General features: G+C 64.6%; 81 protein-coding genes, 1 pseudogene and 1 riboswitch (1 of these 83 running past the window's edge). Of the genes and pseudogenes, 35 read left to right on the forward strand and 47 right to left on the reverse strand.

Annotated features, from left to right (window positions below):
- The 6 genes from U4Y88_RS13240 to U4Y88_RS13260 all read right to left on the reverse strand — a co-directional run.
- Positions 1-110, reverse strand: the beginning of a protein-coding gene (locus U4Y88_RS13240; RefSeq protein ID WP_321784414.1) for a suppressor of fused domain protein. It extends 445 nt beyond the left edge of the window; only the first 110 of its 555 coding nucleotides appear in the window; the start codon lies at positions 108-110; its stop codon lies off the left edge, out of view.
- Positions 111-305: a GH-E family nuclease gene (locus U4Y88_RS37750; RefSeq protein WP_415774431.1), complete on the reverse strand. Its 195-nt coding sequence runs from the start codon at positions 303-305 to the stop codon at positions 111-113.
- Entirely contained in the window at positions 218-1,378 is a 1,161-nt protein-coding gene (locus tag U4Y88_RS13245) for a hypothetical protein (protein WP_321784416.1), read from the reverse strand. Before U4Y88_RS13245 ends, U4Y88_RS37750 begins: the two co-directional genes overlap by 88 nt.
- Before the next feature lie 350 nt (positions 1,379-1,728).
- Positions 1,729-1,956 carry a hypothetical protein gene (locus U4Y88_RS13250; protein WP_321784418.1) on the reverse strand — a complete coding sequence of 76 codons (228 nt, stop codon included), beginning with the start codon at positions 1,954-1,956 and terminating at the stop codon, positions 1,729-1,731.
- Positions 1,953-11,279, reverse strand: a complete 9,327-nt coding sequence (locus U4Y88_RS13255) for a hemagglutinin repeat-containing protein (RefSeq protein ID WP_321784419.1) — start codon at positions 11,277-11,279, stop codon at positions 1,953-1,955. Before U4Y88_RS13255 ends, U4Y88_RS13250 begins: the two co-directional genes overlap by 4 nt.
- A 620-nt stretch (positions 11,280-11,899) precedes the next feature.
- Positions 11,900-12,811, reverse strand: coding sequence for an AraC family transcriptional regulator N-terminal domain-containing protein (locus tag U4Y88_RS13260; RefSeq protein WP_415774439.1), 912 nt, complete (start codon positions 12,809-12,811; stop codon positions 11,900-11,902).
- A gap of 151 nt (positions 12,812-12,962) precedes the next feature.
- Between U4Y88_RS13260 and U4Y88_RS13265 the strand changes: the two genes are divergently transcribed.
- On the forward strand, positions 12,963-13,793 hold the full coding sequence (locus U4Y88_RS13265) for an oxidoreductase (protein WP_321784423.1): 831 nt from the start codon (positions 12,963-12,965) through the stop codon (positions 13,791-13,793).
- Between the two features lie 35 nt (positions 13,794-13,828).
- On the opposite strand, the gene zigA is transcribed toward U4Y88_RS13265, so the two are convergent.
- Entirely contained in the window at positions 13,829-15,064 is a 1,236-nt protein-coding gene (gene zigA, locus U4Y88_RS13270) for a zinc metallochaperone GTPase ZigA (protein ID WP_321784425.1), read from the reverse strand.
- 116 nt (positions 15,065-15,180) lie between these two features.
- Positions 15,181-15,329, forward strand: a riboswitch (adenosylcobalamin (AdoCbl) riboswitch).
- Positions 15,330-15,608: 279 nt separating this feature from the next.
- On the opposite strand from zigA, the gene U4Y88_RS13275 reads away from it, so the two are divergent.
- The 4 genes from U4Y88_RS13275 to U4Y88_RS13290 are packed head-to-tail and all read left to right on the forward strand — an operon-like array spanning position 15,609 to position 20,688.
- Positions 15,609-17,810, forward strand: a complete 2,202-nt coding sequence (locus tag U4Y88_RS13275; RefSeq protein WP_321784427.1) for a TonB-dependent receptor — start codon at positions 15,609-15,611, stop codon at positions 17,808-17,810.
- A 24-nt stretch (positions 17,811-17,834) separates the two neighbouring features.
- Positions 17,835-18,641, forward strand: coding sequence for an ABC transporter ATP-binding protein (locus U4Y88_RS13280; RefSeq protein WP_321784429.1), 807 nt, complete (start codon positions 17,835-17,837; stop codon positions 18,639-18,641).
- Positions 18,638-19,642: an ABC transporter substrate-binding protein gene (locus U4Y88_RS13285; protein WP_321784431.1), complete on the forward strand. Its 1,005-nt coding sequence runs from the start codon at positions 18,638-18,640 to the stop codon at positions 19,640-19,642. Before U4Y88_RS13280 ends, U4Y88_RS13285 begins: the two co-directional genes overlap by 4 nt.
- A 17-nt stretch (positions 19,643-19,659) precedes the next feature.
- A complete protein-coding gene (locus U4Y88_RS13290; protein ID WP_321784536.1) occupies positions 19,660-20,688 on the forward strand; it encodes an iron ABC transporter permease in 1,029 nt (342 codons plus the stop codon).
- Between the two features lie 45 nt (positions 20,689-20,733).
- Here U4Y88_RS13290 and U4Y88_RS13295 read toward each other — a convergent pair whose 3' ends face one another.
- Positions 20,734-22,272 carry an amino acid permease gene (locus U4Y88_RS13295; protein ID WP_224012601.1) on the reverse strand — a complete coding sequence of 513 codons (1,539 nt, stop codon included), beginning with the start codon at positions 22,270-22,272 and terminating at the stop codon, positions 20,734-20,736.
- Between the two features lie 78 nt (positions 22,273-22,350).
- The gene (locus U4Y88_RS13300; RefSeq protein ID WP_321784433.1) at positions 22,351-23,127 is read right to left on the reverse strand and encodes an SDR family oxidoreductase; all 777 of its coding nucleotides are present in this window, start codon (positions 23,125-23,127) and stop codon (positions 22,351-22,353) included.
- A gap of 200 nt (positions 23,128-23,327) precedes the next feature.
- On the opposite strand from U4Y88_RS13300, the gene U4Y88_RS13305 reads away from it, so the two are divergent.
- From U4Y88_RS13305 to U4Y88_RS13315, 3 genes are all read left to right on the forward strand, one after another.
- The gene (locus U4Y88_RS13305; RefSeq protein ID WP_321784435.1) at positions 23,328-24,302 is read left to right on the forward strand and encodes a helix-turn-helix domain-containing protein; all 975 of its coding nucleotides are present in this window, start codon (positions 23,328-23,330) and stop codon (positions 24,300-24,302) included.
- A 238-nt stretch (positions 24,303-24,540) separates the two neighbouring features.
- Positions 24,541-25,431: an intradiol ring-cleavage dioxygenase gene (locus U4Y88_RS13310; RefSeq protein ID WP_321784437.1), complete on the forward strand. Its 891-nt coding sequence runs from the start codon at positions 24,541-24,543 to the stop codon at positions 25,429-25,431.
- Between the two features lie 142 nt (positions 25,432-25,573).
- Positions 25,574-26,380 carry a phosphodiesterase gene (locus tag U4Y88_RS13315; RefSeq protein ID WP_321784439.1) on the forward strand — a complete coding sequence of 269 codons (807 nt, stop codon included), beginning with the start codon at positions 25,574-25,576 and terminating at the stop codon, positions 26,378-26,380.
- A 16-nt stretch (positions 26,381-26,396) separates the two neighbouring features.
- Here the strand turns inward: U4Y88_RS13315 and U4Y88_RS13320 are convergent, their stop codons facing one another.
- Positions 26,397-28,187 (reverse strand): methyl-accepting chemotaxis protein, encoded by a 1,791-nt coding sequence (locus U4Y88_RS13320; protein WP_321784441.1) that lies wholly within the window; start codon positions 28,185-28,187, stop codon positions 26,397-26,399.
- Between the two features lie 744 nt (positions 28,188-28,931).
- Between U4Y88_RS13320 and U4Y88_RS13325 the strand changes: the two genes are divergently transcribed.
- Both U4Y88_RS13325 and U4Y88_RS13330 read left to right on the forward strand, forming a co-directional pair.
- Positions 28,932-29,450, forward strand: coding sequence for an ATP phosphoribosyltransferase regulatory subunit (locus tag U4Y88_RS13325; protein ID WP_321784443.1), 519 nt, complete (start codon positions 28,932-28,934; stop codon positions 29,448-29,450).
- Positions 29,451-29,729: 279 nt separating this feature from the next.
- On the forward strand, positions 29,730-30,062 hold the full coding sequence (locus U4Y88_RS13330; RefSeq protein WP_074981922.1) for an H-NS family nucleoid-associated regulatory protein: 333 nt from the start codon (positions 29,730-29,732) through the stop codon (positions 30,060-30,062).
- 149 nt (positions 30,063-30,211) lie between these two features.
- Here the strand turns inward: U4Y88_RS13330 and U4Y88_RS13335 are convergent, their stop codons facing one another.
- The gene (locus tag U4Y88_RS13335; RefSeq protein ID WP_321784445.1) at positions 30,212-31,393 is read right to left on the reverse strand and encodes a GGDEF domain-containing protein; all 1,182 of its coding nucleotides are present in this window, start codon (positions 31,391-31,393) and stop codon (positions 30,212-30,214) included.
- A 424-nt stretch (positions 31,394-31,817) separates the two neighbouring features.
- Here U4Y88_RS13335 and U4Y88_RS13340 point away from each other — a divergent pair, with 424 nt between their 5' ends.
- The 11 genes from U4Y88_RS13340 to U4Y88_RS13390 all read left to right on the forward strand — a co-directional run bounded on the left by U4Y88_RS13340 (position 31,818) and on the right by U4Y88_RS13390 (position 41,544).
- Entirely contained in the window at positions 31,818-32,429 is a 612-nt protein-coding gene (locus U4Y88_RS13340) for a sigma-70 family RNA polymerase sigma factor (RefSeq protein ID WP_321784447.1), read from the forward strand.
- Positions 32,426-33,178: an anti-sigma factor domain-containing protein gene (locus tag U4Y88_RS13345; protein ID WP_321784449.1), complete on the forward strand. Its 753-nt coding sequence runs from the start codon at positions 32,426-32,428 to the stop codon at positions 33,176-33,178. Before U4Y88_RS13340 ends, U4Y88_RS13345 begins: the two co-directional genes overlap by 4 nt.
- Before the next feature lie 112 nt (positions 33,179-33,290).
- Positions 33,291-34,127, forward strand: a complete 837-nt coding sequence (locus U4Y88_RS13350) for a DUF1295 domain-containing protein (protein WP_321784451.1) — start codon at positions 33,291-33,293, stop codon at positions 34,125-34,127.
- The gene (locus tag U4Y88_RS13355) at positions 34,124-35,239 is read left to right on the forward strand and encodes a cyclopropane-fatty-acyl-phospholipid synthase family protein (RefSeq protein ID WP_321784453.1); all 1,116 of its coding nucleotides are present in this window, start codon (positions 34,124-34,126) and stop codon (positions 35,237-35,239) included. The genes U4Y88_RS13350 and U4Y88_RS13355 overlap by 4 nt, the downstream gene beginning before the upstream one ends.
- Before the next feature lie 18 nt (positions 35,240-35,257).
- On the forward strand, positions 35,258-35,875 hold the full coding sequence (locus tag U4Y88_RS13360; protein WP_321784456.1) for a lipocalin family protein: 618 nt from the start codon (positions 35,258-35,260) through the stop codon (positions 35,873-35,875).
- Positions 35,876-35,995: 120 nt separating this feature from the next.
- A complete protein-coding gene (locus U4Y88_RS13365) occupies positions 35,996-37,327 on the forward strand; it encodes an NAD(P)/FAD-dependent oxidoreductase (RefSeq protein ID WP_321784458.1) in 1,332 nt (443 codons plus the stop codon).
- On the forward strand, positions 37,324-38,181 hold the full coding sequence (locus U4Y88_RS13370; protein WP_321784460.1) for a DUF1365 domain-containing protein: 858 nt from the start codon (positions 37,324-37,326) through the stop codon (positions 38,179-38,181). Before U4Y88_RS13365 ends, U4Y88_RS13370 begins: the two co-directional genes overlap by 4 nt.
- Positions 38,178-39,449, forward strand: a complete 1,272-nt coding sequence (locus tag U4Y88_RS13375; protein ID WP_321784462.1) for a cyclopropane-fatty-acyl-phospholipid synthase family protein — start codon at positions 38,178-38,180, stop codon at positions 39,447-39,449. Before U4Y88_RS13370 ends, U4Y88_RS13375 begins: the two co-directional genes overlap by 4 nt.
- A 145-nt stretch (positions 39,450-39,594) precedes the next feature.
- Positions 39,595-39,822: a hypothetical protein gene (locus U4Y88_RS13380; protein ID WP_224012617.1), complete on the forward strand. Its 228-nt coding sequence runs from the start codon at positions 39,595-39,597 to the stop codon at positions 39,820-39,822.
- A gap of 194 nt (positions 39,823-40,016) precedes the next feature.
- A complete protein-coding gene (locus U4Y88_RS13385; protein WP_415774432.1) occupies positions 40,017-41,123 on the forward strand; it encodes a polyamine ABC transporter substrate-binding protein in 1,107 nt (368 codons plus the stop codon).
- 58 nt (positions 41,124-41,181) lie between these two features.
- Positions 41,182-41,544 (forward strand): cupin domain-containing protein, encoded by a 363-nt coding sequence (locus U4Y88_RS13390; protein ID WP_321784464.1) that lies wholly within the window; start codon positions 41,182-41,184, stop codon positions 41,542-41,544.
- A gap of 1 nt (position 41,545) precedes the next feature.
- On the opposite strand, the gene U4Y88_RS13395 is transcribed toward U4Y88_RS13390, so the two are convergent.
- The 6 genes from U4Y88_RS13395 to U4Y88_RS13420 all read right to left on the reverse strand — a co-directional run bounded on the left by U4Y88_RS13395 (position 41,546) and on the right by U4Y88_RS13420 (position 47,805).
- Complete coding sequence (locus U4Y88_RS13395) at positions 41,546-43,048, reverse strand: amidase (protein WP_321784466.1); 1,503 nt, start codon at positions 43,046-43,048, stop codon at positions 41,546-41,548.
- A 13-nt stretch (positions 43,049-43,061) separates the two neighbouring features.
- The gene (locus U4Y88_RS13400; protein ID WP_321784468.1) at positions 43,062-43,727 is read right to left on the reverse strand and encodes a GntR family transcriptional regulator; all 666 of its coding nucleotides are present in this window, start codon (positions 43,725-43,727) and stop codon (positions 43,062-43,064) included.
- A 65-nt stretch (positions 43,728-43,792) separates the two neighbouring features.
- On the reverse strand, positions 43,793-45,118 hold the full coding sequence (locus U4Y88_RS13405; protein WP_321784469.1) for an amidase: 1,326 nt from the start codon (positions 45,116-45,118) through the stop codon (positions 43,793-43,795).
- Positions 45,119-45,179: 61 nt separating this feature from the next.
- Entirely contained in the window at positions 45,180-46,148 is a 969-nt protein-coding gene (locus U4Y88_RS13410) for an ABC transporter substrate-binding protein (RefSeq protein ID WP_321784471.1), read from the reverse strand.
- Positions 46,145-46,963, reverse strand: coding sequence for an ABC transporter permease (locus U4Y88_RS13415; protein ID WP_224012624.1), 819 nt, complete (start codon positions 46,961-46,963; stop codon positions 46,145-46,147). Before U4Y88_RS13415 ends, U4Y88_RS13410 begins: the two co-directional genes overlap by 4 nt.
- Positions 46,960-47,805, reverse strand: coding sequence for an ABC transporter ATP-binding protein (locus U4Y88_RS13420; RefSeq protein ID WP_321784473.1), 846 nt, complete (start codon positions 47,803-47,805; stop codon positions 46,960-46,962). Before U4Y88_RS13420 ends, U4Y88_RS13415 begins: the two co-directional genes overlap by 4 nt.
- Between U4Y88_RS13420 and U4Y88_RS13425 the strand changes: the two genes are divergently transcribed.
- Positions 47,804-48,067: a hypothetical protein gene (locus U4Y88_RS13425; protein ID WP_321784475.1), complete on the forward strand. Its 264-nt coding sequence runs from the start codon at positions 47,804-47,806 to the stop codon at positions 48,065-48,067. The genes U4Y88_RS13420 and U4Y88_RS13425 overlap by 2 nt on opposite strands.
- A gap of 89 nt (positions 48,068-48,156) precedes the next feature.
- Here U4Y88_RS13425 and U4Y88_RS13430 read toward each other — a convergent pair whose 3' ends face one another.
- From U4Y88_RS13430 to urtA, 9 genes are all read right to left on the reverse strand, one after another.
- A complete protein-coding gene (locus tag U4Y88_RS13430; RefSeq protein ID WP_224012627.1) occupies positions 48,157-48,903 on the reverse strand; it encodes an SDR family NAD(P)-dependent oxidoreductase in 747 nt (248 codons plus the stop codon).
- 177 nt (positions 48,904-49,080) lie between these two features.
- Positions 49,081-50,106: an aliphatic amidase gene (locus tag U4Y88_RS13435; protein WP_310632657.1), complete on the reverse strand. Its 1,026-nt coding sequence runs from the start codon at positions 50,104-50,106 to the stop codon at positions 49,081-49,083.
- Positions 50,107-50,182: 76 nt separating this feature from the next.
- Complete coding sequence (locus tag U4Y88_RS13440) at positions 50,183-50,518, reverse strand: FmdB family zinc ribbon protein (RefSeq protein WP_224012629.1); 336 nt, start codon at positions 50,516-50,518, stop codon at positions 50,183-50,185.
- A gap of 38 nt (positions 50,519-50,556) precedes the next feature.
- A complete protein-coding gene (gene fmdA, locus U4Y88_RS13445) occupies positions 50,557-51,795 on the reverse strand; it encodes a formamidase (protein ID WP_224012630.1) in 1,239 nt (412 codons plus the stop codon).
- Between the two features lie 61 nt (positions 51,796-51,856).
- On the reverse strand, positions 51,857-52,546 hold the full coding sequence (gene urtE / locus U4Y88_RS13450) for an urea ABC transporter ATP-binding subunit UrtE (protein WP_224012631.1): 690 nt from the start codon (positions 52,544-52,546) through the stop codon (positions 51,857-51,859).
- A gap of 34 nt (positions 52,547-52,580) precedes the next feature.
- On the reverse strand, positions 52,581-53,324 hold the full coding sequence (gene urtD, locus U4Y88_RS13455) for an urea ABC transporter ATP-binding protein UrtD (protein WP_310632658.1): 744 nt from the start codon (positions 53,322-53,324) through the stop codon (positions 52,581-52,583).
- 3 nt (positions 53,325-53,327) lie between these two features.
- The gene (gene urtC, locus U4Y88_RS13460; protein ID WP_224012633.1) at positions 53,328-54,497 is read right to left on the reverse strand and encodes an urea ABC transporter permease subunit UrtC; all 1,170 of its coding nucleotides are present in this window, start codon (positions 54,495-54,497) and stop codon (positions 53,328-53,330) included.
- A 55-nt stretch (positions 54,498-54,552) separates the two neighbouring features.
- Positions 54,553-55,470: an urea ABC transporter permease subunit UrtB gene (urtB, locus tag U4Y88_RS13465; protein WP_224012634.1), complete on the reverse strand. Its 918-nt coding sequence runs from the start codon at positions 55,468-55,470 to the stop codon at positions 54,553-54,555.
- A gap of 55 nt (positions 55,471-55,525) precedes the next feature.
- On the reverse strand, positions 55,526-56,800 hold the full coding sequence (urtA, locus tag U4Y88_RS13470) for an urea ABC transporter substrate-binding protein (RefSeq protein WP_224012635.1): 1,275 nt from the start codon (positions 56,798-56,800) through the stop codon (positions 55,526-55,528).
- Positions 56,801-57,027: 227 nt separating this feature from the next.
- On the opposite strand from urtA, the gene U4Y88_RS13475 reads away from it, so the two are divergent.
- Complete coding sequence (locus tag U4Y88_RS13475; RefSeq protein WP_321784476.1) at positions 57,028-60,462, forward strand: ATP-binding protein; 3,435 nt, start codon at positions 57,028-57,030, stop codon at positions 60,460-60,462.
- A gap of 82 nt (positions 60,463-60,544) precedes the next feature.
- Positions 60,545-61,492: a response regulator transcription factor gene (locus tag U4Y88_RS13480; RefSeq protein WP_321784540.1), complete on the forward strand. Its 948-nt coding sequence runs from the start codon at positions 60,545-60,547 to the stop codon at positions 61,490-61,492.
- A gap of 199 nt (positions 61,493-61,691) precedes the next feature.
- On the opposite strand, the gene U4Y88_RS13485 is transcribed toward U4Y88_RS13480, so the two are convergent.
- Positions 61,692-62,006 (reverse strand): hypothetical protein, encoded by a 315-nt coding sequence (locus tag U4Y88_RS13485; protein ID WP_321784478.1) that lies wholly within the window; start codon positions 62,004-62,006, stop codon positions 61,692-61,694.
- On the opposite strand from U4Y88_RS13485, the gene U4Y88_RS13490 reads away from it, so the two are divergent.
- Complete coding sequence (locus tag U4Y88_RS13490) at positions 61,966-63,882, forward strand: TonB-dependent siderophore receptor (RefSeq protein WP_321784480.1); 1,917 nt, start codon at positions 61,966-61,968, stop codon at positions 63,880-63,882. The two genes, U4Y88_RS13485 and U4Y88_RS13490, sit on opposite strands and share 41 nt — an antisense overlap.
- Before the next feature lie 80 nt (positions 63,883-63,962).
- On the opposite strand, the gene U4Y88_RS13495 is transcribed toward U4Y88_RS13490, so the two are convergent.
- From U4Y88_RS13495 to U4Y88_RS13540, 10 genes and pseudogenes are all read right to left on the reverse strand, one after another.
- Complete coding sequence (locus U4Y88_RS13495) at positions 63,963-64,178, reverse strand: DUF3820 family protein (RefSeq protein WP_065060963.1); 216 nt, start codon at positions 64,176-64,178, stop codon at positions 63,963-63,965.
- A 97-nt stretch (positions 64,179-64,275) separates the two neighbouring features.
- Entirely contained in the window at positions 64,276-66,069 is a 1,794-nt protein-coding gene (locus U4Y88_RS13500) for a methyl-accepting chemotaxis protein (protein ID WP_321784482.1), read from the reverse strand.
- A gap of 229 nt (positions 66,070-66,298) precedes the next feature.
- Positions 66,299-67,252, reverse strand: a pseudogene (locus tag U4Y88_RS13505) (alpha/beta hydrolase); the annotation flags it as partial.
- Between the two features lie 50 nt (positions 67,253-67,302).
- Complete coding sequence (locus U4Y88_RS13510) at positions 67,303-68,145, reverse strand: helix-turn-helix transcriptional regulator (protein ID WP_321784484.1); 843 nt, start codon at positions 68,143-68,145, stop codon at positions 67,303-67,305.
- 101 nt (positions 68,146-68,246) lie between these two features.
- The gene (locus tag U4Y88_RS13515; RefSeq protein WP_224012641.1) at positions 68,247-69,674 is read right to left on the reverse strand and encodes a gamma-aminobutyraldehyde dehydrogenase; all 1,428 of its coding nucleotides are present in this window, start codon (positions 69,672-69,674) and stop codon (positions 68,247-68,249) included.
- A 78-nt stretch (positions 69,675-69,752) separates the two neighbouring features.
- Positions 69,753-70,562, reverse strand: coding sequence for an ABC transporter permease (locus U4Y88_RS13520; protein WP_224012642.1), 810 nt, complete (start codon positions 70,560-70,562; stop codon positions 69,753-69,755).
- The gene (locus U4Y88_RS13525) at positions 70,552-71,514 is read right to left on the reverse strand and encodes an ABC transporter permease (protein ID WP_224012643.1); all 963 of its coding nucleotides are present in this window, start codon (positions 71,512-71,514) and stop codon (positions 70,552-70,554) included. The genes U4Y88_RS13520 and U4Y88_RS13525 overlap by 11 nt, the downstream gene beginning before the upstream one ends.
- Before the next feature lie 2 nt (positions 71,515-71,516).
- On the reverse strand, positions 71,517-72,542 hold the full coding sequence (locus tag U4Y88_RS13530; RefSeq protein WP_310632669.1) for an ABC transporter ATP-binding protein: 1,026 nt from the start codon (positions 72,540-72,542) through the stop codon (positions 71,517-71,519).
- Between the two features lie 97 nt (positions 72,543-72,639).
- Complete coding sequence (locus tag U4Y88_RS13535; protein WP_224012645.1) at positions 72,640-73,797, reverse strand: ABC transporter substrate-binding protein; 1,158 nt, start codon at positions 73,795-73,797, stop codon at positions 72,640-72,642.
- A gap of 399 nt (positions 73,798-74,196) precedes the next feature.
- Positions 74,197-75,114, reverse strand: coding sequence for a LysR family transcriptional regulator (locus U4Y88_RS13540; RefSeq protein ID WP_224012646.1), 918 nt, complete (start codon positions 75,112-75,114; stop codon positions 74,197-74,199).
- Positions 75,115-75,294: 180 nt separating this feature from the next.
- On the opposite strand from U4Y88_RS13540, the gene U4Y88_RS13545 reads away from it, so the two are divergent.
- Positions 75,295-75,891: an EF-hand domain-containing protein gene (locus tag U4Y88_RS13545; protein WP_321784486.1), complete on the forward strand. Its 597-nt coding sequence runs from the start codon at positions 75,295-75,297 to the stop codon at positions 75,889-75,891.
- A gap of 143 nt (positions 75,892-76,034) precedes the next feature.
- Here the strand turns inward: U4Y88_RS13545 and U4Y88_RS13550 are convergent, their stop codons facing one another.
- The 3 genes from U4Y88_RS13550 to U4Y88_RS13560 form a co-directional block, all read right to left on the reverse strand.
- Positions 76,035-77,573, reverse strand: a complete 1,539-nt coding sequence (locus U4Y88_RS13550; RefSeq protein ID WP_321784487.1) for a methyl-accepting chemotaxis protein — start codon at positions 77,571-77,573, stop codon at positions 76,035-76,037.
- 256 nt (positions 77,574-77,829) lie between these two features.
- Positions 77,830-78,180, reverse strand: coding sequence for a hypothetical protein (locus U4Y88_RS13555; RefSeq protein WP_321784489.1), 351 nt, complete (start codon positions 78,178-78,180; stop codon positions 77,830-77,832).
- Between the two features lie 75 nt (positions 78,181-78,255).
- On the reverse strand, positions 78,256-78,552 hold the full coding sequence (locus tag U4Y88_RS13560) for a 4Fe-4S dicluster domain-containing protein (protein WP_321784491.1): 297 nt from the start codon (positions 78,550-78,552) through the stop codon (positions 78,256-78,258).
- Positions 78,553-78,983: 431 nt separating this feature from the next.
- On the opposite strand from U4Y88_RS13560, the gene U4Y88_RS13565 reads away from it, so the two are divergent.
- From U4Y88_RS13565 to U4Y88_RS13575, 3 genes are all read left to right on the forward strand, one after another.
- Complete coding sequence (locus tag U4Y88_RS13565) at positions 78,984-79,961, forward strand: dienelactone hydrolase family protein (RefSeq protein ID WP_321784493.1); 978 nt, start codon at positions 78,984-78,986, stop codon at positions 79,959-79,961.
- 239 nt (positions 79,962-80,200) lie between these two features.
- On the forward strand, positions 80,201-80,806 hold the full coding sequence (locus tag U4Y88_RS13570; protein ID WP_310632676.1) for a hypothetical protein: 606 nt from the start codon (positions 80,201-80,203) through the stop codon (positions 80,804-80,806).
- Between the two features lie 119 nt (positions 80,807-80,925).
- Positions 80,926-81,372 (forward strand): hypothetical protein, encoded by a 447-nt coding sequence (locus tag U4Y88_RS13575; protein WP_321784495.1) that lies wholly within the window; start codon positions 80,926-80,928, stop codon positions 81,370-81,372.
- Between the two features lie 62 nt (positions 81,373-81,434).
- Here U4Y88_RS13575 and U4Y88_RS13580 read toward each other — a convergent pair whose 3' ends face one another.
- A complete protein-coding gene (locus U4Y88_RS13580) occupies positions 81,435-82,541 on the reverse strand; it encodes a leucine-rich repeat-containing protein kinase family protein (RefSeq protein ID WP_321784497.1) in 1,107 nt (368 codons plus the stop codon).
- 39 nt (positions 82,542-82,580) lie between these two features.
- On the opposite strand from U4Y88_RS13580, the gene U4Y88_RS13585 reads away from it, so the two are divergent.
- Positions 82,581-82,937, forward strand: coding sequence for a hypothetical protein (locus U4Y88_RS13585; protein WP_321784499.1), 357 nt, complete (start codon positions 82,581-82,583; stop codon positions 82,935-82,937).
- A gap of 36 nt (positions 82,938-82,973) precedes the next feature.
- Here the strand turns inward: U4Y88_RS13585 and U4Y88_RS13590 are convergent, their stop codons facing one another.
- From U4Y88_RS13590 to U4Y88_RS13610, 5 genes are all read right to left on the reverse strand, one after another.
- Entirely contained in the window at positions 82,974-84,305 is a 1,332-nt protein-coding gene (locus U4Y88_RS13590; RefSeq protein WP_224012652.1) for an MFS transporter, read from the reverse strand.
- A 134-nt stretch (positions 84,306-84,439) separates the two neighbouring features.
- Positions 84,440-85,123 carry a 4-carboxy-4-hydroxy-2-oxoadipate aldolase/oxaloacetate decarboxylase gene (gene ligK / locus U4Y88_RS13595; protein ID WP_310632680.1) on the reverse strand — a complete coding sequence of 228 codons (684 nt, stop codon included), beginning with the start codon at positions 85,121-85,123 and terminating at the stop codon, positions 84,440-84,442.
- A 2-nt stretch (positions 85,124-85,125) separates the two neighbouring features.
- Positions 85,126-86,151 carry an amidohydrolase family protein gene (locus tag U4Y88_RS13600; RefSeq protein ID WP_224012654.1) on the reverse strand — a complete coding sequence of 342 codons (1,026 nt, stop codon included), beginning with the start codon at positions 86,149-86,151 and terminating at the stop codon, positions 85,126-85,128.
- 37 nt (positions 86,152-86,188) lie between these two features.
- Positions 86,189-87,538 carry an MFS transporter gene (locus tag U4Y88_RS13605; RefSeq protein ID WP_224012655.1) on the reverse strand — a complete coding sequence of 450 codons (1,350 nt, stop codon included), beginning with the start codon at positions 87,536-87,538 and terminating at the stop codon, positions 86,189-86,191.
- 958 nt (positions 87,539-88,496) lie between these two features.
- Positions 88,497-89,054, reverse strand: coding sequence for an H-NS histone family protein (locus U4Y88_RS13610; RefSeq protein WP_290371121.1), 558 nt, complete (start codon positions 89,052-89,054; stop codon positions 88,497-88,499).
- A gap of 289 nt (positions 89,055-89,343) precedes the next feature.
- Here U4Y88_RS13610 and U4Y88_RS13615 point away from each other — a divergent pair, with 289 nt between their 5' ends.
- From U4Y88_RS13615 to U4Y88_RS13635, 5 genes are all read left to right on the forward strand, one after another.
- A complete protein-coding gene (locus U4Y88_RS13615; protein ID WP_321784501.1) occupies positions 89,344-89,523 on the forward strand; it encodes a hypothetical protein in 180 nt (59 codons plus the stop codon).
- A gap of 400 nt (positions 89,524-89,923) precedes the next feature.
- Positions 89,924-90,199 (forward strand): helix-turn-helix transcriptional regulator, encoded by a 276-nt coding sequence (locus U4Y88_RS13620; RefSeq protein ID WP_321784503.1) that lies wholly within the window; start codon positions 89,924-89,926, stop codon positions 90,197-90,199.
- On the forward strand, positions 90,196-91,434 hold the full coding sequence (locus U4Y88_RS13625; RefSeq protein WP_321784505.1) for a type II toxin-antitoxin system HipA family toxin: 1,239 nt from the start codon (positions 90,196-90,198) through the stop codon (positions 91,432-91,434). The genes U4Y88_RS13620 and U4Y88_RS13625 overlap by 4 nt, the downstream gene beginning before the upstream one ends.
- A gap of 341 nt (positions 91,435-91,775) precedes the next feature.
- Positions 91,776-92,996: an MFS transporter gene (locus U4Y88_RS13630; protein ID WP_310632686.1), complete on the forward strand. Its 1,221-nt coding sequence runs from the start codon at positions 91,776-91,778 to the stop codon at positions 92,994-92,996.
- A 72-nt stretch (positions 92,997-93,068) separates the two neighbouring features.
- On the forward strand, positions 93,069-93,449 hold the full coding sequence (locus U4Y88_RS13635; RefSeq protein WP_321784507.1) for a hypothetical protein: 381 nt from the start codon (positions 93,069-93,071) through the stop codon (positions 93,447-93,449).
- 49 nt (positions 93,450-93,498) lie between these two features.
- Here the strand turns inward: U4Y88_RS13635 and phbB are convergent, their stop codons facing one another.
- Complete coding sequence (gene phbB / locus U4Y88_RS13640; RefSeq protein ID WP_224012662.1) at positions 93,499-94,242, reverse strand: acetoacetyl-CoA reductase; 744 nt, start codon at positions 94,240-94,242, stop codon at positions 93,499-93,501.
- Between the last annotated feature and the right edge of the window lie 236 nt (positions 94,243-94,478).

Genomic DNA, 94,478 nt, shown 5'->3' on the forward strand with positions numbered 1-94,478 from the left:
TAGGGAGTGTCCGCAAAGCGAGCGATAGTAATTCCGTGGTGGGAGTTCTGATCCTTCCAGCCATCCCGGATCGGCCCAAGATGCCTCTCCAAATGATCTATAAGTTCCATTTACTCTCCTACCGATTTGGCTCCGCGAGAACGGTTACAACTTGGACATTCTAAACGTGCCCCCGTGTTGTACTCGTCCAGTACTTCTTTGCGGGTGGTCCCGTCAGTCAGATCTCGCTTACTCCACGCTGGCTGATGGTCGATATCCCAATCTCGGGGGCGTGGCCCGGCGCGACAGTTACGTCTTTCCCGCACCTAGGGCAGACTTTCGTTCCCTCCATTGAGCCATCTGCGGCGCTGTTCCACGCGTCTTGCACGGTCTTTTTGCGGAACCCCGAAGGGCGCGCATTAGGATCTGTGGCGAACGTAGCATTGTCTGGTTGGTACCCGCCCGAACTCGCCCCACCCGCGAGCGCACTATCCACCGCGCCATTGACAAGCACGCCGCCCGTCCCGGGCGTCGGCGGCTTGGCGCCACCCGTACCCACCACCGCAGCGGCACCGTTCGCGGCACCTTGCGCGGCGAGCGCGACATTACCTTCGCCCATCTTCTGCTTGGCGGTGTTCTGCATCATGCCGACAAACTGGCCAGCCAGATCGTCGACCCTGCTCGCGAGCTGGCCCAGGGAGAGCGAGTCGAAGTTCGGAACGCTCCCGAGCGCGTCCCCCAACGCCTTTTTCACCCGCGCGTCTCTGGCCGCCGAGTCCGTGTCGTTACCCTGGTTGTAGAGATTCACGCCCGAGGCCATCGACGCGCCCGCGAGGCCCGAGAGAATATTCCCGCTGATATTGCCGATCAGCGACGAGCCGCTCGCGTCGCCGACCGCCTGCGCGAGCGCGCTCGACTGGTCCGCCATCTTCGAGGACTGCCCCGCGCCCGCCGCGCCACCGACCGCACCGAATGCGCCACCAGCCAGTCCGCCAATCAGCGCGCCGCCCGCCGCCTGGAGTTCGGCGCGCGAGTCGCCGCCCTCGCGCCACTTTATATAATCGGCAACCGCAGCCGCCAGCGCCTGGGGGTCGCCGCTTTTGGCGGCAGCGTCGACGGCGTTCGCGGCGTCCTGACTCTTCATGTCCGCATACGCGCCGATCCCCTGCGAAACCGCCTGACCCGCCGCCTGCGCGGCCTGCATCATGTCGGCCTGTTTGTTGAGGATCTGGTTCACGTCCGGCGCAGCCGACACCTTGCCGTTCGTGTTCGCCGTATCGCGGCTTAGGCCCGCGACGTCCTGCGTCTGCGCTGCGCCGTTCGTGATGTTGATCGTCCCGGCGCTGACCGCGCTGCGCGTCGTCGCGCTTTCGTCGCCGTTCTCGTGCTGCGCGATCATCGGTGCGAGCCCACCCGAGCCCGGCACCGACGCCGGTCCAACCGCCTTCTCCTGCGAGCCGCCCGGCGACAAACCGAACGAACCGCCGAAACTGTTCGCTGAGTAGTGCGAGTGGTTGTCGATCCCACTCATCCCGCGCGGCGCGGCGATACCGGCGCATCAACGCGCGACCCCACACGGCCCCACCGCTTTGTCCGTAGATCAAGCTTTCGGTACGATATCTTGAGCTTGCGGACTTTGAAGCAGGACAGCGCGTGAGGATCAAGGTGCACGACGGCAGGCTCGTCATCACTCTAGACTGAACAGCACTGCAAGCAACAAACCGGCCGCAGCCGGGTTTGTTGCTTCAATTACTGAGGATTGCTCTCCAACTCCTTGACCCCGTATTCAAGCATCGCCTTGAACTCGCTTAAATCGAAGTGCCAAGCGCCATTTTCAGCAGCCGGGTAGATCTCAATCTCGTAACCACGACCGGGCTCTTTCGATATTTCAGCAACCTGCTGGTTCTCATGCCAGATTTCGTAAATGAGGTTCTCCCTGTCAGTTACACTGGCAATCTGCGCTCTTAGCGATTTCATTTGTTCGGCTCCAAGAAACCAATAAACCTTCCATCTGCTCCGTACCGAATTCCTCGCCCATCAGAGGCTCGGATTTCGATGACATTGCCATAGCGCCCACGATTCAATTGCTCAACTGTGCGACCGGGATCATTGAGGATTTCATCCACAACCTTTTGGCCTTGCTCATTGATGGCTGCCGGATTTCCCTTGGCGGCCGGGAAGGCACTATCGTCGCGACTACCGTGTTTCTGCAACCCTCGCCCTGCGGCACTCAACTCACCAGATTTATCGGATGCATCTGGCGCCTTCGCGGCATCCGACAGGTCGTTGACACTCTTTCCTCCCAACGGCTGATCGCCGTTTCCGCTATTCAGCGTCGCGTTGCCCGGAGCGTACCCTGGCGTTCCCGGCGTTACTGCCGGCACCACCGTGCATACCGGCGGCACACATACCGCAACTGGCACCACTGAACCACCCGCCGCCGGCGGCTTCGAGTTCCCACCGGGCCCGTTCAGGTCATCCGGGCTTACATACGAACCCTGCGACCCGTTCGCATTCACCAGCGCCGCAAACTGGTTCGCCAGATTTTCCGCGCCACGTCCTGCACTGGCAATCTGATCGCCGATCCAGCCAAGCGCAGAGTTGGCCGTGCTGCCCTGGCCGTTGCCGTTACCCGTACTCCGATTGTAGAGGTCCGCATTGCTCGCCGCGAACGCACCAGCGCCGCCGCCAACCAGCGCGCCCATGCCGCCTGCAAGGATGTTGGCCGAAACGTTGCCTGCCAACTGCGCTGCATCGCCGCCGCCCAGCGCATCGCGCGTGCCGTTCGCAAGACGGTTCAGATCACCCGCAGCCCAGGCCGCAACTCCCGCGCCCGCTGCACCGGTTGCCGCACTTCCGATGCCGCCGCCGCCCAAGCCGCCTATGAGTCCGCCGCCCGCGATGTGAAGGGCGATCCGGTTCGCCCCGCCTTCAGCCCACGACTTCACGTCGGCCATCGCGGCATTGTAGGCGTCCATGTCGCCCGCTGCCTTCGCCGCGTCAGCAACCTTCTGCGCATCGGCCTTCTTTCCATCCGCATACGCGCCAATCCCCTGAGAAACCGCCTGCCCCGCCGCCTGCGCGGCCTGCATCATGTCGGCCTGCTTGTTGAGGATCTGGTTCACGTCCGGCGCAGCCGACACGTTGCCGTTCGTGTTCGCCGTATCGCGGCTCAGGCCCGCGACGTCCTGCGTCTGCGCCGCGCCGTTCGTGATGTTGATCGTCCCGGTGCTGACCGCGCTGCGCGTCGTCGCGCTTTCGTCGCCGTTCTCGTGCTGCGCGATCATCGGCGCGAGCCCACCCGAGCCCGGCACCGACGCCGGGCCGACCGCCTTCTCCTGCGAGCCGCCCGGCGACAAACCGAACGAGCCGCCGAAACTGTTCGCCGAGTAGTGCGAGTGGTTGTCGATATCGGCGTAGGTGAGCGAGCCGGTCGTCAGGCTGTTCTTCGACGCGTCGGCGGTGCTGGAAATCACCGCGCCTGTCAGCGCGGTATTGCCCTTGACGTTGACGTCATAGCCGCCGTCGCCCGCATACAGTCCTGCCTGCTCGTTTACGCCCGCATAGTTGCTGTCGGCCTGGCCGTTCTGTGCCGAGATACTCGCGCTGCCGCCGCCCTGGCTGATCGAGAAGCCCCCGCCGACGCTGCTCTGATGCGCCGCGCTGCTGGTCTTGTCCTGCACGCTCTCGATGTTCAGATTGCCGCCCACGTCCGCGCTAATCTGTTTGCCCGCGACCTGCGAGCCGAGCACGTTCGTATCGCCGCCCGAGCTGATATTGACGCTGTTCGCGCCCGTCACATGCGAGGCGTTCTGGATCGAGGCGTCCGAGTTCGCGTCGCCGTGCGCGTTCGACATGGCCGCCGAGACGCCGAAGCCCTGCGTGCCGTACGACACGCCGACGCTCGCACTGCTCGACGAGTTCGACGAGCGCGTCGAATCGGTGTCCGTCGTGTTGATGACGTTCACCTGATTGTTTGCCGCGAGCAGGACGTCGTTCGCGTTGACGTCCGAGCCCGCGATCGTCACGTTGCCCGAGCCCGGCGTGCCGTCTCCGGTCGCGACGAACGCCGCCGTCCCGCCTGCGCGAACGCTCGATCCGCTGTGCGTTGTCTGATCCTCGCTCGCGTCGCTGCGGCTCTGGCTCGTCCCGAATGAGAGCTGTACGCCGATGCTCGGCGCGCCCTGGCCGGTCGCGCCGCCCGCGAGCGCCTTCGCGCCCATGCCCGCCATCGCGACATCACCCGCCGCCGCGATGCCGTGCAGCGCCGCCGCGCGGCTGTTGCCGTCCTTGCCCGTATCGCGGCTGAGGTTCTCCGTCTCCGAGATCGCATTGTTAATCGCGTCACCCACGCTGCCCGAGAGGCCGAGCGTGAATCCGCTCTGTTTCATCTCATGCTGCTCGTCGTGATGCGTCGTTCCCTGCGCGGCCTCGATGCTGACGTTCGCGCCGGTCCCGGTCACGTTCTGCGCGGCGATCACGTCGCTACCCCTGACCGTGAGATTGCTTCCCGCGATCATGCTCACGCTGCCGTCCGTGCTGCCGACGAGGCTCGAATTGTTCGAGACATACGAATCGTGCGTCGTGTCCTTCTGGTCGCGCGTGCCGTAACTCAGACTCGCGCCGCCGCCGCTGAGCGCGCCGAAGCCCGAACGCTTTTCCTCATGGAAAGTGCTCGACTCGCCCTTGTCCTGCGAGGTCGTGACCGTCAGGTTGTTCCCCGCCGCGAGCCCGAGATCATGGGTCGCCGCGACGGTCGAGCCCGTGATCGTCATGTCGTGGCCCGCCGCGCCCGTGACCGTATCGCCCGAGACGGTCGAGCCGGTCGCGTAGGTGTCGTGCGAGTTCGACGTATCGGTCGTTTTCGTGCTGGAAAGGAAGCCCGAGTGCTTCGAGTCCTCCCAGTGCGACGCCGTGTGCGTCTCGTCGACCGAGCCGATATTGACGTCGCCTGTCGCCGAGAGCGTCGTCGCGCCCTTGTCCGACGAGACCGTCGAGCCCGCGATGTTCAGGTTCCCGGTACCGCCCTGGCCTGCGACGAGCGTCGTACTGCCGCCCGCCTGAACGGTGCTGCCCTTGACCGTCTCGTCGTACGTCGAGTTCTTGCTGCGGGCAAGGCTGCCGCCCATCGACTGCCCGTTATACGAGGCGGCATCGGTCGCCACGCCGACGCTCAGGTTGCCGACCGCGCCCATCGCGACGTCGCCGCCTGCCTTGACTGTCGTGTTGACGAGCGTCGTATCGCCGCCCGAGACGGTCGTGACGTTGCCCGCCGCTGCAATCGCGCTGCCGACGTTGACCGTCGCCGTCTTGTGACCGCCGTTCAGGCCATCGCGCGTGCCGACATCCTGCGTCGCGTCGAGCTGGACGGTTCCCGCGTGGATATTGTTCGCTGCCGCGAGCGTCGCGTCGCCGCCCGACTTGATGACCGAGCCGCTCAGGTTGACGTCATGCCCGGCGATTGCCGTCACGCTGTTCGCGCCCGAGATCGTCGCGACCGCCGTGACCGCCATGCCGCTGGCACTCGCCTCGAAATCCGCCGTCGTGCCTGCGGTCGTGCTCGCCTTCTGCGTGACCGAGACGTTGTTGATATCGTGTCCGGCGCTCACGACGGTGGCGACGCCGCCGATCTGCCCGCCGATATTGTTCACGTCCTCGACCGCCGCGACCGTGGTCGTGCCGCCGCTGCCGATCACGCCACGATTGACGATGTTGTTGCCGATCACCGTCGTCGCGACGTCGCCGACGACCACGCCGCTGATGTTGGCGTTGCCGCTCGCGTTCTGGACAACCTTGTTACCCGTGACGATTGCGCCGCTCGCCGTCAGATCGACGGTGTTCGACTGCGCGAGGTAGAGCTTCGGCACGAGGACGGTCTGCGTCGAGCCGTTGGCGAGCGTCACGCTCTGGCTGACGAGCCAGACCATGTCGGTGGTCAGTTGCGCCATCTGCGCGTCGCTCAGCCCCACGCCAACCGTGAGGTTAAACGCCTTCGAATACGCGACGCCGTTGTTCATGAGCGCCGTGTACTCGTCGAGGTTGTCCGAGTAGCCGCTCAGAAATACGCGGCCCGTCAGTTGCGTGACCTGGTTACGGATCAGTTGCGTCTCGTAGTACGCATCGCCGAGGCGCTTCTCGACATTCGCCGGATTTATCCCCAACTGGCCGAGCATGTAGTCCGACGAGATGAATTTCGTGTAGCTCGTAAATCGCGGATTCGTCTCGATCAGGAAGCTGGTCCCCGGCGCCGTATCGTAGGTATAGAGCGCGCTGACGGGGAGCTTGAGGTCGGGGATGCCGCCGCTCGCAGTACCGAGCGTCTGCGGCTTCTTCGTGCTGTCGCCCGTGGCCGCAACCGACGCCGCCTCGCCGCCGCCCGTCGCCGCACTGCCGACCTGCGTGCCGGTTGCGTTGCCGCCCGAGACGCCGGAACCGGTAACGGTCTGCCCCTTGCGGTCGACCGACGTCACGTTGATATCCTGCGCCTGCGTATCGACCGTCTGGTTCGACGACGCAATCGCGGGCAGCGCGGCGACGGTCGTCGATGCAATGGGTATGTCCGTCTGCGTAAAAGTCTTGAGATCGGCATTGCGGCCCGACTTCTGGTGCCAGTAGAACGTCGACTCCGTCGTCTCGGTGCCGGTCTGCTGGAGGACGATCCCGTCGTCGTTGACGCTGCCGCCGTCGGCGCGGCGAATGAGATCGCCGCCCGCCGCCATCGTCGACGACTCGTTATTGATCGCACCGCCATCGCTGTTGATGCGCATGGTCCCCTGCGAGACCATGTTCGCCGCCGTCCCGGCGTTCAGCAGGCGGTCGGTCTGCATCGTGGTCGTCGTCGTTCGGGCGATCTCGATGTAGTCGTGATTGTCCGTACCGAGGTCTGTACGCACCTGTACCTGATCGGGGCGGATCTGCGTATTCGGGTCGAAGTCCGGCCAGAACGTGATCGTGACCGTCCCGTCCGCGTTCTGGGTCAGGCTGTTGTAATACTGCGTCGCGTTGTTCGTGACCGTGCGCGTGGCGAAGCCGGTTGTCAGCACCTCATAGCGGTCGGTAAGCGGTGTCGTCAGCGAGAAGGTTTGTGCGCCCGTGTCCAGGTTCGTGACCTGCGAGGCGGGCAGCGTGACCGTCAGCGGAGTCGCGAGCGCATTGCGCGTTTCCGTCCCGAAGCCACCGGCCCACCAGCGCCACGGATACCTGTAACTCTGGAAATAGGCAAATTCCGGCCCGGCATAGTCGTTCCCCATGTCGGCGGTCCACAACGTCAGCGCCGGACTCGTGGTCGAGACGGGCGTACCGGCCTCGGTCACGACGCCCGTACGCAGGTTGTTCAGCGTGTGCGCGGCGACGTCGATATCGCCCTCGGCCTGGATGCTCGACGCGCTGTTCGTCAGCACGTTCATCGGGTTCGCGAGCAGGCCCGACGCGTCGCGCGTGCCGTCGCGCGCCATTTCCAGATTGCCGCCGCTGTAGATGAACGCGCCGTCGAGGTTCTGTACCGAGTTCTGCGCGTAAATCCCCGTCCAGCTCGCGCCCGCGATGATCGCCGCCGCCCCCGAATTGATGACGTCGTACGCGTTGACCGTGACGGTATTGCCGAACACCGCGCCCGTATTGTTGAGCGTCGTGCTGTTCGTCGTGACCTTGTCGCCTTCGATCACGCCCGCGTTGTCGATGCTCCCGCTCGCGCTGACCGTAGTGTTCGACGAGTTCATGTCCGCGCCCGCCTCGTTGACGACGTTCGCGCCGACCGCGTCGAGGCTGCCGCCCGCCGCCATCTGCCCGGCGTTCCTGAGCGTGCCGCTCGCGCGGATCGACATGTCGCCGTCGGCGTTCAGGCTGTTGGCCGCGCCATTGGCATAGTCGCCCGCGATATCGAGCGCGAGATTGCGGCCTGCGGTCATTTCGCCGTCGCCGCTCACTGCGCCGCTCACGTCGATATCGCGGTTCGCGCGGACCTTGCCGCCCGCGTTCGAGAACGAGGCGACGTTCGCCTTGACGTCCGTGCCGCCGAGAAGGGTGCCGTCGTCGTTGACGACTGTCGTCGTCGACTGGCCGACGTTCAGGGCTGTGCCGCCGTAGGCCGTGCCGCCCTGGTTGTCGATCCGCTCGCTGATGCCGAGATTCGCCGCGCCGCCCGCGACGACCTGGCCGCCTTTCGTGTTGTCGAGCGTCTGGCCCGAGAGGTCGACGTCGCCGTTACCGCCGAGCACGCCGCCCGCATTCGCGATAGCCGAGCCCGAAGCGATGTTCGTCGCGCCGTCGCCCGCGTTCGTGATCGCGCCGTTCGTGTTGTCGATGCGCTGCCCGGCGATATGCGCCGTGCCGTGCGCGCCATTGGCCGTGATTGCGCCGCTCGCGTTCGCGACCGCGCCGCCCGCGCTGACGTCGAGATTGCCGCCCGTCTGCGCATTGCCGCCTGCGTTGTTGAAATCGCCGCCGGTTGTCGCGCTGAGTCCCTCTGCGCCGTAGAGCAGGCCACTCGCGTTGTCGATGCCGTTCGTCGCGTTCACGCTCGCGGCGCGCTGCGCCGTGGCGCTGCCGTTCCGGTTGTCGATGTTCGCGGCGTCGAGCGTGATCGCGCCGTTCGAGGCGATCTTGCCGCTGACGTTCGAGATTGCGCCCGTCGCACCCGCCGCGCCCGTTGCGCTCACGTCGAGCTTGCCCGCTCCCGCGTGCTGGATCGCGCCGCTGTCGTTATCGACCGTTGCGCCCTTGATCGAGAGGTCCGTCGCGTTCGACGCAATCGTGCCGCCCGCGCTGTTGTCGAGCTTGCCGCCCGCCGAGAGCGCCTGCGCACCCGTCCCCGACTGGATGACTTTGCCGCTGACGTTGACGAGGTCGCCTGGGGTCGTGACGTCAACCGAGACGCCTTCGATATCGCCCTGCGTGTTGTCGATCGAGCCGCCCGCGACCTTCGTCGTCGTCGCCGAGACCGTTCCGCCCCGGTTGTCGAGCGCGCCGCTCGCGCTCGCGTTCAGCGCCTGACCGGCGAGCAGCTTGCCGTCCTCGTTGACGATCCGCTGCGCCGTAATGGCGAGGTTCTGCCTTGCCGTCGCGCTACCCCGCGACGTGTCGACCGTCTGCCCGGCGATGGCAACCGAACCGTTGCTCGCGATCTTGCCGCTGACGCTGGAGACTGCGCCCGTCGCCCCCGTAGCGCTCACGTCGAACTTGCCCGCGCCTGCATGCTGGATCGCGCCGCTGTCGTTATCGACCGACGCGCCCTTGATCGAGAGATCCGTCGCATTCGAGGCGATCTTGCCGCCCGCGCTGTTATCGAGCTTGCCGCCCGCCGAGAGCGTCTGCGCGCCGCTGCCCGACTGCGCAATCGTTCCGCTACGGTTGACGAGGTCGCCCGTCGTCGCGACGCTGACGCCCGTTCCGTCGATATCGCCCTTCGTGTTGTCGATGGACGCGCCCGAAACGTTGACGGTCCCGCCCGAAAGCGTCCCGAGGACGTTGCTCAGCGCGCCGGTCGCGCTCGCGCTCAGTAAGCCGCCCGCCGTCACGCTGCCGCTATTGCCGAAGCCCCAAGCGCGAATGACAGCGTCGTGCAGCGCCGAGAACTGCCCGACATTGGTGAAGGTATTCGCGCTCGCCGAGACGTTCCCGTTGCCGCCGATCACGCCACCCGCGCCATTGACGAGCGCGCTGCCGATGACGAGGTTCAGGCCGTCCGCATTCAGCGAGAGGATATGCCCGCCGGTATTGTCGAGCGAGCCCGCGTTGATCGACTGTGCGCCCGCCGCCTGCGCGACGCCGCCCGTATTATCCGCCGCGCCCGCGACGTTCGTGCTGAGTGCGCCGCCCGAGATAATCTGTCCGGCCCGGTTCGAGAGCGCCGCTGCGTCGAGGGTCTGAGAGCCGCCCGAGGAGAGCGTCGCGTGATCCGTCGTCACGGCGCCTCTCGCGCGCGTGGCGAGCGCCTGACCCGCCTTGACGTTCGCGCCCGCGAGGTTCGCGTCGCCCGCGTTCGCCGCGAGCGTCATGTTCCCCGTCGCCGACGTCTCGCTGCCCGCGAGGTTCAAGCTCGCGCCCGCGAGCACCGCGTCGCCGCCCGCGAGGTTCGTCCCGGTCGCGCTGAGCGCGCCCGTCGTGGTCAGATTCAGCGCGCCCGGTTCCGTGACGACGCCATCGCCATTCACGCCCGCGCCGAGCGTGCCGCTCGAAGCGATCGAGCCCGCGTTCGCCGCGAGCCCGCCTTGCGCGGCCATCGTGCCGCTGTTCGCGAGCGCGCCGCCGGTACTTGCGACAAGCGACTGCTGCGCGTAGGTCGTCCCGCTGTTGTTGATCCCCTGACTCGCGTTGAGGATCACGTTCCCGCTTGCCGTCGTCCTGCCCGTGAGCGTTACCACGCCGCCCGCCGAGAGCGTAAAGTCGCCCGCCTGTGCGGCGATCACGCCCGCATTCGAAACCCCCACCCCAAACTCGTTTGACGAAAGCAGGATTTTCCCTGCGTACATACCACCCAACTGACTCACGTCGATCGAGACCGGCGACGGCGCACCATTGCCCGTAATCGGCGTGGCCGCGAGCGTGTCGTGATTGATGCTGTTCGCGCCCGCGATGACGTTCAGATTCTTCGCGTGGATCGCCGCGTTCGCCTGCACGGCGCGCGCGAGCAAATCGACCTGATCGACGTTCGACGCATTGAAGCCCGCGCCGCTGACCGTGATGCTGCCGCCCGTGACCGTATAGCCCGCGAGCGCGCCGTTCGCATCGAGATTCGGCACGCCGGTCGTGAGGACGACCCGGGGCGCGTTGATGAAGCCGCCGCCGTTAATCGAAATCCCCTGCGGGTTCGCCAGCACGAACGTCGCGGCTTTGCCCGCAATCTCGGTCGGGCCGTTGAGTTGCGACGGATTCGCGCTGTTGACCTGATTGACGATGATCCGCGCCGACCGGCCCGCTGCGTAGTTGGGATTCCCGTTGACGTAGCCAGCGATCTGCGTGTTCACGACCGTCGGCGAGTTGTTGATCACCGCGCCGTTCTTCTGCACATCGAACTGACTGTACGAGTTCATCGAGACGCCCGCCGCGCTCGGCCTGTTCACGTTCACCTGCGGCAAACCGTTCGCCGTCTGCTGAACCTTCGGCGCGTTCGCCCCGCCCGGGACAATCTGCGCATACGCGCTACCCGAGCCAACCGGAATGCCGATCAGCAGAACGGCAGCGACGGTCGCGACGACTGTGCGCTCGCCCGCACCGCATTTGCGGCTCGCGCTCGCGGTTTCTTCAACGGGGATTAACATGCCGCGCGCGCGGCTAAAGACCAGCCTGTAGCTTCTATTCACGGTGCAGGACTCGCTAACGATTCATTACGCGATCCTGACAGTCAGGTTTTCTCAAAACACGTCAAGAATCATTAAACAGAGCGTGCGCGCAGCTTTTTAGGATTTCGCTTAAAGAATTAACTTGAATGTGATGCGCGAGGCATCGCGCGCGTGGCGCATGGACAACACGCAAGACGGGGACAGTCACCAGCCACACCCATCCCCCGACTAGAGTCGAACGACCCCTCTCATGGCGATATGCGCATCGGGATGCCGGCCTCGGAGGACTGGCCATGCGTCCTGCTGTGCGGCATGCGGCGACACCGAGACCATCCGTATCGTCGAAAGGACCGGGCGTCGAACGCCCGCGTACTGATAGGTGTACTGCACGACATATTTGTTCATCGAGTCTCCCACATCCATCGGGTCGCGCCACAAGGCGGGCGCGTCCGTAACGATGACTCGCGAACTATCTCAAAACAAGTCAACCAATGTTCAACACCACACAGGCGCTCACCATGCCGACGCCGAAAATCCCGTGATCCACGCGCGCTTTTCCTTCGCATCCGTCGAGAAAGCGTGGAAAGAATCCGCGTTCTCGACAATCGCGCGCCGATGCCGCCCAGCGAGAAACACGCGTTTCAATGCGACGAAACAAACACCGCATCATCAAATGCTTCAGGAATCGCAAAACTCTCACGCATGCGCCTCGTTTCCGCCGCTGGCGTCAAACCAAAAAGACGCTTGAATTCGCGGCTAAACTGCGACGCGCTCGTATACCCCACCGCGTGACACGCGGCCTCCGCAGTCAGATCCTGGCGCACCATCAGCAGACGCGCCTGATGCAGTCGCGTCGACTTCACGTACTGCATCGGCGAGACCTGCGTGATGGTCTTGAAGTGACTGTGAAAGCTCGGCACGCTCATGCCCGCCGCCTCAGCCAGTTGCGTGACGTCGAGCGCCTGCGCATAACCGGCGTGAATCAGCCGCAGCGATTTGCCGATGCGCCCGAACTGCCCTCGCATCGCCAGCGCCTCGCGCATCGAACTGCCTTGCGCGCCCGTGAGCACGCGGAAATACAGTTCGCGCAGCAGACTCGGCCCGAGCACGGCGGCTTCTAGCGGCCGATGCATCGCTTCGAGAAAACGCAACACGGATGCCTGCATCGCGTCGTCCATCGGCGTCGACATCATGCTTTGCGGCGCCTGCGCCGGTTCCGCCGGCCCTTCGCGGTCGATCTGCATCGCCAGCTCGGCGGCCAGCGTGAAATCGAGGTGCAGATAGAGCGCGAGCAGCGGGCGCGCCTCGCTCGCGTCGGTTTCCATATTGAACGGCACCGGCACGGAAACGGCCAGGTAATGACGCTCATCGTAGAGATAGAGCTGATCGCCGAAATAGCCGCGCTTGCGGCCCTGGCAGACGATCACGATGCCCGGATCGTAGAGCACCGGCGTGCGCGCGAGCGGCCGGTTCGAGCGCAGCACGCGCACGCTCGGCAGCGCGGTGAGGTTGTAGCCTTCGTCGGGCGCGAGCGCGTGCAGCAACGCGATCATGCGGTCCTGGCTGTTCGCGGCGGCCTGACGGGAAGAAGAAGCACGTTTCGCATTCATAGTTTCAGGCAAGAAAATTACCGGATTCTGGCTTAATCAGTCCGATTCATAAGACTAGTATGCACGTTCCAGTCACGAATCGGGAGAACCGGAAATGGCAAGCAGCAAAACTCTGCTCATCACGGGCGTCAGCAGCGGATTTGGGCGCGCGCTCGCGCAGGAGGCGCTCGCGGCGGGCCATCGCGTCGTCGGCACGGTGCGCAGCGAGCAGGCTCAGCGCGATTTCGAGGCGCTGCACGCGCAGGCCGTGGCGCGCGTGCTCGACGTCACCGACTTCGACGCGATCGACGCTGTAATCGCCGACATCGAAGCGAGCGTCGGCCCCGTCGACGTGCTCGTGAACAACGCGGGATACGGCCACGAGGGCGTGATGGAAGAATCGCCGCTCGCGGAATTGCGCAAGCAGTTCGACGTGAACGTATTCGGCGCAGTCGCGATGATGAAGGCCGTGCTGCCGTTCATGCGCGCGCAGCGGCGCGGCCACATCCTGAACATCACCTCGATGGGCGGGTACATCACCATGCCGGGCATCAGCTATTACTGCGGCAGCAAATTCGCTTTAGAAGGCATTTCCGAAGCGCTCGGCAAGGAGGTCGCGCCGCTCGGCATCGCGGTCACGGCCGTTGCGCCGGGTTCGTTCCGCACCGACTGGGCGGGCCGCTCGATGATGCGCACGCCGCGTTCGATCGCCGACTACGACGCGATTTTCGATCCGATCCGCCAGGCGCGCGAGGAAAAGAGCGGCAAGCAACTCGGCGATCCGCACAAGGCCGCGCGCGCGATGCTCGCCGCGATCGAAGCCGAAACGCCGCCCGCGCATCTGTTGCTCGGCAGCGATGCGCTCGGCCTCGTGCGCGGCAAACTCGCGGCGCTGGAGCAGGAGATCGGCGCGTGGGAAAGCGTGACGATCTCGACGGACGGTTGAGCGGACGATCAATCCAACGATCAAGCGCGCGCGGTTTATCCCTGCACTTCGTGGGCGTCGCGCGCTTCGTCCTCCGCGCCGTCGTCCCACGCGGGAAACGGATCGCTATACGCGATCCACGCCTGCGGCCCCTCGGCCATTTCGGCGTCGCTGAGCAAACAGGCGTCGAGCCGCGCGCGCAAGCCTGCTTCGTCCATCTCCATGCCGATCAGCACGAGTTCCTGGCGCGCGTCGCCGACATGCGCGTCCCAGTTTCCTTCGATGAATTCGAGCGATTCCGCGTCGGTCGGCCAGCGATGCTTCGGCACCGCGGCCCACCACAAACCGGCCATGCCGTGACGGCACACCGCGCCCGCCTGCGACCACGACGCCGCGTGCGTCGGCCGGCTCGCGAGCCAGAAGAAGCCCTTCGAGCGCACCACGCCCGGCCACTCGGAATTGATCAGCGCCCAGAAACGCTGCGGATGCAGCGGCCGTCGCGCGCGCCACACGAAGCTCGCGATGCCGTATGCCTCGGTCTCCGGCGTGTGCTCGCCGCGCAATTCCGCGAGCCAGCCCGGCGCTTTCGACGCTTCCTCGAAATCGAACAGGCGCGTATCGAGCACGCGGTCAAGCGGCACGCGGCCGAACTCCGCGACCTCGATGCGCGCGCGCGCATTGAGCCGCTGCAGGATCGCCATGAGCCGTTCGAGCGCCGCGTCGTCGATCAGATCGACCTTGTTGAGCACGATCGCATCGCAGAACTCGATCTGTTCGATCAGCAGATCGACGACCGTGCGCGTGTCCTCGTCGCCGAGCGATTCGCCGCGCGCCTGCAGGCTGTCCTGCGAGCCGTAATCGCGCAGGAAATTGAACGCATCGACCACCGTGACCATCGTGTCCAGACGCGCGACGTCCGAAAGACTCTGGCCGCTTTCGTCCGCGAACGTGAAGGTTTCGGCCACCGGCAGCGGCTCCGAAATCCCCGTCGATTCGATCACGAGCTGATCGAAACGCCCTTCGCGCGCGAGCCGGTTCACTTCGAGCAGCAGGTCCTCGCGCAGCGTGCAGCAGATGCAGCCATTGCTCATCTCGACGAGCTTTTCGTCGGTGCGCGAGAGTTCCGCGCCGCCGTTGCGCACGAGCGCCGCGTCGATGTTCACCTCGCTCATGTCGTTGACGATGACCGCGACGCGCCGCCCTTCGCGGTTGTTCAGGATGTGGTTGAGCAGCGTGGTCTTGCCCGCGCCCAGAAAGCCGGACAGCACGGTAACCGGCAAGCGTGAATCCATCGGATGACTCCTTCGACGAGTGTGGGGAAACGGGGTGTCCGTCTTATTGAGTGTTATGTTATAACATCGCAGACAAAACGGGCAACGAAGGAAACAGGTCAACGGGCGGGCCGCGTGGCTTACAATTCCGTTTCGTCATGCCCGGAAGCTGGTGCAAATCCAGCACGGTCGCGCCACTGTGATCGGCCTTCGCGCCGAAAGTCAGACCTGGGCATCGGCACTCATCAACCGTACTTTCGGGGCGCGAAACCCCTGGAGAAATCAGCATGACTGCACCGGCCGTCTCGCGGCGCGCGCTCGCTCGCCGCTCGTCCCTCGTCTCAAGCGTCCATTCGCTCGCGTGTTGCACGTGTTGCACGTGTTGCACGTGTTGCACGTGTCGCGCGGTATCGCGCGTCGGCATCGGCATCGCCTAGATCCGCCAGGCTCAGCGCCTCCGCTTTCTGTTTTTTGTTTTTCGCTTTCGCGTCGATCGCTTCGACGCGGGCCTGTGTGCGCGCTCGCGCCTCGCACGCCTCGCATAACAACACCGCACCGAACAAGAATGGACGTATCCACACCGCTTTCCAGCGCGCGGCGCTTCGCCGTGCGCGGCGCCTTCGCCTGCTCGTGCCTCGCCCACGCGGCTCACGCTTTCGCGGACGGCGAGACCGCTTCGTCCCCCGACGCCAGCACACCATCGTCAAACGCCACGCTGCCCGCCGTGCGCGTGAACGCCGCGTCCGCCACGAAGGCCGCATCCGGCAAACCCGATCTCGCGACGCCGCTCACCACCGGCAGCCGCCTCGGCCTCTCCAGCCTCGACACGCCCGCGAGCGTCGAAGCCATCGGCAGCGCGCAACTCACCGAGCGCGGCGACAACAACGTGACCCAGGCCGTCACGCGCGCCGCCGGTTTCGCCACCGACGCCGCGCCCGGCAACGGCGGCACCTCGCTCTCCGTGCGCGGCTTCAGCGGCCCCGAATCGGTCACCACACTTTACGACGGCCTGCGCATGTACGCGGGCGCGGGCACCGTGTCGTTCCCGTTCGACACGTGGTCGGCGGAACGCATCGAAGTGCTGCGCGGCCCGGCCTCAGTGCTCTACGGCGAAGGCGGCATCGGCGGCGTCATCAACGTCGTGCCGAAAGCGCCGCAACGCGACTACGCCACGACGATCCAGCTCGGCGCGGGCAGCTACGGAGAAAAGCGCGTGGCGCTCGACACGACCGGCGCGCTCGGCCCGATGCTGTCCTACCGCTTCTATCTCGCCGACGACCGCAACAACGGCTGGCTGCCGCGCGGCGAATCGCACACGACCGCGCTCGGCGGCGCGCTGCGTCTGGACGTGAATCCGCGTCTCTCGTTCACGCTCGATTACGACTACGGGCGTCAACTGCCCGCGCGCTATTTCGGCGTGCCGGTGACGGACGGGCAACTCGATCCCGCGCTCGAACGCCAGAACTACAACGTCGGCAATGCGTCGATCGCGTATTACGACCAGTGGACGCGCCTGAACACGCAATGGCGCGCGGCGCGCGGCATCATCGTGCGCAACCAGCTTTACTATCTGCTCACGAACCGCCACTGGCGCGACAGCGAAAGCTACACGCTGATGGGCGACGGCAACGTGCTGCGCAGCGACTACCTCGAAATCCTGCATCACGAACGGCAGATCGGCGATACGCTCGACGCGACCTTCGACGGCCGCGTGCTCGGTCGTCAGGACCGACTCGTCGTGGGCGCGGATTTCAACGCGATTTCGTTTCTCGACACCAGTAATTCTCCCTATGACGGTTCGTCGATCGTGCCCCAATCCGGCTTCGATCCGGGCGTGTTTTCGAGCCCCGATCCGACCGTGCCGCAATTTCGCACCAGCACGCGCCAGGCGTCCGTATACGCGGAAAACCGCCTCGAATTGACCGATCGCCTCGCCTGGGTCGCGGGCCTGCGCTACGACCACATCGACTATCACCGCGATACTTTTGCCACGGTCAGCGGTCCCGCGTCGTCGTTCGATCGCACCTTCGCGCACACGGGCTGGCGCACCGGCCTCGTGTTCTCGCTCACGCCGGACCTCTCGTTCTACGCGCAATACACCACGGGCGCCGAGGGCGTGGGCTCGCTCGTCACGCTCTCGCAGTCGAGCAGTAACTTCACGCTCGCGAACGGCGAGCAGTGGGAAGCGGGCGTCAAGCAGCAATTGTGGGGCGGCCGCGCGTCGTGGACGCTCGCGTTCTATCAGATCGTCAAGCGCGATCTGCTGACCACCGATCCGTCGAATCCCGATCTCACGCAGCAGGTCGGCAAGCAGTCGTCGCGCGGCGTGGAATGGACGGGCGCGCTGCAACTGGGCGGCGGCTGGTCGATCGACGCGAACGCCTCGTTCCTGCGCGCGCGTTACGACGACTTCAACGAAAGCGTGAACGGCCAGAGCGTGTCGCGCGCGGGCAATGTGCCGTACAACATTCCCGAGCAGACCGCGAACGTGTGGCTCGACTGGGCGTTCGTGCCGGGTTGGCGCGCGGGCGCGGGCGTGCATTACGTGGGCCGCCGTTACGGCGATACGGCGAACACCGTGTCGATTCCGAGCTACACGCTGATCGACGCATCGGCTTCGTGGCGCGCCACGCGCAATCTCACGCTCGCGCTCTATCTGCGCAATCTCACGAGCCGCACCTACGCCGTGACGACGCAGAACGACGGCGGCGAATGGCTGCTCGGCGCGCCGCGCTCGGGCTGGGTCACGGCCACGATGCGTTTCTGATTCATTTCATCAGGATGCCGAATCATGACGCTATTGCAGATCGACGGCCTCGACTGGTCGCCGCACGATGAACGTGGCGAACGCAGCGCGCGTGCGCTGCTGCACGCCATCGACATCGACGTGAAGCCGGGCGAATTCGTCGGGCTGATCGGGCCGAACGGCAGCGGCAAGACGAGCCTGCTGCGCTGCGCGTTCCGTTACGCGAAGCCGCAACGCGGCGCGATCACGCTCGACGGCGACGACGTCTGGGCACACAACGCGCGCTGGAGCGCTCAGCGCATTGCAGTGCTTTTGCAGGATGCGCCCGACGATTTCGGCCTGAGCGTCGCGGAAGTGGTGGCGATGGGACGCACGCCGCATCAACGCGCGCTCGCGGGCGAAACCGCGGACGACCGCGCACGCGTCGAACGCGCCCTGCTCGACGTGGGCCTCCCCGACGCGCGCGAACGCCCCTTCGCGACGCTCTCGGGCGGCGAGCGCCAACGCGCGCTGCTCGCGCGCGCGCTCGTGCAGGCGCCGCGCGTGCTGATGCTCGACGAACCGACCAATCATCTCGATCCGCGCCATCAGATCGACCTGCTCGCACTCGTGAAGCGCCAGCGCATCACGACGCTCGCGACGATCCACGACCTCAATCTCGCCGCCGCGTTCTGCGACCGCCTGTTCGTGATCGACGCGGGCGAGATCGTCGCGCGCGGCACGCCGGAACACGTGCTGACCGAAGCGCTGCTCAAGCGCGTGTACGGCGTCGATGCGATCGTCGATCGTCATCCGGTCACGGGCGGTCCGCGCGTGACGCTCATTACCCCTCATTCGGAGTCGAACGCATGAAGATGAATCGATGGCGCGGCGCCTGCTTGGCGCTGCTGCTCGCGTGCGCGAGCGCCGCCGCGCACGCGGACCATTATCCCGTCACGGTGCGCAGCTGCAATCGCGATGTCACGTTCACGCACGCGCCCGCGCGCGCCGTGAGCAACGACGTCAACCTCACGGAGATGATGCTCGCGCTCGGCCTGCGCACGCGCATGGCGGGCTATACGGGCATCAGCGGCTGGAAGACGGCGGACCCCGCGTTGCAGGCCGCGCTGCTCGGCCTGCCCGAACTCGCGCGGCGCTATCCGTCGCTCGAAACGCTCGCCGCCGCGCACGCCGATCTTTACGTCGCGGGCTGGAATTACGGCATGCGCGTGGGCGGTCCGATCACGCCGCAGACACTCGCTCGCTTCAATATCGCCACGTATGAACTCACCGAATCGTGCTCGCACGTGATGCCGCGCCCGGCCGCATCGCTCGACGATGTGTATAACGACTTGCGCAATCTCGGCGCGATTTTCGATGTCGATGCACGCGCGCAGACGCTGATCGCGTCGATGCAATCGAGTGTCGCCGAGGTGAGCCGCGTGCTGAACGCCAGGCCGCACACGCCGCCGCGCGTCTTCGTCTACGACAGCGGCGAGGACAAGCCTTTCACGGCGGGCGCGCTCGCGATGCCCACGGCGCTGATCCGCGCTGCCGGAGGCCGCAACGTGATGGACGACGTCGCGCAAAGCTGGACCCAGGTGAGCTGGGAAAGCGTGGTCGCGCGCGATCCGCAGGTGATCGTCATCGTCGATTACGGTGCGGTGACGGCCGCGCAGAAGGAGGCGTTTCTGCTCGGGCTGCCCGCGCTCGCAAACGTCGCGGCGATTCGCGAAAAGCGCTTTATCGTGGTGCCCTACGATGCGGCGACGCCGGGCGTGCGCAACGCGAAGGCCGTCGAGACGCTTGCACATAGTTTGCATCCCGAATCATTTTTCTCGCATGCCGACGCGGCACAACGAGGCGTGCCATGAGCACGCGTCGCTCGCGCATGGGCGCGCCGCCCTTCACGTTGTCGCGCGCGCTGCCGTTCACGTCGATCGTGTTGCTCGCGTGCGCGCTCGCGGTGTCGGTCGTGCTGGCCGTGGGCTTCGGACCCGCGCGCATCGCGCCCGGCGACGTCATGCGCGCGATCGCGGCGCACCTCGCGGGCGGCGCGCATATCAACACGATGATCGACGACATCGCCTGGCAAATCCGCTTGCCGCGCGTGCTGCTGGGCGCGCTGGTCGGGGCCGCGCTCGCGCTGGCCGGCGCGGTCCTGCAAGCCGCCACGTCGAACCGTCTCGCCGATCCGCATCTGCTCGGCGTGAGCGCGGGCGCGAGCGTCGGCGCGGTCGCGGCAACGCTCTGGCTCGGCGCGGCATGGGGCGCGCTGACCTTGCCCGCGTGCGCGTTCGTCGGCGCGCTCGCGGCCACGGCGCTCGTGATCGGCTGCGGCACACGCGGCGCGCGGCTCGATGCGCAGCGTCTCCTGCTCGCAGGCGTCGCGATTTCCTTCGTGCTGATGGCGCTCGCGAATCTGCTGCTCTATGTGGGCGATCAGCGCGCGGCGGCCTCGGTGCTGTTCTGGACGCTCGGCGGACTCGGCCTCGCACGATGGAATCTGCTCGCGCTGCCCGCCGCGTTTGTCGCCTGCGGACTGCTGCTGTTGATCGCGCGCCGCCGCGAACTCAATGCGCTGATGAGCGGCGACGTAGTGGCCGCCACGCTCGGCCTGAACGTCGCGCGCGTGCGCCGCGAACTGTTCGTCGTCTGTTCGCTGCTGACGGCGGGCATGGTGGCCGTGAGCGGCGCGATTGGCTTCGTCGGGCTGGTGGCACCGCATATCGCGCGACGGCTCGTCGGCGCCGATCATGCGCGCGTGCTGCCCGCCTCGGCGCTCGTGGGCGCGTTGCTGCTGGTGTGGGCCGACGTGGCCGCGCGCACGTTGATCGCGCCCGACGATCTACCGATCGGCGTGGTGACGGGTTTGTTCGGCGGGGCGTTTTTTGTGCTGCTGATTGGGCGCGGAAAGTGAAACGCATCGCCAAATCGACTTGGCGATGCGTCTTGAACTCACACTTTATTTAGCGCCGATCTCGCGTTCCGCGAGATTCAATTCCCGCTCGCGCTCGCTCGAATTTTTCGCAATCGGCGGACCCGAGAAGCGATTGCGCACGCCGCCCACATACCAGATCGCGAGCAGCACGAGCAGCAGGGAAACAATCAGATAGAGCACTTTCTCGTTCGGCGGCTGAATGCCGACATACGCGAGAATCAGCGCGCCGCCCACCGCTGCAATCGCAAACGGCTTCGACAATTTGCCCAGTTGAAACGGCCCTTTCTCGGTCCACGTGCGGCCTTCGGCAAAAATACCGGCGGCAATCGGCATCGCATACGAGACGAACAGAAACACCGCGCTGCCCGCGCTGAGCACCGTGAAGGCGTCGCCATACAGCGTCGCGGCAATCGCGAGCACGGCCGAGGTCCAGATCGCCGCGCCCGGCGTACGATGCGCGGGATTCACCTTGCGCAGCCACTTCGATCCCGGCAATCCGCCGTCACGTGCGAACGCGAACATCATGCGCGAGGTCGACGTTACCGCAGCGAGCCCGCACGCGTAATTGATGAAGAACATCAGCAGTTCGATGGTGATGCGCAACGGCGTCGGAATCGGCGCGAGGATCGCCTGGAAAAAGCCGGTGCCCTGTTTGACCGCCGCGCCGAGACTCGGCATGACGAGCACGAACGCGCAGACCATCACGTAGCCAAACGTCGTCGACCAGAACACCGAACCGACGATCCCGCGCGGCACGTTACGCGCCGCCTGGTGCGTTTCCTCCGACGTATGCGCGGACGCATCGAAACCCGTGATCGTATAAGCGGTCAGCAGCAGGCCGGAGAGGAACGCCATCGCGATCGTCTGCTTCGGCCACGCGCTGCCGTCGGTGCCCGTGAAATTCGTGAACGTGTAGAGGCGCGAGAGGTCCACTTTCACCGGCGAATACGCGAGCAGCGACACCACGAGCACGACTGTCACGACGAAAATCAGGTAGCCGGACAGATCGGTGATCTTGCTCGTGATACGAATGCCGCGATGATTCAGAAACGCCTGCGAGGCCGTAATCAGCGTGAGGAAAATCGTCTGATCCCACCAGCCGAGCGAGTCGGGATTCACGCCGAACATCGGCGCAATCAGCGTGCGGAAGAACGGATCGTACGTGCCGTAATTGATCGCGGCGACCACGAACACCAGGCCCAGCAAATTCAGCCACGCGGTGAGCCAGCCCCAGGTCTTGCCGCCGAGTATCGAGCCCCAGTGATAAAGCCCGCCCGCCGTCGGGTACGACGAGGCGATCTGCGCCATCGCCGCCGCCACGACGAGTGCGAACAGCGAGCCGAGCGGCCAGCCGAGTCCGATCGACGCGCCGCCCGCTGCCGAGAATCCCATCTGGAACGACGTAATGCCGCCAGACAGAATGCAGATCAGCGAAAACGACACCGCGAAGTTGGAGAACGCGCCCATGCGGCGCGAGAGTTCCTGCGCGTAGCCCATCTTGTGCAACAGCGAGACATCATGATCGGCGGATTCGGCCGCCGGTTCGATTGCATTCGCGTCCATATGACGATCCTTCGAGCGAGGTGGTGGAAACGTCGAACTTGTGATGCTTTAATCAGGATTCCGTATCAGCAATCCGTATCAAGCAGCTGTAAAACAGTTATCGACAAACAGATGCGCGCCGTTGATGAAACTCGCGTCGTCGCTGGCGAGGAACAGCGCGGCCTGCGCCACTTCTTCGGGTTTGCACAGCCGGCCCTGCTGAAGCGACAGCGCCGCTTCGCTGGCGTCGAAACCATATTGCGCGAGCGCGCTGATTTCGCGCTGGCCGTGCGGCGTGTTGATGAAGCCCGGACACACCGCGTTGCAGCGGATGCCGCGATCGCGATACTCCACGGCAATCGCGCGCGCGAACATCGCGCACGCCCCCTTGGTCGTGCAATACAGCACTTCGAGCGGCGTGGCGGCGACCGACGAGATCGAGGCCGTGCAGACGATCGAGCCCTTGCCCGCTTCGAGCATATGGGGCAGCACCGCGCGCGTCATCATGAACATGCTTTTCACGTTCACGTTCATGAGCCAGTCGTAGTCGTCGTCGCTGGTGTCGAGAAACGGCTTCACGACGATGCTGCCCGCGTGATTGAACAGCGTGTCGATGCGGCCGAAGCGCTCGACCACGCCCGCCACGGCGGCATCCACCGCGGCGCGCTGCGAGACGTCGGCCACGAACAGTTCGGCCACGCCGCCTTCGGCGCGGATGCGCGCGACGATTTCCTCGCCCGCGCCGCGATTGACGTCCACCACGGCCACGCGCGCGCCTTCGCGATGGAACAGCAGCGACGCCGCGCCGCCCGCGCCCGTCGCCCCGCCCGACACGATCGCCACCTTGCCCGCCAGCTTTCCTGCCCTTTCAGTCATTCCCGGCTCCTATGCGTATTCACGGTACGCACAAGTTAGGTGCACCGAAAATCGGCCACTATCCAAATTTGGCAAAAAAATAAAATTGCCGTAAAAATCAGGAATCGCGAAGATCGGCAGCGCCCTTGCTGCGACGCACAGGCGCCGTCCGGTCGATCGCCACTTTGCGGCGGCCGGCCGAGGCCGTCCCGGGAGACTTCATGGAAGCGGGCTACTCGCCGAACGAGGCCATCCAGTTTCGGAACTGTCACAGCGTCGACGAACAGGCGGCGCTGCTCGACGCATGGAACCAGAGCTATTGCCAGCTTTCGCGCGGCACGTTCAACGGTTCGGTCACCTCGTTCATGGCGGGCGGCGTGAAAGTGCTGGTCGAGCGGCTGAACCGGACGGTCTATCAGCGCGGCGACGTGGTCGGTCATAAATTCGCGCTGGGCATTCCGTTTCAGCTCGAAGGGCACGCGCTGCTGTCGGGGCAAACGAGCCATCTCGACGCGCTGCACGTGTTTTCCGGCCGGGACGGCTTCGAGTTTCTCTCGCCCGACCGCCACGTGTTCGTCAACCTCGAAATGGAACCGGCCGCCGTGACGGATCTCGCCACGCGCGCGCAACTGGAATCGATCATCGCGCGCATCGGCGCGAAAGCGGGCGTGGTGAATATCGCGCCGGCGCGGCTACAGCGATTCCGCGACGTGCTGAGCGTGCTGCTCGACGACGTGGTCCGCGCGCCGCGTTTGCTTAAAGACCGCGTAAGCGTCATGGCGCTGGAAAAGGCCATTATTTTCGGCCTGAGTGAAACGCTCAACGATTTCCCGGATCTCGCCCAGCACGAACGCGGCGAAGCCCGCATCGCGCGAAGCTGGCAACTGGTGCGCAGCGTGCGCGAGATTGTCGAAGGATCGCCCGATTGTCCGCTCTCCGTCGCCGAGCTTTGCGCGCGCATGCACGCGAGCCGACGCACGCTGCAATATGCGTTCGAAGAAACCACGGGCATCAGTCCGCTCGCGTATATGCGCGCGGTGCGGCTCGCCCGCGTGCGCAAGGAACTCGTGCACGCCGCCACGGTGACCGAGGTCGCCACCCGCTGGGGATTCTGGCATTTCGGCAATTTCGCCAGCGAATATCGCGAGCAGTTCGGCGAGTTGCCGAGTGAGACGTGGCGCAGGCATCGGGTATAAAAGCGGGTTTAGCAGTGCGAGGGTCGGAGTGTTTTTCATGTCGCGCCGATTCGATGCGTTCGCAACGAACTCACGCTCAGGCAGAAACTTTCGGCCAGCAAGAATCAGCAACAAAACGTAATAGCCGATGTAATCGCGATGCTGCGTCGCTCCGATAGAGTGCGGAGATTCCGCACCTTGCAGCACGCCAATGACATCACGCCTGTCACGACGAGAATTCATCAAACTGAGCATCGCCGTGGGCACCACCGTTTCGGTCCTCGACACGCGTTCCCTCGCCCTCGCCAACCCCGCGCCCTGCCAACTGACGCCCGAACAGGAAGTCGGTCCTTACTGGATCGACGGCGCGCTGATGCGCAGCGACATCCGCGAAGGCAAGCCCGGTGTGCCGCTGACGCTCGATATCGTGCTCACCGACAAGCGAAGCTGCGCGCCGCTCGTGGGCGCGGCCGTCGACGTCTGGCAATGCGACGCGATGGGCATCTATTCCGGCTACACGAAAATGGCGGCCATGCCGCCGCCGCCCGATTTCGCGTCGGGCGCGCACGGCCGTCCGCCTGCGGGAATGCCGTTCGGCATGCCGCCGGACGGCGCGCTTGCCGGTCAGCCGCCGGGTCAGCCGGGTCATCCACCCGCTCTGCCGCCGGGACAGTTTCCCGGTGCGCCGGGCCATCCGCCCGGCCCGCCGCCAGCGCCGCGTCCCACCGATCACCTGACCTTCCTGCGCGGCATGCAGCACACCGATCGCACCGGCGTGGTGAGGTTCGAGACCATCGTGCCGGGCGTGTATCCGGGGCGCACGAATCACATTCACTTCAAGGTCCGTACGCCCGACGCGCAGCACGCGCAAGGCACGCACGTCTCGCATGTCGGCCAGTTGTTTCTGCCCGAAGCGTTGATGGTGCAGTTGATGCAACTCGATCCGTATCGCGCGCACGACATCCGCCGCACGACGCAGCGCGAGGACGCGGTGTTCACCGATCAACACGGCTCGACCATGCTCGCCAGCGTGGATCCGTTCACCGCCGATGGCCGCCTCAAGCATTTGCACGCGCGCGTGGAAGCGGTCGTCGATCCCGATGCCACGCCGCAACCGGTCGAGCCGAGCTTCGGTCCGCCGCCGCGCTGACGCGTCGTTTACGTTTAGCTCTCCTCGCATGATGAAAAACGGCCAATAGCGGCCAATAAGCGCAAGGATTTTTTTGGTCGCTTAATCTCGTTTCGTTGCCGGTGTTTTAAACACGTACTGGCTAATCATGCGGGAGGAATCCGTGAGCGTCATTGCGCAGATTTCGGATATTCATGTGCGGCCGCGCGGCGAGCGCTATCAGGATCTAGTCGATTCGAACGCGATGTTCGCCGATGCAGTCGGCGCGCTCAATCGTCTCGATCCCGCGCCCGATTTCGTGCTGATCACCGGCGATCTGACCGACGAAGGCAGGCCCGCCGAATACGCGATGCTGCGCGATCTGCTCGCGCCGCTGCGGTTGTCGTATGCGGTCATGCCGGGCAATCACGATCATCGCGAGAATCTGCGCGCGGCTTTTACCGATCAAACGTGGCTGCCGCGCGAAGGCGAATTGCATTTCGGCATCGACGTGGGTTCGATTCGTCTGCTCGCGCTGGATTCGACGGTGCCCGGTTTGCACCATGGCGAATTGAGTCCGGCGTCGCTCGACTGGCTCGAACGCGAACTCATCGCGAACGCGCACCGGCGCGTCATGATCGCGATGCATCATCCGCCGTTCGCGACCGGCATTCCCTATCTCGACCTCTACGGCATGGCCGACGTGCGGCCCTTGCGCGATCTCGTCGCGCGCCATGCGAATGTCGATCGCATCGTCGCGGGGCACGTGCATCGCTCGATGCACACGCGTCTTGGCAGCGTGCCGGTTCTGACCTGCCCGAGCACGACCACGCAAATCGCACTGCGACTCAAAGCCGACGCGGACCCCGCTTCCTTTCTCGAACCGCCCGCGTTCATGCTGCATCGTTGGAGCGATGACGATGGCGAAGGCAGCGCGGTTTCGCATCTGTGCTACATCGGGCGATTCGAGGGGCCGATGCCGTTCGCCTGATTTTCACGCGACGCGCTTAGAACGTGTCCCAGCCGTCGTCGTCGATGAGGGCGGGAGCAGGAGCAGGTTTCGCGCTTGCAGCGCTTTTGCGAATCGCAGGCCGCGCGGCGGGCGCACGCAGCGGCGCACTCGCGGACACATTCACAGGCACGCGCGCGGATACATTCGCCGACACATTCGCCGACACAGTTGGCGCAACAGCCACAGCCCGCTCAGCGTCCGCATGAAACGCCGCCCCGGAATCGAGGTGGAAAAACGCAATCGCCTGATTCAACTGGCGGCCCTGATCCTCAAGCGATTTCGACGCGGCCGCCGCTTCCTCCACCAGCGCCGCGTTCTGCTGCGTGACTTCGTCCATCTGCGTGATCGCCTGATTGACCTGCTCGATGCCGCGGCTCTGCTCGCTCGACGCCGCCGCGATTTCGCCCATGATGTCGGTCACATGCGCGACGGCCTGCGTGACCTCCGCCATCGTCTTGCCCGCCTCGTCGGCCAGCGTGGAGCCGTCCTGAATCTTCTGCACCGACGCGTTGATGAGCTCCTTGATCTCCTTCGCCGCGCTCGACGAGCGCTGCGCGAGGCTGCGCACTTCGCTTGCGACCACCGCGAAACCGCGCCCCTGCTCGCCCGCGCGGGCCGCTTCCACCGCCGCGTTCAGCGCGAGAATATTGGTCTGAAACGCGATGCCTTCGATGATGCCGGTGATATCGGCGATCCGCGCGGAGCTTGTGCTGATCTCGCCCATCGTCTCGACCACCTGACCGACCACCTGATTGCCGCGCCCCGCCACCTCCGACGCATTGGCCGACAGCGCACTCGCCTGCTGGGCGTTATCGGCGTTCTGCTTCACCGTCGAAGTCAGTTCCTCCATGCTCGCGGCGGTTTCCTCCAGCGACGCCGCCTGCTGTTCCGTGCGCGACGACAGCTCGACGTTGCCCGAGGCGATCTGCGTCGCGCCCGTGCCGATGCTGTTCGCGGACGTGCGGACCTGCCCGATCAGGCGCACGAGGCTCGCCTGCATCTCGCCCATCGACGCGAGCACGCTGCCCGCGGGCGCGCGCTGCGCCCCCGGCACCGGACGCAGATCGCCACCCGCCACCCGCTGCGTGATGTCGCCGAGTTCGCCCGGTTCGGCGCCGAGCGCGCGCAACAGCCCACGCGTGATGAGCACGCCCGCCAGCACCGCCATCGCCACGGCCGCGACGCAGATCGCGATCAGCAGCGCGCGTTGCCGCGCGAATTGCCGCGCCGATTCCTCGACCTGTTGCGCCGCGTGTTGCTGCGTGAAGTCGGCGAAATCGTTCGACGCCTTGATCAGCGCGGAGAGCAAGGGGCGGCATTTCGTGTCGATTTCCGCAATCGCGGCGTCGCGCTGATTGTCGAGCGCCAGCCGGTCGATATCCAGCGCGACGGGTCGATACAGCGCTTCGATGCGCGGCAGTTCGGCGGCGAGACTGCGGCCTTGCTCGCTCATGTCGGTCGCGCTCGCGACCAGCGCGTTGAATTTGTCGAGATTGGCCTCGACGCGGCGTTCGGCATCGTCGACGGCAGCCTTTTCGATCGCGATGTCGGCGGGCGTGGTGACCAGCACCAGGTTGCGCACGGCCATCGCGCGATCGTCGACCGCCGTGCGGACCGCGACCGCCGCCGTGGCGCGCGCGTCGATCCCGCTGACGTAGCCCGCGAAGCGGTTATTCGCGGCATTCAACTCGCTCAGCGACAACGCGGAAACGATCAAAACGGTGAAGGTCAAAATACCGAAGGCGCCCGTGAGCTTTGCCTTCACCGACAATCGATTCACATTCATATTTTCTGGTTTCCATTTCAATGAAGGGGCAAATAATGCGGACGGTCGCTTTTTACGATGCCCAATTCACGCAACGGATCGGTATGCGTCTGCGCCCCCGGCAGACCTATGCGCCGAGCATAGGATTCTACTGAGTGACAGCGAATAAACAGAAGCGAAAAACCACGTGAAATCAACGCGCAAACGTTAGCGGAATATTGAATTTTTCTATGAGGTCTATTTAGCGCATGGAATGCTGACTCTAAATAAAAATGCCGCCCGCAGGCATCTTTTAATTTCTATCGCGCGAATCGGGAAATATTGCCGGATTATTGCGGATTGGCGCAGGAATAAATCTGGAAGTAATCGCTGGTAACAGAAAGTGGGCGCGCGTCGCGTACGATATCCGCCGATACGTTTCACCCATGCGCTTTCACCGATCTGATTCACAGACGCAATCCGCTGTGTCATTATCGAGAACATGGAATTCCGTATCGAACCCGTCGAGCTTCATCACCATCACGGTCGCCATCCATTGCGCCGGGGTTCGTTACGTCCATCGCACTGAAGCCGCCGTCGGCTTCGGGCAACAGGAACCAGGGCGCCAAACGGCGCCTTTTTTATTGTCTACGGAGAGAAACATGACTATGCTTCGCGGAACCCGTTTCGTCACCGGCCAGCAGGCCGCCGCCTTGCGCTCGCTCGAGAACCGCTTTCGGAGCTACCTTCATTGATCGTGGCGCGGAAGAGGCCATCGTCCCGGCGTTGTGGTCGCAAGACACCTTTGTCGAGAAAGCCGGCGGCAGTGAAATTCTTCAGCAAATGTGGACGTTCGCCGATAAATCAGGACGAGCGTGCTGCCTGATCCCGGAGGCCACCGCGCTGTTCCAGGAGCAGGCGGACACGCTGCTCGGCGGCGCGAGCGAGCGCATGCTGTTTTACGTCGCGCGCTGTTACCGGTACGAGCGGCCACAAGCCGGGCGATACCGCGAATTCACGCAACTCGGCTTCGAATATCTGTGCGCGGAACCCGAACGCGCGGCGGCATGCAGCGTCGAAATCGCGACGGGGTTTCTCGATTCATTGGGTGTCCGATATGATCTCGATTGCGCCGCTCGACGGGGATTGAGCTATTACCTCGGCGGTCAGGGTTTTGAAATGCGCTGCGCGGCGCTCGGCGCCCAGCAGCAGATCGCGGGCGGCGGTGCGTATCGTGAAGGCGCGGGCTTCGGCATCGGTCTCGAACGGCTGTGGCTTGCGATGTCGGCACGGCCGGAAGTGTAAAATCGAGTCGGTAAGTCGGATGCGCGAATCAGTACGGGATTCCGTGCACGAATAAAACGCATCCGGCTGGCAATCGTCTTAAAGTAATGTGTGCGCGCGCAAACCGGCAAATCGACAAGTTGGCGAGTCGATTTTCTCCTTCGCGCGCGCCGGATCCCGCTTTTTGAAAAATGCTGCGTGCATCCCCCACCCGGGGCGCGCAGCCGTGCTATCGTTGCGGCATGCGATTTGCGACCTGTAAAGTGCAGCACAGCCCCTCGCATGAAGGAGTTTTTAAACGTGGATGAACGTAAACGGGAAAGCATCGTTGCTTACCTTCGCCGCAGAATGGAAGAGTTCGGCATCGAGCCGGACGACATCGCGGCCTCGATTGCTGCCGATCAGCTTCGAATTCGCGCCGCGCGTTATCAAAACGCAGCGGGCGACACCTGGGACGGTCAGGGTGAAATGCCGCAATGGCTCGTACAAGTGACTAGTGCCGGACAGGCGCTGGAGCATTTCGCCATTCGCAAACCCGAAGAACGCGCTGAAGCGCCGCGCCCTCGCGTCGACTGGGCCAACGACCCCTTCGCCGGCAGCCGCCTGGCGACGGTCAGCGCCGAACGCCTGTAAATAACCGTAATTCGAGCAATCCGCGCAACGAGAGGCACCCCGTGCGAGCCAGCGCTCCGCACGCGCCGAGTCACGTCTTGCCAATCTGAAACCGATCGCCATTGCGCCGGGCGCCGATTAATCCGCCATTCAGCGTGAATCAAAACAATTCAATGCGATTCGGCCAGATAATCGTTTTCCCGGATTAGCGCCGACTCCGATGCCGCCATCACGCGATTACGACCCGCCGCCTTCGCGGCGTAAAGCGCGGCGTCCACGCGCGCCATGGCGCTGCCCAGACTTTCGTCCGCGCGGATATCGCCCACGCCCGCGCTAAGCGTGCAGCAGACGCCATCCGCGGACGGACGTTCGACGGCCACTCTCAACGCATGAGTCGACGCCTCCGCCTCGCGTCTCGTGACATTGACGAACGCGACCGCGAATTCCTCGCCGCCCAAGCGCCCGAACAGATCGCACGGGCGTATCTGCGCCGCGACGATCGACGCAATATGCGCAAGCAGCCGGTCGCCCACCGCGTGGCCGAAGCTGTCGTTGACCGTCTTGAACTTGTCGATGTCGAGAATGGCGATCGCCATCGTGCCGCCGCTCGCGCGTCGGTGCGCGAGCAACGCCTGCGCCCTTTCCATGAATGCGCGGCGCGTGAGCGCGCCCGTCAATTCGTCGATGGTGGCCAGCTTTTCCATTCTGCGCAAAATGCGTTCGTGCGCGAGCATCACCATGCCCGTCGACATGCAAGGCAACGAGACAATTGCGAGTCCGAGCAGCGCGACATTCCAGGGCGACGGTTGCAGAAACGTCAGCGTCGGCGCAAGCCCCAGCACGATCGCGAAGATACGCGCGAGATAAACCAGCGCGCCGAGCCACGCCGCCGCCGCGATCAGACGGCAAGCGTAGATCGCACCGTCACGCGAGGCATGGCGCAGCGCGATGACGCCCACCACGATGCGCCCATAAACGAAGCCGAGCGAGACAATCACGCCGCGCGCGGTCGCGCTGGGCGAGACGCACGTGAAGTACAGCAGCGCGGCCACAGCCACGATGAGCGCCACACATTCGTCGCGGCGCACAGGCGGCACATCGAAGAACTGCCGCGTGCCCTGCAAGAGCACGAGCACCGCGCCCAGCGTCAGCGAACTCACGCCCACGATCGTGATCGCGCCGGCCTTTGCGCCGACGATCAGAATCCACGTCGCCGCTGCGCCGAGCAGCGCATAACCCACGCACCAGCGGCCCACGCCCGGCACCGCCGTGCGCACGAGCGAGCCCAGCACGGCCACGCTCATCAGGCACGAAACGATCAGGATCGCCAATAGAGCGAAAGCGCTGGGCATGGGAACGGATTCTGGCGGCGATAATAATCAGAGGAAAAAAGCGATCAGGGAAAACGACGTGTTACGCCGGATCGCGAAAGGCAATCGAAAACTGTTTAAAAGCTATTTAAAACCCGCGCGGCAACGCATGGCGCCCCGATTCGCGATGCCTATCGTATCGCACGTCTCGCCTGAAAACGCGCCGATCGAAGCCATGCGGATCCATTCGCGCCACCGCCTGCGCGAACGCGGGGAAATCCGCGCGCCGATACGCGTCCGCCGCGCGAGCGCATCCGTATATCGTGAAACGCTTCGCTTCACGCCCATGACGCCAGCCGCCTTCCGCATCGCATGTTATCCGCGCCGCCCGCCGCCGCGCCTCGGGCCGTCGATGCTATATTCGGGCCCATGTCCTCCAGCGGGTGCGCCAACGCGCCCTCCTCGCATGAGTGATCCGTCCGGCGGCATCGACGACAACGCAGCCTCGCCATCCGCACACGCCGAGGCGTCCGACGCGGCGCGGCGCGCGCGTCTGAACCAGTTGCTCGACGCCACGGCGCGAGGCGAGCAGGGCGCCTTCGCCGAGCTTTACCGGCTCGCCTCCGGCCATGTCTTCGCCGTGCTCGTGCGCATGGTCCACGACCGCGCCGAAGCCGAGGATCTGCTCCAGGATGTCTTCACGACCGCATGGCGGCGCGCCGATACGTTCGACGCCGCACGCGGCGGCGCGATGACCTGGCTCGTGACGCTCGCGCGCAACCGCGCGATCGACCGCCTGCGCCAGCATCGCGAAAGTCCGCTCGACGACGCCGTCGCGCACGCCATCGCCGACGACGATCCCACGCCCGCCGCCCACGCCGAAGCCAGCGAACAACGCCAGCGGCTCGAACGCTGCATGGGGCAACTGGAGCCCACGCAGCGCGGCGCGGTCCGCGAGGCGTTTTTCAGCGGCGCGACGTATAGCGAACTGGCGGAGCGTCTGAGCGTGCCGCTCGGCACGCTGAAAAGCTGGATCCGGCGCAGCCTCATGCAACTCAAATCGTGTCTTGAAGCATGAGCACGCCCGCCGATCCCGATCCCGACCTGCGCGGCGCCGAATACGCGCTCGGCGTGCTCGACGCGAACGAGCGGCGCGCGCTCGAACTCGCCGCCGAAACCGATCCCGTCCTGCTCGCCGCCATCGAGCGCTGGCAGCGCCGACTCGCGCCGCTCGCGGAGGAGCTGCGTCCGCTCGCCGTGCCCGCGCGTGTGTGGACCCGCATCGAGCGCGATCTCGGCTTCCTGCCGCCGCGGATCACGCCGCCGCAAAGCGCGGGCCCGTGGTGGAACAGCTTGCGCGTCTGGCGCTTCGTGGGCATCGGTGCGAGCGTCGCGACGCTCGCGCTCGCACTGGTCAACGTGATCGTGCTGCGCGAGATACGCGAGGCGGCAGGCCCGGCGCCGGTGGCCGTCGCGCCCGGCGGCGCCTATATGGTCGCGACGATCGCGCGCCCCGACGGCATCGCCCACTGGACCGCCACCGTCGATCTGCGCCGCAGCGAAATGGTCGTCGTGCCCGCCGTGAAGCCGACCGTGCCCGCCGGCCGCGCCACCGAACTCTGGCTGATCCCGCCCGGCGAAAAGCCGGTCGCGCTCGGCGTGTTCCCGCCCGATGCGCCCGCGCATATGAACCTGCCCGCCAGCGTGATCGCGAAGCTCAGCGCGCGCGCCGTGCTGGCCGTCTCGATCGAGCCGCCCGGCGGCTCGCCGACGGGCCAGCCGACCGGCCCGGTCGTCGCCACCGGCGCGATGCACAGCACGGCCTGAAGCCTGCTTCGCGCGAATCGGCGCGGCGATATCGTCGGTCGAGACGATTTCGCTGCATCCGAACGCCGCGCCCGCCCGTATCTCCCGGCATCTGCCTCCTCACGGAGTCGCCATGCCGATCACCATCGCCGTTCTTGCCGCGTTTGGCGCGCTCGTCGTCGCGTTCGGCATCGTCTGGCTCGTGCAATTGCGCACCGGCAACGCGGGCATGATCGACCCGGTCTGGGCGCTGACGCTCGGCGCCGTTGCCGTCTTCGCCGCGCTCGCCGGACCCGGCGCGCCGCTGAACCGCGTGGCCGTCGCGTTCGGCGGCGGCGTGTGGGGCTTGCGTCTCGGCGCGCATCTCTGGCGGCGCAATCATCACGGCCCGGAAGACCCGCGCTATGCCGCGCTGCGCGCGCGCTGGGGCCGGCACGCGCCGCGCCGCATGCTCGGCTTCTTCATGCTACAGGCGGTGATCTCGCTGCTGCTGTCGATCGCCTTCTTCGTGCCCGCCTGGCAGACGCACACACCCTCGATTCCAGCCATCGTCATCGCCTTGTGCATCGGCTTTGCGGCGCTCGCGGGCGAAGCCGCCGCCGATCGTCAGTTGCACAGCCATCTCGCCGATCCCGCCCAGCGCGGCCAGGTTTGCAGGCGCGGCTGGTGGCGTTACTCGCGCCATCCGAATTACTTCTTCGAGTCGCTGCACTGGTGCGCCTACACGGTCTGGTCGATCGGCCAGCCCTGGGGTTGGGCGACGCTCGTGCCGCCGTTCGCGATGGCGTGGCTGCTGCTCAAACTCTCCGGCGTGCCGCTGCTCGAAGCGCGGCTTGTAGAGACGCGCGCCGGGTATCGCGAGTACATGGCGACCACGCACGCGTTCATCCCGTGGCCGCCGCGGCACGCTCACGCCGACACCGATGCCGACGCCGACCCCCATCGCCCTTCGAGGAGCCCGCGACCATGACCGTCACCGTTCCGCCGCTACAGGATTCGCACGACACGCCGACGACCGCGTCGAGCCCCTACGATGCCTCGCTCGCGATCCGCCTGTGCGAGCGCGGCTGGCTGCCCGACGCGTTGATCCGCGCAGGCATGCGCGCGCTGCTGCGCCGCCGTCTCGCCGACGAACACGCACACGACGGCACGCGTCGCGCCGAAGCGTTCGAAACGCTGATCGACGAACTGCGAGCGAGCCCGATCGCCATCGACACGCAGGCCGCCAACGCGCAGCACTACGAAATTCCGGGCGCGTTCTTCGCGGCGCATCTCGGGCCGCGCATGAAGTATTCGTGCGGCTACTATCCGCGCGGCGACGAAACGCTCGCCCAGGCCGAGGACGCCATGCTCGCGCTCTACGCGGATCGTGCAGGACTTGCCGACGGTCAGCGCATCCTCGACCTCGGCTGCGGCTGGGGCGCGCTCACGCTCTGGCTCGCGCAACGCTATCCGCGTGCGAGCATTGTCGGGCTGTCGAATTCGCACGGGCAGCGCGCGTTCATCGAGCGCCGCGCCAACGAGCTGGGACTCGCGAATCTGCGCATCGTGACCGGCGATGTCGCGAGTTTCGAGTTCGCGCCCGGCGAAGCGCGTTTCGACCGCGTGCTGTCGATCGAGATGTTCGAGCACATGAAGCACTACGGCCTGCTGCTCGCGAAGATCGCGCGCTGGCTCGACGACGACGGCCATCTCTTCGTGCATCTGTTCGCGCATCGGCTGCTCGCCTATCACTTCGAGGTGCGCGACGGCAGTGACTGGATGTCCCGGCATTTCTTCACGGGCGGCACGATGCCCTCGGCGCATCTGCTGCTGCGTTTTCAGGACGATCTGCGCGTGACGCGGCAATGGTGGATCGACGGTACGCATTACGCGCGCACCGCGAACCAGTGGCTCGCCGCGCTCGATGCCGCGCGCGGCCAGGCGCTGCCGCTGCTGGACGCGAGCGGCGACGCGCGTCTCGCGTTCCAGCGCTGGCGCATGTTCTATCTGGCCGTGGCCGAACTGTTCGGTTATGCGCGCGGCCAGGAGTGGGGCGTCGCGCACTATCTGCTGCGCAAGCGCGCGGCGCGGCCCGCGTGAACGCGTGAGGTGCGGACGATGCTTTCCCTCCGCGATTTCGGGCGATGCGTGCGGCGCGCGGCGTGCTTCGCGCCGGTGTCGCTCGTCCTGTTCATCGCGCTCGGCGGCTGCACGAACGGGCCGCCCAATCCGAATCCGCGCGCCGGCCAGCCGCTCGAACCGGTGAGCGTCGACCTGCCGCGCTACATGGGCCGCTGGTACGTGATCGCCAACATTCCGTACTTCGCAGAACGCGGTTTCGTGGCGAGCCGCGCCGAGTGGACGCTGCGCGCCGACGGCCGCATCGACGACGCCTTCATCGGCCGCAAAGGCGGTTTCGACGCGCCCGAAAAGCATTACCGCTTCGTCGATGCGGTCGTGCCCGGCAGCGGCGGCGGGCGCTGGCGCGTGCGCGTGTTCTGGCCGATCCACGTCACGCAGCTCACGCTCTACGTCGATCCTGACTACCGCGTGACGATCCTCGGTTATCCGGGCAAGTCGCTCGGCTGGATTTTCTCGCGCGACCCCGAGATGGACGACGCGACCTACCACGCGCTGCTCGTGCGCCTCGACGCAATGGGCTACGACAGCACGCGCTTTCGACGCGTGCCGCAGTTTCCCGCGCAACTGGGCCAGCCGGGTTTCGCTTCGCCCTAGCGTAGCGTGCATCCACACGAGCACGCCGTCCGTATCTGCACATAAGGAAGCCTGCTGATCGCTACAACCCGCAGCAACCGATTCCATGACGACAACGCACGAATCAGGGAGAACAACAACATGGAACCCGCCCTCACCGCCTTGCCGCCGGGCCGTCGCGTGGCCGTCGTCGGCGCCGGGATCGCCGGGCTGGCGAGCGCGTGGCTGCTCGCGCGCCGCCATCGCGTCACGCTATTCGAGGCGGCCGCGACGGCGGGCGGCCACGCGCATACCGTCGACGTCGCGCTCGACGGCATGCGTCATCCCGTCGACACCGGCTTTCTGGTGTTCAACGAGCGCACCTATCCGAACCTCGTGGCGCTGTTCGCGGAACTCGGCGTGCGCGTTCATCGCAGCGATATGTCGTTTTCGGTGTCGGTGGACGGCGGCGCGCTCGAATGGGCGGGCACGAATCTGAACACCGTGTTCGCACAGCGCCGCAACCTGTTTTCGCCGACGTTCATCGGCATGCTGCGCGACATCCTGCGCTTCAACGCCGCCGCCGAACGTCATCTCGAAGCGGCGCGTCGCGAGCGTCTTTCGGTGGGCGAACTGCTGACGGCGGGCGGATACGGCGCGCCGTTCCAGCATCACTATCTGTTGCCGATGGCCGCCGCGATCTGGTCGAGCGCCGCGCGCGACGTGCTGCGTTTTCCGGCCGCGACTTTCCTGCGCTTCTGCCTCAATCACGCCTTGCTGCAAGTGAACGACCGGCCGCCGTGGCAAACCGTGGCGGGCGGCTCGCGCGAGTACGTCACGCGCCTGCTCGCCACGCTCGACGACGTGCGCCTGAACACGCCCGTGCGCGCCGTGCGCCGCGATACGGCGGGTGCGGGCGTGACGATCTCGACCGATGACGCGGGCGCGGAACGCTTCGACGCCGTCGTGCTCGCGAGCCATGCGCCCACCACGCTGGCCCTGCTCGCCGATCCCGACGACGCCGAACGCGACGTGCTCGGCGCCGTGCGTTATCAACGCAACCTCGCGCTGCTGCACACCGACGCGGCGCTGCTGCCGCGCCGCCGCCGTGTGTGGTCGGCGTGGAATTACCTGAGCCGCGCGTCGGCGCAGCGTGAAAACGGTGACGACGACCCCGACGACACGCAGCCCGTCTGCGTGAGCTACCTCATCAACCAGTTGCAGCCGCTGCCGTTTCGCACGCCCGTCGTGGTCACGCTCAATCCGGTGAGCGAACCCGCGCCGCATGCCGTGCTCGGCCGCTACGTCTACGATCATCCGCTGCTCGATCTCGCGGCCATCGACGCGCAACAGCGCCTGCCCGACTTGCAGGGACGGCGCGCGACGTGGTTCGCGGGCGCATGGACCGGCTACGGCTTTCACGAAGACGGCCTGAAGTCGGCGCTGCGCGTGGCGCGCGACTTCGGCGTGATGCCGGTGTGGGGCCAGCCATGAGTCCGCGCGCCGATCTCGCGCCGGGCGCGCCGCCGTTCGCGCATGCAGCGCCGCCTGGACACGAACCGCACGCGGCCTATCTGCTCACGGGCCGCGTGGTGCACGAACGCCTGCGTCCCGCGCGTCATGCTTTCGCGTATCCGCTGTTTCAGGTCTGCTGCGATCTCGACAGGCTCGATACGCTGCGGCGCTGGTGGTTCGGCATCGACCGCCGGCGCGTGTTCTCGCTCGACGCACGCGACTACGGCCCGCACGACGGCCGCGCGCTCGCGCCATGGATGCGCGCGCGCCTCGCCGAAGCGGGCATTCCCGCCGATGGCGCGATCTGGCTGCAAACGCTGCCGCGCATTTTCGGCCACGCGTTCAATCCGGTGAGCTTCTGGTATTGCTACGACCGCGCGGGCCGCCTGCGCGCGCTCTACGCCGACGTGCGCAACACCTTCGGCGCGCATCACGGCTATCTGCTCAGTGCCGCCGATCACGCACCGATTGGCGACGCAACCGAACTGCAGTGCTGCAAGACCTTTCACGTCTCGCCGTTTTGCCGCGTCGAAGGCCACTATCTGTTTCGCGTGCGCCAGCATGGCGCGCGGCTCGTCACCGCCATCGACTACGCCGATGGTCTCGGCATGCTGCTGCGCACGGCCATCGCCATGCGCGCCGAACCGCTCGACGCACGCCGCGCGTTTGGCGCGCTCGCGCGCCAGCCGCTCCTCACGCCCGGCGTCGTGCTACGGATTCACTGGCAGGCGCTGCGCCTCTGGCTCAAACGCGTGCCGTTTCTCGGCAAACATCCGCCCGCGCCCCTACCTCACGCGCCGCTGCGCCCCACCGATCACGAGGCCCGTTCATGACGCTGCTCCGCCTGCCCACGGCCGCGCATCCGCCGATGCCGCTTGCGGCCCGTCTCTTTCTCGCCTTGCTGCGCAAGATCCGTCACGGCCATCTGACGCTGACGACGCCCGATGGCGCACAGCAGGTATTCGGCGATGCGCGCGACGCCCCCGCCGCCGCGCTGCGCATTCACGATTGGCGCGCCTGCCGCGCGATCCTGCGTGCGGGCGATATCGGCTTCGCCGAGGCGTTGCGCGCGCAATGGCTCGACGCGCCCGATCTCACCGCGCTGATGCGGCTCGCGATCCGCAATGAACACGCCGTCGCCACGACCGTGCACGGCGGGCCGCTCGCGCGCGCGTGGTATGCGCTGCGCCATCGGCTGCGCCGCAATACGCGCGCGGGCAGCCGACGCAATATCCACGCGCATTACGATCTGGGCAATGCGTTCTACGCGAGCTGGCTCGATGAAACGATGACCTATTCGAGCGCCTGCTTCGACGACGACACACACCGTCCGCTCGCGCAGGCGCAGTGCGCGAAGTATCAGCGCATCATCGACACGCTGGCGCTCGCGCCCGGCATGCGCGTGCTCGAAATCGGCTGCGGCTGGGGCGGCTTCGCGCTGTATGCGGCGCGGCAAGGCATACACGTGCGCGGCGTGACGATCTCGCAGGAACAGCACGCGTGGGCCAGCGAGCGCGTGTGCGCGGCGAACCTCGCGCATCTTGTCGAGATCGATCTGCGCGACTATCGCGACCTTCGCACAGCCGACGGCCAGTACGATGCCATCGTCTCGATCGAAATGTTCGAAGCGGTAGGCGAAGCCTGGTGGCCGGTGTATTTCGACACGCTTTCGCGTCTGTTGAAACCGGGCGCGCGAGCGCTAGTGCAGTCGATCACCATCGACGATGCGCATGTCGAGCGTTATCGCGCGTCGAGCGACTTTATCCGCGAGATGATTTTTCCGGGCGGCATGCTGCCGGGTCCGCAGCAATTCGTGCAGGCCGCACACCAGGCGCAACTCGATGCGCGCGCCGTCTTCGCATTCCGACGCGATTACGCGCAGACCTTGCGCTTGTGGCGTGCAAGCTTCGAAAGCCGTCTCGACACCATACGCGCGCTCGGTTTCGACGATGCCTTCATTCGTATCTGGACGCTCTATTTCGCCTATTGCGAAGCCGCGTTCGAAGAAGGACGCACGGACGTGATGCATTTCGTCGTGCAGCGAGCCGATGTAGATCGCGACTTACATCCTCGCGCACATCCCCGCGCACATCCCCATTGACACGCTTATTGGCGCGGGTACCATGAATCGACCGGTTGAAGCGTGCGTGGTGCTGTGGGCATTTTCCCCGCGCCACGCACGCATTCAACCGGCATCCCGCTCAACAGTCCGACGCTCCCGTGCTTCGACCCGTGCGCCTTAGATCATGAAAATTCGTGGCCCCTTGATACAGTACGATCGAGGACGTGGCGGCTTTCTCGCCATGCGCAGCGCGATTGTTTCAGGCTCCAGCCACGTCGCCCGGCCGTGCAGCTATTGCTCGATCGATACGGTCATCTCCATTCGCTCCGTGCGCCGCCATCACTCGGCCATGAGCTGCGATTTCATCGGCGTTCGCAAGGATGAAATCGCCTCCCTGCTGCCCAAGCCCTAGCCCGCTGTCCTCCCCGTTCGCCTGATATCGAGCCGCATCGCGCAATGCCGCGCTGCGCCGCGCTGTGCCGTGTTATGCGGCTTTGCTGCGCGCGCGCCTCGCGATGCCGGTCATCACGTACGCCTCATCCGTTCATGCGGATGCCGGGCGCGAAGACGCGCATGCCGTCTCCGAACCAACCCTTGGGAAGCAGGATGAAACTTCACGCAAAGCTCCATTGCACCGCCACGATGCTCGCGCTCGCCGCCATCGCCGCACAGCCCGCCCTCGCGGACGACGCGCAAGTGAACGTCTACAACTGGTCCGACTACATCGCGCAGGACACGGTGCCCACGTTCGAAAAGCAAACCGGCATCAAGGTGCGTTACGACAGCTACGACAGCGACGACACGCTGCAAGCCAAACTGCTCGCAGGCAGTTCCGGTTATGACGTGGTCGTGCCGTCGTCGGCCTATATGGCGCGGCAGATCGAGGCGGGCGTCTATCAGAAGCTCGATAAATCGCAATTGCCGAATCTCGCGAATCTCGATCCGCATCTGATGAAAATGGTCAGCGACGCCGACCCCGGCAATCAATATGGCGTGCCGTGGGCGTGGGGCACGGACGGCGTCGCGTATAACGCGCAGGAAGTGCAAAAAGCGCTCGGCGGCGCAATGCCGCCCAATTCGTGGGCGCTGGTTTTCGATCCCGAGAATCTATCGAAACTCAAAAGCTGCGGCGTGTCATTTCTCGATTCGGCATCCGATGTTTTTCCGGCCGTGCTGCAATATCTGCACCGCAATCCCAACAGCACGAATCCCGCCGATTACACCGCCGCCTACGAGGTGCTGAAGAAAGTTCGGCCCTATATCACGCAGTTCAATTCGTCGGGCTATATCAACGATCTCGCGAACAACGACGTGTGCATCGCCGTGGCCTATTCGGGCGACGCGGGCATCGCGCGGCGGCGCGCGATCGAGGCGAAGCGCCACTATCAGATTCAGTTCGTGAATCCGCAGGAAGGCGGTTTGCTCTGGTTCGACATGATGGCGATTCCGAAAGACGCGCCGCATCCCGAAGCCGCGCTCAAATGGATCAACTACATCGAAGACCCGAAAACGAGCGCGGGCATCACCAACGAAGTGTTTTATCCCACCGCGAATCGCGCGTCGTATCCGCTGGTTCAAACGGCGATCGTAAAAGACGCCAGCACGTTTCCGTCCGACGAAGTCATCGACAAGATGACCGTCATGCGCCCGCAGCCGGCGGCGATCATGCGGCTGCAAAACCGCCTGTGGGCGCAATTGAAATCGGGCACGTAACGGCGTGATTCGCCTGCGCGCGCCCGCTGTTTCCTCTTACTTTTTTATTGCCAACATCATGCGTATTCTGGATATCGTCGATTACTCGCAACCCGCGAAAGAAACGCTCGAATGGGAGCCGAAGCCCGAAGCCGTGCTTGCCGGCCATCCGCGTCAATCCGCCGACATGCATTTCACGAGCCCGTGCGGACAATTGTCGACGGGCATCTGGGCCAGCGAGCGCGGTCTCTGGCGCGTGAATTTCACGGAGAACGAGTATTGCGAAATTCTCGAAGGCGTTTCAGTGCTGCGCGATGAATCGGGCGCGGAAAAAACCGTGCGCGCGGGCGACCGCTTCCTGATTCCCGCCGGTTTTCAGGGGACGTGGAAAGTGGTCGAGCCGTGCCGCAAGGTGTTCGTGTCGGTCGAATTCAAAGGCTGATTCACGCGTGCTGCAATGAAGGCGGATCGGTCACGATCGAACGCAGCGCGGCGCGCGCTTCAGCGGGCGCGTCGCGCAAGACCGCCAGATCCGGCACGGGCCGCGCCGTCGCCGCCTCGCGCGCGAACGCGGCTTCGAGCGCCTGCGCCACATCGAGCAGACGCGCGTCGCCGCGCATCGGCCCGATCAACTGCAAACCGAACGGCATGCCCGCGTGATCGACACCGCAAGGCAGCGACATCGACGGATTCGTCAGCACCGTGACGATATAAGTGAGCGCGACCCAGCGATAATAATTTTCGAGCGGCGTGCCGTCGATCGAATCGCAATACGAGGTCGTCCACGCAAACGGCGTGACCGGCGAGACCGGCGAAACGATCACGTCGTAGCGTGCGAAATGGGCCTGAAATTGCCGATACAGCGCGGTGCGCTGCGTGTCTGCACGCGCCACGTCGGCGAGCGTGAGCGCCCCGCCCATTTCGTAGTTCGCGCGCGTATTCGCGCCGAGCAGCGAAGGATCGCGCTCGTAGGTCTCGCGCAGACTCGCGACGAATTCCTGCGCGCGCACCACATCGAACACGCGATGCGCTTCGCGCAAATCGAAGTCGATCGGCTCGCACTGCCCGACGATGCGGGAAAGCCGTTCGATCTTCGCGCGGAACGTGGCGCGGATCGAAGCGTCGACGGCGCACGCGCCGAAGTCTTCGGTATAGCCGATACGCAGCGTCGCGGGATCGAGGCGCGGTTCGCGCGCGAAGGCGTCGAGCGACGCCGGATAGCTCAGCGGATCGGCGCTCGCATGACCGGCCACGGCGGCCAGTTGCAGGCGCACGTCGGCCACGTTGCGCGCCATCGGCCCGCTCACCCAGTTGGGCGCCCAGCCGAGCACGCGGCGTTCGGACGGCACGAGGCCCGGCGAGGCGCGAAAGCCCACCACGCCGCAGAGCGCGGCCGGAATGCGGAGCGATCCGCCGAGGTCCGAGCCGGTGGCAAGCGGCAGCATGCCGGTCGCAAGCGCCACGGCCGAGCCGCCCGACGAGCCGCCCGCATTCAGCCGCGTATCGAACGGATTGCCCGTGGCGCCCCAGACCGCGTTGCGCGTATTCGCGCCCGCGCCCATTTCCGGCACATTGGTCTTGGCGGCGACGATGGCGCCCGCCGCGCGCAAACGGGCGACGAACGCGTTGTCGCTCGCAGGCACGTGATCGCGATACATCGGCGAACCGTACGTGGTCAACAAGCCGCCGGTTTCTTCGAGATCCTTCACGCCGATAGGCAAACCGTGCAGCACGCCCAGCGGTTCGCCTCGCGCGACCGCCTGTTCCGCGCGGCGCGCTTCGTCGCGCGCGCGTTCGAACGCGGTGGCCGCGAGCGCATTCACGGCAGGCTCGATCGATTCGATGCGCGCGATACACGCATCGAGCAGTTCAACCGGAGACAGCTCGCCGTCGCCGATCAGACGGCGCGCCTCGACGGCGGATAAATCAGCCAGTGCCACAGACATTCGAATCCTTTCATCAGGCCGCCAGTGCGCGCGCCGATTGATCGACGCAGGCGACGATCGCATCGCGCGTATTGAGCAGATGCACGCGCGTCTGTTCCTCCACGGCGGCGGCGTCGCGCGCGCGCCAGGCAGCGAGCAGTTGCGCGTGCTCGTCGTTATTGCTCGCCATGATATCCGGCTGCACGTACATCGACAGCGACACATACGGACGCGCAAGCAGCGAGAGCCCGCGCACGACTTCGAACAACCGCGTGTGCGCCTCGCACTGCATTAGATGCTGATGGAAATCCTCGTTGAGCAAGGCCCATTGCTCGGAACTCGGCGCGGCCTCGCTCATGGCGTCATGGCTCGCCTGCGCCGCGTCGAGTTGCGCGGCGCTCGCATGCAGACACGCGCGCGCCGCGAGCATCGGTTCGAGCATCATGCGCAACTCGTAGATCTCGCTCACATCGTCGGCGGTGAGGCCGCGTACTTCCACGCCCTTGTTCGGATCGATCGCCACCAGTCCTTCGGCACGCAGATCGCGAAACGCCTCGCGCACGGGCGTCGTGCTCACGCCGAGCCGCTTCGCCACTTCTTCCTGGCGCATGCGCGTGCCCGCCTTGTAGACGCCCTGCAAAATCTCCGCGCGCAGCGTGCCGAGTACGTATTCCTGAATCGTGCGATACGGCTTGCCCATGCTGTCTCCCTGGTCGCTCTGGTCGCTTGCTGGTCGCTGCTGGTCGCTTCGTGTTGGCGTTGACGTTATGCGAGCGCCTCGGTGCTCGCCGACGCAAGCTCAAGCTCGCGCCGCGCGCCGATCACCTGCTCGATCCACGCAGCCACGCGCAGCGTCGCAAGATCCTCGCCGAATGCGCCGATGGTCTGGAAACCCAGCGGCAAACCCGCATCGGTCCAACCCGAAGGCACCGTCACGGCAGGCATGCCGAGCAGGCTCCACGGCGCGCAGAACGTGGGGTCGCCGGTGTCGTCGAGTCCTTGCGGCGCGACGCCCGTGGCGGGCACGCTCACGAGCGCATCGCAGCCCGCGAGCAGGTCCGCCGTGCGCGCGCGGAGTTGCGCCTGCAACGCGAGCGCCGCCTGATAACGCGCCTCGGGCATCGCCGCGCCTTCGTCGACGAGCGCGCGCATATGGCCGCTCAACTGCTCGCGATGCGCGCGCGCTTCCGGGCCGACCGCGTGCCACGCTTCCACGCGCAAAATCACCTGCAAGGCATCGACGATCTGTTCGAGATCCGCATCGAGTTCGATCTCGACGATCTCCGCGCCCGCCGCGCGCAACTGCCCAAGCGCGGCGTCGAAATTCACTCTCTGCATGTCCTGCAAACGCGCGTCGAACGGCGTGCGCACGACGCCCAGACGCGGCGGCGCGGCCAGCGGTGCGAACCATGCGCGCCAGGCATCGACGCTATCGATCGCGTCCACGCGCTGCGCCACGAACAACGCATGCGCGAGCGCCGCCACTGCCACATCGCGCGCGAAGAAACCAATATGATCGAGCGACGCCGCGAGCGCATGCACGCCCTCGCGCGAGATCGTGCCGTAGCTTGGCTTGTAGCCCACCACGCCGCAATACGCGGCGGGGCGAATCACCGATCCGACCGTCTGCGTGCCGAGCGCGAGCGGCACGATGCCCGCGCCCACGGCCGCCGCCGATCCGCTCGACGATCCGCCCGGCGTATGGTCGCGACGCCACGGATTCACCGTCGGTCCCGGCTGACGCCAGGCGAATTCGGTCGTCACCGTCTTGCCGAACACCAGCGCGCCGAGTTCACGCAATTGCGCGACGATGGGCGCGTCGGCTTGCGGACGATGGCCGCGCCAGATCGGCGAGCCGTAGCACGTCGGCATATCGACGGTATCGATCAGATCCTTCACGCCCACGGGCAGACCCGCGAGCGGCGCGCACGCATCGGGCTCGACATAGGCCTGCGGGCGATGCGTGAAAACATGCAGCGATTCGAGCGCCTCGGCGCGCGCCACGGCCTCGTCGAGCCGCGCGCGGCTCGCGGCCCGATTGCCGCGCTGCGCGATCAGCGCCGTCACGAACGACGGTTTGGCTTCGTTCATCCTGTCCTTCCCTTCGATGCGTCGGCGCAGTGCGCCGACGCGATAACGGGCGTCCCGGCGCTTACTTCTTCGCGGCGGTCGCGGCAAACGAATTGTCGACGGCACTCGCATAGCTCACGCTGCCAGGCTTGATATTGCCGATCGACTCCTGCAAATCAAGCGCATTGCGAAACGCCTGCTCGGAAATCTCAGGCGTGGGCGCGTAAATGTTCTGATCGATCAGACGGCCCACCGCCGCTTCCACGATCTTCGCATCGAGCGAGGGAAACTCCGTCTTCGCGACTGCCTTGGCGGTATCCGGCGATTGATGAATCAGCGCCTCGGCCTCGCCGATCGACTTCACGAACGCCGCCACCATTTGCGGCTTGTCCTTGATGGTCGAGGCCGCCGTGTTGATGGTCGAGAACGCATAGCCGCCCGGATAGGCCTTCGGGAAGCCGTACACGACCTTGTAGCCCTGCGCGATGCCGGTGTCCGCCTGCGGTTCGTAGACCGCCGCCGCCTGGCTGCGGCCCGCGCTCACCGGCGCGAGTTCGGTGCCCAGTTGCACCGTGTTCAGCGACACCTTCTCGATCTTCTGATCCTTGATCAGACGTTGCAGCAGATACGTGCTGGTCGAAGGCGGCAGCGCCGTGGCCACGCTCTTGCTCGACATATCGGCGGGCTGATGCACGCCCGCGTCGGGCGGCGCGATCACCCACACCGGCACGCCCGCCACCACGTTCGCGACGGCCATCACGTTCGCGCCCTTGAGGTTCGCGAGCACGGCCGTCATCGGATCCTGCAGCGAGAAGTCCGCATGGCCGCCGATCACCGCCGCCACGCCCGCCGCGCCGCTGCCCGCCGTGACCTTCTTCACGTCGAGACCGTTCTTCGCGAAGATGCCCTTGTCGATCGCCACGTAAAGCGGCAAATACTGAATCGACTGAAATGCCTGATACACCGTGACCGGCTCCGCCGCCTGCGCGCAAACCTGAACGCTCAACCCCGTGACCGCGGCCGCAATGGCCATCGCGCTTACTCGTTTCATCGTGTTGACTTCCATGAAATGACCTTTGCTTCCGTGAATTGAACGATCCAGCCCAACAGCGTCGCCATCAGCGTGAGCACGATAATGCCGAGCCACACCGTATTCAGATCGAACAGCGATCCGGCGACGAACACTTCATGCCCGAGTCCCGCCTGCGAGGCGATGTACTCGCCCACTACCGCGCCGATCAGCGCGAAGCCGATGTTCACGCGCAGCGTCGAAAACACCCACGGCAGCGCGCCCGGCACGATCAGCTTCGTGAAGATCATCCACGGCTTCGCGTTGAACGAGCGGAACAGGTTGAGCAGATCCTTGTCGACTTCGCGCGCGGCGGCGCACGAGGAAATCATCGCGACGGCGAAGGTAGAGATGCCTGCGAGCCACACTTTCGACGTCATGTCCGAACCGAACCAGATAACGATCAGCGGCCCGAGCGCGATCTTCGGAATACTGTTAAGGATCACTGATAATCCTTCGGCGACACCGGACACGCGCGGCACGAACCAGAGTAGCAGGCCGAGGCCGATACCGAGGCCGCTGCCCACCACGAGGCCCACGACGGTTTCGTAGAGCGTGACCAGCGTGTCGGGTATCAGCGTGCCGCCGTTCAGGCCTTGTTGCGCGGCCTGCCAGATGCCCGCGGGCGAGCCGAGCAGCTTGCCGTTGATCCAGCCCGCTGTGACCGCCACTTGCCACAGCGCGATCAGCGCCACGACGATGAGCGCGACCGCGCCCGTGGTGCCGAGTTTCGCCGCGCGGCGCGGCTTCGCGCGCCGCCGGGCGGGCGCGTTGGTGGAGATCGCAATATCGCTCATGCCGTGGCTCCCGCGTGCTGGATGGTATGGCTGCGCAGTCCGTTCCAGACGCGCGAATGGAAGGTGCGGAACTCGGGCGCCTCGCGCGCCGAGACCGCCGTGCGCGGACCGTGCGTGGTCAGGCGCACGTCGATGTCGTCTTCGATGCGCGCCGGGCGGCCGCCGAGCAGAATCACGCGGTCGCTCATCGCGATCGCTTCCTCGATATCGTGCGTGACGAGCACGACGCTCGTGCCGCTCTGCTCGCGCAGCGCCATCACGTCGTCTTCGAGTGCGAGGCGCGTTTCGTAGTCGAGCGCGGAAAACGGTTCGTCGAGCAGCACCAGCGTGGGATCGACGAGCAGCGTGCGCGTGAGCGCCACGCGCTGGCGCATGCCTCCGGAAAGCGAATGCGGATACGCATCGGCCACCGCGCCCAAGCCGTAGCGCGCGAGCATCTGGCGCGCGCGCTCGATGTCGGCGGGCTTGACCTTGCGATACAGCTCGATGCCGAGCACGGCGTTTTGCAGCACCGTGCGCCACGGCATCAGCAGGTCTTTTTGCAGCATGTAGGCGATGCGTCCGGCGCTGCCGTCGTCGCGCCTGCCCGCGCTGATCTGCCCCGACTGCGGCTTGATGAGCCCGGAAACGAGATTGAACAGCGTGCTCTTGCCCGCGCCGCTGCGGCCGACGATCGACACGATCTCGCCGCTGCGCACGCTGAAGTCGAGCCGTTCGAAGATCGGCACGTCGACACCGTCGGCAGTCCGAAATGCATGACTGAGCTGCTGGACCTTCAGGCGGTCCGTACCCGACGCGTGCGTCGGAGCGATGGGAGGGGTTGCAAGGGCTGAAACACTCATGGACATCCTCATCGGTACGTGGCGTACGTTTGTGCTGTGCACAACACATAGTGCACAGTCAAAAAGCCATGGCGCAAGTGAAAAAATAATTCCCGCGCAATCGGGATTTCACCTGCTCGATGATGGTGCGTTAATGCGGGTCCGCGAGCGTGAAACGCACCAGACGGGCGTGCGGACGCCGTGCGATGGTGCGTTTTTTGTGGGGCGTGCAACGATGAGGCGCGCTTCGAAAAAAACTGCCGCGCTCAAAATGCAAGACTAGCGAAATCAAAATGCAAGCGCCGCCTGCGCGAACGCAGACGGCGCTTCGATGCTGCCGCAATGAACGATCAGCAGCCGATCAACGAACGATCAACGGAAGCCGCCCGCCGCCAGCAGATGCTCGCCGGTCAGCCAGCGCGCTTCGTCGGAGGCGAGGAACACCGCGACATCGGCGATATCTTCGGGCTGGCCCGCGCGGCCCAGCGGCGTCTTCGCGATGAAGTCCGCGGCCATGTCCGAGCCGGTGATGCCCGCGCTATGCGTGCCTTCGGTTTCCACGTAGCCGGGGTTGATCGAGTTCACGCGGATCTTGCGCGAGGCAAGCTCCAGCGCCAATACGTTCGTGATAGCGTCGAGCGCGCCCTTGGTGCCGGTGTAAATCGCGCTCGCGGGCGGCGTGATGCGCGTGACGCCCGAACTGATATTGATGATGCTCGCGCCTTCGCCCAGATGCTTCACGGCCGCCTGGGTGACGAGTAGCGGCCCGAGTACGTTGGTGTCGAACTGGCGATGGAACTCTTCGGCGGTGATGTCCTCGACCGGCGAGAACGCGTACACGCCCGAATTGTTCACGACGATATCGAGGCGGCCGAATGAGTCGATGGCCGTTTGCACGAGCTTCGCGGCGTCGGCGGGCTGCGAGACGTCGCCGCCCACCGCCGTCGCCTTGCCGCCCGCTGCCTGGATCTGCTCGACGACCGCCAGCGCGCCCGACTTGCTGCTCGCATACGTCACCACGACCGCCGCGCCCTCTTTCGCGAGCGCGCGGGCGATCGCCGCGCCGATTCCTTTCGATGCGCCCGTGACGAGCGCCACTTTTCCTTCGAGCCTGGCCATGACAAACCTCCAATGTGGGTTGAACCGTCCGCTTGCCGCGCTGCGGTTTGCGTCGGTGCTGCACGACAATGTAGAGGTTGCGCCGGGCGCGAAAAAGGCCCTGCCGCCGAATGGAGTGGCCGCATTTTATGAACAATGCGCGAACAACGCGCGAACAACGCGCGTCGTAGACAACACTCAGTCTTCGTGCGGAATCCCCTCGATCGGACACTCCGCCGTGCCGGGCGTGCTGCGCGTAAGCGCTTCGACGCGCTGACGCATCGCCTCGGGGTCCGTCACCCAGTCGCGATAGAAACCGAACGGGCAGGCCGCCACGCCGTTCACGCCGTCGCCGGAATTAATGGTGCCGGTATAGCCGCGATGCAGCAGCTTGTACAGATGGTTCTGCGACTGCATGTTGCGCCGCGCGTCGCGAATCATGCCGAGCGACAGTTCCGCGTATTGCACGCCCATTTCCTCTTCGCCGCATTCGCCGAGCGTGCGCCCGTCGAAACCGACGATCGCCGAGTGGCCGAAGTACGAATACACGCCGTCCCAGCCCGTGGCGTTCGCGACCGCCACGTAGGTGTTGTTCATCCACGCCATCGCCTTCGCGACCATCACCTGCTGTTCTTTCGCCGGATACATATAGCCCTGGCAGCGCACGATCAGCTCCGCGCCGTTCATCGCGCAGTCGCGCCAGATCTCGGGATAGTTGCCGTCATCGCAGATAATCAGGCTGATTTTCAGGCCCTTCGGCCCATCCGTCACATAGGTGCGGTCGCCCGGATACCAGCCTTCGATCGGCGTCCACGGCATGATCTTGCGGTACTTCTGCACGATCTCGCCGCGATTGTCGATCAGCACGAGCGTGTTGTACGGCACCTTGCGCGGATGTTCCTCGTGGCGCTCGCCCGTGATCGAGAACACGCCCCACACATTCGCCTTGCGGCACGCCGCCGCGAAAATATCCGTCTCTTCGCCGGGAATCGTGGACGCCGTGTCGAACATTTCCTGGCGGTCGTACATGATGCCGTGTGTGGAATACTCGGGAAACACCACGAGATCCATGCCCGGCAAACCCTGCTTCATGCCGACCACCATGTCGGCGATACGGCGCGCGTTGTCGAGCACCTCCGCCTTCGTGTGCAGACGCGGCATCTTGTAGTTGACCACCGCGACGCCCACACAATCGCGGCTGCTCGAAATATCACCATGTCGCATGACGCTTCCTCCTTGAATGCGTTGATGCCGCGCGAAGTCCGTTGACGTTGAGTCGCGGACTCGCGCGCGGCGCACCTCAGTGGCTGATCATCCAGGGCCGTCCCGCCGGCCGCTTGAGTCCGTCCGACGCCGCGCCCGCGAGCTTCGCCGCGCCGCCCGAGCAGCAACTGCAACCCGCGCGATGACGCAGCGGCGGTCCGTCGCCGGACTGACGCGGCGCGTGCGCCGCACGCTCGTTGGTCGCGTGCGCGGCGCGGCGCGTGCCCGCCATCAGCGCGAGCGAGGGCGCGCTGATCACGCGTCCGCCTTCCGCGCCGCAGTCGGGACAACGGCACGGTTTTTCGCGGTCCGCGATGCGGCGCATGACGGAAAACGGCCCGCAACTCGCGCACTCGAAGTCGTAGATCGGCATGACAGCTTCCTTTTAAAAACGCCGGCCCGAATTCAGGCTCACGCCTTCACGAGATCCGGCGAACACGGCAGATCCACGCCGCCCTGGATGTGCTGGATCGGACCGTCGGCGTTCGGGCGAATGTCGAAGTCGAAGATCTGCGTGGGCAGCCACAAGGTCGCGCACGCATTCGGAATATCGACCACGCCGCTGATATGCCCTTGCACCGGCGCACAGCCGAGCAACGAATACGCCTGCGCACCCGAATAGCCGAACTTCTTCAGATATTCGATGGCATTCAGACACGCCTGGCGATACGCGGTCGTCACGTCGAGATAATGCTGGCCGCCTTGCTCATCGACGGAAATGCCTTCAAAAATGAGGTAATCGTTGTAGTTGGGCGTGATCGGGCTCGGCTGGAACACGGGATTGCGAATGCCGTATTTCGCCATGCCGCCCTTGATGACGTTCACGCGCATATGCACCCAGCCCGCCATTTCAATCGCGCCGCAGAACGTGATCTCGCCATCGCCCTGACTGAAGTGCAGGTCGCCGACCGAGAGGCCCGCGCCATCCACGTAGACGGGGAAAAACACCTTCGATCCGCGCGACAGATCCTTGATATCGCAATTGCCGCCATGCTCGCGCGGCGGCACCGTGCGCGCGCCCTGCGCGGCGGCTTTATCGCGCGCTTCGCCCGCGAGCTTGCCCATGTGCGCGGTGGCCGCGAACGGCGGATTCGCGAGCGGCGGCACGCGGTCGGGATCGGTGGCGATCAGGCCGGTTTCGCGCGCGTTCCAGGTTTCGAGCAGTTTCGGATCGGGCAGGCAGCCGATCAGGCCCGGATGAATCAGGCCCGCGAAATTCACGCCCGGAATATGGCGCGAACTCGTATAGACGCCGTGAAAATCCCAGATCGACTTTTGCGCGCTGGGGAAATGATCGGTGAGAAAGCCGCCGCCATTCGTCTTCGAAAAGAAGCCGTTGAAACCCCACTGGCTATCGGCTTTCGCGCCGATATCGAGCAGGTCCACCACGAGCAGATCGCCGGGTTCCGCGCCGTGCACGCCCACCGGGCCGGAGAGAAAGTGCACGATCGACAGGTCGATGTCGCGCACGTCGTCGGCGCTGTCGTCGTTCTTGATGAAGCCGCCGGTCCAGTCGTAGGTTTCGAGGATGAAGTCGTCGCCGGGCTTCACCCAGCAGGCCATCGGAATGTCGGGGTGCCAGCGGTTGTGCACCTGTTCGTTTTCGTAGGCCGACTGGTTCAGATCGACCTTGATGAGAGTCTCGGGCATTGCGTTCGCTCCTGGGTTCGCGGATTGACATACGGCGCGGCGCGCGAACGCCGCGCCGCGCTCAGACGGAGAGGTATTCGCGGATGCGGTCGGTGTCGCCCGCATCGCGCGTGCTTTGGTGCACGAAGCGCCCGCCTTCGATCACGAACAGGCGGTCGGCCACGTCGAGCGCGAAGCTCAACACCTGCTCCGAAACGACGATGGCGATATTGCGGCTTGTGCGGATCTGGTTGAGCGCCTTGGCAATGTCCTTGATGACGGACGGCTGAATGCCCTCGGTCGGCTCGTCGAGCAGCAGCACTTTCGGGTCGGTCGCGAGCGCGCGCGCAATCGCGAGTTGCTGTTGCTGGCCGCCCGAGAGATTGCCGCCCTTGCGCTTTCGCATGTCGAACAGCACGGGAAACAGCGCGTAGAGTTCGTCGGGCACGCGCTGGCTCTGCGCGTTTTCGAGGCCCGTCTGAATGTTTTCCTCGACGGTCAGCGAGGCGAAAATCTGCCGTCCTTGCGGCACGTAGCCGATGCCGTTCGCGACGCGGCGATAGCTCTCGTCCTTCGAGACATCGGCGCCGCCCACGCGCACCGTGCCGCGATTGGCGGGCAGCATGCCGATCAGCGCCTTGAACAGCGTCGTCTTGCCCATACCGTTGCGGCCCATCACGGCCACGCTTTCGCCCTCGGCGACAGAAAAGCCGATGCCGTGCAGCACTTCGCTCTGGCCGTAGCTGACGACGAGATCGTCGACTTCCAGCATGATGTGTTCTCCGTGTTGTCGTTCGGTAGCCGAATCAGTGGCCCAGATAAACGTCGATCACGCGCGGATCAGCCTGCACCTGCGCCATCGGCCCTTCCGCGAGAATCTTTCCCTGATGCATGACCGTGACCTTGTGCGCGATGCGCTCGACGAAAGCCATGTCGTGCTCGATCACGATCATCGAGCGATTGCGGCAGATGCGATCGAGCAGATCGGCGGTGAGTTCGCGCTCGCGCACACTCATGCCCGCAATCGGTTCATCGAGCATCAATAGTTCGGGATCCTGCATAAGCAGCATGCCGATTTCGAGCCACTGTTTCTGGCCGTGCGAAAGCAGCCCCGCTTCCAGATCGAGCGCGGCAGACAGGCCGATTTCGTCGGCCACGTCGCGCACGCGGTCGGCCACTTCGGCATCTTCGCGATAGGCGAGTGCGCCGAACACGCTGCGTCCGCGCGGAAACGACACTTCGAGGTTCTGCGCCACGCTCAGGTTTTCGTAGATCGACGGCGTCTGGAACTTGCGGCCAATCCCTTTACGCACACGGCGAAATTCCGCGAGATTGGTGATCTCCTCGTTGCGGAATTTGATGCTGCCCGCCGTTTCCTTCGTCTTGCCGCAGATGAGGTCGAGCAGCGTGGTCTTGCCCGCGCCGTTCGGGCCGATTACCACGCGCAGCTCGCCGCGTTCGAGATAGAGATTGAGCGAATCGATCGCCTTGAAGCCGTCGAACGACACGGTCAGGTCTTCGATCGCGAGCAGAAAGTCGGTATTGCTCATGCTTCACGCCTCCTTGTTCGCCGCGCCGAGCAGCCGCCGCACGCGCGGGCGCACATGCTCGTCGTAGAGGCCCGCCAGCCCGTTCGGAAACACCATCACCACGCCGATGAACATCGCCGCCATCAGATAGAGCCAGAGGTTCGGAAAGCTCTCCGAGAACCAGCTCTTGCCGAGATTGACGAGAATCGCGCCGTACACCGCGCCGACCAGCGACATGCGCCCGCCGATGGCCGCGTAGATCACCATTTCGATCGACGGCACGATGCCGACGAACGACGGCGACATGAAGCCCACCTGCAACGTGAACATCGCGCCGCCGATGGCCGCCAGCATCGCCGCGAGACAGAACGCGAACACCTTGAACATGGCGACGTCGTAGCCCGAGAAGCGCACGCGGTCTTCCTTGTCGCGCATCGCGAGCAGCAGCGTGCCGAGCTTGCTACGCTGAACCCAGCGGCAGGCGAGCAGCGCGCCGATCAGCAGCGCGGCGTTCACGAAGTACAGGATCAGCTTCGCGTGATCGGTGCGGATATCCCAGCCGAGCAGCGTGCGCAGATCAGTGATGCCGTTCACGCCGCCCGTATAGCCCTGCTGGCCGATGATGAGCACCGAGAGAATCAGCGCGACGGCCTGCGTGATAATCGCGAAGTACACGCCGCCCACGCGCCGCTTGAACATCGCGTAGCCGATCACGAAGGCGAGCGCCGTGGGCACGACGAGCACCGCGAGTATCGAGAACGGCAAGTAGTGAAACGGCTTCCACCACGCGGGCAGCGCGGTAAGCTGGTTCCAGTCCATGAAGTCGGGAATGCCGGGCGTGGTCTGCGTGTGCGTGGCGGCCGGATCGGACGCTTCGAGCTTCAGAAACATCGCCATCGCATAGCCGCCGAGGCCGAAGAACACGCCCTGTCCGAGACTGAGCACGCCGCCGTAACCCCACGCGATCACGAGGCCGATCGCCACGAACGCGTAGGTCAGGTACTTGCCCATCAGGTTCAGGCGGAACGTGTCGAGCGCGAGCGGAAACACGACCACGATCACCAGGGCGAGCAGCACGATGCCGCCATAGCCCGAAACGTCGAGCCACGCGAGGCGCGCGCGCCAGCCGGCCGGCGGCGCATCGCGGCCGGATCGCGGGGATACGCCGCCCGCCGTGGGTTGGATGGGTTCCATGTCCATCTCTCCAGTCGAATGAAGCTGTGAATGAGGCTTGTGCAACGGCGTGCGCTTACACGCGCCGCACCTTCGAGGCGAACAGACCCTGCGGACGCAGCATCAGAATCACCACGACGGTCAGCAGCGTGAGCACGCGCGCAATCGAGCCCGAGAGGAAGAACTCGCTGATCGACTGCATCTGCGCGATGCCGAACGCCGACGCCACGGTGCCGAGCAGACTCGCCGCGCCGCCGAACGTGACCACCAGAAACGAATCGACGATATAGAGCGAGCCGCTCGTCGGTCCCGTCGAGCCGATCGCCGTGAAGGCCGCGCCCGCCACGCCCGCGATACCGCAGCCAATCGCGAAGGTCATGCGGTCGGTGCGCCGCGTGTTGATGCCTGCGGCGTTCGCCATCGGCCGGTTCGCGACCGTGGCGCGCACGCGCAAGCCCCAGCGCGAGCGATAGAGCATGAGCAGCAGGCCGCCCGTCATCAGCAGCGCGAGGCCCATCACGAACATGCCGCTCACCGGAATGTCGAGGCCCGGCGTGGGCTCCCACGAACCCATCAGCCAGTCGGGCAGCGCCGGGCTCACTTCCTTCGGCCCGAAGGTCGAGCGGAACACCTGCTGCATGCCGAGGCTCAGGCCCCAGGTGGCGAGCAGCGTGTCGAGCGGGCGCTTGTAGAGATGGCGGATCAGCGCCCATTCGGCGAGCCAGCCCGCCGCGAACGCCAGCGCGAACGCCGCGAAAATCGCGAAGAAGAAATACACGGGCGTGAACGCGTGCCAGACGTTCTGCGAGAACCACGAAAACATGTAGACCGTATAGGCGCCGATCGTCATGAACTCGCCGTGCGCCATGTTGATCACGCCCATCTGGCCGAAGATCACGGCGAGCCCGAGCCCCATCAGGAGCAGGACGCTGAAGAGGCTCAGACCGGCGAAGCCCTGCATCAGCGTGATGTTGAAAATATCGGTAGCGGACATCGAACGCTCCTCGCGCGGCGGCGTCATGCGCCGCCGCGCCGCTGCGGTTGACGGATTACATGTAGCCCTTCGGGAACGGATTCGGCTGGATCGGCTGCTCGGACTGCGCGACGACCTTGAACTGGCCGTCCGCCTGGCCTTCGCCGATCAGCGAGCGGCTCCACAGGTGATGGTTCGGATCGACCTTCGCGTAGCCTTGCGGCGCGTTCGCCACTTCGATACCGGCCGAATGCGCGACCACCTTGTCTACGTCGAAGCTGCCCGCGCGCTCGCACGCGGCCTTCCAGATCCACGGGCCGAGATAGGCGGCCTGCGTCACGTCGCCGATCACCGACTTCTGGCCGTAGCGCGCCTTGAACGCCGCGACGAACTTCTTGTTGTTCTCGTTATCGAGCGACTGGAAGTACTTCATCGACGAGAAGAAACCCGCGAAGTTCTCGCCGCCGATGCCAAGCACTTCGTCTTCCGTGACCGACAGCGTCAGCAGGAACTGCTTCTGCGGCGTGATGCCCGCGGCCTTGAGCTGCTTGTAGAACGCCACGTTCGAGCCGCCCACCACGGTCGCGAAGATGCAGTCGGGGCGTGCGAGCTTGATCTTGTTCATCAGCGAGGCGAACTCGGTCGTGCCGAGCGGGTAATACTCCTCGCCCACCACCTTCGCGTGCAGATGCTGTTCGATATGGCGGCGCGCGATCTTGTTCGAGGTGCGCGGCCAGATGTAGTCGGAGCCGATCAGGAAGAAGGTCTTGGCCTTCTTCGTGTTCGAGGCCCAGTCGAGCGCCCAGAGAATCTGCTGAGTCGCTTCCTGGCCCGTGTAGAACACATTCTTCGACTGTTCGAGGCCTTCGTAGAAGGTCGGGTAATAGAGCAGGCCGTTGTCCTTCTCGAACACCGGCAGCACGGCCTTGCGCGAGGCCGAGGTCCAGCAGCCGAACACGGCTGCGACGTGGTCGTTCTCCAGCAGCTTCTTCGATTTTTCGGCGAAGGTCGGCCAGTCGGAAGCGCCGTCTTCCTGAATGATCTGCACCTTGCGGCCGAGCACGCCGCCCATCGCGTTGATCTGCTCGATGGCGAGGCGTTCGGCCTGGATCGAGCCGGTTTCGGAAATCGCCATCGTGCCCGTGGCCGAGTGAAGCTGGCCGACCGTCACCGTGGTGTCCGTGACCGCGAGGCCCGTGGTGTTGACCTTGGCCGTGGGCGGCGTTTGCGCAAACGCGCCGCGCGAGAAGCCCATCGCCATCAGCGGCGCGGCGGCGAGACCGCCGAGCATTTTCCGGCGCAGCGGCGAAGGCATCTGGGCGTCGTCATCGAATCGATCGTCTGCGGACATCACGTTCTCCTTATCGGGTGCCCGGCGCTGAACGCTGCGGGCTGGGTCGAGGGTTGGACGCAATGTAGAAAGCCAAATTGACGATCGAAATACGTCGATTGACGTATTCCCGGCGCGCGCACTGGAATGTAATTTGCATCGCACGTCGATTCCGCGCGGTGCTGCCCGCCGTATTGCCTGCCGTAGTGCCCATTCGCGCCGCCTTCGCACCAAACCGGATCATCGTCATGTCCCAGAGTCACCCGTCCGTGGGCGCGCCCAGCACGCAACGCATCGTCAAGGTGCGCCGCGACTACAACGCCTGGGTCGGCGACGAAACCCTCGAGGACTACGCGCTGCGCTTCACGCCGCGCTCGTTCCGGCGCTGGTCGGAGCTGCGCGTCGCGAATACGGCCATTGGCGCGGTGTCGTTTCTGGTGCTGGAGGCGATCGGCGGCAGTCTCGTCGTCAACTACGGCTTCACGAACGCGTTCTGGGCCATCGCCGCCGTTTCCGTGCTGATCTGGCTCACGAGCCTGCCGATCAGCTATTACGCGGCGCGCTACGGCGTGGACATGGACCTGCTCACGCGCGGCGCGGGCTTCGGCTATATCGGCTCGACGGTCACCTCGCTGCTTTACGCGGTGTTCACGTTTATTTTTTTCGCGCTCGAAGCGGCCATCATGTCGCTCGCGCTCCAGCTTTATTTCCACATATCGCTGGCGATCGCCTACGTGGTGAGTTCGCTCGTGGTGATTCCGATCGTCATGTTCGGCATCACGCTGATCAACCGCCTGCAAAGCTGGACGCAGCCGCTGTGGCTCGTGCTGTTCGTGCTGCCGTATGCGGCCGTGCTGTGGCATCAGCCCGATCTGCTCAAGCAATGGACCACCTTCGCGGGCTTCGCGCCGCAGGGCCGCGCGTTCAGCCTGATCGCTTTCGGCCAGGCGTCGACAGTCGTGTTCGCGCTGATCGTGCAAGTCGGCGAACAGGTGGACTATCTGCGCTTTCTGCCGCCGCTCACGGCGAAGAACCGCACGCGCTGGTGGCTCGCGCTGCTGTCGGCGGGACCGGGCTGGATCGTGCCGGGCGCGCTCAAAATGCTGGGCGGCGCGTTTCTCGCCTTCGTCGCGCTCCAGTACGAAGTCGATGCGAACCACGCGGCGCAGCCCACGCAGATGTATCTCGTCGCGTATCACCTGCTGCTCGATCCGTTCGGGCTCGCAAGCTGGGCGCTGCCCGCGATGACGCTGTTCGTGATCGTCTCGCAGCTGAAGATCAACGTGACCAATGCGTATGCGGGCTCGCTCGCGTGGTCGAATTTTTTCGCGCGGCTCACGCACAGTCATCCGGGCCGCGTGGTGTGGCTCGTGTTCAATGTGATGATCGCGCTGCTGCTCGTGGAAATGGGCGTATTCGATGCGATCGCCAAGGTGCTCTCGCTCTACGCGAACATCGCGATTGCGTGGGTCGGCGCGCTGTTCGCCGATCTCGTCATCAACAAGCCGCTCGGTTATAGCCCGCGCCATATCGAGTTCAAGCGCGCGCATCTCTACGATGTGAATCCCGTGGGCGTGGGCGCGATGCTGATCGCGGCCGCCGTCGCGATGCTCGCGCATAGCGGCCTGTTCGGCGTGCTCGCCAAGGCGATGTCGTCGTTCATCGCGTTCGGCGTGGCGTTCGCGTGCGCGCCCGTGCTCGCGGTGCTCACGCGCGGGCGCTACTACATCGCGCGCGCCGCGCAACCGACCGGCGACGCCGTCTCGCTGCGCTGCGCGATCTGCGAAAACGCCTTCGAACCCGACGACACCGCCTACTGCCCCGCCTACGGCGGCACGATCTGCTCGCTGTGCTGCTCGCTCGATTCGCGCTGCCACGACCGCTGCAAGCCGCACGCGCGCTTCGCCTCGCAGGCCGACCGCGCGCTGCATCGCGTGCTGCCCGGCGCGCGGCTCGGTCCCGCCTCGCTGCGCCTGATTCATTACGCGAGCCTCGTGTTCGCGATGCTCGCGGTGCTCGGCAGCGTGCTCTATCTGATCTGGTCGCAGAGCGCGACATCGGTGGCCGCCGATTCGTCGATCCATCCCGCCATCGGCCACGCGCTCGCGAACAGCTTTCTGAAGATCTTTCTCGCGCTTTCGCTGGTGGGCTGCATCGCGGCGTGGTGGTTCGTGCTGGAGCGCGAAAGCCGCCGCGTCACGCAGGAGGAATCGCAGCGGCAAAACGAATTGCTGATGCTCGAAATCGACGCGCACCAGAAAACCGATGCCGCGCTCAAGCGCGCGACCGCCGCCGCCGAATCGGCGAATCAGGCGAAAAGCCGCTATGTGTCCGGCCTGAGCCACGAATTGCGCACGCCGCTCAACAGCATTCTCGGCTACGCGCAATTGCTGTTGCAGGCGAAGGAAGAACTCACGCCCACGCGCTACAACGCGGTGCGCACGATCCATCGCAGCGGCGAACATCTGCTCGCGCTCGTCGACGGGCTGCTCGACGTCGCGCGCATCGAGGCGGGCAAGCTGCAACTGAATATCGCCAAGGTGCCGCTCGCCGATTTCGTCGCGCACGTCACGTCGATGCTGCGTCCGCAGGCGCTCGAAAAAGCGCTCGCGTTCGACGTGCAGACAGTCGGCCGTCTGCCCGCCACGGTACGCACCGACCAGAAATGCGTCGGGCAGATCCTCACGAATCTGATCGGCAACGCGATTCGCTTCACGCCGAGCGGCACGGTCACGCTGCGCGTGAGCCACGTGCTCGACACGCTCAAGTTCGAAGTGGCCGATACCGGACCCGGCATTCCGCCCGCCGAAATGGAGCGCCTGTTCCTGCCGTTCGAGCGCGGCGAGGCGGCGCCCGCGCACGATCACGGCGCGGGCCTCGGCCTCACGATCTGCCGCCTGCTCACGCAGGCGCTCGGCGGCAGTCTCGAAGTGGACAGCGAAGTCGGACGCGGCACGCGCTTCGTGGTGCGCCTGTTCGCGCCCGCCGTCGACAGCGCCGCCGCCACGCATACAGAACTCGCGTCGATTCGCGGCTATACGGGCGCGCGCCGCGCGATTCTCGTGGTCGACGATCTCGACGATCAACGCGGCATCGTCGTGCAGTTGCTCACGCCGCTCGGCTTCGACGTCGCCGAAGCGGCCAGCGGCACCGACGCGCTGCGCTGGCTCGCCACGCACACGGCAGACGCCATCATCATGGACATTTCGATGCCGCTGATGGACGGCTACGAAACGAGCCGCCTGATCTCCGAAAACCAGTTGTCGAACGCGCCCATCGTGCTGCTCTCGGCCAACGCGTTCGTCGACGACCGCGAGCGCGCGAGCGCGACCGGCTGCGCGGGCTATCTGGTGAAGCCCTTGCAGGTGAATCTGCTGCTCGACAAGCTCGCGCAACTGCTCGCATTCGAGTGGATCGCGTCCGAGTCGAGCGTGCCCGCGCTGCCCGCTGCGGCGAACGCGCCCGCGCCGCCCGCCGCGTGGCCGCCCGACCTCATCGAGCACTTGCGGGCGCATCTCGAAGTCGGCTACGTGCAGGGCGTGGTCGAACAACTCGACGCCGCGCACGCGACCTGGCCCGCGCTACAGGATCAGATCGACGTGCTGCGCGCGCTGGCCGAACGCTTTCAGCTAAGGGAACTCGAGCATGAACTCGACCGACTTGCACGCGGCGCCGCTGCGTGACGCGCACGCCGCGCTCGCGGCGAACCCGATCGTCGCCAACCCGAACGCCGATGACACCGCCGCCTGGCTGCGCGACCGGCCCGTGGTGCTGATCGTCGACGATACGCCGGACAACCTTGCCTTTCTCTCCGATACGCTCCAGGCGCACGGCTACGCGGTGCTCGTCGCGCTCTCGGGCGAGGACGCGCTCAAGCGCCTCGCGCGCGTGACGCCCGACGTCGTGCTGCTCGACGCGATGATGCCCGGCATGGACGGCTTCGAAACCTGCCGTCGCATGAAGCAGGACGCGCGGCACGAGCATTTGCCCGTGATCTTCATGACCGCGTTGACGGAGACCGAGCACGTGGTGCGCGGCTTTCGCGTGGGCGGCATCGACTATGTGACGAAGCCGGTGCGGCCCGAGGAGTTGTGCGCGCGGATCGGCGCCCACGTGCAGCGTTCGCGCGCGCAGCTTTACGCGCAGGCGGCGCTCTCGCTCGACGCGCGCGCGGCGCTGATCGTCGATGCCGACGGCACGATCCGTTGGCAGAGTCCGCAGGCCGCGCATCAGATCGCGGCGTATGACGCGGGTCGTAACGATGTGGGCAATGTCGCCGATGCGAACGTGAGCGCCCACTCCCACGCCGCCGATCCGCAGCCGAAGCTGCCGCCGCCGCTGCGGAACTGGTTCATCGACTGGCTCGCGCGCGGCGCGCAAAGCGACGCCGTGCACGAGTTCACGTCGGGCCACGTGCGCCGTTCCGCCAGCGCGACGCCCGCGCCGGAGCCGGGCGAGTGGATCGTCATCCTCAAGGAAACCGACGACACCGTGCATCGGAACGCGCTCGCCGAACGCTTCGGCCTGACCGCGCGCGAGGCCGAAGTGCTGCTCTGGGTCTCGCGCGGCAAGACCAACCGCGATATCGGCGACATTCTCGGCATGGCCGCGCGCACGGTGAACAAGCACCTCGAACACCTGTTCCGCAAGCTGCATGTGGAGACGCGCGCGGCGGCGGCGGGCGTGGCGATCAAGACGCTCGACCGCGCCTGAACCGCGCCTGAAACCCGTCAGTACCGCGCCAGGCGAGCTTGCAAGTCCGCGACTCGATGCCGCGTCGTCAGCGAAACGCAACCTCGCCGTAATGATTTGCATCGATACAACACGCATTGATTGTAGGGAATTACCCGTAGTACGATGCGCGACTCAATTAATAATGATTCGCATTTCGCTTGGGGTTCTTTTCGATGCGTCACCGCCAGATCCACGCTGCACTGCTGCTTGCCTTCTCCGCCACCCCCACGCTCGTCCTCGCGCAAGCCGCTTCCGCCGAGGCGGCCAGCGCCGCCGTCGAAAGCACGTCGAAAGCCAGCGCGGAGGCATCCGCAAGCTCCGGTAGCACCGCAAGCAGCACCGCAAACAGCGCGGCTGGCAACGCCGAATTACCGACCGTCAAGATCAGCGCGAGCGGCGCGCCGCGCGCCGCCTTCGACCAGCCCGCCGCCGCGCAGGTGACGAAATCGTCGGTGCCCTTGAAGGAAACGCCGCAGTCGATCAGCGTGGTCACGCGCGATCTGATGGACGCGCAGCAGGTCCAGACGCTCAACGACGCGCTGCACGACGTGCCCGGCGTGATCTCGGGCACCTATGGCCGACGCGGCTGGGACGACTTCATCATCCGCGGCCAGATCGCCTCGGATTCGGTCTATCTCGACGGCCTGCGCGCCGCCATCAACAACCGCTTCGCCGAGGAGACCTTCGGCCTCCAGCAGATCGAAGTGCTCAAGGGACCGGCCACGCTGCTCTCGGGCCTCGTGCTGCCCGGCGGCATGGTCAACGAAGTCAGCAAGCGCCCGGTCGACTACACCTTCGCCGATGTCGACGCCACCGTCGGCAGCCACGGCTATTACCAGGGCAGCGTCGACATGGGCACGCCGCTCTCGGAGAACGGCAAGGCCGCGTTCCGCATCAACGCGCTCGCAATGAACTCGAACGATCAGACCAATTACGTCTGGTCGCGCAATCGCTATATCGCGCCTTCGCTGTCGCTCGATCTCGGTCCGCGCACGGAATTCACGATCCTGACGAGCTATCAGGAGCGCAATTACATCCGCCAGCAAGGCCTGCCGTGGTCGGGCACGCTGCTCGCGAACAAGAACGGCAGCCTCTCGCGCAGCACCTTCACGGGCGAGCCCGACCAGCAGCCGTACTCGGGTCACGAAGCGCGCGTGGGCTACAGCTTCGCGCATCATTTCGATTCGGGCTGGACCGTGAACCAGAACTTCCGCTGGCAGCAGTTCTCGCTCGGCGGCCAACTGGTCGCCAACGGCAAGGTCGCCTCGAACGGCTACACGCTGAGCCGCACGGCCACCGATTCGCAATGGTCCGGCGACACGATCTCGCTCGACAACAACGCGCAAAAGACCTTCGATACCGCGCTCGGACGCCACGAAGTGACCTTCGGCATCGACTATATGCGCGGTCGCGAGGACGCCTCTTCGACCACCTGCACGGTCGGTTCCATCGACATGTACGACCCGGTCTACACGGGCACGATCACCTGTCCGTCCACGCCGAAGACGCATACGTACACCACGATCCGCGATCTCGGCTTCTACGCGCGCGACCAGATCGCGCTCGGCCAGCGCTGGCGCGTGCTCGCGGGCGTGCGTTACGACAGCGCGTCGAGCGACGTGCTCAACGAGCTCAAGAACACGAGCAGCGGCAATCCGTCGAACGCCACCACGGGCTCGGTCGCGCTGATGTACGAACTGCTGCCGGGCGTGCGCCCGTATGTGAGCTACGCGACCTCGTTCTATCCGAACAGCGGCGCGGACGTGAACGGCAGCGCGTTCGATCCCGAAACGGGCAAGCAGTGGGAAGCGGGCGTGAAGTTCGACATCGAGAAAGGCCGCACGAGCGTGACGGTCGCGGCCTTCGACCTGCGCCGCCGCAACGTGCTCGAAGACGATCCGAACAACGACGGCTACAGCATCGCCGTGGGCGAGGAGCATTCGCGCGGCTTCGAATTCAGCTTCAACACCGCGCCGACGAATCACCTGAGCGTGACGGGCGGCTATGCCTACACCTCGGCCGTGATCGCCGACGACGGCGGCCAGACGCCCTCGACCGACGGCACGCGCATCAACAACGTGCCGCGTCACAGCTTCAACGTGTTCGCGCGCTACAAGCTGCCGGGCGAACTGTATCGCTGGGAAATCAACGGCGGCGTGCGCGGCCAGAGCAGCCTCTACGCGTATGGCTACACGATTCCGGGCTTCGTGGTCAGCGACGTGGGCGTGGGTTACACCGCGCCGCGCTGGCATGCGGCGCTGCGTCTGAGCAATATCTTCAACAAGCATTACTACACGGGCGGTTTGAGCAATGCGGTGGCGCTCGGCGACGACCGCGCGGTGATGCTCACGCTCGGGTATAGCTATTGATCGATGGGAAGTGAAGCGAGGCGGCTTGCGCGCAGCGGGTGCGCGCAGCCGTGAGGAAGGATGTGCCGATGAACGCCGCGCTAGCCGCGTTTGCGCAGCGGATCGAGCAGGCTGCGCAGACCGTTATGGTCCATCTCCTGCATCAGCGCGAGCAGACGGCCAATCTCGCCCGGCGGAAAACCTTCGCGGGCGAACCAGTTCAGATAGTGCCCCGGCAGGTCGGCGATGAGCCGGCCTTTGTATTTGCCGAACGGCATGGCGAGGGTCACGAGGCGTTCGAGGTCTTCGACTTTCATGTGAGGCGGCGGAAAAGCGGGAAAGCAGGAAAGCGGGTGAGCGCATGATACTGCGCTTCGCCCGATACAGTCCGCCCTGCTCGCCCGCCTCACCTCATCAGAACGTTTCCCAATCCTGGCTATCGTCCTTCGCGACGACCACCGCTTCGCGTGCGGGCGCGCGCATTTCGGTTTGCTTCGGCTTCGGCTTCGGCGCGGTCTTCACGCTTGCCGCGCTGCTCGCCGTATTCACACGCTTCACACTGGCGACGCTCGTCACCGCCGGCTTCGACGCCAGCACCGGACGGCGCAGCGGCTCGACACCCGCCGACGTCGTGCTCGAACCGCCCGCGAGCTGGAACACCGACACCGCCTCGCGCAGACGCTGCGCCTGATCCTCGAGCGACTTCGCCGCCGCCGCCGCTTCCTCGACGAGCGCCGCGTTCTGCTGCGTGACGTTGTCCATCTGCACGACGGCCTGATTGACTTCCTCGATGCCCGTGCTCTGCTCCTCGGCGGCCGCCGCGATTTCGCCGACGATGCCCGAGACCTGGCGGATCGAGTCCTTGATCTGCGACATCGACGCACTGACCTGCGACGCCTGATGCGCGCCGCCTTCGATCGTCGCCACCGACGCGCCGATCAGTTCCTTGATCTCCTTCGCCGCCGCCGCCGAGCGCTGCGCGAGCGAACGCACCTCGCTCGCCACCACCGCAAAGCCGCGTCCCTGTTCGCCCGCGCGCGCCGCTTCCACGGCCGCGTTCAGCGCGAGAATATTGGTCTGGAACGCGATGCCTTCGATGATCGTGGTGATCTCCGAAATCTTGCTGGAGCTCTCGCTGATCTGCGACATCGTCGAAACCATGTCCTCGACCGTCGACGTGCCGCTGTCCACGACCTGCGTCGCGGTGGTCGTCAGTTCGCTCGCGTGGCGCGCGTTGTCGGCGCTCTGGCGCACGGTCGTCGTAATCTGCGTCATGCTCGATGCGGTCTCTTCGAGCGAGGCGGCCTGCTGTTCCGTGCGCGCCGAAAGATCGGTATTGCCCGCCGCGATTTCCATCGACGCCGTCTTCACGCTATCGGTCGCATCGCGAATGCCGCGCACGGTGCCTTCGAGCTGATCGCGCATCTCGCGCAGCGAAAAGATCAGGCTCGACGTGTCGTTGCCCTGCACGTCGACCCGCTGATCGAGTCGGCCTTGCGCGATGTTGCGGGCAATTTCCTGCGCGTAAGCCGGCTCGCCGCCAAGCTGATTCAGGATGCTGCGCGTGATGAGAATCGCGAGCGCGATCGAGATCAACAGACCCGCGAGCGCGAGCGCCAGCAAGGTGCCGCGCCCCGCGTTATAGGTCGAATGCGCAGCGGCGGCGGCGCGCTTGTTCTTGTCGACTTCGTAATCGCGGAAACGGCCAATCGCATCGGTCCACGATTGCAGCGCGGGCGAGGTCTGCTGGTTGAGCATGTCGGCGGCCGTGGCGTCGCCCTTCATGCCGAGCGCCGCGTTGTTCATGACGAGCGGCTCGGCCGCCTGCGCAAGCTGGTTGATCTGATTGAGGAGTTCGCGTTCCTGGTCCTCGGTGTCGTCGCTTTGCTGGAGCAAGGTCGAGACCTGCGTGACGGCGTCGTGATAGCTCGCGAGTTTTTCGTCGACGCTGCGCTTTTGCGCTTCCATGCCCGCCGTGTCGTGCGTGACGATCAGGCGCTGCATCGCCAGCGACGCGCCCTGCGCCTTGCCGAGCGCGCGGCCGACGAGGCCGATCTTGGCCGAGCCCGAGTCGAGGCCCGAAATGATCACGGTGTTGAGCGAGTGCAGGACGACGAGCGACGCCCCGACGACGATGGCGAACAGCACCAGCAGTACGCCGAAAGCGACCGAGAGGCGCGTCCCTACGTTGAATCGCGAAAGCTGCATAAGAGACAATCCCCGAAAATAAAAAAAGGTGTCTCTTCCGTTTGCTGTCGCCCCTAACGACCAAGGGTATGTTTTTGATGGGTCGGCGCCGCCGCCCTGTTTGCCGTTGCCGCGCAGGCCGTGTGATTGGAATGTGTGCTCTGCGCCGCGACAGTCGGTGTATCGGCAAGTCTGAGCCAAACTTTAGACAAATACCTCGAATGGCGCGGCGCGGCTCGATCCGCGCGTCTCACTGCGCGGGCCGCAGATGGCGCGCGAACCATTGCGCGGCGCGCTGGCTGGTCGTGTCGAAATGCTCGACGTAGGGCGTGAAATGGCCGCCGGGGATCATCTCCAGCTGCTTCGGCTGCAACGCTTCTTCGTAGGCGCGCAGGCAGAGGTCGGTGGCGGTCAGCGTGTCGGCGTCGGCGACGATCATCAGCAGCGGCGTCGGGCTGATGCGCGCGATGTATGCGCCGGGTTCGTTTTCGCGCGAGCGTTCGGCGCTGCGCAAGGTCACTTCGTTGCGCCAGCCCGGCGCGAAGGCTGCGGTGCCTGCGAAGAACGCGTGGCTGTCCGCGCCCGCCATCGCGCAGGGTTCGGCGGGATCGGCGCTGGTTGCGGGCAGCATGGCGGGCGCGCCGCCTGCGAAACGCTGCGCGCGGTCGGCTTCGAAGCGGGCCAGCAGCGCGGGCACGTGGTCCGCGCGTGTGCGCCGCAACGCCGACTGATATCCGCTGATCTGCGGCACCTGCGAAACCACGCACTTCACGCGCCGGTCGATCGCGGCGACTTCGAGCACGTGGCCGCCGCTGAAGCTCGTCCCCCAGATACCGATGCGCGACGCGTCCACGTCGGCGCGCGTCTGCACATAACTGATGGCGTCGCGATAGCCGCGTTTCTGCAAGGCCGGATCGACTTCCTGGCGCGGCGTGCCATCGCTCGCGCCGAAATTGCGGTGGTCGTAGACGAGCACGGCGAAGCCCGCTGCGGCGAACACCTCGGCGTAACGGTCGAGATATTGCTCCTTGACCGCCGAAAAACCGTGCGCCATCACAATGGCCGGATGCGGTCCCTCTTGCACCGACGGCAGATAAAACCAGCCGCGCAGGCGCGCGCCTTCCGAATCGAACTCCACGTTTTCACGTTGCATCGCGTATTCCTCTTGAGTGGGCCCGCGCGTTTGAACGAACGCGCGTGATTCAAGACGATACGCAGACGCGGCGCGCGATGCGCCGCGCGTCCAGACATCCGCTACGCCGGATCGGACAGGCTCACATCGGGCAGGCTGAAATACGCGCTCGGCGTCGAGCCCGTCACGCGGCGGAACATGGCCGCGAACGCGCCGGGCGTGTCGTAACCGAGCGCGGCGCTCACGTCGGCGACCGGCAGGCCGCTCGCGAGCAGCGGCAGCGCGTGCTGCACGCGCACGAGCTGCCGCCAGTGCACGAACGACAGCCCGGTTTCAGCGAGAAAAAGCCGCGCGAGCGTGCGTGTGGACGCGCCCGCCTCGGCGGCCCAGGCGTCGAGCGTGCGCGGGTCGGCGGGCGCGTGGAGTATCGCGTCGCAGATGCGTTTGAGACGGCGGTCGCCGCCCGCCGGCATCCGCAGCGGATGGCCCGGCACCCAGTCGATTTCGGCGAGCAGATGCGCGATGACGAGCGCGTCGCGGCCCGTGGGTTCGTCGTCGACGGGAATCGACGCGGCGCGCACGATCAGTTCGCGCAAGAGCGGTGTCACGTTGACGGCGTGCGGCATCGCCGGAAAGCCGGGCGGGCAATGTTCGGCGCGAATATACGGGCTGCGCAGCGAGACCGCGCCGCGCGCGCGCATCGCGTGCGGCGTGTCGGCGGGCATCCAGAGCGCGCGCTGCGGCGGCACGAGCCAGAGCGTGTGCGCGACCGACACTTCGATGACGCCGCGCGTCGCGTAGATCAGTTGCGCGCGCGCGTGGCGATGTTCGCCGACCGCGAAGCCGTCCGCGTATTCCTTCGCGAGCACCGAAGCAGGACCGGGCGCGCCTTGATAGTCGGCGGGATCGGTGCTGCGCGCGGGCGACGGCGCGGGTGAATGGCGTGATGGAGCGGCGAACGGCATGGGCGCATGCGGGAGAAGCGAAGGCGAGCAGTATAGTGCGGCCTTCGGCTCCTCATCGCGCGGCGCGCATCAAGCCCGCGCGCCGCCATGCGCCATTCGCCTCAGGGAAACTTCGCCATGATGTGGCGCGCGCACGTGTACTCCTCCAGCGCAAACACCGACATGTCCTTGCCGTAGCCCGAACGCTTCATGCCGCCGTGCGGCATCTCGCTCACGAGCGTGAAGTGCGTGTTGATCCAGGTGCAGCCGTATTGCAGTTCGGCCGCCACCTTGAAAGCCTTGTTGACGTCGCGGGTCCAGACCGAACTGGCGAGGCCGAAGTCCGAATCGTTGGCCCAGTCGATGGCCTCTTGCGCACCATTGAAACGCGTGACCGACACCACCGGCCCGAACACTTCGCGGCGCACGATCTCGTCGTCCTGACGCGCGCCCGCCACCACGGTCGGCTCGTAGAAGAAGCCGCGCCCCTCGGCGAGCTTGCCGCCCGTCGTGATCTCGATGTGCTTCTGGCTCGCCGCGCGCTCGACGAAACTCGCCACGCGTCCGCGCTGGCGCTCGGAGATCAGCGGTCCCATCTCCACGCCTTCGAGGTGCTGCTCGCCGTAGCGAATCGAACTCACGGCGCTCGACAGATCGGCGACCAGGCGCTCGTAGACCTTGTCTTCCGCGTAGACGCGGCACGCGGCCGTGCAGTCCTGCCCCGCGTTGTAATAGCCGAAGGTGCGCAGGCCCGCGACCACTTCGTCGATGTCGGCGTCGTCGAACACGATCACGGGCGCCTTGCCGCCCAGTTCCAGATGCGTGCGCTTCACCGAGCGCGACGCGGCTTCGAGAATGCGCTGGCCCGTCGAGACGTCGCCGGTGATCGAAATCATGCGCACCTGCGGCTGCGTGATGAGCGGCGCGCCCACGGTGTCGCCGCGCCCCGTCACCACGTTGATCACGCCCGCCGGGAAGATCGCGGCAATCAGTTCGGCGAGCTTGAGCGTGGTGAGCGGCGTCTGCTCGGACGGCTTGAGCACGACGGTGTTGCCCGCTGCCACGGCGGGCGCGAGCTTCCATGCGGCCATCATCAGCGGATAATTCCACGGCGCGATCGAGGCGATCACGCCCAGCGAATCGCGGCGGATCATGCTCGTGTGGCCCGCCAGATATTCGCCCGCGACCGGACCGTGCTGGACCCGGCACGCGCCCGCGAAGAAGCGGAACACGTCGGCGACCGCGGGGATTTCGTCGTTGAGCGCGCCCAGATACGGCTTGCCGCAATTGAGCGATTCGAGCCGCGCGAATTCGGTGGCGCGCGACTCGATGGCGTCGGCGAGCTTGAGCAGCAGCGTCGCGCGATCCTTCGGCGTGCTGCGCGCCCACGCGGGCCACGCGCGGCTCGCGGCGGCCGTGGCCGCCTGCACCTGTTCGAGCGACGCCTCGGCCACGAGCGCGATCACTTCGCCCGTCGACGGATTGAAGATGTTTTCCTTGCTGCCGTGGCCCGGCACGAATTCGCCGCCGATCAGCAGGTTCGTTTGCATCGATTTTTCCATTTGCTCTCTCTTCGTTGAGCCCACGCTCGTGAAAGTCGATCGGGTCCGCGACGGTCCGCGCGCTGTTCAGCGGCTGCTGCCCGCGGTGCTTTCGGTGTCGCGCGTGAGATACCACGCGCCCAGAATCGGAATCATCGTGATGGTCATCACCATCAGCGCCACCACGTTGGTCACGGGCACGTCGCGCGGCCGCGAAAGCTGGTTCAGCAGCCAGATCGGCAGCGTGCGCTCCTGACCCGCCGTGAACGTCGTGACGATGATCTCGTCGAAGCTCAGCGCGAACGCGAGGATCGCGCCCGCCAGCAGCGCCGTGGCGATCTGCGGCAGCACGACGTAACGGAAGGTCTGCCAGCCGTCCGCGCCGAGATCCATCGACGCTTCGACGAGACTCGCGGGCATGCGCCGCATCCGCGCGACCACGTTGTTGTAGACCATCACCACGCAGAACGTGCCGTGCCCGACCGCGATGGTCCAGAAGCCCAGGTCGAGATTCGCGGTCTTGAACGCGGACAGCAGCGCGATGCCGGTGATGATGCCGGGCAGCGCGATCGGCAGGATCAGCGCGAACGTGATCGCTTCCTTGCCGAAGAAGTTGCGCCGGTACAGCGCGGCGGCCGCCGCCGTGCCGAGCAGCAGGGCGAGCAACGTGGCGAGCGCCGCCACCTTCACCGAGAGCCACGCGGCCGCGAGCATGTCGTCGCGTGCGAAGGCGTCGGTGAACCAGTGCAGCGTGAAGCCCTTGAGCGGGAAGCTGAACGCGCTGGTTTCGGTGTTGAACGCGTAGAGCGCGACGACGAGAATCGGCAGATGCAGGAACGCGAGGCCGCCCCAGGCGGCGCAGCGCAGCAGGCGCGAGGGTTGGGCGTCAGAGTGCATCGAAGGCTCCGAGGCGTTTGGCGATGACGAGATACACGCCGATCAGCACCATCGGCACGACCGTGAAGGCGGCGGCCATCGGCACGTTGCCGATCGAGCCTTGCATCGTGTAGACCATGGTGCCGATGAAGAGGCCGCTCGGTCCCACCAGTTGCGGAATGATGTAGTCGCCGAGCGTGAGCGAGAACGTGAAGATCGAGCCCGCCGCGATGCCGGGAAACGCGAGCGGCAAAATCACGGTGCGGAAGGTCTGGCCCGGATGCGCGCCGAGGTCGGCGGATGCCTGGAGCAGATTGGCCGGAATGCGCTCGATGGCGGCCTGAATCGGCAGGATCATGAACGGCAGCCAGATATACGTGAAGACCAGAAAGCGGCCGATGTTCGAGGTCGAGAGCGAGTCGCCGCCGATCACAGGCACGCGCAGCAGCGCGTCGAGCGCGGCGCGCAGATGCAGCGTGTCGATGATCCAGTAGAGCACGCCGCCCTGCGCGAGAATCACGGTCCACGCGTAGACCTTGACGATATAGCTGGCCCACATCGGCAGCATCACGGCCACGTAGAACAGGCCTTTTTTCCAGCCCTTCGCGTAGCGCGCCATGTAATACGCGACCGGAAACGCGAGCAGCGCGCTCGCGAGCGTCACGCAGCAGGCCATGCCGGTCGTGCGCAGGACCACGTCCAGATTCGCGGGATCGCGGACCAGCGCCAGATAATTCGCGAGCGTGAAATCGGGGCTCACGGCCATCGTGAAGTCGTCGAAGCGCCAGACGCTTTGCAGCAGCAGCGCGAACAGCGAGCCCAGATACACCACGCCGAACCACAGCAGCGGCGGCAGAAGCAGCAGCAGCAAATACAGATTCGCGTGCCGGTGCAGGAAGCCGCTCGCGCGGCGTATCAGGCCGGTGCGTGGCGCGGCGGCGCGCGTGACGGCCGCGTTCGAGGTCGTGGTCATGCTCACCCCTGCGGCTCCAGCGTCACCATCGCGCGGCGCGCCCAGGCGAGCGTGACCGTATCGCCGACCGAGGGCCAGGCCGTGGCCGCATCGTCCTGATTCGCGACCGTCACCGCGAGGCGCTGCCCCGCATCCGAACGCACCTCGAAGCGGCTCGTCGCGCCGTAATACTGGATGTCGATCAGCGTGCCGGGCAGTTGCACGTCGTCGGCGCTTGCGGGCGCTGTGCCGTTCAAGCGGATGTGCTCGGGGCGGATCGAAAACGGCTGCGCCGCGCCGATGCGTTGCAGCGAGGCCGCGTCGGCGATCACGTTCGAGGTGCCCACGAAATCGGCGACGAACGGCGTGGCCGGACGCGTGTAGAGATTGCGCGGCGTATCCACCTGTTCGATGCGGCCTTTGTTGAACACGGCCACGCGGTCCGACATCGACAGCGCCTCGCCCTGATCGTGCGTGACGTAGATGAAGGTCACACCGAGCTTGCGCTGCAAGGTCTTCAGTTCGATCTGCATCTGCTCGCGCAGCTTGAGGTCGAGCGCGCCGAGCGGTTCGTCGAGCAGCAGGATGCGCGGACGGCGCACGAGCGCACGCGCCAGCGCCACGCGCTGCCGCTGGCCGCCCGATAACTGCCCGGGACGCCGCGCGCCATAACCGCCGAGCGCGACGAGTTCCAGCGCCTCCTCCGCCTGCCGATGACGCGTGCGTTTATCGACGCCGCTGACGAGCAGCCCGTAGGCCACGTTGTCGAGGATGTTCATGTGCGGGAACAGAGCGTAATCCTGAAACACGGTGTTCACATCGCGCTGATACGGCGGCAGGCCGGTCGCGTCGCGCCCATGCAGCACGACGCGGCCCGCACTCGGCTGCTCGAAGCCCGCGATCAGACGCAGGCAGGTGGTCTTGCCCGAGCCCGACGGCCCGAGCATCGAGAAGAATTCGCCGTCGTTGACGACGAGCGACACGTCATCCACGGCGCGCACGCCGTCGTAGTGACGCGAGACCCCTGAGAATTCCACTGCGCTATTCATGATGTTTCCTGCCTGTCGCTGCGGTGTGCCGCTGTGTGCCGCTGTGTGCTGCGTCGTGATGCGGACTGCCGCGGAATGTCGATAAGCGCCCGTGGCTCTATCGACCGCCCATGATCGAGATGAAATCCTGGGTCCAGCGGCTGTACGGCACGCACTTGCCCTGCGAGCAATTCGCCACCGGCGTCTTCCAGAAGTGGATCTGGTCGAAACGGTCATAGCCGTTCGCCACGCAGAAGTTCGAACCGCCCACCGCCGCCTGCTGGCAGCCGCCCTGAATCACAGGATTCGAGCCGAACCATTCGGCCAGATCGGCCTGCAATTTGCGGTTCAGCGACCAGTTCATCCACTTGTAGGCGCAGACCGGATGCGGCGCGTCGGCGTGCATCATCGTCGTGTCGGCCCAGCCCGTCGCGCCTTCCTGCGGAATCGTCGCCGCGATCGGGAATTTCTCCGCTTGCAGCGAGTTCACCGCGTAGCCCCACGCGCTCGACACGGCCACGCCTTCGTTCTTGAAGTCGTTCATCTGCACCGTGACGTCGTGCCAGTAGCGATGCACGAGCGGCTTTTGCGCGCGCAGCACCTTGAGCACCTCGGCGTACTGCGCTTCGTTCAGTTCGTACGGGTCCTTGATGCCGAGCGCGGGATTCTTGTGCATCAGATAAACGGCGGCATCGGCCACGTAGATCGCGCCGTTATAGGCCTGCACGCGGCCCTTGTTGCTCTTGCCGTCGGGCAGCGTCTGCTGCTCGAAGACGACCGACCACGAAGTGGGCGCCTTCGGGAAAATCTTCGTGTTGTAGGCGAGGAAGTTCGCGCCCCACTGATACGGCACGCCGTAATGCACGCCGTTGACCGTGTGCCACGGCGCGTTCTGGAGACGCGGCTCGACCGTGTTCCAGGCGGGAATCAGCGCCGTGTTGATCGGCTGCACCTTCTTGCCGTAGACAAGCCGCAGGCTCGCGTCGCCCGACGCCGTGACGAGGTCGTAGCCGCCCTGGTTCATCAGCGTGACCATTTCGTCGGAGGTCGCGGCGGTCTTCACGTTCACCTTGCAGCCCGACTCCTTCTCGAAGCCGGTCACCCAGTCGTATTTCTTGTCGGTATCGCCGCGCTCGATGTAGCCCGGCCACGCGATGATGTTGACCTGGCCTTCCGGCTTGCCCAGTTGCGTGAGCGGCCCGGCCGCGCTGGCGAGCCCCGTGTTGACGAGCGCGGCAAGGGCGATGGCGGCGGCCATGCGAGTGGTATGCGACATGCTCCGATTCCTCGTGGTTGTGGCCCGGGCGGTCTACCGGAAAGCCCCGTGGGCAAAGGGTTTGAGGCAATGCGATGGTGGTCGGATCTATTCTAGGAGGCCGCCCTTTTTGACCGATAGGCCGAAAGCCAGATACGAGCTATCGGTAAATCAGAATGCTTAGTCCGCGAAACGCGACGAAAACGGGCTCAAGCGTAGCCGCACAGCAAGGGAAGAATCGAGGCTGCCCCGCATGACGCGGAGCTTTCGGGCGCGGCGCGATGGCTTGAATGCGCCGCCTGGCGCGACGTCGCAGCGATGGCGATGCCGCACGCGGGCTCCGTGAAAACCCGCACGATTATGCGTAACGCTTTCGTCAATTTCGATAAAACAGAACGATTGCGCGCCGATATCGTAAATTCAGATCGACGATTTGCTGAGCGTGCGCGAATATTCGCGCGCGACCACGAGGAAATGCTGGACCATTTCGGGCAGCGTCAGGCTGCGCCGCCACGCGATGCCGATATCGACGGTCGGCATTTCACCGAGGATTTTGCGCACCTCCAGGCGGTCGCCGTCGAGCGACCACGGGCGATAGAGCACGTCGGGGAGAATCGACAACCCCGCGCCGGTCGCCACGAGACTGCGCACCGCTTCCACCGACGCCGTGCGCATCACCGTGTTCGGCCGCAGGCCCGCCGCGCGCCAGAACGCGGTGGTGTTGTCTTCGAGCTCGTCCACCTTCAGCATGATCATGCCTTCGTTGGCGATCTCCTGAAGCGAGATGCTGCCGAGTCCGCGCAACGCGTGATTGGCCGGCAGCCACAGCCGCCACGCCGCCTCGATCAGCGACTCGGTTTCGATCGCCTGGCTGTTCTGCACGTTCGAGACGATCAGCACGGCCACGTCCAGTTCGCCGTTGACGAGCAGATGTTCGATGTAGTCGCGCTGGTCTTCGACCACCTGCACTTCCACTTTGGGGAACACGCGCTTGTAGTGGTCGAGCAGGTAGGGCAGGAAATAGCCCGTCATCAGGCTCGTGACGCCGACGTTCAACCTGCCGGTCTTGGTGTCCGGCCGCGCGGCGAGCGCCTGCTGCGCGTTGCGCACGGCCGCGAGGATCTGATGCGCATGACGAAGGAATTGATGGCCCGCATGCGTGAGCACCATGCCGCGCGCGTGACGCACGAAGAGTTGTGCGCCCAGTTCGCTTTCGAGGCTTTTGATCGCTTCGGTAATGACCGATTGCGAAATGTTGAGCGTCTGGGTCGCGCCGGTGACCGACTCGGCTTCCGCCACTGCGATGAAGTAACGCACGCTTTTGACGGAGAGGCTCATTGCCAGGGCTCGTCGGTCGGGGGTTGGGGATCGGGGGAGTATATATCGGGGGTGCAGCCCACTGTCTTTCGCCAATCACCGGCTTTCAGGTGTTCGTGCATGACTCTATTCCGTGAACCGATTTGTAGAGTTTTGTACAACACCTAAAGTCAGATGAAATGAAACCGAAATCCAGAGTGAATGTCTGCACGGCCGCACGGCATTTTGCGGCCCACCCAACACCACTCGTCAAAGGATTCCGTGATGTCCATATCTTCAGTGACCGGTTCGACCGCTGCTTATGACGCGTATTTCAACTTCGCGCAAAAGCAGTCGGCTTCATCGGATTCGCCCGATCGCGACACGCTCAACAGCTTTTCGACCCAGAAAACGGTCACGGCCATCAATACGAGCACCGGCGCGGCCGAAACGCAGACACTGCGCGCGACACCGCTCGCGGTGGCATGGGCGCCCCAGATGTTCGTGCAGGGTGACACGAACAACGACGACTCCCTGTCGCTCGACGAATTCCAGGCTCAACTCTCGCGCATCGGCGTAGGCGCCGACGACGTCAAGCAGCTTTTCAGCAGCTTCGATACGTCCGACGACGGTCAGGTATCGCTGACCGAGTTCGTGAAGGGCGTGAGCAAAAGCATTGCGAGCGGAAGCCAGGTGTTCAACAATCTTCTGGATTCCTACACAAGAGATGCGGACGGCAATCTCGATCAAACCAAAACCGACAATTTCCTGAGCGCCGGCCTGAGCCTGGCTGAAACGTTCTGGAAAAATCTCGGCTAGCAAACGAAACACGCCGGCACAAACCCTTGCATCAGGTCGCAAAATACGTTGCGATGCAAGTTTGTGTGCCGGCGCAGCTTTAAATCCAGTCGATCGATCGTTACCGATTAACGACGATCGACAAACCGCTCACTTCCCAACGATCAAGCCAGCTGGAAAACCGCCACGGTCTCGCGCAGTTTCCCGGCCTGGTCTTCGAGCGACTGCGCGGCAGCGGCAGACTGCTCGACAAGGGCCGCGTTGCGTTGCGTCGCTTCATCCATCTGGCCGACGGCAACCGCCACCTGACCAATGCCGTTGCTCTGCTCCTGCGACGCCGAGGTGATCTCGCCCATGATGTCCGTCACACGCTTGATCGCGGTGATGATCTCGCGCATCGCGCGGCCGGCGTCGTCGACCAGCGTCGTGCCCGAACGCACGCGCGACACCGACGTATCGATCAAATCCTTGATTTCCCGCGCCGCGCTGGACGAACGTTGCGCCAGCGTGCGCACCTCGCCGGCAACGACCGCGAATCCGCGGCCCTGCTCGCCCGCGCGCGCGGCTTCCACGGCGGCGTTCAACGCGAGAATATTGGTCTGAAACGCGATCCCTTCGATGATCGAGATGATGTCCGCGATCTTCGCCGAGCTATCGTTGATTTCACTCATCGTCGACACGACTTGCTCGACCACGTTCGCGCCTCGCTGCGCGGTTTCCGACGCGGTCCCGGCCAACGTATTCGCGTGCTTCGCATTTTCCGCGTTCTGTTTGACGGTGCCGGTCAGTTGCTCCATGCTCGCGGCCGTTTCCTGCAACGCCGACGCCTGTTCCTCGGTACGCGACGACAAATCGAGGTTGCCCGCGGCAATTTCGCTGGTCGCCTGCACAATAGCCGCGCTTCCGCTGCGTACGGAACTCACGGTTTCGGTCAGCGCCGTTTTCATCGCCGAAAAACCGTTGAGCAATTGGCCCATTTCGTCGCGTGAATGGACGTGCACCGGGCGCGTCAAATCGCCTTTGGAAATCGCCTGAAAATGTTCGAGTGCGATCGACAACGGCACGCCAATCGCGCGGCTCAACATGAACCACGCGTATCCCGCCAGCGCAAGACCGACCAGGATCGCAATCAGGCTGATCGCCCTGATGCGCTCATATCGAGCGGTTGCATCCTGAAAGGCGCTATCCGTGCTGTTTTGCTGGAAGGCAAAGAGCGCCTCGTTGGACTTCGCGTAGGCGTTGAATTGCCCGGCGAGTTCACCCGCGATGCGTTGTGCCGTCGGCGCATCGCCCGCCTTGACTGCCGCCCATCCCTGATCGAGCAGTTGCTGATGGGCTTCATAGGTCTTGCGGACGGCGTCGTGCAAATCCGCTTCGCCTGGCGCGTCCGGCAGGTTTTCGTAAATCTTCAGTTGCTTGGCTGCAGCCTGGCGAAACGCGTGGGCCTTTTCGATGGCCACATCGACGGACGGTGTACCGATCTGAATCACGGCGCGGTCGTAATTCAGTCTTTCGCGCGCGACGTTCAGATTGGCCATGGCCGCGGCCAACATGCCGGGCATTTTAATGTTGTGGGTATCGCCGAAATCGCGATTGCTCGAAGACATACCATACAAGCCAAGCGCGCCGATCATAATCATCAATGCGCCGAGTACGAGCATTGATAAACCCACTTTCGCCTTGATTGTGAAGCCGTTCAACATATTTTTCTTACCTGCAGGAAAGTCTTGCTACCGTGGACAGAAACACTTCATCTACGGTGACTTACGACAGAACTTAAAAAAATCTTTAGGGTTTGCACCTATCAAGTCACGACGCAACGCGCGTTGCGGCGACTGCCGGCACGCTCGAAATGGCGTGAGGCCGCGTATTGCGGGCGAGGCGTGAGTGGATACGGCGTGCTGGCGCGGCGTAATGCCGCAACCCTGTTGAACGGCTTCGTTGTGTTCGAAAGGCCAGTTAGAACGGCGGCTGCGGATCCAGCCAGACGTCCTCATACGTTTCAGTGATCAGGAATCTCCATCCTGGAGCCAGTCCCAGATAAGGGACGACCAGCGGCGCCCATTGATGAAGATGGGCCGCATGCAATGGGACGAAAAAATCCAGATCGTCGCGAAACTCGCCTGCCCAGAGGTACCAGCCGCACGTATCGCCTTCCGGTTCGAGACGAATGCCATGAATCGGCCGCACGCCTTCCCTGACATTGCGAGAGATGCCCACTTTCAAGCGCATATCGCATCCCGCAAATGTTGCGCCGAATCGCGCGCAGACCGTCCGCATTGCATCGTCCGGGTGATTTTCACGGCTCATTCTTTTTCGAGGCCTATAGAAGAGGATCGGGTACGCGAAGAGAAGTCGGCTATCCGGCGAAGCGCGGAAAGGATGCTAAGCCGTTCTGGCAAGTTTGATCGCGCGTTCCGGGCATGCGCTCACGCAAAGACCGCACGACCGGCACGCGTTTGCGTTCGGCGTGTAGGCGACTTTCATTCCATGCACACGCAGTTTGAAGCGATGCAGCACATTGAGTTTGAGATAGTCGGATTCATCGATGCGCCGAATCTCGAACACGTTCTCTGGACACACTTCCAGACAATCGCCCTTGCCTTCACAACGTTTCAAATCGACGACTGGCGCGATCACACCCGGCTTTTGTTTGCAGTCAACCGATGAATCCTTTCTCATGTTCCATCTCCCCTTGTTGCATGCGCAGACGGACCCACGTCACGGCGATATCGCCGTTCCGGTCGGTCAGTGCGTGCGTGTGGCCATTCCATGCACTTGAAGACGATTCAGGTGCGTGGATATTGTGGGGAGTGGAAAAATATGACTGGCTGGCCGTCGACCGCATTCATTTTGTTAGCAGCCGGAAGGTTTCGAAATATCGATGTAAGGTCAGTTAGCGCTTCCCGGAGTTCATCCAGGTAAGTGGAACGATTGCAGACTGATATCGAGCCAGCGGACATTGAGCATGTCGAAAACACGCGCGGAACCGTGACATAAGCGAATAAGCGCTCCCAGTTGAATCTCAAGGCAATCGACCGCGCGCTTCATGCTTCTGTCTATACTGAATCTCGTTAGGCATCACGCGAACCATGACCGAAAGGAGGGACGCCGTGTTGACGACAAACCCCTACGCTGCGATTCGAATCGTCTTGATCTGCGTGTTCAGTTGCCTGGCGAACGCCGGACACGCGCAGGTCACGCGGATGGAAGTCATCCCGATTCCGTCGGTGACGCTCAGTGATCAGGAATTTCTCGGTGGCCGGGAGGATGGCAAACCTGTCACGGTCGCCGGCGAACTTCGGCTTCCCCGCAGCGGCACTGACCGGCTTCCGCTTGTCATCCTGCTGCATGGGTCCGGCGGGGTCGGCAGCAGCGTCATCGACTGGGAGACGTATTTTCTTTCGCTCGGTGTCGCGACTTTTGTACTCGACAGTTTCTCGGGGCGAGGCATTGCCAATACGATCAATGATCAATCCCAACTCGGCCGCCTGGCGCAGACCGAGGACGCCTATCGAGCACTCGCAACGCTTTCGAAGCACCCGAGAATAGATCCGGACAGGATCATGCTCATGGGATTTTCGCGTGGCGGGCAAAACGCACTGTATGCGAGCCTGAGCCGGTTCCAGAAGATGCACGCCCAAACCGGCACCCAATTTGCGGCATTCGTCTCGTTCTATCCTGACTGCACTTACACGTATCTCGAAGACGAAGATATGGTCGACAAACCAGTCCGTATTTTTCAGGGGACGGCGGACAATTACAATCCTGTCGCGCCATGCCGTGCTTATCTGGAACGCCTGAAAGCGAAAGTGAAGGACGTTCAATTGACCGAATACAGCGGCGCGAGTCACTTCTTCGACGCCCGGGCGCTCAAACAACCTCAGCAGCTATCGCAAGCGCAGACGACGCGAAATTGCCGGACGGTGGAGATTGAAAGAGGTCGGCTCGTTGACGCAAAAACGAAACAACCGTTTAGCTATAGCGATTCGTGTATTGAGCGTGGGACAACCATTGCATACGACGAGGATGCGGCGACCAAAGCCAAAGCGGCGGTCCGCGAGATCGTCAATGCCGTGCTGAAGCCCTAGCTTCGCTGCGCTTCGTCCAGGTCATCGCTGATTCCCACATCAGATTAGTCGTATAGCGTTTACATTCTTTCAAAGAGAAATGACCCCGGTCATAAAGCACAGAGCATCGAATGTGCTGACCGTGGATAGAATAGCGTCCCCTCTGGGTCAATCGTAAGGCCGATGTAATTAGCATCATCGCGCCACGAATAGAGGGCTTCGCTGTTCTTCCACATAATCCGAATAATCCGGGGATACACATGTTTAACGCTAAACGCGCAATCGGATTGGCGAGTGCGATTTGTCTCGCGCTGTCACTCTCTGCTTGCATGACAATACACGCCTACGTTGACCCTTCGCTTGGCGAACCCCACTACGCGGATCTGAAGAAGCCCGCGAGCCCTCAGCCCATTCAGTTGCTCTTTGAGTTCCAGACAAAAGGGGTAACCAATGCGAGCGCCACCGAAGCGTCTAAACCACTCGTCCATGAACAGCTGTCGCAATCCGGCCTGTTTAGTCAGGTGTCGTACGACCCCGTGCCGTCCGGGCGCAAGTTGTCCATTTCGATCGATAACGTCCCGCTGACCGACAATCTCGCCGCTAAAGGCTTTGGCAGCGGACTGACCTTCGGGCTGGTGGGAACGATGGTCACTGATGGTTACGTCTGCACCGTCAACTACATCGAGCCTGGACACGATGCGGTGACCAAGGTGGTCAAGCACGCCATCTACGCGACGATCGGCAACGCGTCCGGCCCTGCAGGCCTGCAGCCGATGCCCATTCAACAGGCCACCGATACGATGCTCAAGCAGATCGTGGCCAAGAGCCTGGAAGAAATCGATCAGGCGTCGGACCTGGCGCGGTGAGCCGCTGCCACGCAACCACGCGGCGACGGGTCCGCGCGGCTGTCGAATCCATCGTTCTCGCTGGCTTACTCACCCTGAGCGGTTGCGCCACAGTACGCTTGTTGCCCTACCAGGTCAGCGTGGCCAACCAGATGACGCTGGCGCGTCTTCCTGCTGGCGCTCGCTACCGGGTAACGACCGGCGCCGACCCGTCCAGCGCGCAAACATCGGTGCGAACCATTCGATTCGCAGCGCCGGGTAGCGGTTCGTGGTCGTCCTATCTGAACGGGGCGCTACGCACCGAATTGTCGACTGCGGGCAATTACGACAGCAGCGCAACCGAGGCTATCGAAGCAACGCTGCTTGACGTTCACGTATCGGACGGCAAGGCGGAACTGGTGGCGCATTTTGTCGTCAGGCGAGATCAGACCATCCGCTACGACAAGGTCCTGCGCGTGAGCAAGCAGTGGGATTCGCAGTTTCTTGCCGTACTCGCGGCATCGGACGGACTGAATCAGACATCGGCCATATTTCAGGATCTGCTTCGCAAGCTTTTCGAAGATCCCGATTTCGTTGCCGCCGCGTAGTCCGCGCACGCATCGGCCGGAGGATTCATTGTCCGGCCGGTGCAATGCCTTCCACGCGGCAATCAACCGCCAATCGCCGCCAGCCGCTCGACCACCTCATCAAACGAAGGCCGATCCTCAACGCTTTCGGCAAAACAATCCGCACTCAGCGCCTCAAACCCCGCAGCAAGATCGCCAGCGTCCCCCGCCAGCCGCTGCCCCAATTCCTCAACCAGACACCCAAACGCCCGCACTTCGATCCGCTCTAGCGCCTGCGCCAGCGACGCGTCACGCGCATCAAACAGCGACGCCGCGCCGAAATCCCCCAGCAACGCATGCCCCGCGCCGTCATGCAGGATATTGTGCGCATACAGATCGCCATGCATGATCCCGCGCCGATGCAGATGCCGCGCCGCCGAAGCGATCCCTCGCGCGATCCGCAGCGCGGCCGTGCGGTCGAACAACGCATCGGCCGCATAGACATCGCGCGTGCACGACTCAAGACTCGGCGGACCGCCAAGATTGCCGAACGCCGGATCGATCAACGCCATCACGAGCCCGTGCTCGCCAAGCGGATGCCCCGCGGCCTTGCCCAGCACCGGAATCAGATTCGGATGGAGCCCCGCCTGCAAACAAGCGGCCATTTCCAGCTCCGGCAAGCCGTCGCTCGTCACCGCGCCCTTGAACAGCTTCACGGCGACCGCCTCGACCGGATGCCCGTCCTTCAACAGACGCGTCGCGCGATGCGTGACGCCCGACGCGCCCTCGCCGAGCGTTTGCCCGAGCGCTAGCGTATGCCAGTCGATATCGGGCACCGATGCATCGCCCAGTGCCGTCTGCTCGCGCGCGGCGTTCAGCGGATTGCCCGCATACGCGAGCCATGCGAGCCTCGGCAAATGCAGCAGCCAATCCGGCAACGCATCGAGCCGATTCGCCGACACACGCAGCAATTCGAGCCGCTCACACGCCGCCATCGTCTCGGGCAGCGCGCGCAGGCGGTTGCCCGCCAGCATCAGTTTCTGCAATTGCGGACGTTCGCCGATTTCCGGCGGCAACGTATCGATAGCGTTATCGGTGAGGATCAGCCAGCGCAATTTCGGCGGCAGCGCGCTCGCCGGCACGTGACGAATTCGGTTCGACTTGAAGCCGACCATGCTCAGCGACGCACAATCGCCGAGCATCGGCGGCAACTCCGTGAACGGATTATTCGAGGCGAACAGAATGCGCAGATGGCGCAGCGTCGGCAGGTCGTCGGGCAGCGAAGTCAGCGCGTTGCCGGAGAGGTCGAGCACCTCCAGCGTATCGGCGAGGTCGAAGATCTCGCGCGGGAATTCGGTCAACCCGCAAGCGAGCTTGAGCTGTCGTGCGCCAGCCAGCCGGCCGGCGCGCAGTTGTTCGAGGGTGGCGGTCGTCACGCGTGGATCGAATCGGAGAATGGCAGGGAGTCGCGGGCGCGCGTGCAAGCGGCGTCCACGCTGCCAATTCTAGCGGTAACGATCAGCGAAGGCGGCGAAGGCGGCGATGACGCGATTTCGCGCCGTTCGAACACCGTTTCGGCAAGCAGAAATGACAACGGCGCCGCGTGAGATTCCACGCGGCGCCGTTGCTCGATCGGGTCCGTTTTACGGACGGCGCGTGCCGCCCGTGTCGTCCGTGACGCTCACGCGTTGCAGGCGCGCGTCCGTCATTTGCGCGTCGTTGGCGCGCGCCGCGTCATCCGTTGCGACCTGCGAAAGATCGCGGCCGCGCGTTTCGGGCAGCATCAGCGCCGCCGTCACCACGAGCAGATACGAGACGCACGCGCAGATGCCCATCGCCGCGCCGAGTTCGAGCTTGGCGCTCAGCACGCCGACCATCGTCGGCATGATCGCGCCGATCGCGCGGCCCGCGTTGCCGCAGAGCCCTTGCGCCGATGCGCGAATACGCGTCGGAAACAATTCGGCGATATACGCGCCCGTGCCCGCCGCCGTGCCCGATTGCAGCGTGCCGAGCACGAAGCCGAGCACCAGCGTGACCGGCAGCGTGATCGGCGCGAGCGTGTACGTCGCCACCGCAATCGCCTGCAGGCACGCGATCACGATGAACGTATGGCGGCGGCCGAAGCGGTCCGCCATCCAGCCGTTCAGGAACGCACCCGCGAACGAGCCGAGAATGTTGATCGCGAGATAGCCGCCGACATTCGTGATCGACAGATGCAGCGCGAGTTTCAGATACGCGGGCAGCCACGTGATCATCACGTAGTTGCCGCCGTAAATGCCGAACGTCAGCAGGATCGCCTTGAAGGTCGTCACGCGCGTGGGCGCGGCGAACACTTCCCAGATGCTCGGGCGGTCCTCGGCGTGTTCGCGCTGGATCTGCGCGAACACCGGCGCTTCCTTGATGTGTCGGCGAATCCACAGCACGAGCAGCGTCGGCAGCAGGCCGATGGCGAACAGCACGCGCCATGCGAGCGCCGGTTCGAGCGTGTTGAACAGCAAGGTGGAGAGCAGCACGGCCACGCCATAACCCACGGCCCAGCCCGCCTGGAGCGAACCGACTGCGCGGCCGCGCACCTGCGGACGGATCGTTTCGCTGATGAGCACCGCGCCCACGGCCCATTCGCCGCCGAAGCCCAGACCTTGCAGCCCGCGCGTGATCATCAGTTGCCAGAACGAGTCCGTGAACGCGGAGAGCAGCGTGAACGCCGAGAACCACAGAATGGTGATCTGCAGCACGCGCACGCGTCCGTAGCGGTCGGCGAGAATACCCGCGATCCAGCCGCCCAGCGAGGCCATGATGAGCACCGTCGTGCCCAGAATGCCTGCCTGGCCGCGCGTCATGCCCCACAGCGCAATCAGCGTGGGAATCGCGAGCGCATACATCTGCGTATCCATCGCATCGAGTCCCCAGCCGCTGAAGCACGCCCAGTAGGTGCGCTTCTCCTGCTTCGTCAACTCGGTGTACCACTTGAACATGCTCTGTCTCCTTCCGCCCTGCTTGATGCTCACACTGATGCTCAAACTACGGCTCTAATTGCTGCTTAAATTGCTGCTCAAACACTCACTTGCGTGCGCCGAAGCGCAACAACAAAGTCGACCACGCAGCGAACTCAGTCGATGTAACGCAGCCCGAGCTTTTCGAGCGGCTCGCGCATCTTGTACATGTCGAGCCCCAGCACGCCCGAAGCGAGCTTCGCGCGCTTTTCGCCTTCGAACGATTCGCGTGCGATGGCCTTGTCGAGCGTGTCGACGGCCTTCGCCGACGGCACCACGACCACGCCGTCGTTATCGGCCACGATCACGTCGCCCGGATTCACGAGCGCGCCCGCGCACACCACGGGAATGTTGACCGAGCCGAGCGTCGCCTTGATGCAGCCCTTCGCCGAAATGGCCTTGCTCCACACCGGGAAACCCATTTCCTGCAGCACACTCACGTCGCGCACACCGGCGTCGATGATCAGCGCACGCGCGCCGCGCGCCTGGAAGCTGGTCGCGAGCAGGTCGCCGAAATACCCATCGGTGCATTCGGCCGTGATGGCCGCGACCACGATATCGCCGGGCTGAATCTGTTCGGCGGCCACGTGCATCATCCAGTTGTCGCCGGGATGCAGCAGCACCGTCACCGCCGTGCCGCTCACGGGCGCGCCCGCGTAGATCGGCCGCATATACGGCTTCATCAGGCCGACGCGGCCCATGGCTTCGTGCACGGTCGCGCTGCCGAGCGCGCCGAGTTCGTCCGCCGCGCGGCGTTCAGCGCGCGCGATGTTGCGATAAACCACTCCGAGTTCAGTCATGTTCAACGTCCTTGTGCCTTGAGCGTGGCGTCGAGGCGCGAATACACGCGACGCGCATTGCCTTCGTAAATCTTGTAGCGCTGGTCCGGGTTCATGTCCGCGGCTTCCACGTAGCGCTTCGTATCGTCGAAATAATGGCCCGTTTGCGGATCGATACCGCGCACCGCGCCAATCATTTCGCTCGCGAACAGAATGTTGTCGACCGGAATCACCTTCGTCAGCAGGTCGATGCCCGGCTGGTGATACACGCAGGTGTCGAAGAAAATGTTCTTCAGCAGATGCTCTTCGAGCAGCGGTTTTTTCATTTCCTGCGCGAGACCGCGGAAACGGCCCCAGTGATACGGCACCGCGCCGCCGCCGTGCGGAATCACGAACTTCAGCGTGGGGAAATCGCGGAACAGATCCGACGTGAGGCACTGCATGAACGCCGTGGTATCCGCGTTCAGATAATGCGCGCCCGTGGTGTGGAAGCACGCGTTGCAGCTCGTGCTCACGTGCACCATTGCCGGAATATCGTACTCGACCATCTTTTCATAGATCGGGTACCACGAGCGGTCGGAGAGCGGCGGGCTCGTCCAGTGACCGCCCGAGGGATCGGGATTCAGATTGATCGCGACGTTGCCGTACTGCTCCACACACTTCACGAGTTCGGGAATACAGGTGGCGACATCCACGCCGGGGCTTTGCGGCAGCATCGCGGCCGGAATGAAATGCTCCGGGAACAGCTCGCTCACGCGATAGCAAAGCTCGTTGCAGATCGCGGCCCACGTGGCGGAGACTTCGTAATCGCCGATGTGGTGCGCCATGAAGCTGGCGCGCGGGCTGAACACCGTGAGGTCGAGACCGCGCTCGCGCATCAGGCGCAGCTGGTTCTGCTCGATCGATTCGCGCAGCTCGTCGTCGCTGATCTTCAGCTCGGAGACGGACGGCATTTCCGACGGGCTGTTGATGCCCGCGATCTGGCGGTTGCGCCACGTCTCCAGCGCCTTGGGAGCGGTCGTGTAGTGACCGTGGATGTCAATGATCATCAGTATTCCGTACTACATGAAAAATTCTTGAAACGGTTCAATGCGAGGCGCCCACCGTCGCGTTCGCCGCCGCCACGCTCGTGCGCTGAGCAAACAGGATCGCGATGGCCGCCAGCACCGCCGGGACCGCCAGCGTCGCGAGAATCGACTCGAAACCCCAGCCGAGACCGAGCAGCGCACCGCCGATCGCCGAGCCGAAAATGCTGCCGAAGCGGCCCATGCCCAGCATCCAGCTCACGCCCGTGGCGCGCGCCTGGGTCGGGTAACGGCCCGGCGCGAATGCATTCAACCCCGTCTGCGCGCCGCTCATGCAGAAGCCCGCGGCGAACACCAGCATCGTCAGGCTCGACGACAGCGCGCCCACCGAAGCGACTGCCAGCACGCACAGGCCGCCGCCCACATACGCCGCGCTGATCACCGGCGCGGGGCGCGTCTTGTCCATCAGCCAGCCGACGATCACCGCACCGATCGTGCCGCCGATCTGGAACATCGCCGTCACGTTGGCCGCGACCGTCACCGAGAGACCTGCGTCCTTGATCAGCGTCGGCAGCCAGCCCGTCAGCAGATAAATCACCAGCAGGCCCATGAAATACGTCACCCACAGCAGCAGCGTCATCGCGCCATAGCCCTGCGAGAACAGGATGCCGATGGGCTTGCGCGACGGCACCGGCGGCTCGTTCGAGATGAAGCGCTCCTCACCCGTGAAGCGGCCTTCGCAGACGCGGTTCAGGATCTGCGCGATGCGCGCCGAAGCCGCACCCCGCACCGCCAGCAGACGCGCCGATTCCGGCAGCAGCCACAGATGCAGCGGGATCATCAGCAGCGGCAGCGCGCCGCCGACGATCAGCACCGTGCGCCAGCCGTGCGTCGGAATCAGCCAGCCCGCGACGAAACCAATCAGCGCCGAGCCCAGATTGAAGCCCGTGAACATGATGGTGATCATCAGCGCGCGCTTGCGTTGCGGCGCGTACTCCGACAGCAGCGTCGTCGTGTTCGGCATCGCCGCGCCGAGACCGATACCGGTCAGCAGACGCAGGACCGCCATTTCAGTCGGCGTGTTCGTGAACGCCGTCGCGATCGTGAAGATCCCAAATACGAAAATCGACGACAACAGCACCACCTTGCGCCCGAAGCGATCCGACGACGGACCCGCAACCAGCGCGCCGATCACGAGACCGAGCGGCGCCGCACTCATGACGAGGCCAAACGCGGGACGGGAAATCGCCCACTCGTGGAGAATCGGCGGCGCGACGAAACCCATGATCGCCACGTCCATACCGTCCGCCGTCACGACGAGAAAGCACAGCGCGACCAGCAGCCACTGGTACGCCGTAATTTTCTGCTCGTCGATAAAGGCCTTGATGTCGATAACCCTGCTCCCCGCCATTGCCTCGTCTCCTCTGTCATGGCGGTGCTGCCCGCACATCCGTGCAACGCGCACCGCGAATTCATGTTGTCTACCCGCGCTCGCCGGCATCTTCCGGTCGATTGGCGCTGACAATAAGGAGACGACTGACGCGAGGCTACTACGGGTTAACCACAGGTCAAGCCGTCGCGCGTGGAATGCAAGGGGCAACCGGATGCTTTTCGAGGCTGCCTTGCAGGGCTGAAAGCCAAGCCGCATAAGGCTCGGCGTGGCTTGTAGCGAACCCCCGCGCGGGGCGCGAACGCATCGGCGCGCGAACAAGCCGATAAGTGAAACAGATGGGGATTGCAAGACTTCGCAATCGGGCTCGATGCGTCGCCGTGAAAGCCAGGGAACGCCCTGGGTACGCCTCGTGGGCACATTCGGCGGATGCGGGAAGCTTGCGGTCATTCGCGAAACGCAGTGCGCTTGCGCGGATCTCGCGTGCGGAAAGCCGTCGGGCAGGCGAGACAAAAAAACTCGCGGTACGACAAACGACAGCTTCATGAAAGCCGAACGCGAACGAAATGTGCAGACGCGATTTCAATCGTTCGGAACCCTGATCAACTTTGGCGGACGCGATATCGCGTGAGTCACGCTCAACGTTAATCGGATGAATTCGAACCACGGCGCGATTTGGCTCACCGGCAATTCGCTGAGATCGATTAAAAATGGCGCAGCGCAGCAGAGTGCGGCTTGAGATTGCGAGGACTAGCGGAACAAAAGAAAAGTCCGTTCACTGCTGAAGCAAGCAGCTAATGAAGCGGTCAACGGAATTGAAACGCGGAGAGATAAAGCGATGGGTGATGCTGTTGAAAACGCCGTCGAAAACGCGATCGAAAAGCGCCGTCGAAAACCGTAGCCAGCGCTGCGCTATCGGAAAAGGCGGAGCAACGCACCGCCAGCTACGGTTATCGGCTTTGAACGGCTTTAAGCCGCTTTATTCGGCAGCCGCTGCGGGCGCGGCAGCAGCCGGCGCTTTTGCAGCCGTCTTGCGCGGCGCACCGCGCTTTTTCGCGGCGACGGTCTTGCGAGCGCGCGTGACGCCAGCCGGTGCTGCGGCGCGGCGGCCTGCTGCCTTTTTCGTTGCAACCGTCTTTTTCGCGGCAGCGCGTTTTGCCGGTGCTTTCTTTGCTGCCGCCGCCTTGCTTTCCACGGCGCCGGCAATCAGGAATTTCGAGCGGTCTTTCACGTCGCGAATCCAGGCCGGAGCACGGCCGCGGCCGGTCCACGTTGCGCCCGTTTTCGGGTCGGCGTATTTCGGCGCGACCGGTGCGCTTGCACGCGTGGTTTTCAGCGCGCCATTCGCGGACTTGACGCCCGGCTTGCGGCCGCGTTTTTTCCCGACGAAGCGTTCGATATCGACGAGGCTCAAGCCATGCTTGTGCATCAGATCGCGAATTTTAGCGAGGCCGACCGAAGTCTGCTTTTCCGCCATTGCGGAAGCCTGCTTCTGGAGTTTTGCAATTTTCAAGTTGATCGAATCGAGCGTAACCATTCTTCCCTCCCTGTCAGGAATGCGTCTCCAGGCTTTGCCTGAAAAACTTCTTTGGCATCTCGAAGTTTGGCCGGAGACATAGTGGCGATATCATTGCGCCACGCAGATTATGAAGGCAAAGCGCTGACACATGCAAATTGCGTGTCCGTATTCGATCAATAGACGTGGTGAAATTGGCTTTTTCGCCACGAAAATCTTTCGAACGCTTTCACGGTAAGCGAACAGCAAACCCAATACCCACCCATACTTCGCTTCGCATGCCATGTCTTGCGCGCTTGATGCATTCGCTATGCTCGATCCGAAGTTTCAAAAATTGAAACGCGCGATGCTTGCGCAAGAGCTCGTGCAGGCTTCTATTGCCGCGCAAAAAAAGTCGCGCGATGTCTTTGCCGCATTTTTCATGCAAGACCGGCACCGCGATTTCGGTGATCGGAATTTGCGGTTGCGTGCGTTTGCGTTTTTCTTTTGATGACGATGAAGCAACGCGATGCAAATGCAAGGTAGCGCGCTGAGATCGGCAAGTGAATTGTCATGGCGAAATGGAGCGTCATTGAAGCGTGTTGTGAATGCGTCAATGTCGATGTGTGTCAGCGCGGATTGAGGCTGGCGAGCGTGGCGATACCCGATCGCATGAAGCAGAAGCCGAAGCGTTGAGCGTCGCGGCGTGTGTGCTGAAAGTCGGTGCGAACGCGTGCGGAGCTTCTCGACACACGAAATTCAGTGCGCACAATTTTGCGCAATTTTAAGTCTTATACATAGAATACGCATAATCATGCGCATTTCTAGCCATCGTCACGGCACATAACACCCGCGAAAATGCGCAAAATTCCGCGCAACCATCGTCCAGATAGACTACTATGCGCACTATCATGCGCAAAAATAGCCCCAACGAACCGATTTCCAACGTCGAGCGCCTCGCCGGGAGCCTGCGGGCGGCCCGGCGCGAACGCAAGCTCACCCAGCAGACGCTCGCCGAGCAAGCCGACGTCGCGCGCCGCACGATCACCAATGCGGAACGCACGGGCAGCGTCGGCGTAAAAGAGTTCTGCCGGATGGCGAACGCGCTCGGCTACGAACTCGTGCTGCGCCCGATCGGCTCCGTGGCGCTCGAAGATTTGCCCGACGTGTTCAAGGAATACGAATGAGCACCGAAGCCGCGCTCGACTTCGAGCGTCTGCTGCGGCAGATCCGCCAGCTCGAAGTGCATACGCCACAAGGATCGAGCGGCTTGCTCGCGCGCGAAAGCCGCTTCGTCTTCAACTATGGCGCGGTGCCCGACGCGGCCGCCGTCTCGCTGACCATGCCGGTGCGCCGCGAGAGTTATGCGAGCGGCGACCTGATGGGCGTGTTCGCCATGAATCGTCCCGAAGGCTATTTGCGCTTCGTGATCGAAGATCGTCTCGCGCGTTACGGCGCGCCCAGCGATCTCTTTCTGCTCTTTCTCGCGGGCCGCAATCAGATCGGCCGCCTCACGTATTCGGTGCCCGGCGAGCGCGTGCCCGAAGGCGAAGGCGAGCAACTCGACGAACTGCTTTCGTCGCCATCGGGGCGCCTGTTCGAGCGGCTCATCGATCGATACGCATTAGGCTCGGGCATTTCCGGCGTGCAGCCGAAAGCGCTGGTGCCGCTCGCGAGCGAATCGCCCGCGCAAAAACCGCCGCTCGAACACACCACGTTGCCGCTGAAAACCGTCATCGTGAAAGCGGAAGGCGAGGATTTTCCCGGCCTCGCGCGCAATGAATTCTTCTGCATGTCGGTAGCGAAAGAAGCCGGGCTGGAAACGCCGGACTTCTGGCTGTCGAGTGACGGACGGCTGTTCGTGATGTCGCGCTTCGATCGTCTGCCCGACGGCACGCCGCTCGGTTTCGAGGATATGAGCGTGCTCACCGGCAAGGCGAAATACGAAGGCAGTTACGAGATGATCGCGAAAGCGGTCGACATTTACACGCGCGGCGAACCGTTGCAGCAACGGCGGCTGTTCGAGCGCGTGGCGCTCTCGTGCCTGCTGCGCGACGGCGACGCGCATATGAAGAACATCGGCATTCTCTACGCCGATCCCACCGGTGCGCGCCGTCTCGCGCCCGTGTTCGATGTGGTCTGCACCGACGTTTATCCCGACCTCGACGGCCGCATGGCACTGAACCTGCATAAGAGCAAAACCTTTCCGGTGCCCGCCGAACTCGTGGCGTACGCGAAGCGGCTCGGTCTGCGCGCGACGGAAGCCGAGCGCATCATGACGCGTCTGCGCGAAGCCTATAAGCGCGTCGCGGACCGCTTCGAAGCCGACTCGCGTTATCGGGAAGGCGATTTGCTCGCGCGGATGCGGCACGCCATCGAGCATGCGGGCGTGAAGCCCGTCGCACGGCCCAAGCTGCGTTGATGCGAAGTTGAACGCGAAATTGAATGCGAGTTGATGCGGCGTTGTCATGCGCGATTGAACGACAGGTGATACCCTGCGTTCCGGTCTCGCCTGGCAAATCGCCGAGTCGCTCATGAATGGTGATTGACGCCTGCAATCCGTTCCATGCGGCCGGCGACGCCATTCGTCTGTGCAATCGCGTTGCGCCGCGCTTTCGAGCCCGTATTTGGGCCGATCCGTTACACCAATCCGTTGCACCAAACTGCTGCACAAATAAAGCCGCAGCCATCAAACCCGATTTCCACCACACCAAAATGGGTCATCGGCCCATTCAGTACGCAATAAGTCTTTAGAAAAAACCCATGAGTGCCTCCGCAGAAACCCCCTTTCGCGACGAACAAATCGAGCGCGTCGTGCCGCCCATCGAACCGCCTCACGGACTCGGCGTCGCGGAACTGTCGCTCGCGCTCGGCGGATTCGCCATCGGCACCGCCGAATTCGCCGCGATGGGCATCCTGCCCGACATGGCCGGCGACCTGCACGTTTCGATTCCGCAAGCGGGCCACATGATCAGCGCGTATGCAGCGGGCGTCGTCGTGGGCGCGCCGCTGATCACCGTGCTGCTCGCACGCATGCCGCGCCGCGCGCTGCTGATTCTGCTGATGCTGCTCTACGCGATCGGCAATGGCGCGAGCGCGATTTTCCACAGCTACACGCTCGTGCTCGTGAGCCGCTTTATCGCCGGTCTGCCGCACGGCGCGTATTTCGGTCTCGCGGCGCTGGCCGCTGCCGCGCTCGTGCCGCCGCACAAACGCGGCGCGGCCATCGGCAAGGTCATGCTGGGTCTGAGCGTCGCGAATGTGATCGGTGTACCGGTCGCCACCTGGCTCGGCCAGGGACTCGGCTGGCAGGCGTGTTTCGCGGCGGTCGCGATCATCGCGCTCGTCACGGCGGGCATGATCGCGTGGTCGGTGCCCAGCTTGCCGATGTCGAACAAGGCGAGCCCGCTGACCGAACTGGGCGCGCTCGGCCGTCCGCAAGTGCTGCTCACGCTGCTGGCCTCGGCGGTCGGTTTCGGCGGCATTTTCTCGGTCTACAGCTACGTCGCGTCCACGCTCACCGAAGTCACGCACGTCGCGAGCCATCATGTGCCGTGGGCGCTCGCCCTGATCGGTCTCGGCATGATTCTCGGCAACATGGCCTGCGGATGGCTCGCCGACCGCTGGCTCAAGCGCACCATGCTCGGCATGTACGCGTTCACGGCGGTCGTGCTGCTGGTGTTCGTGGTCGCCGCGCCGCATGTCTGGTCGATGTTGCCGATCCTGTTCTGCGTGGGCTTCGGCTCGGCCTGCACGCCCGCGTTCCAGTCGCGCCTGATGGACGTGGCCGGCGACGCGCAATCGCTCGCCGCCGCGCTCAATCACAGCGCGTTCAATATTGCCAATGCGCTGGGCGCGTGGCTCGGCGGCATCGTGATCGCGGTGGGTTTCGGCTGGATCGCAACGGGCTGGGTCGGCGCGATTCTCGCGGCGCTCGGCATCGCCGTGCTGATGGTGTCGTTCGCGCTCGACCGCAAGGCCTGAGCGTCGCGCGCCATCACGTATGATGTTTTGCGAGGTCCCGCGCACGGCGGGACCGTCGAGGACCTATACGCCATGCCGTCTTCCATTCGCAATTCGCTGGACTGGATTTTCGACGCCTTCGAGCGCGAACCGAATTACGTCCACAAGCTGATGTTCGGCTGCGACGCCGCTTATATCGACGGCCTGCTGTGTCTGATTGCCGCCGATCGCGGCGAGCCGTGGAGCGGCATGCTCGTGTGCACGTCGAAAGACCGCCACTCGGCGCTGATCGACACGATGCCGGCGCTGCGCCCGCATCCCGTGCTCGGGAAATGGCTGTATATCTCGCAGGCCGATCCGGCCTTCGAAACGGTCGTCGAGGAGATGACGGCCCTCGTGCTCGCGCGCGATCCGCGCGTGGGCGTGGAGCCCAAGCCGCGCAATCGCGGCCGCAAGAGCGTGTTGCCGAAATAATGGCGGATAAAGCGAAGCGCGCGCGGTAAGGCGCGCGCGCTTTGTTACGTTACTGCATGTGCTGCCCGCCGTTGATCGGAATATTCGCGCCGGTCACGAAACCCGCGTCGTCCGAACACAGGAACAGCACGAGCGCGGCCACTTCCTCCGGGTTGCCGAGACGGCCCATCGGAATTTGCGGCAGGATCTTCGCATCGAGAATGTCCTGCGGAATCGCGGTGACCATTTTCGTCGCGAGATAGCCGGGCGAAATCGTATTCACCGTCACGCCCTTGCGCGCGACTTCGAGCGCCAGCGATTTGGTGAAGCCGTGCATGCCCGCCTTCGCCGCCGCGTAATTGGTCTGCCCCACCGAACCCTTCGAACCGTTCACCGACGAAATGTTGATGATGCGGCCCCACGCGCGCTCGACCATGCCGTCGCACAAGGGCTTCGAGATATTGAAGATCGAGTCGAGATTGGTGCGCAGCACCGCGTCCCAATTCACCTTGTCGAGCTTGCGGAACGTCATGTCGCGCGTGATCCCGGCGTTATTCACCAGAATGTCGATCGGGCCGACTTCGCTCTGAATCTTGTCGGCACCGCGCTGGCACGAATCGTAGTCGGCCACGTCCATCGAGTACGCACGAAACGTGCGGCCCGCCGATTCCATGCGCGACAGCCAGTCATTCGCTCCGGCGTTGTCGGGGGAGTGCGTTACCACGACCTTGTAACCCGCGTCGTGCAGGCGCACGCTGATCGCTTCGCCAAGACCGCCCATTCCGCCCGTTACCAATGCAATACGATTAGTCATCCTGTATATCCGCGAGAGTCGATTATCAAATAATGGCGTGACGCCACTGGGTCCGTCACGTTGTTCGTTGCCCGGCAGACGTCGTGTGTGGGGACGCTGCAAGCCAGCGCGCGCGGGTTTTACTCACGTCTAATATTGCGCGAACTCTTTCGGGTGGTCCCGCCAGCACGCCGGCGCCAGCGGGACCACCGCATTCCTTCAAGGCGGATCAGGCGCGCTCGAGCGCGAGCGCCACA

Origin of the sequence: Paraburkholderia sp. J94 (genome assembly GCF_905220285.1) — a bacterium.
In the GTDB taxonomy this organism is placed as follows: Bacteria; Pseudomonadota; Gammaproteobacteria; order Burkholderiales; family Burkholderiaceae; genus Paraburkholderia; species Paraburkholderia tropica_A.

Coding starts and splice junctions, on each gene's coding strand:
- U4Y88_RS13630 (WP_310632686.1), top strand. CDS start 91,776: ATGAGTGCCTCCGCAGAAACCCCCTTTCGCGACGAACAAATCGAGCGC.
- U4Y88_RS13610 (WP_290371121.1), bottom strand. CDS start 89,054: ATGGTTACGCTCGATTCGATCAACTTGAAAATTGCAAAACTCCAGAAG.
- U4Y88_RS13625 (WP_321784505.1), top strand. CDS start 90,196: ATGAGCACCGAAGCCGCGCTCGACTTCGAGCGTCTGCTGCGGCAGATC.
- U4Y88_RS13520 (WP_224012642.1), bottom strand. CDS start 70,562: ATGCACTCTGACGCCCAACCCTCGCGCCTGCTGCGCTGCGCCGCCTGG.
- U4Y88_RS13355 (WP_321784453.1), top strand. CDS start 34,124: ATGACCGTCACCGTTCCGCCGCTACAGGATTCGCACGACACGCCGACG.
- U4Y88_RS13265 (WP_321784423.1), top strand. CDS start 12,963: ATGGCAAGCAGCAAAACTCTGCTCATCACGGGCGTCAGCAGCGGATTT.
- U4Y88_RS13415 (WP_224012624.1), bottom strand. CDS start 46,963: ATGAGCGATATTGCGATCTCCACCAACGCGCCCGCCCGGCGGCGCGCG.
- urtA (WP_224012635.1), bottom strand. CDS start 56,800: ATGTCCGCAGACGATCGATTCGATGACGACGCCCAGATGCCTTCGCCG.
- U4Y88_RS13390 (WP_321784464.1), top strand. CDS start 41,182: ATGCGTATTCTGGATATCGTCGATTACTCGCAACCCGCGAAAGAAACG.
- U4Y88_RS13440 (WP_224012629.1), bottom strand. CDS start 50,518: ATGCCGATCTACGACTTCGAGTGCGCGAGTTGCGGGCCGTTTTCCGTC.
- U4Y88_RS13615 (WP_321784501.1), top strand. CDS start 89,344: ATGCTCGATCCGAAGTTTCAAAAATTGAAACGCGCGATGCTTGCGCAA.
- U4Y88_RS13260 (WP_415774439.1), bottom strand. CDS start 12,811: ATGATCGCGTTGCTGCACGCGCTCGCGCCCGACGAAGGCTACAACCTC.
- U4Y88_RS13540 (WP_224012646.1), bottom strand. CDS start 75,114: ATGAGCCTCTCCGTCAAAAGCGTGCGTTACTTCATCGCAGTGGCGGAA.
- U4Y88_RS13285 (WP_321784431.1), top strand. CDS start 18,638: ATGAAGATGAATCGATGGCGCGGCGCCTGCTTGGCGCTGCTGCTCGCG.
- U4Y88_RS13360 (WP_321784456.1), top strand. CDS start 35,258: ATGCTTTCCCTCCGCGATTTCGGGCGATGCGTGCGGCGCGCGGCGTGC.
- U4Y88_RS13635 (WP_321784507.1), top strand. CDS start 93,069: ATGCCGTCTTCCATTCGCAATTCGCTGGACTGGATTTTCGACGCCTTC.
- ligK (WP_310632680.1), bottom strand. CDS start 85,123: ATGACTGAACTCGGAGTGGTTTATCGCAACATCGCGCGCGCTGAACGC.
- U4Y88_RS13555 (WP_321784489.1), bottom strand. CDS start 78,180: ATGAGCCGTGAAAATCACCCGGACGATGCAATGCGGACGGTCTGCGCG.
- U4Y88_RS13590 (WP_224012652.1), bottom strand. CDS start 84,305: ATGTTCAAGTGGTACACCGAGTTGACGAAGCAGGAGAAGCGCACCTAC.
- U4Y88_RS13250 (WP_321784418.1), bottom strand. CDS start 1,956: ATGAAATCGCTAAGAGCGCAGATTGCCAGTGTAACTGACAGGGAGAAC.
- U4Y88_RS13345 (WP_321784449.1), top strand. CDS start 32,426: ATGAGCACGCCCGCCGATCCCGATCCCGACCTGCGCGGCGCCGAATAC.
- U4Y88_RS13570 (WP_310632676.1), top strand. CDS start 80,201: ATGTTTAACGCTAAACGCGCAATCGGATTGGCGAGTGCGATTTGTCTC.
- phbB (WP_224012662.1), bottom strand. CDS start 94,242: ATGACTAATCGTATTGCATTGGTAACGGGCGGAATGGGCGGTCTTGGC.
- U4Y88_RS13245 (WP_321784416.1), bottom strand. CDS start 1,378: ATGATCGCGCAGCACGAGAACGGCGACGAAAGCGCGACGACGCGCAGC.
- urtE (WP_224012631.1), bottom strand. CDS start 52,546: ATGCTGGAAGTCGACGATCTCGTCGTCAGCTACGGCCAGAGCGAAGTG.
- U4Y88_RS13275 (WP_321784427.1), top strand. CDS start 15,609: ATGGACGTATCCACACCGCTTTCCAGCGCGCGGCGCTTCGCCGTGCGC.
- U4Y88_RS13560 (WP_321784491.1), bottom strand. CDS start 78,552: ATGAGAAAGGATTCATCGGTTGACTGCAAACAAAAGCCGGGTGTGATC.
- U4Y88_RS13600 (WP_224012654.1), bottom strand. CDS start 86,151: ATGATCATTGACATCCACGGTCACTACACGACCGCTCCCAAGGCGCTG.
- U4Y88_RS13525 (WP_224012643.1), bottom strand. CDS start 71,514: ATGACCACGACCTCGAACGCGGCCGTCACGCGCGCCGCCGCGCCACGC.
- U4Y88_RS13300 (WP_321784433.1), bottom strand. CDS start 23,127: ATGACTGAAAGGGCAGGAAAGCTGGCGGGCAAGGTGGCGATCGTGTCG.
- U4Y88_RS13585 (WP_321784499.1), top strand. CDS start 82,581: ATGGCGCAGCGTCGGCAGGTCGTCGGGCAGCGAAGTCAGCGCGTTGCC.
- U4Y88_RS13620 (WP_321784503.1), top strand. CDS start 89,924: ATGCGCAAAAATAGCCCCAACGAACCGATTTCCAACGTCGAGCGCCTC.
- U4Y88_RS13410 (WP_321784471.1), bottom strand. CDS start 46,148: ATGAAACGAGTAAGCGCGATGGCCATTGCGGCCGCGGTCACGGGGTTG.
- U4Y88_RS13395 (WP_321784466.1), bottom strand. CDS start 43,048: ATGTCTGTGGCACTGGCTGATTTATCCGCCGTCGAGGCGCGCCGTCTG.
- urtD (WP_310632658.1), bottom strand. CDS start 53,324: ATGAGCAATACCGACTTTCTGCTCGCGATCGAAGACCTGACCGTGTCG.
- urtB (WP_224012634.1), bottom strand. CDS start 55,470: ATGTCCGCTACCGATATTTTCAACATCACGCTGATGCAGGGCTTCGCC.
- U4Y88_RS13605 (WP_224012655.1), bottom strand. CDS start 87,538: ATGGCGGGGAGCAGGGTTATCGACATCAAGGCCTTTATCGACGAGCAG.
- U4Y88_RS13375 (WP_321784462.1), top strand. CDS start 38,178: ATGACGCTGCTCCGCCTGCCCACGGCCGCGCATCCGCCGATGCCGCTT.
- fmdA (WP_224012630.1), bottom strand. CDS start 51,795: ATGCCCGAGACTCTCATCAAGGTCGATCTGAACCAGTCGGCCTACGAA.
- U4Y88_RS13475 (WP_321784476.1), top strand. CDS start 57,028: ATGTCCCAGAGTCACCCGTCCGTGGGCGCGCCCAGCACGCAACGCATC.
- urtC (WP_224012633.1), bottom strand. CDS start 54,497: ATGGAACCCATCCAACCCACGGCGGGCGGCGTATCCCCGCGATCCGGC.
- U4Y88_RS13370 (WP_321784460.1), top strand. CDS start 37,324: ATGAGTCCGCGCGCCGATCTCGCGCCGGGCGCGCCGCCGTTCGCGCAT.
- U4Y88_RS13405 (WP_321784469.1), bottom strand. CDS start 45,118: ATGAACGAAGCCAAACCGTCGTTCGTGACGGCGCTGATCGCGCAGCGC.
- U4Y88_RS13295 (WP_224012601.1), bottom strand. CDS start 22,272: ATGGACGCGAATGCAATCGAACCGGCGGCCGAATCCGCCGATCATGAT.
- U4Y88_RS13400 (WP_321784468.1), bottom strand. CDS start 43,727: ATGGGCAAGCCGTATCGCACGATTCAGGAATACGTACTCGGCACGCTG.
- U4Y88_RS13340 (WP_321784447.1), top strand. CDS start 31,818: ATGAGTGATCCGTCCGGCGGCATCGACGACAACGCAGCCTCGCCATCC.
- U4Y88_RS13335 (WP_321784445.1), bottom strand. CDS start 31,393: ATGCCCAGCGCTTTCGCTCTATTGGCGATCCTGATCGTTTCGTGCCTG.
- U4Y88_RS13365 (WP_321784458.1), top strand. CDS start 35,996: ATGGAACCCGCCCTCACCGCCTTGCCGCCGGGCCGTCGCGTGGCCGTC.
- U4Y88_RS13430 (WP_224012627.1), bottom strand. CDS start 48,903: ATGGCCAGGCTCGAAGGAAAAGTGGCGCTCGTCACGGGCGCATCGAAA.
- U4Y88_RS13425 (WP_321784475.1), top strand. CDS start 47,804: ATGGACATCCTCATCGGTACGTGGCGTACGTTTGTGCTGTGCACAACA.
- U4Y88_RS13515 (WP_224012641.1), bottom strand. CDS start 69,674: ATGCAAACGAACCTGCTGATCGGCGGCGAATTCGTGCCGGGCCACGGC.
- zigA (WP_321784425.1), bottom strand. CDS start 15,064: ATGGATTCACGCTTGCCGGTTACCGTGCTGTCCGGCTTTCTGGGCGCG.
- U4Y88_RS13545 (WP_321784486.1), top strand. CDS start 75,295: ATGTCTGCACGGCCGCACGGCATTTTGCGGCCCACCCAACACCACTCG.
- U4Y88_RS13290 (WP_321784536.1), top strand. CDS start 19,660: ATGGGCGCGCCGCCCTTCACGTTGTCGCGCGCGCTGCCGTTCACGTCG.
- U4Y88_RS13435 (WP_310632657.1), bottom strand. CDS start 50,106: ATGCGACATGGTGATATTTCGAGCAGCCGCGATTGTGTGGGCGTCGCG.
- U4Y88_RS13320 (WP_321784441.1), bottom strand. CDS start 28,187: ATGAATGTGAATCGATTGTCGGTGAAGGCAAAGCTCACGGGCGCCTTC.
- U4Y88_RS13535 (WP_224012645.1), bottom strand. CDS start 73,797: ATGTCGCATACCACTCGCATGGCCGCCGCCATCGCCCTTGCCGCGCTC.
- U4Y88_RS13420 (WP_321784473.1), bottom strand. CDS start 47,805: ATGAGTGTTTCAGCCCTTGCAACCCCTCCCATCGCTCCGACGCACGCG.
- U4Y88_RS13495 (WP_065060963.1), bottom strand. CDS start 64,178: ATGAAAGTCGAAGACCTCGAACGCCTCGTGACCCTCGCCATGCCGTTC.
- U4Y88_RS13500 (WP_321784482.1), bottom strand. CDS start 66,069: ATGCAGCTTTCGCGATTCAACGTAGGGACGCGCCTCTCGGTCGCTTTC.
- U4Y88_RS13380 (WP_224012617.1), top strand. CDS start 39,595: ATGAAAATTCGTGGCCCCTTGATACAGTACGATCGAGGACGTGGCGGC.
- U4Y88_RS13350 (WP_321784451.1), top strand. CDS start 33,291: ATGCCGATCACCATCGCCGTTCTTGCCGCGTTTGGCGCGCTCGTCGTC.
- U4Y88_RS13530 (WP_310632669.1), bottom strand. CDS start 72,542: ATGAATAGCGCAGTGGAATTCTCAGGGGTCTCGCGTCACTACGACGGC.
- U4Y88_RS13280 (WP_321784429.1), top strand. CDS start 17,835: ATGACGCTATTGCAGATCGACGGCCTCGACTGGTCGCCGCACGATGAA.
- U4Y88_RS13305 (WP_321784435.1), top strand. CDS start 23,328: ATGGAAGCGGGCTACTCGCCGAACGAGGCCATCCAGTTTCGGAACTGT.
- U4Y88_RS13385 (WP_415774432.1), top strand. CDS start 40,017: ATGAAACTTCACGCAAAGCTCCATTGCACCGCCACGATGCTCGCGCTC.
- U4Y88_RS13550 (WP_321784487.1), bottom strand. CDS start 77,573: ATGTTGAACGGCTTCACAATCAAGGCGAAAGTGGGTTTATCAATGCTC.
- U4Y88_RS13510 (WP_321784484.1), bottom strand. CDS start 68,145: ATGCCGTTCGCCGCTCCATCACGCCATTCACCCGCGCCGTCGCCCGCG.